Below are 114,081 nucleotides of genomic sequence, written 5' to 3' on the forward strand. Positions count from 1 at the left end.
GGATAAGCGAGACCCACATTTGGGCAACCATTTGTGGGTGGCACAGACCAGGGGGTAGCGACTGTTTAGTAAAAACACAGGACTCTGCGAAGTCGAAAGACGACGTATAGGGTCTGACGCCTGCCCGGTGCCGGAAGGTTAAGAGGAGGTGTGAGAGCACTGAATTGAAGCCCCGGTAAACGGCGGCCGTAACTATAACGGTCCTAAGGTAGCGAAATTCCTTGTCGGGTAAGTTCCGACCTGCACGAATGGCGTAACGACTTCCCCGCTGTCTCCAGCATCGGCTCAGCGAAATTGAATTCCCCGTGAAGATGCGGGGTATCCGCGGTCAGACGGAAAGACCCTATGAACCTTTACTGTAGCTTTACAGTGGCATCAGAGACATTCTGTGTAGGATAGGTGGGAGGCTTTGAAGCAGGGGCGCCAGTTCCTGTGGAGCCATCCTTGAAATACCACCCTGAATTTTTCTGATGTCTAACCGCGGCCAGTAAGCCTGGTCCGGGACCCTGTATGGTGGGCAGTTTGACTGGGGCGGTCGCCTCCCAAAGTGTAACGGAGGCGCGCGATGGTGGGCTCAGGCCGGTCGGAAACCGGCTGTTGAGTGCAATGGCATAAGCCCGCCTGACTGCGAGAGTGACAGCTCGAGCAGAGACGAAAGTCGGCCATAGTGATCCGGTGGTCCCGCGTGGAAGGGCCATCGCTCAACGGATAAAAGGTACTCTAGGGATAACAGGCTGATCTCCCCCAAGAGTCCACATCGACGGGGAGGTTTGGCACCTCGATGTCGGCTCATCACATCCTGGGGCTGGAGCAGGTCCCAAGGGTTCGGCTGTTCGCCGATTAAAGTGGTACGTGAGCTGGGTTTAGAACGTCGTGAGACAGTTCGGTCCCTATCTGCCGTGGATGTTGGAGATTTGAGAGGATTTGTCCCTAGTACGAGAGGACCGGGATGAACATACCTCTGGTGCACCGGTTGTCGCGCCAGCGGCACAGCCGGGTAGCTAAGTATGGACGGGATAACCGCTGAAAGCATCTAAGCGGGAAACCCACCTCAAAACTAGATCTCCCTGAGGGTCGTGGTAGACCACCACGTTAATAGGCCAGATGTGAAAGCGTGGTAACACGTGCAGCTAACTGGTCCTAATCACCCAATAGGCTCACTCTCACACTATCCTTACGGATAGCCCGTGCACAGAAATCATCCATAACCACGTCACACGCAAAACACCAAAACGCACCAACCGCATCCACACACCCTTATAGGGTAGTCTGGATGACCTGGTGGCCATGGCGGGGAGAGTTCCACCCGATCCCATCCCGAACTCGGCCGTGAAAACCCCCAGCGCCTATGATACTGCGGCTTAAGCCGCGGGAAAGTCGGTCGCCGCCAGGTCTTCCAGTCTACCCTCACAAAACTAAGCCAAAACAAAATCAGCACTCTCTCAACCGCGGGGTGGAGCAGCCCGGTAGCTCGTCAGGCTCATAACCTGAAGGCCGCAGGTTCAAATCCTGCCCCCGCAACCACGCATAAACGTCTGAAAAGACACGACAAACCCGCCCAACCACGGCGGGTTTTTTTGTGGTCAATTCCCCGTGCAGGAAAACGGAAAATCATCCCAGTCTCCTCAGCTAGGCACCAGTAAAAATCTAGACGCAGGGGGTTTGGTAGACACCATCGTCGATTGCTTGCTGGAGTAGGGACAAAATGACTGGAATATGTATCTGCCGCAGCCAAGATTGTCTCGGCTATTGTGGTCACCGAGCAACATGACAGGTCTTGTATGGCAAACAACATTAGGTGTCTGAAAAAAGAAATGAGGCGAGTAGGCCAATGTATGCCTCTATTCTTGCTTTTTCTGATTATGACCGGGGCAGGTCACGCCGCCACGCCATCTTATGATGAATACGGATCCTGGTTGGTTGCATGCGATAATATTTTAACCTGCGAAGCCAAGGGCTTTGTGCAGGGTGATGACGATGTTACTTCGACCACGCCGGATAACAGGCCAATTAATGGATCGGTTGATTTACGCTTTTTCCGTGATGCCGGACCGGATGGTGTGATTGAAGCGCGGCTGATTGCCGGGTTTCCCTTTGATCTGGCAGATTTGCGTGTGGACGGCAGGTCGTTGCTGCTGGATCGTTCGGCATGGTCACTCAACACGCAGGACGGAATCACGACCTTGTCTGGAAAACGACCTGAAGTCGTTGCGGCATTTGTGACGCAGTTGCGGAACGGAACAATGCTGCAGGTACGTGATGGGATTGTGCCATTGAACGGGTTAAGTGCTGCACTGTTGCATATGGATGATCGACAGGGAAGATTGGGCGGTGTAACGGCACTGATTCGCACGGGGACAAAACCAGCCAGCGCCGTCCCTCCCGCGCCATTACTGCCGCCTGCTCCATCCGCTCATCGCTCCATCGTTCTTACCCGCAAAGAGCGGGCCCACTTGCTGGCATGGACAGAAAGAACGCAGGCTAAGCTCATAAAAAAGCAGAGTTGTGATAGCCTGAATAAAGGATCTGATAACCTGCTGGAAACAGGGGTTTACGGGTTGGACAAGAACAATGCACTTATCTTGTTCGGGTGTTCGATGGCGGTATATCAGGGGACGTCCTTGGTTTTTGTCGTCCCGCGCACCGGTAATGGCCAACCTGAGCCCGCCGACTTGCCAAGTCCCGTTCTGATCAAAGGGGATACAGGCGACGAAGGAAGTATTGTGACAAGCCCTGATTTTGACGTGGCGACTGGAACTTTTACGGACTTTTACAAAGGCATGGGGCTGGCTTATTGCGGTGCTTCTCATGAATGGCGGTGGGATGGCCAGCATTTCGTTCTGACAAGGATGACCTTTCAGCTTGGCTGTGGTGGCAGCATGTCGGGTGACAGGCCTGTTCTGTATCGATCGAGGGTCCAGTAAAGAGAACAGAAGGCGGAGCAGGCCGGTTCTGTCTGGACGCTGCCGTTTGCCTGGTATTGTTGCCATGTCATGCAGCAAGCCGGGGAAGACAACCAATCGCAAGCATCGTTGGTTGCCTTTCCCGGCAATCATCTGAAATTGTGCATAAGTCCTTGGTAGGATACATCACCCCGCCCACTCAAGGCGGGTTTTTTGTGGTCAGGACACAGCGGCTGAAGAATCCGGTTTTGTAAACAACTGTATTGTCTACTTCCGCGGTCAAATTTTTGGCCGCCATGACGTCCCTTGCTTTTTCGGCATAGTGCTTTCAGCCGAGCATAATACATGCGCTGATCCAGAGCTGGGGCATATTGGTGTTTGAGCATGTGATCTGGAAAAAAATAAAGTTCAGGGGAAAAAAACGGGGTTCTGATCGTCTTTGTAGGTAAGGGAGTCGTTGTGTGCCGTTTGTAAGCAAGCGGTGAGCCATGAACCTCCTTGATTTCCGACCTGTTCGAAGGCGCGCAGAGACATGGACCGGGCACAATTTTACGCACAATGGAGTTGCGACTTACTCTTACGCGCATTTGTGTGCGTGCCGTGTTCATGACTATCCGCCCATTATGCCCCTGTCTTGCGGCCCATAAATGGACGAGCCTGACCAGCATGCCGTTCCGGCTGATCGTGTGGGTAGTCGGTCTGTTTATTGCATTCGGCCTGCTATCCGCCCCGTTGGGCCATTACGGCAGTTGGCTGGCCTTTTTCTGGGTTGCCCTGTTCATTCCCTCTATCGTTACGGTTATCTGCCTGACCCCGGATTGGTGCAGACCGTCTTCCAAAGGAGGTCTGTCATGACCGATCTTGCCCCTATTGCTTTTTCCCCGTGGGAGATGTTCCTCAACGCGGGGCTGGTGGTCCGTTGTGTGATGATCCTGCTGGTTGTGGCCAGCGTGCTGACCTGGACTATTCTCATTGCCAAATCGGTAGAGCTGCAACGGGTGCGGGTGAGGTTGACCAAGGCAGAACAGGCGCTGGAGCAGGCCAGTACGCTGGAGCTTGGTGCGGCAGACACGCGCCAGAGCCGCATAGCCCATACACTGGTTATGGCTGCTGAAACCGAACGCAAGCGCTCTGCTGATATTCCCGATGACCGCGAGGGCCTGAAGGAGAGGATTGTTCTGCATCTTGAACGGCTGGAAGCAGCTGAAGGCCGCAGGCTTATGCGCGGCACAGGTGTGCTGGCCACAATTGGTGCAACGTCGCCCTTTATCGGTTTGTTTGGCACGGTCTGGGGTATTATGACCTCCTTTACCGGTATTGCTGCCAGCAAGGCCACCAGCCTTGCCGTTGTTGCTCCCGGTATTGCCGAGGCACTGCTGGCAACAGCCCTTGGGTTGGTCGCGGCTATTCCTGCTGTAGTGATTTACAACCATCTTGCCCGCCAAACGGCTACGTGCCGTGCACAGGTCGCGGATATTACAGCGCTGGTGATGCGCCTTGTCTCGCGCGATCTGGGGCGCATGCAGGCGCTGAGTGCTAGCGGGCAGGTGGTGCGGCTTGGTGCTGCGCAGAATGCCCACACGGTTGCCGGGGAGTAAGCGGCATGGTCCGTATCCGCCATACCGATGAAAACCCGCATGAAGCCAGCGAGATCAATGTTACGCCGTTTATTGATGTCATGCTGGTTCTGCTGGTGATTTTTATGGTCACGGCTCCGCTGACCACGGTGAACGTGCCAGTGGACCTGCCCTCCTCGGCCGAGAAGCCGACACCGCGACCGGATGATCCAGTGTTCCTGACCGTCAAGGCCGACCATGGTCTGGCGCTGGGGGAAGATGACATCACCACGGACGGTCTGGCGGGTGCATTGGACGGTGCGACCAAGGGCAACAAGGACGAGCGCATTTTTCTGCGGGCCGACAAAACGGTTGATTACGGCACATTGATGGGCGTGATGGATAAGCTGCGCGCTGCCGGTTACCTCAAGGTTGCCCTCGTGACCCTTCAGGGGCAGGAGGAAGGGAGCGTGACAGGCATAACGCCTGTGCTGCCGCCCGGTAATGCGTCCCCCACATCTGGGGCCGCACCGTGAGGAGCACGGTCGAGAGGGAAGGCAAGGGGACTGCTAAAGGTGCTGAGACAACAGTCTTTGCGTCTTTTGCCGACTGGCAGCGTGCGCAGATGCGTCTGGTCCGGCGAGAGGACGCATTGCGTTGGGGCTTGTCCTTTCTGGCCGTGCTCGCCGTCAGTGGTGGGGTGGTCTGGTGGATTACGCGTTTGCCGCCACCAGTTGTGGCTGTGCCAGAGCCGCCACCAGCAGCGATTGCTATTGATATGGCACCAGAGCCGGTCTCGACACCAACGCCGCCGACCGACCTGCCACCGGGGCCACAGCAGACCCAGTCCATCCCCGATCCCGCACCAGTGGAGCCGCCAAAGGTCACGGCCCCGCCATCCCCCGCGCCCAATCCACCAGTGCCGGTGCCAAAACCGGAAAAGCCGAAAAAAATTGTGAAGAAACACAAACCGGTGCCAATGCTCGAAAAGCCCATACCGGACAAGACACCGCCAGCCGAGACCACAACCGCACCCCCATCCTCGGATGTGCCGCCGGCTCCAACACAGGCCGCACCTGCCCCCGGTGCTTCGTCCGCCAAGGCAACGCACGACCCGGTTACATGGCAGGGTGCGTTGCTGGCACAGTTGGAAAAATTCAAGCGCTACCCGTCCGATGCCATGGCGGACCGTCAGGAAGGCGTGCCGACGGTCACCTTCTCCATGGACCGAAAAGGCCATGTGCTCTCGGTGACACTGGCCAGCAGTTCGGGCCATCCGCTACTGGATCAGGAGGCGGTGTCCCTTCCCAAACGCGCCCAGCCTCTGCCCATCCCGCCCGATAGTGTTGCTGGGGACCCCATAACCCTGACCGTTCCCGTCGAGTTTTACATCCATGCGGGTGAAAACTGACGTTTTCATATGTTTATCCCTGATCGTGACAGGATCAAAACCATGCTCGCCTTTTTTGAACATCGTCGTTCTCCGCCAGTTCTGAACCAGATCCGCCCCGGCATGGGGGCCAGTTGCAGTGCCGTGCGCAGGCTGGAGGAACGCTGTGAGGAACTCGGGATCAAGATGACAGACCTGCGGCGTATTCTGCTGCACGGGATTTTGGAAGCCGGGCCGCAGACGACGGCTGTGGAAATATGGAAAACGCTGGACCGGATGATGGCGTATGGCCATGCCCCGTCACAGGGGTCTATCCAACGTAACCTGAACCTGTTTGTCGATCGGGGCATCCTGCGCAGGGATGTTACGGCCGACCGGCAGTGGCATTACAGTATAGCGCCGGAACGCAGGGCCACTTTGGCCATGACTTTTGTAGATGCGGGCACAGGGCAGAAAATTGCATGTAACGCGCCAGAAATTGTAACCCTGCTGCGCCGGGTAGCTGCCGAACATGGTCTGGCGGTGCAGACTGCTGCCATTACGGTTGCGCCATCAGCCGGGCAGGAACTGGATGCCTGCTGAGAAAAACTGAATATTTTTGGTTTGCCCCGCGCTTGCCGGGAACACTCCGGCTGCTGCTGCCGCCATGCTGCTGTGGCTGATGGTGTTTTTGTGTCTTCCAAAAGCTGCCTGTGCTTTTGCTCCGGACCCGGTTGCGGTGCAGGACAGTTTATGGCATCGAGTTGAGAAGCAGTATCAACTCCGCACCTGACGTAAAGTGATTGGAGCCTCTGGAGGGGCCTCGCGTTGAACCGGAAGCGCACATCTCTGGAGCTTTATCAAACCCACCGGGCCAGCCTGTTATCGTACGCTGCCCGTCTTTCGGGGGACAAAACACTCGCGGAGGATATTGTTCAGGATGTCTGGCTGCTGTTCAGCCGGCAGCAGATCGAGACGATCGCCGCACCGTTGAACTATCTCCGCACGATGGTCCGCAACCTCGTGATTACCCGCGCGCGCAGGCAGAGGGTTGAAGGCACCGCAGGCACGGATTTTGATGTAGCAACTGCGGGAATAGCGGACGGGCAGGTCTCACCGGAAGAAAACGTGGCATCGCGCGAGGCAATGCAGCGTATTATGGATGCAATAGCCGCCATGCCCGACCCACGCCAGCGTCAGGCGATCCGCATGTACCATTTTGAGGGCATGAAACTTCGGGAAATTGCCGCGCATCTCGGCCTGTCTCTTACACGTGTCCATGGCCTTATTGAAGACGGTATGGTGATTTGTGACCGTGTCCGTAAGGAGGGGCAGTAGCGTCACGTGTCTTTTCACATTCGACGGAAAAAACGCTTCCACCGCGCATCTGTAACAATAGATGGCTTTTCAGCTTCTGCTCCACGCAGGAGGCAGGACTGGCCGCTATCGTGCGCCTTGGGGGGCTTTGCTTGCCATGACTGAACCAAAAACGCCAGCGCAGGCCGCCGCTGGCTGGTACCTTTATCTTCGGGAGGACCCGGATGATGAAGAGCTGCAAAGCCGGTTTGAGGAATGGCTCGCGCGTGATCCTGCCCATGTGCAGGCATGGGGGGAGATGCATGTTACCGCCTCCGTTATGGCGGAAATCCCCCACGCCCTGCATGTGTCGCCCGCTATAACGCCAGCGCCCGTCCTGCGGATGCGCAGACGCGTGTTTGCGCGTAAGCCCGTGTTTGCGTGTGGTCTGGCACTTGTGGTGGCCTGTGCAGCCATGATCTTCCTGACACCGGACATGCTGGTGCGGCTTCGGGCGGACCATTACGCACCCGTTGCCGAAACGCGCGATATACGGCTGGCAGATGGCAGCGAGATCATACTCGCCCCGCAGGCCGCTATTTCAATCACGATGAACGCATCGGAACGGAGTATTCATCTGCTGCAGGGCGAGGCGCTGTTTACCGTCCACCATGACCCCGCACGGCTCTTTCGTGTTACCACCGGCAATGCGGTCATAACCGATATCGGGACGGTTTTTGATGTTAGCGCGGATGGTGCCGCCACGGTTGTTGCCGTGCGGGAAGGACGTGTGCGTGTTACCGCACGCCGCTCGGCATCTGCTGGCAGGGAACTGCATGCCGGGGAGTGGGAACGTGTTGCTGGTGCGGCTTCCTCCTCCGGGGAAGTGCCGGTTGCAGCTATTGGTGCCTGGTGTGATGGCACATTGGTTGCCCGGAACGAGACAATCGGCAAGCTGATTGAGGCCCTTCGCCCATGGACCTCTACCAGAATTATCCTGACTGACAGTAAGCTGGCGGAAAAGCGGGTGACCGGCACCTATGACCTGCACCAGCCCGAAGCCTCCTTACGCCAGATTGTGGATGCCTATGGGGGGCATGTGTCGTCCTGGATGACGTGGGTTGATCTTGTCACGGCGCGCTGAAGCGCCAGCTGTGTGGCGTGCCGGAAAATATATCTTTTAATTCTAGCTGAATCAGAGGCTTACGGCATTGAAGCCGTGATGGCAGAAAAAAATTTACCAAAAAAGGGAAAAACAGCGCCGCTGCGGCATCTGTCTAGTCGAAAGATACAAATGCGAATGAATTGCAAGTTACGGAAAAGGCGACTGGGCAAGAATGGCACATACTACGGCAGCAGAACCATCTGGCGCGCGGGCCAGGTCATTTTATAACGGGAAGAACACACCATCAGGTTCGGGGAAAAAAGCCTCTCAGGGCAGGGCCGTGGCTATTCTCGCGCTTGCTACGAGTACGGCGCTTACGTCGCTGGTATCAGGCAAAGTTCTTGCACAGACCGTGGTTTCCAATGCGCCCCAGGGTGCCGGGTCGGCGGTCCAGTCCAATGCGCCTGCTATATCCTTTAATATTCCGCATGGCTCCCTGTCCGATGCGCTGGTGTCTTTTAGTGAGCAGGCCCATGCCCCGCTGACATCACAGGCCCCCATGCTTTCCGGCAAGGTGAGCACGGGGCTTCAGGGCAGTTTTACAGCGTCTGAAGCACTTTCGCGGCTTTTGCAGGGGAGCGGACTTACGTTTTTGCAAACCGGCCCGCATGTTTACAAGATTGTTCCGGTATCTTCCGCAATCATGCTTGGCCCGGTGCGTGTTGGCGGCACCGTGCGCGATGCAGTTCCCTCCACGGCTATGATAGGCAACCTGCCACCGGCCTTGCCGGGGGGAGAAATCGCGCGAGGCGGGCAGCTTGGCATGCTGGGCAACCGGGATGTCATGGACACACCGTTTAACCAGACAAGCTACACTGAAGAGTTTATCGAAAAACGCCAGATCAGAAGCATACGTGACGCCTTAAAAGATGACCCGTCCGTGCGAGCCGGATTTGCAACCGGAAGTTCGGGGGTGGAAAGGTTGCAGATCCGCGGCTTCAATATTGATAACGTGGATATATCCTACGGTGGCCTTTACGGAATGATGCCTTTTGGCGGCATTACATCCGAACTGGCGGAGCGGGTGGAAGTGCTCCGTGGCCCGGCTGCATTGCTCAATGGCATGTCGCCCGGTGGGGCGGTCGGGGGTGTTGTCAACATTGTGCCCAAGAGAGCACATGATAAACCGCTTTCAAAAATTGAAGCCGATTACTCCTCCAATGCCCAGTTTGGTGGGCGTGCGGACCTGGGCAGGCGTTTTGGCAAGGAAAAACAGCTTGGTGTGCGCCTTAACGGGATGATCCGCTCCGGCCCCACAGCCATTGCCCATAATGATATGAAGACCGCACTGGTTGGTGCTGGTGTTGATCTTCGCCTTCATCGTGTCCGGCTTTCAACCGATTTTGGGTATCAGTACCGGGATATTGAAGGTGTCGTGCCGTTTTTCCAGCTTGCTTCAGGCGTTCCGGTTCCAGACGCCGGGCGTGCAAAACGAAACTTCAATCTGCCCGGCACCTACGTACATGGTGAGGATTTTTTTGGCGTCTTTCGTGGGGAGGTTGACCTTTTCCGCAACTTTACCGCTTACGGCAGCGTGGGGGCGCATGATTACACTTTAAGGAGCGCTTACTTTCAGCAGGTCGTTGTAAACGATGCCGCAGGGAACTCACGCGGTGCCACCCCAGTCGGGGTTGCGCAGCATGGGCGCTACCTGACCGCCGAGGTTGGCGTGCGGGGCAAGGTAGAAAGTGGCCCCATTACGCAGGAGCTGGCATTTTCCGCCAATCGTATGCACCTTGATTTTGGGCGTGCGTTTGGAACCAATACGGGCCTGCCTGCCTATAATCTTAATGTTTATAGTGGTGCAGATAAGTTTTTATATGGGAATAAAATATCCATTCCCGGCAGCGCGGGTCGGACAAGTTATTCAACATTATCCAGCCTTGCATTTGTTGATACGCTTTCCGCGCTGGATAAGCGTATTCAGGTCACGGGTGGTTTGCGTGTGCAGCGGGTCCAGAGTGCCAATACCGGTTCGGATCATGTTGGCACAAAAACCGGTGTTTATGACAAAACGGCGATTAGTCCTTCTGTTCTGGCGGTTTTCAAACCCCTGAAAAATGTTGCAATTTACGGCAACTGGATTCAGGGCCTGCAGCAGGGAACCACCGTTTCCACAAATTATGCCAACTCGGGCGAGATTTTTGCGCCCTATAAATCCACCCAGTATGAAGTTGGCATAAAGGCGGATCTGAAAAAGTTTATTCTGACCTTTGATGTCTTCCAGATAACCCAACCGAGTACGGTCACCAACGTCAACACCAACACCATGTCGGTGGATGGCAAGCAGCGCAATCGTGGGCTTGAACTGAATATTGCTGGTGAAATCACGCACGGGTTGCGCGCAACAGGCGGTCTGATGCTCCTCGACCCCGTTCTGACGCATACACAAGGTGGTGCCAATAATGGCCAGCGGGCGGCCAACACATCCCCCGTCAACTTTAATATGGGGCTGGACTACGACCTGCCTTTTGTCAAAGGGCTGTCTGTGACTGCGGATGTCATGTACACCCATTCGGAATATATCGAAAACGGCAAGAACCGCCGCAGCATACCCGGTTGGGTAAGGCTGGATATGGGTGCGCGTTACGTCATGCAGAACCCGGCATCAAGGGACGGGAAGCTCTCCTTCCTTCTGAATGTCGATAATATAACCAATGAGCGTTACTGGAATTCGGGTGGGTATAATTACCTTTCGCTCAGTGCGCCACGTACGGTGCGTTTTGCGGTAATGGCGGATTTCTGATGAGCGCGTCCCCGTTTCAGGTGGCTGCCAGAACTGTGCTTGCCATTGGTGGAGGGTATCTGGCGTCATCCTCCGCCATGGTCATTTTCTGCCTTCTTCTCGGCAGTGCAGGCGTTGCACGTGCAGATGTGGTGACACTCAGCATCCTGCTTGTTTTTGTGTTGTATGTCTGTCTGGTTCTTTGGGTTTTTGCCGCGCGGGTGTTGTGGCTGCCGGTTATGGTGTTTTCTCTGCTCGCGGCTGCCAGTTACGTGCTGATGTCCTTTTCCGGGCATGGGGGGTAAGCGATGGAGCCGGATTTTCGCCGTTCCATGGGGTGGCTGCATACCTGGGCGGGTGTTGTGCTGGGCAGCGTTCTTTTTGCCATCTTCTGGATGGGCACGCTTTCGGTTTTTGACAGTGAGATTGATCTGTGGATGAAACCGGCCACGCGCATGGCCCATGCCGATAATATGCTGCCGCTGGAGAGTTTTCGGTCATCGCTTGATGAAGCAGCTGCGGCAAAAGCATCCTTTTGGAATGTGATCCTCCCCAATGATCGGGATGCAGTGTTCCATACACATTACGGCACCAGACAAAAAATGATCAGTCGAGATATTGATCCTGTAACAGGGCACGTATTGCCTGATTCCGGAACACTGGGGGCTACGGAATTTATTTTTCCATTTCATTACACGCTTAATCTTGAACTGATGAACCTTGGGGAATGGATTGTGGGGCTGGCGTCCATGGCCATGCTTATCCTGTGCATTACCGGTGTTATCATTCATCGCAAGATATTTGCGGATTTCTTTACATTCCGCTCTCGGGCAAAGTCGCGGCGGATGTTGCTGGACCTGCACAATATCTCTGGTGTGCTTGGCTTGCCTTTTCACATTATTCTAACGTTTTCCGGGCTGGTTATTCTGGGGGCAACCTATTTTCCTGCTGGTGTAACCGCAGTTTATCCCAACACACGTGCGTATTTTTTTGAGTCAAACGGTCTGTCGTTCCTTTCCGTAAAACACGGAAAACCCGGCGCATCTGGTGTGTCACTTGATGAGACAGCCATGAAGGCACGCGCTTTATGGGGGGGGGATGAGCCACATCTGGTGCTGGTAGCCAATCCGGGCATGACAACAAGCCGGATTGCCTTTTTCCGGGGGAACGAAAATCAGGTTGTCAGTGACCGGGATGTTATCGCGTTTGACGGTTCTACGGGCAAGCTCCTCTCCCGTGCACCGCACCTGACACCCATCATGCGCTCGCAGCGTTTTCTGAGCGGCCTGCATCTTATCGAGTTTCATCACTGGGTATTGCGGTGGATTTATTTTGTGCTCGGGTTAGGGAGCTGCGTGCTGATCGCGACCGGTTTTCTGTTCTGGATGGAATCTCGCCGGAAAAAGCAGGAAAAGCAGATTGGTTTCCGTCTGGTGGAGGCTATAGCAGCAGGTTCCGTAACCGGGATTATCCTTGCAACTCTGGCGTTCCTCGCCGCCAATCGCTTGTTACCGCACGGGGCGCAAATGTTCGGGCTGGAGCGGGCATCGCTGGAGGTCTGCGCGTTCTATTTGGTCTGGTTGGGGGCATTTGTGCATGGCTGGGTGCGAAGCACTCGGGTGTGGACTGAACAAAGTGCTGCAATTGCCGTTCTCGCTCTTGCGGTGGCGGTTCTGAACTGGCTCACCACAGGTGACCATCTGGTGCGCACGCTGTCTCACCGTTATCTCTGGCCGGTGGCGGGGGTGGATATGGTGTTGCTTGTGGGCGCGGTGTTGGCCTTGCTGGCGGCACGGCACCTGTCCCACCGGGTGCGTAACACAGTGGTATCCATCCGCCCGGCAGGGGAGCAGGCTGCATGATACGTTATGCCCTGTTCTACCCGGCCCTTGGGTTGTTGCTGTTCCTTGCGTTTGCGCTACTGGCGTTGACGCAGTTCCCGCATCGCCGTGCTGTGGGGCTGGCAGAGCTGCCCCTTTACAATGCCGTCTGGGTGCGGCTGGCAGCTGGAGTGCTCGTGGTGCTGGCACTTGTTCTGGCGGTCAGGCATGAAGGGGGAGGGTTCGGGGTTCTGCTCTGGGCCGGTTTGGTATCGTTTACCACCTGCCTTGTCGCATTGGTTCTGAGCTGGCGGCCCTTACTGTTGGCCTGGCTGGCGCGGTTAATGCCCACCCCGCGCCCATAGCAACATGCCTGAAAAACCAAAGGAAAAGCCACCCCTAAGGGTGGCTTTTTGCGTTCGGGCTGATGGTGCAGGTAGGGGAGGTATTGCGGAATATTTACTCCCCAATGGTCAGGGCTGAACCTTTATGGAATGCTATATGCGTGGTTTTAAGGCTCTCAATCTCGTATTGTGGTTCTGTCAGCGTTGCGTGATGTTGATAGCCGTTGACCAGAAAAGGGGTAAAATGGATCGCTCTGATCCGCCCGCTCACGTGTCCGGCCTCTGAGTTCCAGGATACGATGTCTCCGATTTTGAAAGACTGTAATGGCATGAAAAACTCCAAATCCAGCATGGACCATAAAAGAGAGTTGAGCATAGCTGTTACCAACCCCTTTTACACTATTGGACATTCAACGCTCTTGCTGAAGGACTTTATTGCGCTCCTGCGGCATTATGGCGTGACGCTGGTGGCGGATGTGAGGGCTTTTCCATATTCCCGCCGTGACCGTGATTATGACGGAACAAACCTTCTGCCAGAGCTGGCAGCTTATGGAATAGGGTATAGCCACTTTCCGGCATTGGGTGGCCGGAGGCCACGGTCCAAAACGGTGCCGGTCAACACCAATGCATTCTGGCGTGTGCAAAGCTTCCATAATTACGCGGACTACGCTCTGGGAGAAGATTTTCACCTTGGGCTCACCCAGCTGATACAGGCCGGGCAGCATGCCACTGTTGCGATCATGTGCGCGGAGGTGCTCTGGTGGCGTTGCCACAGGCGGATTATTACAGATTACCTTTTGGCCAATAGCGTAAAGGTTTTTCATATTCTGTCCATGTCAAATGTGGTGCCGGCAGGTTTGACAGAAGCCGCTGTCGTTGATGATAACCACCGTATTACCTATCCGCAGGGTGAGAGCGTGCCAAAATAAAAATAAATACTTTTTACAGAACGCAGGCCTTGCACGGTGGATACCTGTAGGGCCAGCCTTACCAAGAATAATGTATAACCTGCATATTAAGGGCCAATGATCATGAAGAAACTGGGTTTGATCGGTGGAACAGGGCCAGAGTCCACCCTTATTTATTACAAAAAACTGGTTTACGGTGCGAACCAGTTGGTGGGGAAAGACTTTTTCCCTAACCTGAGTATAGAAAGCCTGAATGTTTTTGATGTTCTCAAATACTGTGCCGCGCGGGATTATCCTGCGCTCACGCAGTATCTGATGCAGGGCATTGATAATCTTGTGGCCGCAGGGTGTGAGGTTGTGTCCCTTACCGGGAATACACCCCATATTGTTTTTGACGCATTGCGCGCGCAATCCTCTGTGCCGCTGGTGAGTATTATTGAAACGGCCCGAGATGCAGCAAAAAAACGCGGCTTTAAAAAGCTGGGTTTGCTGGGCACGCGCTTTACCATGGAAGAGGATTTTTTTAAAAAACCCTTCAGGGATGCGGGTATGGAAATTGTAACTCCTGCCGGGTGCGACTTTGATTTTGTTGTGTCAAAAATATCCGAGGAGTTGGAACACGGTCTTGTTAAACCAGAAACACAGGAAGGGTTTTTGAATATTATTCAAAAACTGGTAGCAGAATCCGGCATAGATGCCGTGGTGCTGGGGTGTACGGAACTGCCGCTGCTGTTTAATGGACTCCATCCAGCAATCCCGTGCCTGGATACGCTCGAAATCCATGCAGAAGCTCTGCTTGGGGCTATGGAACTGTCACGCTGAACATGCTGCATTGGCGCAGGCCGGTGCGGGGGAAAGTGCGCATTGGGGGGTATGGTCCGGGGGTATGGGGGTTATTCCGCCTTGCCTCCATCCCCCACGAGTTTGGGCTTTCCCAGAAACTGCTGGGGGTTATTGTCAAATCCTTGGAATATTTTTTTGAATTTCTCAATAATGAAGTGCGCGCTGGGGGATAGAACGCGTGTTTTGGGGATAATGAGCGAGAGTTTCTGCGTTGCCAGCTTGGTTTCGTTCAGCTCAATAAACCGGGCTTCATCTTCATTATAATGGCCAAAGGCATCCAGATCACGCATGATCGCAATGCCCAGATTTTTTTTCACCATATCGCAGACAAGCGCAATATTGTTGGAATTAAAGACAATATCGTAAGGCATGTCTGTTTCTTCCAGCAGTTCCTTGACCAGACGCCACAATGTGGTGGATGAATCCGGTGCCACAATGGGGTAGCCGGTGCAGTCCGTGACCCGCACATCCTCCATGCGGGTAAGCGGGTGGTCACGCGGTACCAGCACACCAAGGCGGGACAGGGCCTCGGCCTCCACACTCAGTCCGGCAAAGGATGGGGGGTCAAATGTAACCCCCAGATCGCAGTCTCCCGCCCGGAGCAGGATGGCAGCAGTTGCGGCGGTGGCAACAGTTACCTTAAAGCGCAAACCCGGGCTGTCATCATGCAAAAGCATGATCACGGAGGGAATGAAGCTGACAGCCAGACCATCGGCCACAGCAATGCGGACTTCTCCCCCGCGTGCGTTTTTAAGTTCGGCCAGATGGCGGTGCAGGGCGGCCTCCTCCTTGCCCCAGCGGGTGAGCTGGTGAAAAACCGCCTCGCCCGCAGCGGTTAGCCGCACACCGCCGGAAACCCGGTCAAACAGCCGCACACCCAGTGTTTCTTCCACATTCAGGATCTGCCGGTCCACGGCTGAGGCGGCAATATGCAGGTGCTCGGCTGCCTTGCGGATGGAGCCATGGTGGATGACTTCCTGAAAATAACGGGAAAACTTGGTCAGGAGCACCATGGCCATAGTCCTTTTGCTGGGTGTGCGTCTTTTGGAACCTGTTGGTGAGAACAGTTAACGGCAAATCAAGAATAAACATAATCATTTCTATACCGCACCAAAAAAGAGTCCGCACGTGCAGAAAAAGGCTACACAACGTGCAGAATTTAGCGCTTCCAAAAAGACGGGCAGAAACGATACGTTGCATAAGCAGAACAATAAGTTTGAACAAACTGCGGACGGGCTAGACAAAAAAGAACTTGAAAACAGTTTTTTAGGCGGAAGGCTGTAGGGGGCGGGCACAAGCAATGCAAATTTTTTCGTTAAAGCACAGGCTGTTCGTATCGGCGTCGGGCATTCTGGTTTTGGCAGCACTCCATGACACGGCACGCAGTGCTGGTGCGGCAACAGCGGGGCGTGTGCAAACACCAGACCGGGTGGTGGCAAGCGGGCATAAACCCCATGCAAAGTCTGCCCTGCAGGCGCAGAATAAGGAAAATATTGACGTTACATCCAACCGGCAGTCTGTCAGCCTGTCCGTGGATGGCGGGGGCGGGATGATGCGGCGTGAAACAGCCGCCTATTCTGTACAAACGGTTACAAAGCAGTTTATTGACCAGAAAAGCCCCACAAGTAGTGTGCTGGACCTGGTCAAGACCATGCCAAGTCTTAACGTCTCCTCGGCGGATACATCTGGTATGCATGGTGGGGGCATAGAAAGCCGCGGCCTGACAGATGCCGACATGGCTATTCTGCTTGATGGCGTGCCCGCAAGCAGTGCGGGCTACATTGACCAGAATGTGGATTCCGAAAATCTGGAGCGTATTTCCGTCAGCCCCGGTGCCTCCGCGCTGGAAGCCCCGGTAACCACAAGTGCAGGGGGTGTCATGCGTGAGGAAACCCTGACTCCCTCCCACAGAATGGGCGGGACGATGGATTTCTCCTACGGCACAAACAACCTCTCTCGCGAGTTCCTGCGCTTGCAGTCGGGGGATATTGGCAACACGGGTGTGCGTTTTTACGTATCGGGTTCGCACACGCATGCCCGGCAGTGGATGGGTGCTGGCACAAATGACCGCCAGCACATTGACTTTGGTCTGCAAAAAGATTTTCAGAACGCATCAAGTGTTAAAATGTATTTTTCGTGGAACAACAACCAGATCATGGTTGATAATTACGCAACGGAAGAACAGTTCAAGGCCTACAAGCACACTGGAGCGGGCTATAACCACAGCGGTTACAGCACAACAGGCGGGAACGATAACTACTGGAAAAACAATATCTCGCACTTCAACACGGTTTTTCTGGTCATGCCGGTGCATGTGGTGCTGAGCAGAAAGCTCACGCTGGATGTGACGCCCTATTTTTACGATGCTCTTGGGTGGGATAGCTGGGGTATCGGGCAGTCCTCTGCCGGGCAGTATAGCTTGGGCAACGGGAGCGCTCTGCCCGGCGGGCAGCAGCTTGTGCAGGCATGGAATGCCTATAGCCAGCCCGATGTGGGTGTAACCGCCAAACTGGGTTATGACATTGACAGCCATAACCATTTTTCGGTCGGGTACTGGTATGCCAACAATTTTTCCAAAATCGGATTCCCGATCAATGTGTCCTATAGCGGGGCTACAACGCCGGGTAACCCCCATACTGCGCTCTATACGGCAGATGGCAAGCGTGCGCTGGCCGGGCTGACCAACACGGGCTACGAAATCCACTCGATTTTTGTGCAGGACGAAGCACGTTACCTGCATAACAAGCTGCGGATTAACGCAGGCTTCAAGTTCATGATGACAAATTACTGGATGAAGAACCTGCTGGCATCGTCCTCCACGTCAAACGCGCATCTGGGGGCAAACTCCACGGTGCCTTTGCCGCAGCTTTCCATTTCGTATGATATTGACGACCACAGTCAGGTTTATGTGCATGGGGAAGGGGACTTCCGCCAGCCAGACCCCTCGGCCATTCAGGCCGTGACCGGCATGCCCAAAAACCAGTATTCGATCAAGGAGGAGCTGGGGTACCGCTACCACGACAAGTATGTGATGCTCGATCTGTCCCTGTTCAACTACAACATTACCAACAGGTTGATGAGCACCTATCTGGGTGGTGGCGTGTTTGGCACGGCCAATGCAGGCAACCAGACCGTGCGTGGCTTTGACCTTATGGTGGCGGCCCGGCCGATCCACCATTTTAGCCCCTATGCGTCGTTTGAATACCTGCACGCAACGCTGGATTCCAACGTGCCATATGGGGGGAGCTACCTGCGGACCAAAGGGCATGAAGCCCCAATGGCTCCCAAGGTCATGGCCAATTTTGGCCTGTCGTATGATGACACGCACTTTTTTGGAAACTTTGCCCTGCATTATGCCAGTTCCCAGTCTGTAACCCTGACGGGGGACCAGCGTATGCCCGGCTACGTAACGGACAGCCTGAGTGTTGGGTATCGCTTCAAGCCGTTCTCTTTCCTCAAATCACCTACGTTTAAAATGAACTTTCAGAACCTGACCGGGGCCGTGGTGCGCACGGGGCCGGTGGGTATTGCAACAAACGCCACACAGGGGCAGCTGCTGGATGGCACAACCCTGGCTGCGGGGAGTGGGGCACAGTTTTACGTTCTGCCACGCTTTAGCATGACGGGAACAATTTCCACGGATTTCTGAAGCAATAATAAAAAGGCCGCTCCGCACAGACCTTTCCCACACACCGGTAGGTGGAACAGGGCAGGGGCGGCCTTTGTGGCATGGCGTGCAGAATGCCGCCGGGATTGAGTGCCGGTTTACGTTGGTGGTTGAGATGAACAAGCTGGAGCGGATTGTCGAGCACGATGCAGGGGCGCGTGCGGTCAGACGGTGTGAAGAACTCGGGTGCGAACCTTATAGCGATATGCGTGGCGGCCTGTTTCGCCCTTACCTTGGGGCTGCACACAAAGCCGCCATGGCCACATTGCGGGGGTGGATGCACGATGCAGGCATGAGCGTGCGCACGGACCCCGCAGGCACGGTTATTGGCCGGTACGAGGGGGCAGAGGCCAACGCTCCCGCACTGCTGATCGGCTCGCACATAGACAGCGTGTGGAACGGCGGTTTTTACGATGGCGCGCTGGGGGTCATGCTGGGGGTGGAATGTGTGGCCGCCTTTGCAAGCCGTGGCATACGCCTGCCTTTTGCCCTGGAGGTTGTGGCTTTTGGGGATGAGGAGGGGTCACGCTTCCCGCTGTCCATGCTGGGTTCCCGGGCCATGGCGGGCAAGGCCGTGGGGGATGTCAGCCAGATGCGTGACCGCACCGGTGCAACATTGCACGAGGCCATGCGCGGTGCAGGGCTGGATGTTGGCAGAATGGGCGAGGCCCGGCGCAATCGGCAGGACATACTGGCCTATCTGGAAGCACATATTGAGCAGGGCCCCGTGCTGGAACATGCGGATGCCCCATTGGCGGCCGTGTCTGCCATTGCCGGTATCCAGCGGTTTTATGTTCGCGTGCAGGGGCAGGCAGGGCATGCAGGCACCGTGCCGCTCTCCATGCGCCGCGATGCGCTGGCTGCTGCGTGCGAGATGGTTCTGGGCATAGAGGCACTGGCCCGCGCGCATGTGGATGATTTTGTGGCTACCGTGGGCAAGATCGAGGCGCATCCGGGGGCGGTGAATGTTATTCCCGGCAGTGCCAGCCTTTCGGTGGAAATCCGCTCGGCGGATGCGCAATGCCTTGAGCGTGCGTTTTTGCAGGTAAAGGAACTGGTGGGCGGCATTGCCGAGCGCCGCCATGTGGGGTGGGAGGTGCAGGACCACCAGACCTTTGCCCCCGCCCCCTGCGATGGCCGGCTGGTTGACCTGCTGCGTTCGGGCATAAAGGCGGAGGGTATGCCCGAGCATGTTCTGGTCAGCGGTGCTGGCCATGATGCCATGATGATGACGGACTGGGTGCCCACGGCCATGCTGTTCCTGCGCAGCCCCGGCGGCATAAGCCACCACCCCGATGAGAGCGTGATCGTGGCGGATGTGCAGGCAGCCTTTGCCGTTATGGTTAATTTTATTACGCGCCTGCCGGAAGTGCTTGATATTTCGGCTAGACAGGGCACGGTAGTATGATCCGGCCTTGCAACAAACCCCATAACGGGAGGACGCAGCATGCATCTGGTTGACAGTCATTGCCACCTTGAGTTTTCCGAGCTTGCGGGGGATCTGGACGCGGTCATGCAGCGGGCGCGCGCGGTGGGTATCCGCCGGTTTGTCAGCATTGGTACCAGTGTGCATGATTTTGCAAAGGTGCTGAAAAAAGCGGAGGAGATGGACGATGTCTTCTGCTCCGTAGGCACCCACCCCCACTGGGCGGATGGGGAAACCGACGTGCAGGTGCAGGACCTTGTTGCCCACGCCGCCCACCCCAAGGTGGTGGGCATAGGCGAGGTGGGGCTGGACACGTTTTTTACCACGGCCTCGTGGGATGCGCAGATGCGCAATTTTCTGGTCCATATAGAGGCCGCCCGGCAGACGCAGCTGCCCCTGATCATCCATTCCGTCAAGCAGGATGCGGCCATGGAGCAGGTCTTGCGTGAGGAGGATGCCAAAGGGCGTTTTCCGGTGGTCATGCACTGTTTTTCAGGCGGCCCGGCTCTGGCGCGGGCCAATGTGGAGATGGGGCATTACCTCTCGTTCTCCGGCCTGCTCACCCATGAGGGGAATGATGGCATGCGCGCTATTGCCGCCAGCCTGCCCGCAGACCGTATTCTGATCGAGACAGACGCGCCATCTCTGGCCCCCGAACCCTACGCGGACCAGCGGAACGAGCCCGCCTACCTTGTGCATACGCTCAGGGTTCTGGCCGGGTTGCGCAAGGTCACCCCCGAGGAGCTAGCCCGGCAGACAACGGAAAACTTCTTCCGTATCTTTCGCAAAGTTCCAGATTTTTCTTTGGTATAATGGATCATGGTGATGAAGTCTGCATCGGAGATGATGTCCGGGAATGACCTGTTTATCAGTGCTGCCCAGGAAGTGCGCATCCGCCAGGAACTGACCCGTGTGGCCATGGGGCTGATCCCGGCCGATCTGGTGCTGCGCGTGGGCCGCCTGCTGGACGTGCATACGCGCCGCTGGGTAGAGCAGCAGGATATTGTTATGTATCGCCGCCGCATTGCCTGGACCGGCCCTGCGGGCACCTACACCGGCACAGCCCGAGCGCATGTCGAGCGGCTGGAACTTTCCGCCGTGCCCGGTTTTGGCGAGGTGCACAAGCATATCGAAAGCTCGCACCTGACCCCCGAATACGAGGCCGCTCTGGTGCTGCCACGCGGCAATACATGGACGTGCGAGGCCAGCCACGAGTTTTCCAACGTGGATGGCGCACATAACCTGTCGTTCTGGATGACGGCGCGCAGCCATGGTGTACCGCTTAAAATATTCCCGCTCCCCGGTTCGGCCGTGCCCCCCACTGCGTATGAGGGCGGGGGCGGGTATTATGGGTATGATGAACAGAGCGCCTTTATGGGCGGGAACCTGATGGTGCCCGGGCTGGACGAGGTTATGGACTGGCCCAGTGTGTGGAACCCTGAATCCCCTTCCTACGCGCGGTTGTGGGGTATGATTCAGGCAACATATGAACACCGTGGCGTGGTGGAAGGGCACGGGGCGGGCCTGCATGACACACGTTCCATTAACGCCTTTGCCGCGGCTGGTCTGGCCTCTGACCACGAAGTGCTGAACATGGCCGAACTACAGGCCAAGTTGCAGGCCGGTATTTTTGTGGCGTTGCGGCATGGGGCCATTCCCGAACTGGTGCGGGGCATGCTGGATGCAGGCTTTGAGGATTTTTCCCAGATTGCGCTGACCACCGATGATCGTTCCGCAAGCGACACATTGCGCATGGGAGCCACAGACTATAATGTGCGCAGAGCCATGGAGGCTGGCCTGCCGCCAGAAATTGCCATTCAGTGTGTGACCATCAACCCCGCGCGGCATATGCGCCTGACCCCGTGGGTGGGCAGTCTGGCCCCCGGCCGCTTTGCTGATGTTGTGCTGCTGTCCGATGTGGCAGCACTGGACATTGCGGAGGTCTGGGCAGATGGCCAGTGCGTGGCGCAGAACGGGCGTTATATTGCGCCCGTGCCCGCTATTGCATGGCCCGCATGGGCCAGCCAGACCATCAACATCACGCGGGAGCTTGTTGCGGAGGATTTTGCCATTCCGGCTGATCCGGGGCGGCAGACCATGCAGGCCGCCGTGCTGCGCCCGTTCCACTGGGCGGATGATTTTCTGGTGGAAACCCTGCCTGTGCAGGATGGGCAGGTGCAGCGTGATACCAGCCAGTGCATTACCAAGTTTGCGGTTGTGGACCGCTATTCCGGGCAGGGCAGGGTCGGGCGTATGTTCTGGCGCGGCTGTGGCCCCAGCACGCCCGATACGGCTGTGGGCTGCTCGGTTGCGCATGACCAGCATAATATATGGGTCGTCGGGTCGTCCGATGCCGCCATGGCGCAGGTGGTCAACCAGATCCGCAGGCAGCAGGGTGGTTGGGCACTGGTGCGGGACAATACCGTGCTGGCCACGGTCCGCTACGAGGTTGGCGGGTTAATGACCGCCCGCCCGGCCGAAGCACTGGACGCGGACATGCAGGAACTTTACGCACAGGCCCGGACAATAGAGTGGATGCATGAGCCCACCTATTCCAAAAACTGGCCGGAGGGTTTTCCCGAGCGGCTGTGCTTTGCAACGCTTACCTGCTCGCCGTGGCGGTGGGTGCTGGTGGCCCCCAACCCCAGTGTGCCCGAAGGGTTTGTTAATGTTCAGACCGGGCAGACACACCCCATTGTCTGGTAAGGGCAACGGGCAGCGCGCCGGTGTGGCGGAGCAGCCCACTGGTCGCATAAAACTGGAGTGCTGTTGATTATGAGAGCCGTTTTATCCCTGCAAAAGCTCTTCCGGTTTAATGTGGCGGGCCACCAGTCCAGCGTGGGCACGGAGGTGCTGGCCGGGCTCACAACCTTTGGCGCCATGGGGTATATTATTGCGGTCAATCCGGCCATTCTGGCAGCAACGGGTGCCAACCGGGCGGATATGATTACCGTAACCGTGCTGGCCGCCATGTGTGGCTCCCTGCTTATGGCGTTTTTGTCACGCCTGCCCATTGCGCTGGCGCCGGGCATGGGGTCCAACGCGGTTTTTGCTCAGGTTGTCGTGGTTAAAATGGGCCTGTCCTATGGCACAGCGCTTACCATGGTGCTGGTGGGGGGTATTCTGTTTACCTGCCTGTCGCTCAGTAATGTGCGCCAGCATATTGTGCGGGGCTTTCCCGCCTCTATCCGTATTGGGTTACAGGCCGGTATTGGCCTGTTTATTGCCTATCTGGGCCTGCGCAGCGGGGGGCTGATTGTAACGGACCCAGGCGGGGGCGTTGCCTTTGCGGATTTGCGCTCCCCCTCGGTCATGGTGGTTTTTCTCTCGCTTTTGCTTATCGCGGCACTGGTGGCGGCCCGTGTGCGGGGGGCCATGCTGCTGTCCATTCTGGCGGTTACGGTGGCGGGGCTGTTTATCCAGACCTCTCCGGGCCATGTCATGACCGTTCTGCCTGCGCAGGCGGTGGCTCTGCCCCATGCGCCCAGCGCGTACCTGTTTGCGTTTGATACGACCGAGTTCTTCCACAACTTTTTTCTGGTCCTGCCTCTGACTCTTTATTTTTTCCTGTCCGACTTTTTCTCCGCCACAGCGACCATGATCGCGGTTACGCGGCGGGCGGGCATGATGGATGCGCAAGGCAATTTTATGAACTCCCGGCGTGCGTTTCTGGCCGATGGGCTGGCCTCCATTGTGGGGGCGTGTCTGGGGAGCCCGACCGTGGGGGCGTATGTTGAATCCGCAACCGGGGTGGAGGCAGGCGGGCGCACGGGCCTGACAACCCTGACCGTAGCCATACTGTTTGGCCTGAGTGCGTTTTTCTGGCCCCTTATTGCCTGTATTCCCCCACAGGCCACCACCGCAGCACTGGTGATGGTGGGGATTCTGATGATGGAAGGCCTGACGGAGCTGGATATATCCGACCCGCTCCAGAGTGTTTCTGCTGGCATGATCGTGCTGCTGACGGTCACAACCGCCAACCTTATGATCGGGATTTGTGCGGGGTGCTTTGCCTACACGGTCATGGCGGTTGCTACCCGGAGCTGGGCGCGGCTGACACCGGTTTTCCTGCTGACCAATGTCCTGCTGGTGATCTACCTTGTGCTGGTGACCTACACGGTCAACTAACGCGCCCCTGTGCCAGACGTATTGATGTAAAAGGCCATGTGCGCAGCCTGCGCGTGGCCCCCTGTTGTCCACAGTGGTTAAGGCTGCGTGCCTGCCACAATGCGGTAAAGATGATGAGCGATGAACACGCGCCAGCAATTTACAAGCGATAACTACGCCGGGATGTGCCCCGAGGCATGGCAGGCCATGATGCAGGCCAATGTTGGCTCGTTGATCCCCTATGGGGAGGATGAATGGACCAGCCGGGCGGCAGACGCTTTTCGCGCCCTGTTTGAAAAGGAGTGCGAGGTCTTTTTTGTCTTTAACGGCACGGCGGCCAATTCACTGGCGCTGGCGGCTCTCTGCCAGTCTTATAACAGCGTGATCTGTTCCTCCTACGCGCATGTGGAAACGGATGAGTGCGGAGCGCCCGAGTTTTTTTCCAACGGTTCCAAGCTGCTTGTCGCCCGGACGGAAAGTGCAAAGCTGACCGAGCAGGATGTCAGGCTGTTATCCACCTGCCGGAGCGATATTCATTACCCCAAGCCACGGGCCGTAACCATTACGCAACCGACCGAGACGGGGGAGCTGTATTCCCTGTCCGAAATTCGCACACTGGCGCAAACATGCCGTGAACTCGGGCTGTATCTGCATATGGATGGCTCACGCTTTGCCAATGCGTGCGCTGCCCTTGGCTGCACACCGGCCGACATGACATGGCGGGCCGGGGTGGATGTGCTGTGTTTTGGTGGCACCAAAAATGGTATGGCCGTCAGTGAGGCCGTTCTGTTCTTTGACCGCGCCTTGGCTGATGGTTTTGATTACCGCTGCAAGCAGGCCGGGCAACTGGCCTCCAAAATGCGGTTTTTATCCGCCCCATGGGTGGGTATGCTCGAGAGCGGGGCATGGCTGCGTAACGCCCGGCATGCCAATACCTGCGCACGCAGGCTGGCCGAGCAGGTGGTGGGCCTGCCCGGTGTTTCGCTCATGTTTCCGGTGCAGGCCAATGGTGTTTTCATTCATGCACAGCCTGCTGTGCTGGAGCGGCTCCGGGCCTGCGGCTGGCGCTTTTATACTTTTATCGGCGGAGGGGCGCGCTTTATGTTCGCATGGGATGCGGACATGGCAGAGGTGGACCGGCTGGCAGCAGACATAAAAGCCTGCGCCAGTGCGGCCTAACCCCCAAAGGGCAGGAGGGCAGGCAGCTTTTACGCTGCCGCCAGAGCCAGCCCTTCAGCGACCGAGACAAACTCCCCGCCCAGTTCCACCTTTTCGGCCCCAAAGCGGGAGGTAAACAGGGCGCGCACCGCAGGCACAAACGATGTGCCACCGGTCAGGAACACGCGGTCGATCTGCTCGGGGGGGAGGGCTGCTTCCTGCAAGGCGGCATCTATGCCTGCGCCCAGCCTTGCAATGTCGGGCGCGATCCAGCGGTCAAAATCCTCACGCTGGATGGTGGTGTGAATATCCAGCCCCGGCTGCGTAAAGTGCAGGTCTGCCGATGTGTGGGTGGAGAGCGCGCGCTTGGTGGCCGATACGGCGTTGTAGAGTTCCTGCCCGCGCTGTTCACGCACGAGTTCGATCAGGTTCTTCAGCTTCTTTGGCTCGGTGGCAGTGCGCGCCACATCCTCGATTTCGTTCAGGATACGCGGTGTACGCATGAGCGAGAGCCGGTGCCAGCGCGCCAGTGCATGGTACCATTCAACCGGTACGGGTAATGGTTCCCCCCCCATGATGCGGAAGGTGCAGTCCCGCCCAAGGTAGGGAGCCACCACGTTGTCTATGATCCGAAAATCAAACTGGTCCCCTGCAAGCCCAACCCCTGCATGGCCCAGTGGCTGCGTTGCGGTCTGGCCCTTGGGGTCAAAACGCACGACGGAAAAATCGCTTGTGCCACCACCAAAATCCCCGACCAGAACCGTTGCGGGCCGGTCCAGCCGCTGCATGAAGCGCCAGCCCGCGGCCTCTGGCTCCATCATAACCGTAACATCGGCAAAGCCTGCCTGGGCAAAGGCGGCGCGGAGCCGGGTTTCCCCCAGAGCATCATCGGCATTATCCCCCACAAAATGCACGGGGCGGCCCACCGTAACATGGCACTGGGCGGGGGAAAGCCCACCAAGGGCCATGAGTTCCTGCAAAAAGGTGGCAATCAGGCTTTCAAGCGACAGGCGCTGGCCAAAAACCTGTGTCTCGCGAAAGCTGGCCTGTGCGAGATAGGATTTCATGGACATGATCAGCCGCGTTTCGGCCGGGTCATCCAGATGTGCTTCAATGGCATGCGCGCCAACTGCGCGGTGCTGCACGCGCCGCCCGCCCTCCATGTCCTGCCATAAGGCCAGCAGTGTGCGGCAGGTTTCCGAAGGCTCACCATCAGGCGTGGCAAAGCGGATGGTCTGGATCGTGCGGTCGGGGCGCGCAATGACAATAACACTGTTGGTTGTGCCAAAATCAATGCCGATGCGGGTGGGGGCGGGTAAGGAGGTCATAACCGGCGGAAAATAGAACCCGCTCCCCCTGCTTGTCCATGCCTTATATGCGCAGGCGGGCAGGCTATGCTGCCTTTTGTGCCGCCTGCATGCGGCATGCCTTACGCGGTGTGCTGTCTGGGGCTGGTTGTGGCTTTAGTCCGGGCCTGTGCCCGTGTTTGGCCCACAGGCGGAATAGGCGGGCTGGGAGGCCTGCTGCATGTTGGGCCCGGGCCTGCCCGCATGGGGGCGGGTTACGCGCAGGGTGGCCAGAGCCGCGCAAAGGCACAGCGCAAGGCTGAACAGGCCGGTCCACAGGTAAAGCCCATGTGTTTGGGTGGCACTGGCAAAGAGCGTTGTTGCCGCCTGAGAGAACATCCACGCCCCCCCAGCGCGGGAGGCCAGCTTGCCCGTGGGGTCCACAAGGCAGGTCAGGCCGACAAGGCTGGGGTAAACAAAGAACCACGCAGCATAATTCAGGACAAAGGCGGTGCAGAACAGCCATGGCGTGGGCGGGCAGGCCTGCACCACGCAAACGCCGCCTGCCAGTACAAGGGCGGGCACAAGCAGGGGGCTGGTTATGTGCCTGCGGCTTTGCAGCACCGTAGCAAGGCAGACCACAAGCCCCGCAATATTGGCAACAGCCGACAAAACCCCAAAAGAGGAGGGTGCCAGCCCAACAGAAAGGCCAATCCGCTGGGTAAAAGGCCATACCGCCAGACTGCCCCCGGTGTAAAACAGCACGGCCAGCAAAGCCCACATAGGGGCCGCATGAGCCGGGGCGGCATAACCGGCCTGCGGGTTGGCGCCGGGGGTGGGCAGAACCGTATCGGGCAGAAAAAACAGGAGTGGCAGCAGCACAACAACAAGCCCTGCCAGTGCCAGAAAAATACCTTTCTGCCCCGCCAGTGCACTGGCATGGGGGAGCAGCAGGCTTGCCAGACTAAAAACAACAGTCTGCACCACCATAACAAAGGCCAGCACAAACACAGGTTTGCCCAACCGGCTGGCCCCGATATTGACTACCGCATTCAACCCGCCAAGGCAGCCGCCGGAGAGCACGCGCAGGGCCAGCAGGGGCCACACCCCCACGGCAAAGGCAGAGCCTGCCTGTGCGACAACCAGCCCAATGCCAGCCAGCAGGGCCACCAGACGCAGCCTTAACCGGGCAGACAGGGGGGCTATGGCGGTCATGGCCACGGCATAGGCCAGCATTTCCACACAGCTCCATAACCCGGCCTGCATGATGCTGAACCGCCCGCCACGGACCAGCTCGCCCACAGCAAACGGGCCAAGCGAGTTCATGCTATGGGCTGCGCAGTCTGCCGCACTGATTGCGGCCAGCACCAGCAGCCCGGCCCGGTTGCGTAGCCCCCCGACCATTACAGCGCCCGCATGACTTCAAACCCGAAGGCGCGCAGGTCGCCCGGATAGCGGCTGATATTGCGATTGAAAAATTCGCCAAACGCGTTGGTGTAGGTCATCTGGTTGGTGACGTTATGGAGCCAGAAGGCCACTTCCGTTTTTTCATCCACCGAGTGCCATGCCACGCGCACATTGCCCGTAATAACCGGGTTTTGCGAAAAAGCATGCCGCACCAGAGCCTGCATCTGGGGGGATGCCAAAAAGGCGGCAGGGGTTGTGGCGTGGCTGTCCGACCATGCCTGAAAACGGTAGCGGCTTGTGTAGCGCCAGTCTGTCTGCACCGTAAAATCCCCAAAGGAGACAGGGATTTTATAGCTAAGCAAAAAGTTGGCAGTTACGTGTGGTGCGCGTTCAAGCGGCTGGCCGGACAGGTCCACCGGGTTACCACCATTAAACGGGGTTGGTGCACTGGCGTTTTTGAAGTTGGTGTAATGTGCGTCCTGGTAGGTTACGCCAAAGGAGCCAAACAGGTTTTGCAAGGGGCGTACCTGCCCTTCAAATTCAAAACCGTTCGATACCGCCTGTGCGGCATTGGTCGTGTGGGTTCCCGTATTTTGCAGGATGGTGACCTGCATGTTGTTGTAGTCGTAATGAAAGCCCGAAAGGTTGAGCTGCGCCTTGCCGCCCCAGATCCGTGCCTTTACCCCGCCTTCGTAATCCGTCAGCTCTTCAGGGTTGTACAGGCTGAAGTCGGATGTGGTGGCCACATAGGTGTTGTAGTTGCCGGTCCTGAAGCCACGGGCATAGCGCAGGTAGGCAATAATGCCCGGTGCTATACGGTATTTAAGGCTGGCGTCCTCGCTGTCCTTGTTAAACGTCTTGCTCAGGGGTGGGCCAACCATGGCCTGCCCCGTATTGGGGTTGAGGTAGGTGTTGGTGCTTGTGTTGATGTAGGTGAGCGCACGGTTGCTGGTGTTGTAGGGGTTGGAAGGGTCTGTGTTATAAGCCCATGCCTCCCCATTGGCGCTGCGTGTTTCCGAGGTAAAGCGCCCGCCAATATCCAGTGTCAGGCGGGAGGTCAGGTCAAAGGACAGGGCCGAGAACACGGCAGCATCCTGCGTGCTGATGTTAAAGCTGGAGGCATTGCCCCCTGTGCCAAAGCTGCTGTCTATGGGGCTGTACAGGGGCTGCTGGCTATAGGACTGGGTGAGGTTGCGCATGTAATAGACGCCGCCCACATAACGTATTTTTTTGTTCTGGGGAGAAACAACCCGGACCTCGTTGCTCAGCACCCGCGCAACGCCGCCGATGTTTTCCTGATAATCCACGGGGGCGGGGCTTGCATCATCATCCGAAAAAACGTTGAAGTGGTTCCACTCCAGCGCAAAAATGTTGGCAAGGCTCCAGCCGTTTTCAAAATCATATTTGGCATTGACCGACAGGCCCGCCCGCCGGGTGGTGGCATCCGTGCGCCCGTTGTTCTGGATATTACGGGTGGAGGTCTGGGTATAACCCTGTGCATCCTCCCCACCGGGCAGCAGGCCCACATGGTCTATGGGCACCTTGGTCTTGTTGCGGCCAAGGTGCATTTTAACCAGAATGGACAAATTATCGACAGGCTTGGCCAGAATCTGCCCGCGCATATCGTAATACTGGTAGCCTCCCGTGGGGTTCTTGTGGCTGCCATTATAGTACTGTCCGTCGTAATCCCGGTTGACTATGGCAAAGCGGGCCATCAGCTTGTCTTTTATAATAGGCCCGCCCAAGGCACCTTCTTCCCCCCACAGGCCGTAATTGCCTGCTGTGCCACGTACGTAACCATCCAGTGTATTGGTAGGTTTTTTGGTATAGTAGGAAACCATGCCCGCCGTGGTGTTCTTGCCCTGCAAGGTGCCCTGTGGGCCCCTGAAAACCTCTACGTGGTCCAGGTCATAAATCGGCACACCCTGCGATGCCCCGCTATCGAGGAACACATCATCCTCGGAAACACCTACGGCGGTTGTCATGTTGGCCGAAAAATCGTTGGTGCCAATACCGCGCAGGCGGTAGCGCGGGTTGGCTGAACCGGATGTGGTTTCCGCCATAAGGCCGGGCACATCCCGGGCAAGGCTGAGTGCGTCACGCACCCCGGTTGTTTGCAGGGTTTTGCCACTGAGTGCCACAATGGATGCGGGCGTTGTATTGGCCTGCTGCGCGCGCTTGTTGGAGCGGACCGTTATTTCCTCCAGCTTGCCAGTATTCTGCGGCGCGGTAGCCTGTGCCACAGCGGGTTTGGCAGCTGTAGGGCGTGGGGCGGTTTTGGGTGCGTTGGCCTTGGCCTGCTGCTGTGCGCTGGGCAGGCTCTGCTGGGCCGCACTGGCCGCGTAAACCGTACCGGTGGAGAGCACCAGAGCAAAGGTGATCCGGTGCGTAAAAGGGGTGTGAACCATGGCTGTTCTATCCGTTCCTCTGGTAAGGCAGCCGTGATTCGGCTTCGAGCTGTTCCAGAGGTTTGTGATTTCTGATGTATTGGCGGTGTGCGTTTGCGGGGGGCTGGTAGTCCCATGGCGTACAGTGCCCCGTGGCCAGTGCCTGTTTGATCAGGGCGCGCCGCTGCTGGCTGGCCAGCACGTTGCGGTGCAGGGCGGCAAAGTCCCAGCGTTGGTAGGCTTCGTGCAAAAATGCGGCGGCGGTCTGGGCGTGCTCGGGGTGGGCGGCCAGATTACGGGTTTCGTCCGCATCATGGTGGATGTTGTACAGCTGGTCCGGGTCTTCGGGGGTGTGGACAAACTTCCACGGGCCACGGCGGATCATGACGGTTGGCGCAAAGGTGCCTTCGCCCAGATATTCCCCAAAAATCTCGTCTTTTTCCAGAGGTTTGCCTTCAAGGCAGGGGCTCAGGTCGCGACCATGCGTGGAGGGGGCCGCCGGGGCATTGGCCAGCGCGCACAGGGTTTCCCCCACATCGGCCAGGCTGACAGCCTGCGTAATGCGGTGGGCCTGTGCCTGCTCTGGCAGGGCAATAATAAGCGGCACGCGGCCTGCCCCCTCGCGGAAGGACATTTTGTACCACTGGCCATGTTCGCCCAGCATTTCACCATGATCACTGGTGAAAACAATGGCGGTTGTCTTGTCCAGCCCGGTTTCGGCCAATGTGTCCAGCAACTGTTTGAGCTGGTGATCTATGTAGGAAATCGCCCCAAAATAGGCGCGGCGGGCGCGCAGGATGTCTGCCTCCGTTGGCGGGGCTGCGTTAATGCCGCAGGCTTCGCGGATGCGCAGCTCGGCCGGGTGCGTAGGATCGGGCGCAGCCACACGTGGGAGGGGGATGGGGGTGTTCTCGTAAAGATCCCACCATCTGGGGGTAATGTTGAACGGGTCGTGCGGGTGGGTAAAGGAGGCCACAAGGCAAAAGGGGCGCTGCTGGTTTTTTGTGCGGGCCAGATCGTACAGTTTGCGCCGGGTGGCAAAGGCAACTTCTTCATCAAAATCGAGCTGGTTGCTGCGCAGGACAGGCCCGGCATTGAGCACGGAATCCATGGAATGGTACCAGTCCGGGCGGGTATTGCGGTCGCTCCAGTCGGGCACCCATGTAAAGTCGGCGGGATAAATGTCCGTTGTCAGGCGCTCTTCAAACCCGTGGAGCTGGTCCGCCCCGACAAAGTGCATCTTGCCCGCCAGAATGGTCTGGTAACCGCCAAGGCGCAGGCGGTGGCCAAAGGTTGGAATGTCGGAATGCCATTCGCAGCCATTGTCATACACACCATTGGCGGAGGGCAGCAGCCCGGTCATGAACGCGCTGCGGGAAGGCCCGCACAGGGGGCTGGCCGTATAGGCATTGGCAAAAACCGTGCCGTTTTTTGCCAGCCTGCTGAGCGTGGGCACCTTAACAACGCTGGGGTCCTGCCCGCCCAGCAGCGCAGGCAAAACGCAGGCCGTAAGCTGGTCGGCCACAACCACAAGAAAGTTCAGAGGCGTTGCGGACTGCTTGCTCATAACGTGAATTATCCCGAACCACAAAACAACACTATGATGATCGTTAGTTTTTATATAAGCACATAAAATATGTTATTTGTGATGTATGTTCATACTTATCCGTGGTATAAGCTGGCGTTATGACCCCCAACCAGACCGAGTATCTGCTCCGCTCCCTGCGGATTCTGGAAACCATAGGCAGGCGCGGCAGCTTTAGTGCCGCGGCAACGGAGCTGGGCATGACCCAGCCCGCCATAAGCCAGCAGATTGCCCAGTTGGAGGGGGTTCTGGGCCTGACCCTGTTCCGCCGGATTCATAGGGGGGTTACCCCCAGTGATGCGGGGCAGGTTCTGCACGCTGTGGCGGCAGATGTGCTCAGCCGGTTGCAGGCGGCCATGCAGACCATAGATGCCCGCAACACGCCCAAAAGCCTGACCGTGCTGACCGATTACGGGTTTGCCGCCAACTGGCTGCTCCCCCGTCTGGCGGATTTTGAGAGCCGACACCCCGAACTGGACCTGTGCCTGCTAACCACACAGGCCCGCCAGATGGGGGGCGTGGCTGATCAGGCGGATATTTCCATCCTGTTTGGTAAAAAACCCGAGGCCGCAGGGGGGGAGAGCCTCCGCTTGTTCGCCGAGGAAGCCTACCCCATATGCAGCCCCCGCTATCTGGCGCAAATGGGTGCGCTGTCCACCACCGCCGATCTGGCGCGTGGCCGCCTGCTGGACCTGGATAGCCCGGCCCAGCACTGGTTTACGTGGGAGGACTGGTTCAGGCTTGTGGGGCAGTCTGCCCGGCCTGCGGCCCGCACCAAAAATTCCATGCTGTTTGGGAATTACCCCTTGCTGTTACAGGCTATTTTGCAAGGTCAGGGTATTGGGCTTGGCTGGCGGCCGTTAATAGATGACTATCTGCAAAGCGGGCAGATTGTGCTGGCATGGCCTGTGCCGATCTGTAGCGAGAGAGGGTATTTTTTAACCATTAATCCCGATAAGCAGAACCGTGCCGCCGCCTTTAAGCTCTGGCTGCTGGAGCAGGCGCAAACCAGCCCGTTTGCCCCGGCATAAGTGCGGCCAAATGGGCTGTGGGGTTAAGGGGGTGTGCTTTGCCCGTGTGGGCCTGCGGGCGCTGCTGGGCTGTAAAGGCGTTCCCACCCCAGCTTTCCCACCAGCCAGCCGAGTGCAATGCAGGTTATCAGCAGTACGGCCTTTGCGCCGTCCAGCCCGAGCAGGACCAGAGCCGGGCCGGGGCAAACCCCACTCAGCCCCCAACCCACACCAAACAGCACGGACCCTGCGACCAGTCCCTTATCGGGTGGCCAGCGCCGCGGCCAGTTGAGTGTCTGCCCGCTGGCATCCCGCCCTTTACGGCGTAACAGCCAGAAGCCGGGCAGGGTTACGCCAACCGCGCCCCCCAGAACGCCTGCCAGAATGGGGTTCCAGTGCCCCGCCACATCCAGAAAACCCAGAACATTGGCTGGGTCCGCCATGCCGGAAAGCCACAGGCCGCCCCCAAACAGCAGGCCACAAAAAAACGCGATAGCCACATTCATAACGCCCACCCTTCCAGCCGGGATATAAACACCGTGGCTACGGCTACCGCCATAAAAATGGCAACCGCTACCAGCGATCGGCCAGACCTGTTACCCAGCCCGCAAACACCGTGCCCGCTGGTGCAGCCATTGGCCAGCGCGGTGCCAAGGCCAATCAGCACGCCCGAAACAGCAAGGCGGAGCCAGCCAGTCTGGGCAAATTGTGTTGGCACGGCCGCACCTGCCATACGGGCCAGCACGCCGGTTGCAACCAGCCCGGCCAGCACGGCCCAGCGCCAGTTGCGGGTGGGGTGGCGCAAGGCATTGCCCAGTATGCCACTCACCCCCAGAATGTGGCCTTCAAAGGCCATAAGCAATACGGCGGCTGTGCCAATAAGCACGCCGCCGCCCAGTGCTGCCAGCCACGCTGCGCTCATGCCTACCGCACCAGTTGTCTAAGGGATGTTATCAAGGCGTCCACATCTTCAAAGCTGTTATACAGGCCAAAGGAAGCCCGCACTGTGGCCTCTACACCAAACCTGCGCAAGGCTGGTTGCGCGCAATGATGGCCAGAGCGCGCGGCAATGCCGTGCCGGTCAAGATGTTTGGCAACATCCTCCACACTGTGCCCATCTACAATAAAGGAAAGCACACTGGCCTTGGCCTGCGCTGTTCCAATAATGTGCACACCCGGCAGGTGTTCAAACTGTTGCGTGGCGTATTCGAGCAGAGCGTGCTCGTGCGCAGCAATGGCGGGCAGGCCAATGCCCTGCAGGTAGTCCACCGCCGCTCCAAGCCCGACCGCACCGGCTATATCGGGGGTTCCGGCCTCAAACTTTTCTGGCAGACCCTGGAACTCGGTATGGGCAAAGGTTACATCGCGGATCATATGCCCACCTCCCTGCCAGGGGGGCATGGCTTCCAGCAGGTGGCGTTTGCCATACAGAATGCCAATGCCTGTTGGCCCGTATATTTTATGGCCCGAAAGAACCAGAAAATCCGCATCCAGCGCCGCCACATTGAGCGGCAGATGCGGGGAGGACTGCGCCGCATCAACCAGCACAGGCACCCCGGCTGCGTGCGAAAGGGCTATGATCTGCTCAACCGGGTTAATGGTGCCCAACGCATTGGCAACATGCGTGACCGAAACCAGCTTTGTGCGGCCAGAAAGGAGTGCTGCAAAATGTTCCAGCAGCAGTTCCCCCCGGTCATTGACCGGAGCAACCTTGAGCACGGCCCCCGTCTGGCGGGCAAGGAGCTGCCAGGGCACAATATTGGCATGGTGCTCTATGGTGGTGATCAGTATTTCATCACCCGGGCCAATGTTGGCCCGGCCATAGCTCTGGGCCACAAGATTGATGGCCTCGGTTGTGCCGCGCACAAATACAATTTCCGCCGCCTCACGCGCGCCAATAAAATGCTGGAGCTTTGTGCGTGCCCCCTCAAACGCATCGGTCGCACGGGCGGCCAGCGTATGGGCTGCGCGGTGGATATTGGAGTTGTCCTGCTCATAAAATGCGGAGGTGGCGTCAATGACCGCGCGGGGTTTCTGGGTTGTGGCGGCGTTGTCCAGCCAGATCAGTTTATGGCCATTAACCCTTTGGTGCAGGATGGGAAAATCCGCCTGAATACGCGCCACATCGTACCCACCCAGTGCGGGGTGGGGTGCATGCTGGGGGGCGGCGTTGGCGGCACCTTTTGCGTGGCGTAAAAAATACGGCACGGAATGGTGTGGTGCCTCCGCTATGGCCGGCGCGGGGGCTGGGGGTGTTGTGGTGCGGGGGAGTGCGAATGTGCTGCTAAAAAAGGGCGATGTTGCGGGTTCCTCCCACAAAGGGGGGCGTTCTTCCGCCTTGTTTTGTGAAACCGGGTGCCTGGACCAGACAGGTTCGTAAATAGAGGCATCCGCCCCCGAGGCAAACGGGTGGGGGGTGTTGTCCCCCTGTGTGGGGGGCAGGGGCGTGCGTGGAGCGGCAGGTGCCGCCCCATGCCCCAGCACATCACGGAATGCCTGCTCCACCGCATGCTGCTGTGCCAGCGCCTGCGGGTCTGCAAATGTGTCAGGTGTAGTCATAATAGCTCCCGATCTGCACGTTATCGAGCCGGGCAATGGCGTCTTCCACCAGAACAGCGGCGGAGAAGTAGCGTGTGATCAGGTGCGATGCCACGGAATGCTGGTCCGTGCCGCTATACCGCACGGAAAGGCCGGGCTCGACTTCCCCCGTAACGCCTGTATTGTGTAGGCCCACAACGCCCTGTTCCTCCTCACCCACACGCAGGAGCAGGATGCTGGTCCGGCCATCGGGCGTGACGGGAATTTTGTCTGAGGGCACAAGGGGAATACCGCGCCAGGTAATAAAGGGCGAACCAAACAGGTTAATGGTCGGCGGTGGCACGCCACGGCGCGTGGCCTCGCGCCCAAAGGCCGCTATGGCTTTGGGGTGGGCAAGGAAAAAGCCCGGTTTTTTCCAGACCTTTGTCAGCAGTTCATCCAGATCATCCGGCGTGGGTGGGCCGCCGCGTGTGGGCACGCGCTGGGCAATAGCTGTTTCGTTCAGCAGCCCGAATTCGGGGTTGTTGAGCAGCTCCCATTCCTCGCGCTCGCGGATAACGTCAATCACCACACGCACCTGTTCACGCAACTGGTCAAATTCGTTGCTGTACAGGTCGGTAATACGGGTATGCGTGCGCAGAACTGTTTGAATGGAATGGATATAGTATTCGCGCGGGTGGTCCTGATAATCGACAAAAGTGGTGGGGAGTTTTGGCTCTCCGTCCACGCTGGAAAGGACCTGAATGGCGGCCTCCCCATACTGGTTTACGTCGGCGCGGCTGGCCACGTCCTGCGCGGTCAGGGCGGTTTTCAGCCACGGAGTGCTGGCGATCTGCTCGGGGGGGAGGGTGAGCAGGGTTGTTTTGCCAACGGCATGCAGGTCTTTGCTACCCAGGCCGGAGGGCGCAACAAAATGCTGCCCCGGTGCCGCAAACAGGTGCCGCACGGTGCGTGCTGCTCCGTTGTTGGTATGGTGCTGCACAGCACCGCTGGCAACAAGGGCCAGAGTGCCTTCGGGCAAGGTAAAATCGGCCCCATCGGGGTGGGTGTGGTGCTGGAACTTGCTTACAAGTTCATGGATCTGTGCATCCGTTGCCTGCGAAAACTCGGGAAGTGCCCGCAGGCTTTCAGGCACGGGGCGTGTGGCATCCCCTTCATCCGTAAAGAGCACACCCCCAAAACGGGAGGAAACAAGGCGCCGGCGGTTAACGCGGAATACGCCCCCGCCAACATTCACCCAGGGGAGCAGAAGGTGCAGCCAGCGCGGGCTGCGCTCCAGATTTTGCACACGGGTGACATGGGCGGTGGAAAGCTGGCGGGCAGACAGGTTGCGGTCCAGTGCAGAGGCACTGACAGCACGGGTGGACTGTGCTTCAGTCACGGCAAATAGTCTTTCATAAAGAGGTATTATTTAAAGATGTGCTGTGCTGGAAATGGGTTTCCGAGCGTTATGGCCCGGTCAACATCGATTTATAAAAAGTAAAGTAGGATACATGGTCATGCTCCTTTTTAATAACCGACCAGATGGCCTGATTCGGTTTGTCTGTTCAGCCTAGCACCCACAAAAAGAAGGTCAACATTAAACGGAAGAAAAATGTTAATTATTCTTATTCACTAAAATATGGGTTATAATAGATAGTCAATGGCCGGGAAGGATAGGTCCATTGTCAAAACAGGCCAATGGGTATGGCTGTTTACATACCGTGCCGGGTTACCTGCGACAGCGGTAAACGGGCTGACCGGTTTGACAACAACAGCCCCCGCTCCAATTTTTGCCCCTTCCCCAATTTCTATTGCCCCCAGAATTTGCGTGCCCGGCCCAACCAGCACGCCACGGCGGAGCGTAGGGTGCCGCCTGCCAGCCTGTTTGCCCGTCCCGCCCAGTGTTATGTCCGACATAAGAACAACATCGTTTTCCACCAATGCAGTTTCACCAATGACAAGGCCGTATCCGGGGGCCAGCACAAGCCGGTGCCCCAGAACAGCGGCGGGGTGAATATCTATGCCCATGACCTCAGAAACACGGCTTTGCAGGTGTAACGCGGAAAGGCGTTGCCCGTTCCGCCACAAAACATGGGCTATCCGGTACGCCTGCACGGCCTGAAAACCCTTGAGGTGCAAAAACGGCGCAACATATCCCTCACGCGCTGGGTCCATGGTGGCGTAGGCGTGCAGGTCCTGTGCTGCGGCTACCATAATGGCGGGTGATTGCTGCAAAATCTGGCAGAACAGGGGGTGCAGGCTTGCAAAAGGTATAATGGGTTCGGCAAGTTTTTCGGCCAAAAGCCGCGCCAGAAGGGACTGGGGCGTGCTGTGCTCCGCCCATAAAGGAGCCGGAGCGGCTTGCAGTTCATGGCACAGTTTGCGCCATACCGTGTGGGCAAACGTGTCGGTTTGTCCGTCGGTTCTGGCGTGCTGTGCAAAGAGCATCGTATCAACCATGATGCCTGCCTTTTTCCGACAACAGGGTCGGAAACTGTATTGGGCCAGACATCCCGGTTCCTACGGATCCGTGGCGGGAGCCAGCCTGGGCATGGGGCGGGGCAAGCCCCTGTTAGTCAGGGCTGCGTTGGGTGGCCCGACATCGGGCGGTCAGGGGAATGTGCTGATGAACAAGCATGAAAAAACCCGCTTACGCCTTGCCTGTGGTTGTTGTGCTCCAAAACTGTATAGGCAATTTAGCGCTATGGAATAGGGAGTCAATATAAATACGCAATCTTGTGAGTTATTTTGAAGGAAATAATGTACGCAATAAATTAGTTTATTGGGCGGGGTGCGCATAGGTCATGTGTGGCGGGGGGTTGAAAGCGCTTGCGCTCTGGTTTAATTCCATCTGGACGGAATTAAACTAGCTAAGGGTATTGCAAAGGTATGGCCCGCCCCAGAACCATAGACCGCGAAAAAGTGCTGGCCTGTGCCGAGCACCTTGTGCAGCGCAATGGCGCAACCGCCCTTACGCTGGATGCCGTGGCGCGCGAGGCAGGGATTACCAAAGGCGGCCTGCAATACTGCTTTGGCAGCAAGGATGACCTGATAGCAGCCCTGATCGAACGCTGGATTCTGGTGTTTGATACCCATGTAGCGCGTTGCCGTAGTGCTGCCGCAGGCCCGGCCAGCCTTGCCCGCGCCTATGTGCAGGCCTGTGCCCGCATAGATGATGCCGCACGTGCGCGCATGGTGGGTATGTTGGTAACGCTGCTCCAGTCCCCCCGGCATCTGGCCCCGATCAAGGCGTGGTATGCGCGCTGGCTGGGGCTGGGGCAGGGGGAAGGCCATACCGTGGAAGCACGGCAGATACGCACAATGATTTTTGCCGCTGAAGGGGCTTTTTTTCTAAGAAGTCTCGGGTTTGTCGATATGCAGGATGCAGAATGGACCAGCGTTTTTGCGGATATTCAAAAACTGGCTTTACCCATGGAAGCCAGTCTCGCATAAGCGCAGGGCCTTGCATGACTGAACTTTGTATAGTGTGTTCGGGTCACCACCAATGAATACGATTTCTCACCCCTCGAAAGTGAAGGCGGCCGTGTCTGCTACAGTTCCTCCCACTCCCTCCTGTGTAACTCCCACACCGTTTACGGGCATGGGCAACAGTCTGGCCCACACCGTGGCAGCCGCCTGCGACTGGCTGATAGGGGAGCAGAAAGCCGATGGGCACTGGGTGGGGCCTGTGGCGTCCAATGCCTCCATGGAGGCGGAGTGGTGCCTGGCCCTGTGGTACCTTGGGCTGGAAGACCACCCCCTGCGCCCCCGCCTTGGCAAAGCCCTGCTGCACATGCAGCGCGAGGATGGGTCTTGGGGCACATACTGGGGTGCTGGTAATGGCGACATTAACGCAACGGTGGAAGCCTACGCCGCCCTGCGCTCGCTCGGTTACGCAGCCGATACCCCAGAGCTGAGCAAGGCATGTGCATGGATCATGCGCATGGGGGGCTTGCGCAACGTACGTGTGTTTACCCGCTACTGGCTGGCGCTGATTGGTGAATGGCCGTGGGAGCAGACACCCAACCTCCCGCCCGAGGTTATCTGGTTCCCGAACAAATTTGTTTTTTCCATCTATAACTTTGCACAATGGGCACGGGCAACGTTGGTGCCGCTGGCCATTCTTTCCGCCCGCAGGCCAAGCCGCCCCCTGCGCCCGCAGGACCGGCTGGATGCGCTCTTCCCCCAGGGGCGTGAGAACTTTGATTACGTTCTGCCCAAAAAGGAAGGGGTGGATCTGTGGTCAAGCTTTTTCCGCACCACAGACAAAGGGCTGCACTGGCTCCAGAGCCGGTTCCTCAAACGGAATACGGTGCGTGAGGCGGCTATCCGCCATATGCTGGAATGGATTATCCGCCATCAGGATGCCGATGGTGGATGGGGTGGGATTCAACCCCCGTGGGTTTACGGCCTGATGGCCCTGCATGGGGAGGACTACCAGTTCCATCACCCGGTCATGGCCAAGGCTCTGGCCGCACTGGATGACCCGGGCTGGCGGCGTGATCAGGGCGATGCCTCATGGGTGCAGGCCACCAACAGCCCGGTATGGGACACAATGCTGGCCCTTATGGCCTTGCATGATGCCAATGCCGAGGAACGCTACACCCCACAGATGGACAAGGCACTGGACTGGCTGCTCGCGCGGCAGGTGCGTGTTAAAGGGGACTGGTCGATCAAGCTGCCGGATGTGGAACCGGGCGGCTGGGCGTTTGAATACGCCAATGACCGTTACCCCGATACGGACGATACAGCTGTAGCCCTGATTGCCCTTTCCTCCTGCCGTAATCGGGAGGAATGGAAGGAAAAAGGTGTTGAAGACGCCATAACCCGCGGTGTGAACTGGCTGATTGCCATGCAGAGCAGTTGCGGCGGCTGGGGTGCGTTTGACAAGGACAATAACCGCAGCCTGCTTTCCAAAATCCCGTTCTGTGACTTTGGAGAAGCCCTTGATCCACCTTCGGTCGATGTGACCGCCCATGTGCTGGAAGCCTTTGGCCTGCTGGGTGTGCCCCGCCAGACCCCCGCCCTCCAGCGCGGGCTTGCGTATATTCGTGCCGAGCAGGAAGCATCGGGCGCATGGTTCGGGCGTTGGGGTGTGAACTACCTGTACGGCACCGGCGCCGTACTGCCCGCCCTTGCCGCCATTGGTGAGGACATGACACAGCCCTACATTACCCGTGCGTGTGACTGGCTGATTGCCCACCAGCAGGAAGATGGCGGCTGGGGTGAAAGTTGTGCATCCTATATGGATGTTTCCTCCATCGGATGGGGCACAACCACGCCGTCGCAAACCGCGTGGGCGCTTATGGGGCTGATTGCCGCCAACCGTGAGCAGGACCACCCTGCCATTGCGCGCGGCTGCCGCTACCTGATCGACCGGCAGGAAACCGATGGTAGCTGGACGGAAGAAGAGTTTACCGGCACTGGCTTCCCCGGTTACGGGGTGGGGCAGACCATCAAGCTTGATGACCCGGCAGTGGCCAAACGCCTGCAGCAGGGGGCTGAACTCTCCCGCGCGTTCATGCTGCGGTATGACCTGTATCGCCAGTTCTTCCCGCTTATGGCGCTTAGCCGTGCGGCACGGATTATGCCCGTGGGCCAGTAATGGCGGCTATGGCCTGCCCCGCCTGCCAGTAAAGGGCGGGGTAGGCGACCATACCGTATGGTTCAGGATGACCGCCCTTTTTGGGGCGGTTTTTTCTTGCGAATCAAAACGCGGACCAATATGGTCCGCGTATGGCACTTTATGGCGCAAGCACTGAATACGTTCTGCACAGCCTGCTCTGGCTGGTGGAGCACACCGAGCCAGTGAGCAGTCTGGACCTGGCGGACATGCAGGGGATTCCCGCAGCTTTTATGGCCAAGCTCATGCCCCGGCTGGAAAAAGCCGGGCTGCTCATTGCCGCGGAAGGGCTGCGTGGGGGCTACCAGCTTGCACGCCCCGCCGCACAGATTAGCGTGCTGGATGTGGTGGATGCGGCAGAAGGGCGCAAAGCGCTTTTTACCTGTCAGGAAATCCGTGGGCGTTGTGCCCTGTTTGGTAACTGCCCGCCAGAATGGGCCGAGCGGGGCGTATGCAGTATTCATGCCGCCATGTTGCAGGCCGAGCAGGCCATGCGTGCCCAACTGGCCCAGACCACACTGGCCGATCTGGCGCAGACCGTGCGCAATAAAGCCCCCACGGCTTTTATGGGGGAGGCAGAACACTGGTTTGGGGAGCGGGCCCGCACCCGCAGAACCAGCAGGGTGCGGCAGAAAAAACGTGCGGCATCCGCCTGATAGCCCAGACAGATTTTGTAAAAAAGGTTCGATTATGCGTCAATTCATGGCCCTTTGCGGCATGGTGCTTTGTGTCGTGGCCGGAGGAGCACACGCCGCTCCTGCTACCGGTGTGACCCCTTTGCTGACCCACGACCTACCCGGCCTTGCAGGCAAGGAGGGGGCCATGGTGCTGGTGGATTACCCACCCGGTGGGGCAGACCCTGTGCACCGGCATAATGCCTCTGTTTTTGTGTATGTGCTTCAGGGCAGTGTGATTATGCAGGTCAAAGGGCAGGCTGCTGTAACACTGCATAAGGGACAAAGCTTTTTTGAAGGCCCGGCAGATGTGCATCTTGTGGGGCGTAATGCCAGTACTACCGAACCTGCGCGGTTTATTGCCTTTTTCGTCAAGAACAAGGCTGCTCCCTTTGTTGCTCCCGCCCCTTGAACAGACGGATAAACAGGCATGAAGATTCTTGTAGCCGGAGCCAGTGGTGCGCTTGGCCGTCCCCTGATCACGCAGTTGCGCCATGCAGGACATACAGTATGGGGCATGGCACAAAGCCCGCGTGGGGTGGAGGTGGTTGGCGCGCTTGGTGCGGGGGTAGTGCAGGGGAATGCGCTGGACCGCTCAGCAGTTTTTGCCATTATGGAGCAGGTGCGCCCCGACTGTGTGGTGGACCAGCTAACATCGCTCCCGGCCAGTCCGTTTGACCTGCCCCAAAGGCTGCCTGCTGACCGGGTTTTACGCCTGCAAGGGGGCGGCAACCTGTTTGATGCGGCACAGGCCTGTGGCGTAAAGCGATATATCCAGCAGTCCTGCGGCTTTTATCTTGATGGAGCCGGTGCGCTGGCGGACGATACGGCTGCACTCAAAACCACAGCCCCCGGCCATGTGGGGGAGAGTGCACGCATGTATGCTGCGTTGGAAAACCGTGTTATCAACACAACAGATATGCAGGGAATAGCCCTGAGATACGGCTTTTTTTATGGCCCCCATACATGGTACGACCCCGAAGGGGCCTTTACCACCCATATGCGCCGGGGCGAGGTGGCCATAATTGGGGCGGGGCGGAGCGTGTTCTCCTTTATTCATGTAGAGGATGCCGCAGCAGCAACCGTATCTGCCCTGACTGCGTCAAAGGGTATTTACAATGTGGTGGATGACCAGCCAGTACGGGTGCAGGCATGGCTACCAGCCTATGCCCGGTGGGTTGGTGCTCCCCCGCCGGGGCATATGGATGAGCAAACCGCCATGCAGCAACTGGGGCCGGAAAGTGTATATTATCAGAACCAGCTTGATGGCGCGAGCAACCACAAGGCGCGGCGTGTTCTGGGCCTTAACCCGCGCCCGCAGCCATGGGGCGTAGTGTAGGTACTGGTAAAAATATGGCCTTGTACATCAGTTTTCGGTGCCGCTTGCGGTATTTATGGCCTGCGCGGCAACGTAGCCTGCGCTCACACTGAGCATGCACAGCCCGACAGACAGACCGATATTGAGAAGTGCCCGCCCGGGTGCTCCGTTTTTAAGCAGGTCAAGCGTTTGCAGGCTGAAGGAGGAAAACGTGGTGTACCCCCCGCATAGCCCGACCATAAACACCAGCCTTCCGGTTTCGGACACGGGCAGGCGGCCGCCTGCTGCGGTCAGGGTGCCAAAAAAGGCAATGGCAAACGAGCCGGATACATTAATGGCAATTGTCCCCCATGGCAGAAGCTGGCTCCACCGTAAGGTTGCCAGCCCCACCCAGTAGCGCAGCAATGTGCCAGCAGCCCCGGCCAGACCGATAAGAAGAGAGGGTAAAATGTTGGTCAACATGGAAAACTCTGTGCCTGTGGTTCTGTGTTTATCAATGGTGGGTCAGTATTGGCCATGTGGCATGGGCCAGCAGGTCCACGGTGGGGCCGCCAAATAGCCATTCAATAAAATGCGGTCGGCCGTATGCTCCCATAACCAGCAGGTCTGCCCCCGCCTGCGTGGCGCGTGCGCGGAGCTGCTCGCCCACGCTTTGTTCTGTCAGAACAAAGCGCTCCAGCGTGACCGCCACGCCAAGCGTGCGCAGTGTGGCCAGCAATGTGGGGTCTGCAACCGCGTTGGGGTGGTGTTCCCCTAACAGAATGCTCACGCGCTCAGCCGTGCGGAGCAGGGGCATGGCGGCGGCGGTGGCGCGGTGCAGGTTGGGGGTGTCCTGCCAGGCTATAACGGGGTGTTGGCCAAAACCCGGCTGTGGTGTGGGTGGGGCAATAAGCACCGTTGCCTGTGCATCGTACAGGGCAGCGGCAAAGCTCTGCCGGGTTGTTGGTGTAGTGGCCGCGCTGGCCGGGCCAAGAACAACAAAATCGGCTTTGCTGGCGGCAAGGCTCAGGGTTGTGCGCGGCGGGCCTGCCTGTTCCACCCATTGGGCATGGGGGCTGCCCTGCGCTGTACTGCGCCAGTGTTCAAAAATCTGGCGGATGGCATGGGCACGGGTGGCAACCGTTTGCGCAAAGCGGGCCTGTTGTGCGGGGTCTGGCAGCCCTTCATCCGGGCTTTGAAAATCAGGGTCCGTGGCGGGCATGGGGTGGAAGGCGCAAATATCTGCCCCTCCCAGCCGGGCAGCCAGTTGGCCTGCGGTGTGCAGGGTCAGGGCTGCGGTCTGGGCATCGTCCAGAACAGCGATCAGGCGCATTGCAAGGGGTTCCTGCCTGTGCGGTTGGTGGGGGTGGGGCAAAGCCCGGTCTGGTTGTGTATGCGGGGCATGGTTTTGGACGCACTCCTCCCTCACGCATGGTTTTGCGGGGTAGGAATCATCAGCCAGTAAGGCGGTTCGATTTTAGCGGGCCAAAATCCGGCAGAGTCCATTGCCGTGCCTGAGTATGAATAAAACACGCCTACCAAGTCAATCCTGCCTGTGTTGGCGTGGCGTGCGCGGGGGAGTCTCTGGCGGATTTGCGGGGGTTGGGGCAGGATTTTAAAAACATATCCCGATATATCTTTACTTACGATATATCGGAATGTATATCGGAGTCATGAAACACAAAAACAGACACGCAGGCGGTCGCCACCGCCACCAGTTTTTTGCCCCCGAAGGTCGGTCCGATCTGGCAGGGCATGGCCGCCACCATCACGGGCGGGGCGGCGGTGGACGGCGGGGTGGCCGCCACAGGCTGTTCGATTACGGGGAGATGCGTCTGCTCGTGCTGAGCCTGATCGGGGAAAACCCGACCTATGGGTACGAACTGATCAAAACCATAGAAGACAAGTTTGCAGGCAGCTACACGCCCAGCCCCGGTGTGATTTACCCCACACTCACATGGCTGGAAGAAGCCGGGCACATCCGCCCCGCAGAGCAGAGTGGGCGCAAGACGTACCACATCACGCCCGAAGGGGAGGCGTATCTGGCGGCCAATAGTGCGGACCTGCACGCCATTCTTACCCGTGCTGCCAGCACCGATGCGCCAGAACATGGCGGGCGGCGGAATGCACCGGTACCCGTGCTGCGCGCCATGGAAAACCTGAAAACCGCTCTTCGCCTGAAGCTGCGCAACGGCGGGCTAAGTGCGCAGGAAGCGGAACAGATTGCCGCCCTGCTGGACGAGGCCGCCCGCGCAATCAGCCAGACATAAGCGCCATTGGAGCATCCTCCACGCTCATTCAGGGACCAGACAGAGATGCATAACACAGCTAAAGAACAGGCATGGCCACCTGCACCAGCAAGTGAGTCCGTGCGCCACCCGCTGCGCAGGCGTAGCCTGAGCGTGGTGGCTGTGGAGCGCCTGACCCCCCATATGATCCGTATAACCCTGAGTGGGCCGGATATGGCGGATTTTGTCAGTAATTCCCCCGATGACCATATTAAAATCTTCCTGCCCGGAGCCGATGGTGTGGAAGTGCGCAGGGATTACACACCACGCCGCTATAACCAGCGGAGTGCAACGCTGGTGCTGGACTTTGTGGACCATCACGCAGGCCCGGCCGCGGCATGGGCGCGCACGGCCAGCGTGGGTGCACAGCTGGATATTGGTGGGCCAAAAGGTTCGCGCGTTATTGCAGGCCCGGTCGCGCAATGGCTCCTTGTGGGGGATGAAACAGCTTTGCCAGCCATTGGCCGCAGGGTGGAGGAACTGCCCGCCCATGCAGCCGTAACAACCGTTGTTGCCGTGCCCGGGCCGCAAGATGAGCAGAGTTTTGCAACCTCTGCCAGCCATGGCGCGTACTGGGTACACCGGCCCATGGCGCAGGCGGATCAGGCACAGGCCCTTGTAGCGGCACTGGACAAGGTCTGTATTGAACCGGGCACCTTTGTCTGGGTTGGGGCAGAAGCGCATGTTGCCCGGGCCGTGCGGCAGTACCTGCTGGAAGAGCGTTGCGTACCCGCCCAGTGGATAAAGGCAGCGGGATACTGGATTATGGGGCAGGGAGATGCCTCGGTCCGGGATGTCGCGGAGTTTTAAGGATCAGGCCACCCCGCCACCTGTATGGAAAGGAACAGACAGACCATGCCCCACTACATTGCCATGAACCGTTTTGTGGTCCCGCCTGAAAACGAGGAGGCCTTCCGCCAGCGCTGGCTGGAGCGCGAGGTGCTGTTGCAGAGTGTGCCCGGTTTTATCAGCTTCCAGTTTCTGCAAGGCCCGGAAAAGGAAGGCGGCAGGCTTTATGCCTCCCATACCGTATGGGCGTCATACGATGCGTTTGTGGGCTGGACCCAGTCCGAGCAGTTCCGTCAGGCCCATGCGGGGGCAGGGCAGGGGCGTGCCCTGACCGCAGGCCCGCCAGTGTTTGAAGGCTTTACGGTGTTACAGAACGTACCGGCCTGAGCGGGAACCAACCCCTGTTCCTGCGTGTGCGGGGGTTAGTTTGAATGCAGGTTGTCGGGGAGCTTGTTCCCCATTTTTTCCCACGCGTAATCGGCATTCCAGACTTCCAGCAGGTCATCCAGATGGGTGGCGCACAAAAGGGCCAGCTTGGGTTCAAACGCGCGCCCGGCTTCTTGTTGCAGAATTTTTCTGACCGCTTCGGGTGTCCAGGAATGCTTGTAATTGCGCTTGGACAGGCAGGCATCAATGGTATCCGCCACGGATATAACCTGCACCCATAGCGGAATATGTGCCCCTTTAAGCCCAAGCGGGTAGCCTGTGCCATCCCACCGTTCATGGTGGAGCAGGGCGGCATCCATGACTTCACGCGGGAATTCGTGCTCGTACCATTGCAGCACGCCAAGCCCCAGCAGAGGGTGCTTGCGAATAACGCCTTTTTCTTCCGGGGTCAGTGGGCGCGGTGCGTGCAGGATGTCCCGCCCGGTCAGTACCTTGCCTGTGTCGTGCAGTTCCCCGGCAAGCTGGATAATATCCTGGTCCAGCCCCAGTCCCGCCAGTTCGTTGATCCGCGTAGCCAGCAACCCAACGCGACGACCATGCCCGTTCTGGATATTGCTCACACCCTTAATAAACTCCTTGTGGGGGAGTGATGGAGGGGGAAGCGTTCCGGCATCCCACATAGGGGCAATGGTACAGTCAGGCATACATAGTTTACTCGTGGAGATTGAATGCGATTTATTCAGTTTTCGTTGGGTGATTTTATAAGCAATAAAATACGCAGTAAACTCAGAAAAAAAATTATTACCAAGAAAACATGGCGCTTCTGCACTGCAATTGTTGCAATGCCAGAAGGGAAACACAGCCCAGCGTACAGGAAAAACGCGGGAAAAGGCATATAAAATTGTTTTTATTCAATGCACTGTGCATAAATTCGCCATGCGCGGGATGCAGCCTCCCGCCTCCGTTCCTTTTGTGTGTAACAAGGAACGCGAGCAGCAATGCTGATATATTCGTAATATAATCAGGCGTTTTTAAGAGGCGTGGTGCGTTGTTACAATGCGGTTGCGGCCATTGTTCTTGGCTTTGTAAAGCGCCTCATCCGCCTGATGGATCAGCAGGCGGGCATTGGTTTCGCCCTCGAACGTGGTGACCCCGCCAGAGAGAGTGACATGCACCTGATCATTGGAGGAGAGCGTAAGCGCCTGTTCAGCCAACGCATGACGGATACGCTCCGCACAGGCCAGACCATCCGCCAGCGGGGCCTCGGTCAGGACAATCAGGAACTCCTCGCCCCCGTAGCGGAAGATAAAGTCGTTGGCGCGGACGTTGGCAGCAATAATCTCGGCCACAAAGCACAGCACTTCATCGCCCACCAGATGGCCAAAGCGGTCATTGATTTTTTTGAAGTGGTCGATGTCCAGAATAACCAGACTGAATGGTTTTTCGTGCGTCAGGGCAAAGGTAATTTCGTTCTGGATCACCACATCAAGGAACCGGCGGTTGAACACCTTGGTCAGCGGGTCCCGCCCGTTTTCCACTTCCTCCAGATGCCGGAACACGCGCCCGATCAGGAACGTGAGTTTGGTAATGGCCTTGTGGAGTTCGGTGGGGAAGTCCGACGGAATAACACCGGATTGGCGGATGGCCGTAATCTTGGCATCCAGCTCACGCACCTTGCGCTGGATTTCATTGGCCTCGTGCGTACCCTTGAACAGGCTCATGCCTTTATGGGTCAGCCACAGGCCGAATTCGGATTCCGCAATGGTGGGCAGGTCTTCGGGGTGGCCTTTGCACAGGCAGTAGAATGCCTGCGTGCTCCAGCCCGAAAAGGTGCTGATCTGTGTTTCTTTTTCGTAGGAAATATTGTGCCCGAGCGAGACAAGGCGGAAGGCCTCGTCACTTTCCACCTTCTTGCGGAAGCTGACGTCATAGGCCTTGATCATGAACTTGAAGGCAAAGTCCATCATGTTGTTCAGGTAGATAATGGCGGCAATAACGTCGTCTTTATCTGATGTGGCGGCTTTTATGCCCTCAATCAGTGCCTGTTTGATAATGTAGATCCCGTACACCACAATATCGGTCGGAATTTCAAGCTGGGCATGAACTGCCCCCACACGGCACTGGAGTTCGCTCAGGTCCTCAACATGGTCGGCATCGGTAAAGAACAGGCTCTGGATCCAGGCCAGAAGCTGGGGCCGCATTTTGACCTCAACCGTTTCCTTTTCCAGAAAAATGGCGGCGCGTTTGTGCTGGAACAGTGCGGAGTAAAAAAGGTTTACGCAGGTCGGCCCGGATTGTGTGACCACAGCGCGCAACAGCTCGCGAACATGCGCCGGTGTCTCGTTCATTGTCTCCTTCATTTGATCGAGGGGGGACAAGGTAATGAATGCGGGAGACATATGTGAACGGAACCCTTTGAAAGCACTATATAAAATATGATTCGGCACGGAGTGTTAATAACGCAGGACAAGAACCAAATCAGTTGACGAACGGCACAGTATAATACCAACCGCGTTTATAATACAAAGCACAGCCTGTGGTATTTATGCATATCACAACCAATGTGCCTGTGTGGCTGTTGTGGTTTGGTGTTTATAACATGGCTCTATGCTTTTTGTGCTGTGTGGTCGGGGGCATGCGGCATGCCGTGCAAGGGGGCGGACTTTATACCCTAACGGCATGGATGCAAGGGGTGCGTGCGTGGCGGGAGCAGGTGAGTGACTGCTTATTTTTATTGATAATCATTCGCATAATCACCTATAAGCGGCCCATATAGCCAACCCAAGGAGCACAGGCGCATGCTGGTCCATATTCCCAAAGTTCTGACGGAGGAGGAGGTCGCGCGTTTCCGCCAGATTCTGGAGCAGCAGAACTGGGTGGATGGCAAGGTAACCGCGGGGGACCAGTCCGCCAAAGCCAAATACAACCTCCAGATTGCGCAGGACAGTGAGGCCAGTAAATATCTGGGGGACCTGATTTTGCAGGCACTGGGCCGCAACCCGCTGTTCCACAGTGCGGCCCTGCCACTGCGTGTTTATCCTCCCCTGTTCAATCGTTACGATCAGGGCATGCAGTTTGACATGCATGTGGATAACGCCGTCCGGCCCGTGCCCGGCACGGGGTTCCGCCTGCGCACGGATGTTTCCTCTACCCTGTTTTTAAGTGGACCGGATGAGTATGACGGAGGGGAACTGGTTATTCAGGACACGTACGGCCAGCAGAGTGTCAAGCTGCCAGCGGGGGATATGGTGGTGTACCCGTCCACCAGCCTGCATGCGGTCAGCCCCATTACGCGGGGGAGCCGCTGGGCATCATTCTTCTGGACCCAGTCCATGGTGCGGGACGACACACAACGTGCGTTACTGTACCAGTTTGACTGCTCGATTATGGAAACACGCAAGGCCCTGCCCGATAACCACCCCGCCGTACTGGGGCTGACCGCAACCTACCACAACCTCATGCGCCAGTGGGCGGAGCTGTAACGCATCAGGCACCGCCACAGATGGCGCACCATGAGCCGGGCAGCCTTTTGGCCCATGGGGCGTTAACAGGGGGTATGGAGCGGCCCAATGGCTGGATGCCGCCATGAGGGAGGTTTTATGGCAAGACGTACAGCTCAGGCAGTATTGCTTATGGGGGTCGCTTGTGCAGGCATGGCCCTGCCATATGCGCGCGCGCTGGCTCAGCCCCAGCATGTGGTGCTGGGGCCGGCCAATACACAGGCCCACCTGTACGCCAAAACAGCCGTGACCAGTATTGAAGGGAGCTTTGAACAGCTCAAAGGCAACCTGACCTACAACCCCGAGGACCAGAGCTGCCATGTGGAACTGAGCATGGCTGTGCAGTCTCTCAAGGTCGGGTCGTCCGTGCTGCGGGGGATCATGCTTTCTGGCATCATGCTGGATGGGGACGACCACCCGAGCATGACGTTTGTCGGGGATTGCAAACCCACAATCCGCCAGGGCAAACCGCACACCCAGCTTGTGGGCCAGCTGAGCATGCGGGGGCAGACCCACCCGCTCACCTTTGATGTGGCCATGCATTTTACAGGCAATACCCTCACCCAGATCCAGAGTGATGCCACGTTTGACCAACGCCAGTGGGGGGTTAGTACGCTCCTGCATACAGTGGACCCCATGGTGCGCACGCAAACGCTTATAAACCTTGGCCCAAGCCCGGCCTGCCCGCCTGCCACACCCCGCTGAGTGCGGGCCTGAGCAGCCTACAGGTCTGCCTGTTCGTCCATGCCTGTGCGGTGGTGGGGAGGGATTTGCGGGCGGATGCGGAGGTAGGCATCCTCCTCCGTTTCGTCCGGTTCTATGCCCAGCCAGTGGGGTTTGCGCTTAATAACCCAGTCCAGCATATGGGCGCAAACCTTGCGGCACAGGGCAAAGTCCTCTGCCAGCAGGGTAATGCCCAAGGGGAGCATCCACAACCCCAGCACGGGCAGGAAGGAAAACAGCCCCCCTACAACCAGCAATGAGCCAGCAGGCAGGCGCAGCCACTTCTGCCTCGGTTCGCGTAGCCAGAACAGCCAGCCCCGTGTTTTGTCCGGTAGCCGGACAAGCAGCAGCGCCATGCGGCGCTGGCGCAGGAGTTCGGTGGGGTGGGCCGCCCCGGTTGGGGTCCGTGCATCGGTCATGGTACATGATATGGGGTGTGAGCAGGGTGTTTGCAAAGGCATCCCGCCCCCCATATGCGCGGTGGTGTGGTGCCTACCGGGCAGGCTGCAAGGTCTGGAGGGACGAGCCTGCAGCAATGACCTGCATGGCCAGTGCCGGAGTGGGTGGGGCCAGAGTGCGTAGGGCTTCCAGCCCCTGATGGAACAGCCGGACAACAATGTAGGGGCCATGTGCCGTGCGCCACAGCTCAAAGGCCAGTGTTGTGTTGGGGGCTGTGGGGTCTGGCTGGTCGGCAAAGGACCAGTCCAGTCCGTACAGTGTGGCCAGTGCATCCAGATTGGTGTCGTGCCCGGCCAGCACGAACAGTTTTGTCTGCCCGGTTACTGCGGGCACACCCTCCACTGGTTTGCCGTCCAGCGCACTTTGCACGGCCGCGGCCATGGGGGCACCTTTGTGGGCGGCCAGTGTGGGCAGGCGGCGGACAAGCCAGCTTTCCTCCGTATGGAGGGGGAACACCTGCCCGATCAGGGTTGCGGGGTCATGCCCCCCAAACGGTTCGGCCTGTGCGGGCATGCCCTGTGTGTATTCCAGCAGCAGGTTTTCGGCCGCTGTGCCACCGGTGGCAATGCCGCCTTCCAGGTGGGGTTTGCCCTTTTTCCAAGCTAGCGTGGCTTTGTTGGCGCTCAGGCAGTGGGGGGTATCGGTTGTGCAGGCGGTGGGGGCCAGAACGGCCTGCAACGTGCTCATGCTGGCTTCCACCGTGGGGGGCAGGGTGCGCGCGCGCTGGTCAAACTCCCGCGTGATGGCGCTTTGTTCCTGCGTGCTGAGTGGTGCTGGTGAGCCTGCAAAAATGGGGTCTTCCTGCCCATCGGGCAGGTTGCTGGCGCGCAAGCCGCAGGCCGGTGCAAGCTGGTCGGCCCAGATGCTCCCGCTCTCGCGCGTGCGGTGGTCCTTGGCATCGGCCCATATGGCAATGCTGGCAGGTGCGGGGCAGTTGCCCTGCTGGAGCAGGCCCGCCAGCGTGTAGTGCTGGCGCACCAGTTCCACCATCTGGGCCAGTGCCTGCTTGCCGTGCGCGGTTAACTCACCGGGGGCTACGGGCCATTGTGCCCATGCGTGGCCGGTCTGGGCCTGCAGGGTCTGGGGTGGTTTGGTGGGGCTGCGTATGCCGTGGCGGGCAAGCAGCACCACCCGTTCCAGCACGGCTCCGTGCTGTGTGGAGGGAAGGGGGGCTGAGGGCGCTGCAAAGGCGGGCGTTGCCACAAACAGTGCGCAGAACAGGGCAAGGTGTCTCATGGTACGGTCATCGCAAGGTTAAAGAATACACTGCGCCCGGGGTTGCGCCAGTAAAGAGGGGCATCACCATAGCTCTGGTTCCCCGCAAAGTTGGTGATGGCGCGGTTGTTGAACAGAGTGCCAATTTTAAGGTTGGGCGTAATTTCGCGGAACACGCTGCCAGCATTGCGGATGCGCCAGCCCGGCGCAAGGTCGGCTGTTATGTTGCTGCCAATTTTGTGCTGGTTGGCAAACTGTGTATTGCCTGCGGCGTTGGTCATGCTGTCCAAGCCCCAGTATTTGCCAATAATGGAAAAATAGGTCCCTTTTTCGCTCTCATAGAGCAGGCCAAAAGAAGTCAGTATATTGGGGCTGGAACGTGATGATGTCGTCCATGCTAACTAGCGGAATAATGTTATTGTTGATGACGTTGCTTTGAATGCGCGATGTGGGTTCCGTAATATTCGCCGGCACAACCGCGGGGGGCAGGCGTATGGCATGGCCCAGAAGGGTCATGTGTTCGTCTGTATTCTTTTCTTTTGTTGCGCTGGCATGCCATATGGCTCTGGCACGCAGGAAGGTACTTTTGTGGCGTATATCCTGCTCAAGCCATTACTGGAATGCCTGCTGCTCGCTTGCGCAAAGGGGGGCTTTGTCCAGTCTGGCTGTACCATTGCGCCGCAGTCTCGTCAGGGCTGGTGCTTGCGAGAGTGGACAAGACGCGGGCGCTGCTCCACCTCAACGGTCATTTCCCTCTCTGATTGCGCATATTCTCTGGAAAGAAAAACAAGTGCGCGGGCAAGCTGTTTTTCTACAATATTTTCAGAAACATTCAATTGCGCGGCACATTCCTTTTGTGTCAGGCCACGTGCGCGGCGCAGAACAAAAATATCCCGGCACCGGGCGGGAAGTTTTGCAATGGCTTTTTCAAGGAAGCGCATTTCCTGCCGGGCAGATGCCACCTGCTCGGCGGAGGGGGCCGTATCTGCCAGCGTGTCTGCCTGTATAAGAGCAAGGCTGGTAACTGGCACAACCCGTGCGCGCCTGTAATGCTGCATAACAAGGTTACGGCAGACCGAAACAAAATAGGCGCGCGGGTTGGTAATGGATGACCACTGTGCCTGCGCCATAACAACGTAGGCTTCATGAATAATGTCGTCAGCTTCAATATTGGCGTAGCGGCGTAACCCGGCGCGGATATGGCCTTCATGCGGGAGAATATGGGTGGCCAGCCAGATGCTGCACTCGTCTGTCGTGTGTAACAATCGAACCCTCTGCCCCGCCGGTGTGGTTGATTGGCAGGCATGTAGCAAGCGCATACCCTGTGCAGTGTGACACTTGCATGACAAGGGGCGCCCGATGGGGGGGGTGTGCCTGCACGGTGGATGCGCGGCATTCACACCAACTGTACACATTATCCACAGGCTTATGCACCGGAGCATCCGCAGAATCTGTGGGCGAATCTAACGCAAAGGGCTTTTTTTGCGCGTCAATAGGGCGCAGGGGGGCTGGGGAGAGCAGGGCCGCAGCCATGCCTGTCTGGGGTGCTGTGCCTGTTTTTACAACATGGCAGTATTGCGTAATGGTTGGTCAGTTCAGGACTTGCACGGCCAGTAAAGCAAAGTTTTCAAAAATAATAAATTTTTTAATGCTCTTTCTTTTGCATTCAACACCTTGAGAAACGTATTTTGCTAACCAGATATTGAGTTTGAATCCTTAATACTTTGGTGTTCAACATTTTCGGTCAGGATTGTTTTTATGCGTTTTAAGGCATCTCTTGCGGCAGTGGCCGCTCTTATGGTCAGTGCTTCGGCAGCGCATGCCGGGGCCATTCACACAGATTGGGAAAAGTTCAAGGCCGGGCGTGCCCTGCACCACCTGTCTGTGGATGGGCAGAAAGCCTTGCAGGATGTGCTGGTCGCGCGTGACCTGCTGGCGCAGGGCAAAACGGATGCCGCCATCCCCCCGATTTACGATGCGCAAAAGCGCTTTGTTGCGGCACAAAAGGATAACCGGCGGTTTTATGCGGCGGAAGACCAGTTGCAGCCTGCCCCCCAGCACCCTGTTTCTGCCACCCATAAGCCCACAACCGGCGCTGTGACGTGGATTCCCGTTGGTGGTGAGTTCATTCTGACCGAAACTCTGGCCCCCGATAAAAAAGCCGCCGCCCAGCAAGCCAACAAAGCCCTCAAGGCCGGGCAGAACGCACAGGCCCAGCAGAACCTGCAGGTAGTGGGCGAAGATGCCGACTTTATTATCGCGCTTGCCCCGCTGGAACAGACCAAAAGCACCCTGTACCGCGCCCGGGTGCTGACCGAGGGCCGACAGGCCGCACAGGCAAAGGAGGCACTGGACCAGTTGCTGGATAGCATTGTGTTTGTCTCGGACGATTTTGTGGACCAGTCCGCAAATTCCCAGTCCCCGGCACAAGCCCCAGCGCAGGCTCCGGCCAAGGCGGCAACTCAGGGGAGTGCTGCTGTAACGCCAGCCCCGGCTACGGCCCCCGCGCCGGCGGCTGCTCCCAGTGTTGCGGCCCCGGCTGCCGCAACCCCGGATGCCTCCAAGGCCGATTCCGCTACGGGAAGTGCCCACTAAAAGCACTGATAAACCAAAGGCTTGTAAGAATAACGCAAGGGGTGGCGAAAAAAATTTCGGCACCCCTTGTTTTTTCGCTTGCTCTTTAATGAGAATCGTTCTTATTATCATCTTGTCGCGGTGATGAAGGCGTTTCTGCTGGTGGGGCAAGGGGCATCACCGCGACAATCTGTGGTTGTCGTGACTACCGTAAAAAACTATCCCCCCTAAACTTCCGGGCTGTTTTGCATCCCCGGTCAGTCCGGAAGGTTCTTTCTTCTCCTCCTACCCCTTGCCCTACCAGCACCAAACCCGCTCCCTGAGCGGGTTTTTTAGTGTTCGGGCACAGCCCTGTAGGGCACAACCCCGCGCGCATTGCTGCCTGTATCCAGCACCCTGCCAGAAACAGGGAGCGAGCGGTGGCTGCATAGTTCCCGCCCACAGGCCCGGCATCCGGGGCCAATAGGTACAACCAATGTGTGGTCCGCCAGATCAAGCCCGGCGGCGTAAACGGTTTTTGCCGCATCTGCTATGGCGCAGCCCAGCACAATGGCAATCTGGCGGGGGCGGTCGGCGTAGCTCAGTCCTTCCCGCCCAACAGTGCGTGCAACATTCAGATAAATGGAATCATCAGTTGTCTGCGAAAGCTGGACCTGAATCTGCCCCGGTGTTGCAAAGGCACGGAACACGTTCCACAACGGGCAGGGCCCGCCAAAACGGGCCTGAGAAAAACGGTTGGCCGAAAAACTTTTAAGAATATTGCCAGCAATATCCAGTTTGAGAAAATAGAACGGAATCCCTTCCGCACCAAAGCGCTGCATGGTGCTCAGGCGGTGGCAGACCTGCTCAAAACTGACGCCAAAGTGGCGGCGCAGGTCGTCCACATCATACCGCATGCTCTGGGCCTTATGCAGGAAGCGCGTATAGGGCAGGATGAGTGCTCCGGCAAAATAATTGCCCAGATACACCCGTGCGAGTTCCTGCGCATTGCGCTCCTTTGGGCCTTCGCGGCGCAAAATGTCTGTCATCAGGCGGGTGTGTTCCAGCTGGCCTATAATCTGGGCCAGAAAAAACAGTGTGCTTTCTGGCGGCTGGTTGTGGGGGAGCTGCACCTGGCGTTTATGCCGGTCAATCCGCCAGACCAGCCCGCGTTCCTGCATATCCGTATTATGGGTTATACCCAGCCCGTGCTGGTTACGCAGGTGTTGGGCAAGGGCTACGTCCAGCGATGCATCCGTGCTGATAAGACGTTCGTAAAATGCCTCGGCTGCACAATCAAGTTCATGAAAATAGTTGTTGTGGTCCTGCACCCAGTTACCAACGGCCTCGTAAGGTTCAAGCGGGGGTGTGCTGGCCAAGGGGGCGTGTGCGTGCCGCTCCTGCTCAAACGTGTATGCACGGTAGAGAGTTAAAAATGCCTCGCACAGTTCGGGGGTCTGGCGGGCGGCTTCCGCCATTTTGGTAAGTGGTAGTGGTGAGTTTTTAAAAATCGGGTCGGCCATGGTCTCGCGCAGTGCCTGCACGGCATGGGCTTCGCGCGTGTCGGCAAACCATGCGGGGCTCAGGGCAAAGCGTTCGCACAGGTTTTGCAAAAGGTGGTCGGGCAGGGGGCGGTGGTTGCGCTCAAGCTGGTTAAGGTAGCTGAGCGATACGCCAACACACTCCGCCAGCACGGCCTGTGTCATGCCCTCGCGCTGGCGGAGCTGGCGCAGCCGGTTGCCAGCAAACAGCTTGGTTTTGGTTCTGGGCATGCTCACCAACCTTCACAGACTTTGCAACGAGCGCGAATTCCTTCGCTTCTTTTTACTCTTATTCCTCTGCTGCTTTACGCAACAGTCTGCAACTGTTTCCCCAGATCACAAGATGGCAAGGGCCGGAACAATGCAAAATCATGAAGTGCGCGTACACCCAGAGAGTGAACGCCTGAACCGCGCAGACCAGCTGGCCTGGAAAATTGCACAGGTCGCGGCCGACCCGGTTGCGGTGGAACCTGCTGTGGCAGATATGATCATCAACCGCATGATTGACAATGCCGCCGTAGCCATGGCCTCGGTCAACCGCCATTCGGTCATGAGTGCCCGGACAGAAGCACTCGCCCACCGCAGGCCCGGCGGGGCCACGGTGTTTGGCATGGGGCCGGATATACGGGTCCATGCGGAGTGGGCGACATGGGCCAATGGCACCGCTGTGCGCGAACTGGACTACCACGACACCTTTCTGGCGGCTGAATACTCCCATCCGGGGGATAATATTCCCGGTATTCTGGCCGTGGCGCAGCAGTGTAACCGCAGTGGTGCGGACTTGATCCGCGGCATTGCCACTGGGTATGAAATTCAGATTGATCTGGCCCGCGCCATATGCCTGCACAAGCACAAGATTGACCATGTGGCTCATCTTGGCCCATCAGTCGCGGCGGGTATTGGCACGTTGCTGCGCCTGCCGCCTTCAGTCATTTATCAGGCTATCGGGCAGGCGCTGCATGTCACCACCGCCACGCGCCAGAGCCGCAAGGGCGAGATTTCGTCCTGGAAGGCATACGCCCCGGCCCATGCAGGCAAAATGGCTGTGGAATCAGTCGATCGCGCCATGCTGGGCGAAACATCCCCCACCCCGATCTATGAAGGGGAGGATGGGGTTATTGCATGGATGCTTGATGGTAAAGATGCGCATTACACCGTGCCCCTGCCGGGTATGGGCGAACCCAAGCGGGCCATCCTGTCTTCTTTTACCAAGGAACATTCAGCCGAATACCAAAGTCAGGCGCTGATCGACCTTGCCTTCCGCATGGGCAAAAAAATCAGCAACTGGGAGGATGTGGAAGATGTGCTGATCGAAACCAGCCACCACACCCACTACGTGATCGGCACCGGCTCCAACGACCCGCAGAAGTTTGACCCACAGGCCACGCGGGAAACACTGGACCATTCCATCATGTATATTGTGGCTGTGGCATTGCAGGATGGATGCTGGCACCACGTGCGCTCCTACGAACCCGAACGGGCGCGCAGGCCCGATACGGTGCGGCTGTGGAAAAAAATCCACACGATTGAAAAACCCGAATGGACACAACGCTACCATGAGAGCGACCCCGACAAAAAAGCCTTTGGCGGGCGTATTGTCATCCGCCTGAAAAACGGCACCGTGCTGGCAGACGAGCTGGCCGTGGCCAATGCCCATACGCTGGGGGCAACGCCGTGGCAGCGTGCGGATTACATTCAAAAGTTCCGCACCCTGTCAGAAGGTATTGTGGCTCCGGCGGAAGTTGAGCGTTTTCTGGCCGCCGTGCAGCGCCTGCCAGAACTCGGGGCGGGGGAACTCCACCAGCTTGAACTGCATATTCCGCTACAGGACATGCAGATCAACAAGGTGGAAGGCATTTTCAACTTCGGCCAGTCTGCTCTGGGTGCCAAAAATACCAGGCAGACCGCGGCCCTCACGTCCTGACAGACACATAAAGACCAAGGCAGGGGAGCAACAGCAATGCACACCGAACTGCACCGCACAAAACCCAAAAAATCCGTGGCCCTGTCCGGCACCGTGGCGGGCAACACGGCCCTGAGCACCGTCGGCCATAGCGGGAATGACCTGCATTACCGTGGGTATGACATAAAAGACCTTGCCCGTGCCTGCACATTTGAGGAGGTCGCCTACCTGTTGATTTACGGCTTTTTGCCCAACACGGCAGAGCTGGAAGGGTATAAACGCCACCTGAGGAGCCTGCGCGATATTCCCGATATTGTAAGGGCGGCTCTGGAACGCCTGCCGGCTTCCACCCATCCTATGGATGTCCTGCGTACGGCGGTGTCCGTTCTGGGGTGCGCCCTGCCCGAGCGGAGCGACTGCCCCGCCGCAGGTGCGCGGGAAATTGCGGACAGGCTGGTAGCCTCCACCGCATCCATGCTGCTGTATTGGTACCATTATTCCAACCACGGGCGGCGGATAGACACCCATACGGATGATACCAGTGCAGGCGGGCATTTTTTGCACCTTCTGCATGGGACCACTCCCCCCGATAGCTGGGTGCAGGCCATGCACACATCGCTCATCCTGTATGCCGAGCATGAGTTTAACGCCTCTACCTTTGCCGCGCGTGTTGTGTCGGGCACCGGGTCGGACATGTATTCCGCCGTAACGGCCGCCATTGGTGCGCTGCGTGGCCCCAAACATGGGGGCGCGAACGAGGTGGCGCTGGACATCCAGCAACGCTACCACACGGCGGACGAAGCCGAAGCGGACATCCGCCGCAGGCTGGAGGCCAGGGAGGTGATTATCGGCTTTGGCCACCCGGTGTACACTCTGGCCGACCCGCGGAACGAAATTATCAAGGAAACGGCAAGGGACCTCTCCCGCCGCAACGGCACCATGCGGCTCTATACCGTAGCCGAGCGCATAGAGCGGGTTATGGCTGAACAGAAAAAGATGTTCCCTAACCTCGACTGGTTCAGTGCTGTTTCCTACAACGCCATGAACATTCCCACGGCCATGTTCACGCCTGTTTTTGTCATGGCCCGTGTGACCGGCTGGTGCGCGCATATTATGGAGCAGCGCATGGATGGAAAAATCATCCGTCCCTCCGCCAATTATACCGGGCCAGATGCCCGCCCGCTCATCCCTTTGCGTGAACGCGATGGACTGGAGTTCGCCGCATGACCTATCTGGTAGGCAAGGACCTGCCCGCAACGCCTGCGGGACAGCGTTTTAAGGACATGATGCACCGCAAGGGCATTATGCAAATTCCCGGTGCACATAATGGGCAGGCGGCCCTGCAGGCAAAGGACTGTGGGTTTGGCGCGCTCTATCTTTCGGGCGCGGCCATGACCGCCAGCATGGGGCTGCCGGACCTTGGTATTATTACCATAGACGAGGTGTGTTTTTTCATCCGTCAGGTTGTGCGTGCCACGGGCCTACCCGTGCTGGTGGATGGGGATACCGGGTATGGTGAAACCCTGAACGTGATGAACATGGTCCGCGCGTTTGAGGAAGCCGGGGCCGCCGCCGTGCATATTGAAGATCAGGTTCTGCCCAAAAAATGCGGACACCTGAATGACAAAAAACTCGTCTCCCCTCAGGAGATGGCGCAAAAAGTGGCCGCCGCCGCCCGTGCCCGGCGTGACATGGTGGTGATTGCGCGCACGGATGCCGCTGGCTCGGAAGGGCTGGATGGCGCGGTAGCCCGTGCACGGCTGTATTATGAGGCCGGGGCAGACGCCATCTTCCCCGAGGCTTTGATATCGGAAGATATGTTCAGGGAGTTTGCGCGCCGCCTGCCTGATGTGCCCCTGCTGGCCAATATGACCGAATTTGGCCGGTCCCCCTATTTTACTGCCTCCGAGTTCGAGGCCATGGGGTACAGCATGGTCATATGGCCGGTCAGTTCCCTGCGGGCGGCCAACCGGGCACAGGCGGACCTGTATGCCACCATTGCCCGCACGGGGGGCACACAGGCCATGCTTGAGCGGATGCAAACCCGCGAGGAGCTGTACAAAACGCTTCGGTATTATGATTATGAAACACTCGATGCAGGCATTGTGGCCACGGTTCTCCCGCACATTGGACAGCCCGACCGCAACGCAGCCTGAAAACCGCAGACTTCTGTCCCACACAAACAACAAGAACAGGGGATACAAGACCATGACGGACCAAACACTCATCCCGGCGCGTGCCTACCCCCATTACCCGGCCATTATGTCTCCGGAGCAGTTGCAGGCCATGCGTGAACATGCCCGGCGCGACCCGGACGGGTTCTGGCTGCAACAGGCGCGGCGCATCCACTGGTGCTCGCGGCCCACACAGGGCTTTGCCGGCAGTTTTGAAAAAGACGTGTCCATAAGCTGGTTTGCAGATGGCACGCTGAATGCGTCGGTCTGCTGCATAGACCGCCACCTGACCGAGCGGGGTGATCAGGTTGCCCTGATCAGCCAGCGCGAGGCCGCAGGCCGCTCGGAAAGCCTGACCTACAAGGACCTGCACGAACGGGTCTGCCGTCTGGCCAATGCCCTGACCCATCTGGGGGTGGAAAAAGGGCACCGCGTGGCCATCTGCCTGCCTATGGTGGCAGAGGCGGTTGTGTCCATGCTGGCCTGCGCGCGCATTGGTGCGGTGCATGTGGTGCTGTTTGGCGGGTTCTCGGCCGAAGGTATTGCCGAGCGTCTGGTGGATAGCGGGGCTGTGGCTGTTATTGCCGCCAATATGGCATGGCGTGGCAACAAGCCCGTGGCGTACAAGCAGAGCATGGACGAAGCCCTGCGTAAGGCCGGGGGCAATAGTGGCGTGCACTCCATGCTGGTCGTGCGCACATCGGAAGAAGCCGTGCCCATGCTGCCAGGCCGGGACTACGATTTTCATGATTTTGTAGATAATTTCGAGGCAGATTTTGTGCCCGCCGTCATGCGGGCAGAGGACCCGCTGTTCATGCTCTATACCTCGGGTAGCACGGGCAAGCCCAAGGCGGTTGTGCATGCAACGGGTGGGTATATGGTCTGGGCGGCCTACACCATGGGCATGGTCTATACCCACCAGCCGGGCGATGTGCTGTGGTGCACGGCGGATGTGGCCTGGATTACGGGGCACACCTCGGTTGTGTATGGCCCGCTGGCCAATGGTGGCACCACCATGATCTCGGACAGTCTGCCTACTCACCCCCAGCCGGGGCGGTGGTTTGAGCTGATTGATGAATACAAGGTGAGCATGCTCTTTACCGCGCCCACAGCCGTACGTGCCATGATGGCCGAAGGCGATGCGGTGGTGAACCGGTATAACCTTGGCTCCCTGCGCCTGCTGGGTGTTGCGGGTGAACCCATAAGCCCCGATGCGTGGCTGTGGTACAACGATGTCGTGGGTAAAAAACGCTGCCCCGTGGCCGATACGTGGTGGCAGACGGAAACCGCAGGCATTGTGCTTGGCCCCATACCCGGTGTGCATTCGCTCAAGCCCGGTTCGGCCACCATGCCCCTGCCGGGGGTGGAAATGGCCATACTCGACCCGCAGGGTAAAGTGGAGCAGGGTGCTGCGGAAGGTGCTTTGTGCATTGCGCGCTCATGGCCCGGTCAGGCGCGCACCATATGGGGTGACCATGCCCGTTTCTGCCAGACGTATTTTGCCCTTGCACCGGGCCTGTATTTTACAGGCGATGGCGCAAGGCGGGATGAGGACGGGTATTACTGGATAACCGGCCGCATGGATGATGTGATCAACATTGCCGGGCACCGCCTTGGCACGGCAGAGGTGGAGGACGCTCTGGGCGCGGACCACAGGATTGTGGAATGCGCGGCCGTGGGGGTGGAGCACCCGGTCAAGGGGCAGGCGCTGGTTGTGTTTGCCATCCCCCGCAAGGATGTAACCTCCGGGCTGGATGAGGAGGGCATAAGCCGCCTTGTGGTGCAGTTGATCGGGCGGTACGCAGCACCGGAGGCGGTGTATCTGGTGCCCGATCTGCCCCGCACACGCTCTGGCAAAATCGTGCGCCGCCTGTTGCGCAAGATCGCAAGTGGGGATACCAATGAACTGGGTGATCTGTCTGCCCTGAGCGATCAGTCCATTGTGCCCATGCTGCGCGAGCGCGTGTGGGGACAAATGGCCTTTGGGCAGCCAGAAGCAGTGCAGGCCCGAGCCTGAGGCTTGGTGGCCAGCACGCAGCGGAATCTTGCTAAGCGCGGCAAGACCGGGGGGGTCGAGGCGGTAACGCCCCGGCCCTTCTGCTTATTCAGGCCATAGCCTGCGCGTGGGTCTGGCGTATTCGTGATTATTCCTGCGTGGCAAAGCCAATGGCGGGCATGCCACAAGGTGGGTAACCGGCAAGCAGGAGTACCCCCATGGCCGCCACTGCTCTCTCCCCCATTGACCGTACAACAGCCCGGCATGTTGTGGCCGCCTCCTTTTTGGGGTGGATGCTTGATGCCTGCGATTTTTTTATTGTCCTGTTCACGCTTGATAATGTGGCCCGCAGTTTTTCCACCTCGCTGGAGGTAGTGCTGCTGGCCCCCACACTAACCCTTATCACCCGGCCCATAGGGGCTTTTGTATGCGGGCGCGCCGCAGATGCGTACGGGCGCAAACCGGTGCTGATCGGCACAATTACCATTTACTCGCTGATCGAGGTCTTATCGGCCTTTGCGCCCACGCTTACGGTTTTTCTGGTTCTGCGTGCCCTGTTTGGTGTGGCCCTTGGAGGGGAATGGGGGGTTGGCACCTCCCTGATCATGGAAAGTGTTCCACCGTCATGGCGGGGCACGGCATCGGGCATTTTGCAGGCCGGGTATCCGGCTGGGTATCTGCTGGCTTCACTTATGTTCTTGCTCCTGCCCGTGCTGGGCTGGCGGGGGCTGTTTGTGCTGGGGGGCGGGGCTATTGTGTCGGCCATTTACATCTGGCTGCGTGTGCCCGAAAGCCCGGACTGGCTGGCCCGTCAGGCACAGGGGGCAGGGGCCGAGCGCCCGCCGGGCATGCTGGCGGTTGCACGCCAGAACATGGCTCTGTGCGTGTTTGCGGTGGCGCTTATGGCGGCCTTCAACTTCATGAGCCACGGCTCGCAGGATTTGTATCCCAAGGTGTTTCTGGCACTTGAGCGGCATGTGCCTCCTCCCTCCATTACCCTGCTGGCCGTGCTGTACAATCTGGCGGCCATTGCGGGCGGGGTGGTGTTTGGCGTGCTCTCCCAGCGCATCGGGCGGCAGTATGCCATTGCCGTGGCCGCAGCGCTGACCATTCCGCTGCTGCCGTTATGGACCCTGCCGCACTCCATTTTCTGGCTTGGGGTGGGGGCTGTGTGCATCCAGTTCTGTATTCAGGGTGCGTGGGGGGTGGTACCGGCTTATCTGAGCGAGCTTTCCCCTGCTTCTGTCCGTGCTACGTTTCCGGGGCTGGCGTATCAGTGTGGTAATCTTATTGCGGCCAGCAACGCACTTGTGCAAACCCGGCTTGCAGGGTGGATCGGGGCAGGGCTTGCTCCCGCCCTTATGCTCACTGTAGGGGGAGCAGCACTGGGAGTGCTGGTGCTGACCCTGCTGAACGCCCGCCTGCACCCGCAAAGCAGGCTGGGCTGAAAACCACAGACACGGAGAGGCATGCATGTACCGCCCAAACATCTGGTTCGCCCGGCTGCGTGGCCTTCTGTCGCTTGGTCTGTGTGGTGTGCTGCTGGCTACTGTTGCCAGCACTGCGGCCCCTGCCGCAACCAAGGTGGGGGTGGATGACCAGCGTGACCCGGCCCCGGTCCAGCCGTTGGCCAGCGCACTGGTGTTTGACAGGTTCGAGCACATAAAACCCCGCTCCATGGAGCTGAAGTTTACGGATGTCTCCGTGCAGGTGGATGTGGCAGAGCACCAGCCCTGTCCGACCCGCGGTATTCTGATGGATGATGAGGGAGAAGGACCCTCCCCCGGGCAGGGGCAGTTCTGCACGGTTGCCACACTGGTTGCACAGGCTCCGAACCATCCGGCGTTCCGGCAGGTTATTGCCTCCCTGCTGACCGGGGATAACGGGGCGCTGGATACGCTGCATCTTGCCCTTTACCAGATGGAGGCGGGGGGTGGGCCACCTCAGCTCCTGCTCTCTGGTTACACAGGCGGCGCGCATTGCTGCACGGTCAGTGCTCTTGTTGGCGCAGACCGCACTGGAACATGGCATGTGAGCGCACTGCCACCTCAGGACGGGGATGGCGTGTCCGGTGTCGTAGACATAAAACACGATAACGGGCGGCAGCTTATCTTTCTGGACGAGCGCTTCAATTACAGGTTTGAAAGCTATGTCTGGTCGGTCAAGCCAATTGTGATTTATGAATACACACAGGGGCAGTTACGAAATGTCACCACGCAGGCGGCTTACCGGCCTTTCCTGCGCGCGTATTTCAGGCATGACTTTGCTCCTAATAACATGAGCGGGTTTGACCATGGGGCCGTGAATGGCTTTCTGGCCGCATATGTGGCCAATAGTGCCAACCTTGGCCAGTTGCAGGCCGGGTGGCAGTTCATGTTACGCCATTATAACCGCAAGACGGACAATACCGGTGTCGTCTGGTGCGCGCTGGACAAGTCCGTATGGAGCCGAGCGGGGCAGGAGGATTGCCCGGCACCGTATGTGCGTACGGTGCCATACCCACAGCAACTGGCCCTGTTTTTGCTGCAAACAGGGTATATTACGCACGCCCAATGCGTGGCTCTTGGGTATGACCCGGAAAAAATACAGCAGGCGCAGGAGCAGGTTATTGCGCGCACAACGGCCCGGTGGAAAGCAGCGCACCCGTAAAAGAAGTGTCTTTAATTTATAACAATCTATTCAAAACCTTCTGCATGCGCCTGCAAAGCGGGCCGGGCAGAGAAGATACAAAAAGAGATATGTGTTCATGCGTTATTTAAAGCTTCCCCTTCATCTGTGCCTGTTTCTGGCGGCTGTCTGCGGCACGCAGGCTCTGGCGGCTCCCGCGCAGGATGCTTTTTCCGCTGTCGCTCGGGATGTTGGGCCGTTTGCCAGTGCAATTGTTTTTAACGCTGCGGATCGGTCATTTTCTCAACCTCTGAGTGTCACTGTCGGGGAGTTGAGCATGCGGGTGGAGTTTGCCGAGCACCAGCCCTGCCCCTCCCATGGCCTGCTGGAGTGGGAGGAGCAGGCTACGCTTTCACGCTCAGGGGGGCTTTGCAAGGTTGCCACACTGGTGGCCAGTGCTCCGGGGCACCCTGATTTCAGGCAGGTTATTGCAGCGCTCGGAGGCGGAGGAAAAGGGACACTTAGTGATCTCAACCTGTCTTTTTACTATCTGGAGCAAGGGGCAGTGCTGCCACAGGTTCTCCTGTCCGGTTTTACGGGGGGAACGTATTGCTGTCTGGTCAGTGCCATTGTGGGGGCAGGGGATGCGGGTCAGTGGTATGCGGTTCAGCTACCCAAACAGAATGGGTCGGGACCGCCCTCGGTGGTGGATGTTGCTCATGATGGCGGGCGGCAGTTCATTTTTCCGGATAAACGGTTTGATGCCGTTTTTCCCTCGCATGATCTGTCTGTAGGGCCGGACGTTATTTATGAATACGCGCAGGGGAAGCTGAATGTCATCACCCGGCAGCCCCGCTTCAGGCCGTACATAAAGCTGACCGTCAGGATCTTGCCAACTGAGGAGGATGTGCCTGCTCCCAGAAGCCGCGAGGTTAACGGGTATCTGGCAGGTTATGTGGCAACCAGTGCTAACGCCGGGCAATTGCAGGCCGGGTGGCGCTATATGCTGGCACGTTATAACCCGCAATCACCTTATCTGCTAAAATGGTGCACGCTGGATAAATCCGCGTGGGGTAAAGGGCGTACGGCCTGCCCGGCACCGTATGTGCGTACGGTGCCATACCCGCAGCAACTGGCCCTGTTTTTGCTGCAAACAGGGTATATTACGCACGCCCAGTGTGTGGCTCTTGGGTATGACCCGGAAAAAATACAGCATGAACAGGATGCAATCCGGGCGGCAGCCACGGCACACTGGCGCGCAATACACCCCGGCTAGGCCTGCGCGCACCCTTTTGCGCCGCGTTGTTGGGCCAGAGGCCGGAGGTAGGGAGAATGGCACGGTATGACGTTGGAAAACCACATGGCGGTCATGCGCACTGGCGCAATGTACAATGACCTTGCACCAGAACTGGTGCAGGCCCGTGCGGATGCCGTTGTGCTGAGCAACCGTTACAATGCAAGTTTTGGCCGCCCGGCCGTCGAGCGGGAGGCGCTTTTACGCACCCTGCTGGGTCGTGTTGGCCAGCAGGTGCATTTTGAACCGGCATTACGGTGCGAATTCGGGCGTAATATTAGCATTGGTAATAATTTTTACGCCAATTTTGACTGCATCCTGCTCGATGCGGCCCCCATTACAATTGGGGATAATGTTCTGTTTGGCCCGCGTGTGGGCCTGTACACAGCCAACCATGCGCTGGATATGCACGAGCGCGCGGCAGGGGGCTGTTACGCGCAGCCCATTAGCATTGGTAGCGGTGTCTGGCTGGGGGCAGGGGTGCATGTTACCCCCGGTGTGAGCATTGGCGAGGGCAGCGTTATTGGCGCGGGCAGCGTGGTTACGCGTGATGTGCCCGCAGGTGTGGTGGCGGCTGGTGTGCCGTGCCGGGTGCTGCGCGCACTCACCCCGGCTGACCGTACCGGGTTTGCCCCCTAGCTCCGCGCATGCGGGTTTGTGCCACACGCCAATGCACCGTAAACGAGGGGGAGAAAGCCGTGCCTAACCCTCTGCCAGCCGGAGTATCATGAACGATCTGTTTGCAGGCCACCATGTAGGCCAGTCCCGCCCGCTCAAACTGTCGGGGGATGTTGTCAGTACCGCCACCTATGGCGGGCCGGACGACTGCTACCGCTACACCCTGCGCCGGGTGTGGGATGCGGATAAGCCGCTGGTCATGTGGCTGATGATGAACCCATCGGTCGCAACCGAACACGGGGATGACCGGACCGTGGCCAAGTGCCAGCGTTACGCGCGCGCATGGGGCTATGGTGGCCTGTATGTTGGCAATACCTTTGCCTACCGCTGCACGGACCAGCTCCGCCTGCTGGAAACCCCGGACCCCATAGGCCCCGGCAACGATGCCGCCTTGCTGGACATGGCGCGCAAGGCCGATCTGGTCGTGGCGGCTTATGGCTCGCCCCACCACAAGGCGCTGCTCGCCCGTGGGCCGCAGGTTGTGCAGATGCTTCAGGACCACGGCATTGCGGTGTGTGCGCTACGGCTGAGCAATGCCGGGCGGCCGTGCCACCCGCTTTACCTGCCAGCGGAATTAAAACCGTTTGAACTGCCCGTGGCGTAAGCCGGGGCACCCGGCAGGCTTTACCCGGCTGGCCAGCAAAAAAGGCGGGTCTGGCGAGTTTGCGGCATGCGTTGGCCCATAATGGAGCCTGCCAGCAGGGCAGGGCGTAAAAACCCGGAGTTGACGGACGCGCTCCATACGTATCCCATAAGCACCAAAGGGTTACGCCACAAAAAAGGACAGGCATAAACGTGACAGAACGCAACACGCAGGCCCATGGTGGCTATCTGGCTTCGGCCGAATTTGCAGCCCAGCTTGACCGGCTGGGCGAGGTTGCGGCCCGCACGGGGCTGAATGTGGCTCCGGGCCAGCAGGTTATCATGACCGCTCCCCTGCATGCCGTGCCGCTGGTGCGCCGTATTACGGAACATGCGTACAAGGCTGGGGCATCGCTGGTCACCACATTCTATTCGGATGAGGAAACCACGCTGGCCCGCTACAAATATGGTGCGGAAAATACGTTTGATACGGCATCGGGCTGGCTGTCCGCCGGCATGGCGGAGGGCTTTCGCGCGGGGGCTGCGCGCATGGCCATTACCGGCTCCAACCCGGCCCTGCTGGCGGGGCAGAACCCGGACCACGTCTCCCGCGCCAGCAAGGCGGCGGCACGGGTTAACCGCCCGGCCATGGAGATCATTACCAATTTTGATGTGAACTGGTGCATTGTGGCGGCCGCAACCCCGGCATGGGCCATGCAGGTGTTCCCGGACCTGCCCGAGCAGCAGGCGGTGGAAAAACTCTGGCAGGCCATTTTTGCCGTCTCCCGCCTTACGGGGGATGACCCCGTAGCCCAGTGGGAGGCCCACAACGCCATTCTGCACCGCCGCGCAGCCTACCTGAACGATGTGCGCTACGACGCCCTGCATTTTTCCGGCCCCGGCACGGACCTGCTTGTCGGGCTGGCCGATGGGCATGACTGGGCTGGCGGTGCGGAAAAAGCAGGCAACGGCATTGTGTGCAACCCCAACATCCCGACCGAGGAGGTGTTCACCACTCCCCACCGCCTGCGGGTGGAAGGGAGCGTGGCCAGCACCAAGCCCCTCTCGCATCAGGGTACGCTGATTGATGGGATCAGGGTCCGGTTTGAGGCCGGGCGTATTGTGGAAATGCACGCAACCCGCGGGCAGGATGTGCTGGAGCGCGTGCTGGATACGGATGAAGGAGCCAGAAGGCTGGGCGAGGTCGCGCTTGTGCCCCATTCCTCCCCCATCTCGCGCAGCGGCTTGCTGTTCCAGAACACGTTGTTTGATGAAAACGCCGCCAGCCACATAGCCCTTGGCCAGTCCTACACCAAATGCATGCGCGACACGCAGGGGCAGGACGAGGCCGCACTGGCCGCACGTGGGGCCAATACCAGCATGATCCACATAGACTGGATGATCGGTTCGGGTGAGATTGATGTGGATGGGCTGGACGCACAGGGTGGCCGCGTGCCGCTCATGCGGAAGGGCGAATGGGTGATTGAAGCATGAAGAGGTTGAAAAACATGGTTTTTATTCGCAAGGCGTCCACTGTGCTGGGGGCTATGGGCCTGCTGCTGGCCGGGGCCGCACAGGCCCAGAGCGTTGCCCCCGTTGGCGGGAGCAGGCCGCAGGCCCCCTCCCTCACGCCTGAGCAGGTTGCCACCATGCAGCATGATATGGATACAGCCCTGCACTACAAACTGGCCCCCGATGTGCTGCCTCGGCTGAGTGCCGCACTCCGGGCTATTCAGGCTGCCAAAATACAGCCGCCGGGGCATGTGGGCATGTCGCTTGACCAGCAGATTGCCCTTGTGGGGCAGGTGCCGGGGCTGGATGCCATTCTCAAGGCGCACGGGCTGGATGCGCGCAGCTTTGTCATGAGCCTGACCTGTGTGGGGCTGACCGGCAGCCTGCTCAATATTCCACCCGGCCAGGGGGGCGCGCAAATGCCTGTGCCCGATGCGGCCAATGTGGCTATTCTCAAGAACAACCCGCAGGCTTTGCAGGAACTGGTCGGTGTTCTGCGCGAGGGTGCGCCCGCCAGCAGCAGCACGCAGGTCCACTAAGCCGCTTAATCCTGTTGGCCTGAGCCTGCGCGGTGTGGCAGGGTAACGCACCGCGCAGGGGGCATGGCGGGTTTTGTCCACCATGCCATAAAGGCTACGGAGCAGGCCATGACAGCAACCACAGGATCAGGCGGCCTGCCCGGCGTGGGTAACTGGCTGGGGCAGGCTGTACAAAGTGCCGGGCAAGGCACCAGCATGGCCGATGGCGGGGCCGGGCAGGCTACCGCGCAGTCCCGCCTTGCCGGGGCTTTGCCCTCTTCCACAGCATTGGTGCAGAGTGCGCGCACGGCACTGGTTGCCGCACAGGCCCAGCAGGCCGAGGTTATGCTCACATTATCCGAAGGGGCAAAAACCCTGCTTGGCGGGACCTCCTCTGCCAGGCAGCCCACGGCCAGTGCGGATAATACGGCCACTGCGGCAGCAACCAGCCAGAATACCGCCGCCAGTATGGCAGGGCGTGTGCCCACAGGGGCCGGGACCACAAGCCTTGTTGCGGATCTTATGCAGGCCGCAAATACGGTGCTGAATGACCCTGCCGCCACAGCAGACCAGAAAGCCATGGCCAGCAGACTTGTGCAGTTGGCCACAGCCATGGCGGGCCAGTCCGCTGGTGGGGGAGGCAATGCGCTTGCGGGTGGAATTGCCGCGGCCTTGCCCCTGCTCCAGTCCCTTGGAGCGCAGCCGGAAGCACCGGGCGCGCTGGGTGGGGCGGTTGTGACTACGGCAGGGCTGTACGGGCTGGTTGGCAACACAGTGCAGGACGGCAGGCTGGCCAGCGCCCTGCAAGGTATGGCAGGCGCTCAGGAGGAGGAAATCGTGCTGCCCGGCGGTATTGTGCAGCTCCCGCAGGATGTGGAGGCCGGGACTGTGGCTGCACTCATGCCTGCATCCTCCGCAGGAGTGGGGGGGAGTTTGACCAACGCCCTTAGCAGCGCCCTGCTCCCAGACCTGTTCAGAGCACTTTCTGCCGTGCTGACAAACACCAATGCAACGGATGAGCAAAAAGCCGCCGCCACCGCCCTGCTCCAGATGCTGGAGACGGCAGACAACACGCTCGATATTCCTCAGGCCCTGCTTAACCCGCTGGTTGCAGCCGCCCTTATGCCCGCACTCAGCCCCTCCCAGCGCGGGCGGCTGGTCCGTGCCGCTCTGGCGGAGGAGGTGGAGGATATGGGGCAACTGGCAGATACCGAACAGACCGCCCAGCCGGGTGTGGCGGGGTTGCGGGCGGCTTTGCGCAAAAATGCTGCGTATCTGGCAGCGGTGCAGACCCCTTTGCTGGACCACGCGCTCCAGTTAACCCGCAAGCGGGAGGCCGAAGCCGTGGCCGCCGCACTGGCAGGGTGGGGTTTTGCAGGCCGCAGCCGTGAGCAGTTGATGGATGAGGCACTGGATGTGTCCTCCCTCATGGCTTTGTCCCAGAACCTTATGGCAGATTCCCCCTATATGGGGGCTTTGGCCAGCACCAGCCTGACCCCGATCCTGATCATGAGCTGGGCGGCACTTCTGTCCGGCTGCCTGCCTCGGGCCTACCCGTTTGTACCGCGTGTGTGGCGGCGGGCAGATAAAAAGAAGTGGCGCAGAAAAAGCCCCAACCAGAAAATGGATTTCCAGAACCTGCTGTTCATGGGCGACGCGGTGGAGGCATAGGCCCACCCCGCCGCGTGCGCCCCTGCTGTGCGGGCGCTTAAGGTGCGGTATCCTGCGTGCAGGTGGGTGTGGCGGGCAGGTCGAGCGTGCTGAGCGTGCCCTGCATTTTAAAATCGCCAAAATCCAGATGCAGCTGGTCAGACACGCCATTGGCAAAATAGCGCATGCCCATTTCGTATTCAGGCATCATGGTGTGGGCGTTGCGGTCGTAAAAGGCGATATGCACGTGCCCGGAGGCCAGTTTCTGCAAAGGTTGGTACGGCGTGTTGCCAGCCGGAGGGGGCGACCATGTGAGCAGGGTCACATAGGTGTCTTCCGGCCCATCAGGCAGGGTGCCGTCGAACAGGGGGGTGGTCAGGTCTTTTTCACCTTGCCGGGCGGCACTTAAAATGCGGGCCGTATGGGTTACGGGGAACAGGGTGCCCACGGGCAGGCGCAGCGTTTTGGCCAGCGGCTGGCGATACTGCACAACCCCGGACCCATCGGGGGCAAGGCTTGCCTCCCCGCTGACAACGCGCAGCAGTTTGCCGTTGCGTGTTTCCTGGCTTTTAAAGGTCAGGTGGCGGCCATCCAGACTTTCCTGCGCCGCATAGTCGGAGAGCAGGTGCTCCTCGCCCTGCTTGCGGGTGACACTCTGTATGTCCAGCCTCTGGTGGGAGGACCAGCCAAGGCAGGTCTTGAGCACGGAGTAGCTCATGCGCCCGGTAGCAGAGAGCGTTTGCCCGCCCGCAGATTCCACCAGCCCCAGATCATACACCGCCTGTTGTGACACAAGGGGGGATGTGGGGGCCGCCGCGCGTGCAGCCGGGCACAGCAGGGCAAGGGTAAGGCAGGCTGGGGCAAGAGCTGCCAGCAGGGTGGTCTGGTGGCGCGGGGGGCGTATGGTCATACCCCCTACAAAAAAACATCCGGCGTGGTCATGCAACCAGCCGGATGAATGTTTGTGGTCTCAAAAAACGGTTATCAGTCTTTTTTAACCGTTGGTTTGGGCTTGGGCAGGTTGAGCGCGAGGGAGAGTTCCTTCATGCGCTCAGGGGCTACGGGGGCGGGGGCCCCCATCATCAGGTCTTCGCCCTGCTGGTTGAGCGGGAACAGAATAACCTCGCGGATGTTCGGTTCATCGGCCAGCAGCATCACAATGCGGTCCACGCCGGGGGCGGAACCACCATGCGGGGGCGCTCCGTAGCGGAAGGCGTTGAGCATGCCGCCAAAGCGGGCTTCCACCTCGCTTTCGGGGTAGCCTGCAATTTCAAACGCCCGCACCATCACGTCGGGCAGGTGGTTACGCACGGCACCGGAGGAGAGTTCGATCCCGTTGCATACAATGTCGTACTGGTAGGCCAGAATATCCAGCGGGTCTTTGGTGTTCAGGGCTTCCAGCCCGCCCTGCGGCATGGAGAACGGGTTGTGGGAGAAGTCTACCAGCCCCGTTTCCTCATTCAGCTCGTACATGGGGAAGTCCGTGATCCAGCAGAAGCGGAAGGCGTTCTTCTCGATCAGGTCCAGTTCTTCGGCAATGCGGGTGCGCACAAGGCCGGAGAACTTGGCTACCTCATGCCCCTTGCCTGCGGCAAAGAACACGGCATCGCCCGCCTTAAGCCCCAGTTTGGCGCGAATGGCTTCTGCCCGGTCGGCCTCAAGGTTCTTGGCAATCGGGCCCTGCCCACCTTCGGCGTTGAAGGTGATGTAGCCCAGGCCACCAGCCCCGTTCTCACGCGCCCAGGCATTGAGCTTGTCAAAGAACGAGCGGGGTTTGTCCCCCGCGCCGGGGGCGGGAATGGCGCGGATTTCACCACCATCGGCGGCAATGCGGGCAAACAGGCCAAAGCCGGAGCCTGCAAAGTCTTCTGTTACGTCTGTAATCAGCAGCGGGTTGCGCAGGTCGGGTTTGTCGGAACCATAAACCTTCATGGCGCGGGCGTAGGGAATACGCTCGAACGGCGCGGTGCTGACCGTGCGGCCATTACCGAATTCGGTAAACAGCCCGCTCATGACCTCTTCCATCACCGCAAAAATTTCGTCCTGCGTGGCAAAGGCCATTTCAAAGTCAAGCTGGTAGAACTCACCGGGGGAGCGGTCCGCGCGGGAGGCTTCATCACGGAAGCACGGAGCAATCTGGAAGTAGCGGTCAAACCCCGCCACCATGGCCAGCTGCTTGAACTGCTGCGGTGCCTGCGGCAGCGCGTAGAACTTGCCGGGGTGGTTGCGTGAGGGCACCAGAAAGTCGCGTGCCCCTTCGGGGGAGGAGGCGGTCAGGATAGGGGTTTGCAGTTCTACAAAGTTCAGGTCCGTCATGCGCTTGCGCATGCTGGCAATAACGGCGCAGCGCAGGCGGATGTTGGCGTGCACTTTTTCACGCCGCAGGTCGATGTAGCGGTAGCGTAGGCGCAGTTCGTCCGAATAATGTTCCTGCCCGGCTACCTGCAGGGGAAGCACGGCGGCATGGGACTGCACGACAAAGTCTTTTGCGCGCACTTCAATATCACCCGTGGCAAGGTCGGGGTTGCGCGTGCCTTCCTCGCGCAGGACCACTTCACCGGTTACGGTAATCACGCTTTCCACCCGGATGTGTTCGGCTGTTGCCATGACATCCGACCCGGCGGGGATGACAATCTGGGTCATGCCCGTTTCGTCCCGCAGGTCAATAAACAGCAGGCCGCCATGGTCGCGCTTGCTATGCACCCAGCCGGACAGGCGCGCGGTGGTGCCAGCATCGCTTGCGCGAAGGGCCGAGCAGCTATGGGTACGGTAAGGGTGCATGGTCTTGTCCCACAAATTGTGGCCCGGCCTGCGGGCGGGCACGTGTTTTGCCATAGAGAATTGGGGTGGAGGAAGCAGGGGCAGGGGCGTTATGTCAAGGCTGGTGCAGGCTTAGCCTGCCTGTTTTAGCGCTTGTGGGGCATTTTACGCGTTATTCAGCCCTGTGTGCTGCGGCGCAGGTCCGCGGCAAGGGCGGTAATGGAGTCTGCTCGCGTGTCCCATGCACAGACAAAGCGGTAAACACCCCCGAACAGGGTATGGAATCGCCACCCCTGCGCGCGCAGGGTGTTGGCCACATGCTCGGGCATGAGCGCAAACACGGCATTGCTCTGCACGGGCCATGCCAGTTCCACCCCATCCAGCGCCGTTATGGCCTGTGCCAGAGCCTGCGCGCTGGCATTGGCATGGCGGGCATTGGCCAGCCATGCGCCGGACTGGAGCATGCCCCGCCACGGGGCGGACAGGAGCCGCATTCTGGCAGCCATCTGCCCGGCCTGCATGGCGCGCTCGGCAAAGCCCTGAGCCAGTTGGGGGGTAAAAAACACCACCGCATCCCCCATGGCCATGCCGTTGCGGGCACCACCAAAGCTGAGCGCATCCACGCCGGATTGCCATGTCATGGCGGCGGGGGTGCATTCCAGCGCGGCCACCGCGTTGGCAAAGCGTGCGCCATCCATGTGCAGGCGTAACCCGTTGTCGTGGCAGGCATTGGCAATGGCGCGTATTTCGTCCAGCGAGTAGAGCAGGCCGTTCTCGGTCGGCTGGCTTATGCTCACGACCGCCGGGGTGGAGGCTCCGGGGCCACGTGCGCGGCGCATGGCCTGCGTAATGGCGGCGGGGGTCAGCTTGCCATCCTGCGTGGGAGGGGTGACCAGCTTTGCCCCACCGGAGAAAAACTCCGTCGCCCCCCGCTCGGATGTGTCCGCGTGGGCAATTTCGGAGGCAATAATGCTGCAATAGGGCGGGCAGAGCGTTGCCAGCACCAGCGCATTGGCCGCCGCACCGCTGAACACAAAAAACACGCGGGCCTGCGGGGCGGCAAACAGGTCCGCCACGGCCTTGGCCCCAAGGCGGGTCCATGCGTCATCCCCATAAGGTGGGGCACTGGCGGAGGCTGCGCGGTTTATGGCTTCCAGCGCCTGGGGGCACAGGCCCGTATCATGGTCACTGCCAAATTGCTGCGTGGGTGTGGGGGCAGCAGGCTGGTGGGGGACGGGCTGAAAAGGCAGGTTCATGGCGGAGGCTCCGGCCGGGGTTGGGGTGTGCCAGATGGGGCACAGGGCGGGATAAAGGTGCCACAAGCCAAGCCGGACCTTGCCTGTGGCGGGGTTTTGCTGTAAGGCCGCAGCCACCGCGCAGGCACCCCTGGAGGCCTGCGTGCTCAAGTTTTTCAGGAGAAGTCAAGGTGTCCAAAATTACAACAATCCAAGCTTCTGCGCGCGCGAAGGCTGGTAAGGGGGCAGCGCGTGCGACGAGGCGTGAAGGCCTGGTGCCCGGCGTTGTGTACGGTGGCAAGCAGGAATCCACGCTGATCGCGCTCGACCCGCGTCTGGTTGTCAAGGCAATCCAGACCTCTGGCTGGCGCTCACGCGTGTATGACATCCAGATCGAAGGTGGCAAGACCGAACGCGCTCTGGTGCGTGACGTGCAGCTCCACCCGGTTAAGGATTCGCCCGTTCACATCGACTTCCTGCGTCTGGCCGCTGGCTCGCGCGTGCATGTTGAAGTGGCCGTGCACTTTGTGGGTGAAGACAAGTGCCCCGGTATCAAGCGTGGTGGCATGCTCAACATCGTGCGTCACACGGTTGACGTGGAAGTGGCAGCAGAGAACATCCCCGAGTTCTTTACTGTTGACCTGACCAAGCTCGACATCAACGACAACGTGCGTTGGGACGATGTGCAGGGCACGGCAGGTGCAACGCCTGTTTCCCACGAAGCCAACTTTGTGGTTGCCTCCATTGCCGCACCGCTGGTTGACACCACTCCGGCAGAAGGTGCTGACGCTTCCTAATCGGGAGTTCAGGCAATCTGAAGCTTATGGAACGCGGGGGCACGTGCAGGCGCATGTGCCCCCCTTTCTGTTCATAAACACAAGGCAGAATCCGCAATGCTGCTCTGGGTCGGACTGGGTAACCCCGAGTCCTCCATGCGCCGGCACCGGCACAATGTTGGCTTTATGGCGGTCGAGGCCATTGCCGCCAGATACGGCTTTACGCCATGGCGCAACCGCTTCAAGGGTGAGGTAGCCGAAGGGCGCATAGGCGGCCACAAGGTGCTTGCACTGCTGCCCATGACCTACATGAACCGCTCGGGCGAGAGTGTGCAGGAAGCTGCGGCCTTTTACAAAATAGCCCCCGAGCAGATAACGCTTTTCCATGATGAGCTGGATCTGGAACCGGGCAGGCTGCGCATCAAGCGTGGCGGCGGTGCAGCGGGCCATAATGGCCTGCGCTCGACAGACAAGATGCTGGGCACGCCCGATTACTGGCGTGTTCGTATTGGCATAGGCCACCCCGGCGCCAAGGAACGGGTGCATGGCTGGGTGCTGGGTAATTTTACACAAACAGACCAGCAGGACTGGCTCGACCCCATGCTCGCCAGCATGGCCGATGCCGCCCCCCTGCTGGCGGATGGGCATGCCGACCGGTTTATGACCAAGGTTGCACTGCCACAAGGGAGCAAGGGCTGATGGGTTTTAACTGCGGTATTGTTGGTCTGCCCAATGTGGGCAAGTCCACCCTGTTCAACGCGCTTACGGCCACGGCCACGGCGCAGGCCGCCAACTACCCGTTCTGCACGATCGAGCCCAATGTGGGCCGCGTTGCGGTGCCGGACCCACGGCTGGACAAGCTGGTGGCTATTGGCAAATCCCAGCGTGAAGTGCCCACAAGCCTTGAGTTTGTGGATATTGCGGGCCTTGTGCGCGGTGCCTCCAAGGGGGAAGGGCTGGGCAACCAGTTCCTGGCCAATATCCGTGAGGTGGACGCCATTATCCACGTCCTGCGCTGCTTTGAGGATGATGATATTACCCATGTGGAAGGGGGCGTGGACCCCGTCCGGGATGCGGAGATCATTGAAACCGAGCTGATGCTGGCTGATCTGGATTCGCTGGAAAAACGCCTGCCCGCGCTGGAAAAACGCGCCCGCAACCGCGACAGCGAAGCCGTGGCCCAGATCGAGATCATGCAGCCCATTCTTGCCGCCCTGCGTGATGGCCGCCCTGCGCGCACCGCCATTCCCGCCGGGGAGGAGGAGACTGTCCGCCGCCTGCAGCTCATGACCAGCAAGCCCGTGCTGTATGTGTGCAACGTGGATGAAGACTCGGCCTCCACCGGCAATGCGTTCTCCGAAAAGGTGAAGGCCAAGGCCGAAGCCGAAGGGGCAGCGGTGGTTATTGTTTCCGCCGCGATCGAAGCTGAGGTGAGCCAGCTCGAAAACGAGGAACGCCGTGAATTCCTGGAAGGGCTGGGCCTGAGCGATAGCGGTCTGGACCGTGTGATTGCCGCAGGGTACAAACTGCTGGGCCTGAGCACCTACTTTACCGTAGGCCCCAAGGAGGCACGTGCATGGACCATTACGGTCGGCACCAAGGCCCCGCAGGCTGCTGCCGTTATTCACAATGATTTTGAACGTGGCTTTATTGCCTGCGAAACCATCGCATTTGACGATTATGTTCGATATAATGGGGAAGCAGGTGCCAAGGAAGCAGGACGCCTGCGGATTGAAGGCCGTGACTACGTTGTGAAGGACGGCGACATTCTGCTCTTCCGCTTTAATGTCTGATACGGCACTCTAAAGCGCATGATCAGGTCCGCCCCGGTGGGCGGACCACACACGATAAAAAGAAAACCGGACAATGGAGATAAGGGACGCCAGCATGAATACGGAGGAAGACAGTCGGCAGCATGTGGCCACGGCAGATATGCGCGCACCAGCACAGGGTGTGCCATCGCCATGCTCCATGCACGATCTGGCACACAGGGCCAGACTGGCCGCGCGCACGCTGGCGCAGAGTTCCTCCTCCGAGCGGGACAAGGCCCTATGGGCTGCGGCCAGCGCATTGCGGGCGTCTGCTCCGGCCATTCTGGCGGCCAATGCGCTTGACCTTGCCGCATCTACCGCCAAGGACGCATTCCGTGACCGGCTGACCCTGACCCCCGAGCGGGTCGAAGCCATGGCCCGTGGGCTGGAAGACATTGCCGACCTGCCCGACCCCGTAGGGCAGGTGCTGGAGGAATGGTCCCGCCCCAACGGCCTGCGTATTCGCAAGGTGGCAACGGCTGTTGGCGTTATTGGCGTTATTTACGAAAGCCGCCCCAATGTAGGGGCCGATGCGGCCGGGCTGTGCATCAAGTCCGGCAATGCCGTGCTGCTGCGTGGCGGGTCGGAAAGCCTGCATAGCGCGCGCGCCATTCATGCCGCCATGCAGACCGGCCTGCGCAATGCGGGCCTGCCGGAAGATGCCGTGCTGATCGCCCCGGATGCTGATCGCAAACACGTGGCGGACATGCTGACCGCTGCTGGCCTCGTGGACCTGATTATTCCACGGGGTGGCCGTTCGCTGGTTGAGCGTGTGCAGCGTGAGGCCCGCGTGCCTGTGCTGGCGCATGCGGAAGGGCTGTGCCACACCTATGTCCATTCCGCAGCCGACCATGCCATGGCCCGCCGGATTGTGCTGAACGCCAAAATGCGCCGTGTGGGCATTTGCGGCGCAACCGAAACCCTGCTGATAGACGCAGCCATTGCTTCGGTCCTGCTGCCCCAGATTGTGTCTGACCTGGCTGAACAGGGCTGCACGTTCAAGGCGGATGCCGCCGCAAGGCAGATCATGCCCGACCTGCCCGCGGGCACCGAAAAAGACTTTGCCACCGAATGGCTGGATGCCGTGCTGAACGTAGCCGTAGTGGATGGTGTGGACGAGGCACTCGACCATATTGCCCGCTTTGGCTCCTCCCACACCGAAGCCATTGTTACGGCGGACGAAGCCGTTGCTGCGCGGTTCATGAACGGTGTGAGCAGTGCGGTTGTCATGTGGAATGCCTCCACCCAGTTCTGTGATGGTGGGGAGTTTGGGTTCGGAGCGGAAATTGGCATTGCCACAGGGCGCTTCCATGCCCGTGGGCCAGTTGGCGTGGAACAGCTGACAACCTTCCGCTACGAGGTGCTTGGTAGCGGTCAGGTCCGTACCTGAGCGCGCAGGCCCATAACAGGCCAGTGGCGCACACCGGCCCCCGCATACTTGGGGCGGGCAGTGCGCGCGGCCTGCATGGGCCACAACGGTATATGCCAGTTACAAAAGCAGATACGGCGGCCATAACGGGCAGGGGAGTGCAGCCCGCAGGGTGCCGGATTCCCACATGGGGGGATAACCGCCACAGCCGCGTGGGGCTTCTGGGTGGGTCATTCAACCCTGCGCACAGATGGCATCAGGCCATAGCCCGGCGGGCTATGCTGGAGCTACGGCTGGATCAGGTCTGGCTTATGGTGTCTCCGGGTAATCCGCTCAAGGCCGGGCGGGAAATGGCCTCTTTTGCCACCCGTCTGGCCACTGCGCGCCAACTGGCGGATGGGCGCAGGATTGTGGCCACCGATCTGGAGGCCCGACTCGGCACCCGTTATACGGTGGACACGCTTGCCCGGCTCAAGGCCCGCTTCCCCCATGTTCGGTTTGTATGGCTGATGGGGGCGGATGGTCTGGTAACATTGCCGCGCTGGAAGCACTGGCACCAACTGGTGCGGCAGGTACCTGTGGCGGTTTTCCCCCGTCCGGGGCAGAATGTGCGGGCTTTGGGCGGGTTGGCGGCGCAGTATCTGGCGCGCTGGCGTGTGCCTGCACGGCAGGCAGCACGGCTTGCCACACTTTCTCCCCCAGCTTGGGCTTTCCTTCCGGGGGCACAAAACAGTATATCTGCAACAGCCATTCGTCAGCGGGGCGGGTTTGACGCCACTACGGATCAGCCCATCACCCCAAAGAGTAGTCAGTTTTCAGGAGAACGGTCATAACCACCAAGCCACCCGCCGAGACGCCCGCACGCACCCGCACGTCCACGGCCACCGCTCGCGGGGGCCGTGCGGCCTCCACCCGTGCAGCCGCAGTCCCCAAAGCGGCGGCAGCCCCCGGCTCTGTGCGCAAAAAAGCAGCCGCAGCAGGGCCAAAAACCCGCACCAAGCGTGAGGCCATTGCCCCCGATCTGCTCGAACAGTCCCTTGCGCTGATTACCGCCAGTCTGGAGGATGACAAGGCGGAAGATCTGGTTGTGATCAACCTTGCCGGCCGTGCTTCCTTTGCCGATAAAATGGTGATCGCAACCGGTCTGGCCGACCGCCAGATTGCCGCCATGGCCCAGCATATCGAACGCAAACTGCGCGATATTGGTATCAAGCGCGTGCTGGTTGAAGGGGCTAATGGTTCCGACTGGGTTCTGCTGGATACGGGCGATATTGTGGTCCACCTGTTCAAGCCCGAAGCGCGTGCGCTCTATGGGCTGGAAAAAATGTGGGGTGCGGAACTGGATGAAAGCAACGAAGACGGCGTGACCCGTCTGTAAGTGCTGATGTCTGGTTTACAGGACATACGATTCTGCCGCCACAGGTGCCGGGTATGAGGCTTGTGGCGGTAGGGCGCATGAAGGACAAGTCCGAGCGTGCGCTGGTGGAGCGGTATCTCAAGCGCCTGCGTCCGGCGCTGGATATTGTGGAACTGCCGGACGGGCGCGGCAGCCCCGATGAGATCAAACGGCGTGAGGCACAGGCCATTCTGGCCGCCTGCCCCGCACACAGCCATGTTGTGGCGCTGGATGAAGGTGGGCGCACGTATAGCAGTGTTGCCTTTGCCACCAGCCTTGCCGCATTGCAGGACGCGGGGCGCACGCCCTGCTTTGTTATTGGCGGGGCAGAAGGGCTGGATAGCTCCGTTCTGCAACGCGCAGATGCCACCCTGTCTTTTGGCACGCTCACATGGCCGCATATGCTGGTACGGATTATGTTGGTCGAGCAGGTTTACCGCGCGCAGGCCATTGCTGCGGGCCACCCGTACCACCGGGCGGGCAGACCGGATTAAACCCAACGCCAAACGGCTATGATCTCGACAAACTTCCGCCACATCATGGTAGGCTCAATGGGGTGGAAGGAAGGAGATTCAGCATGATCTTCAAAGCAAAACGTTCAATGGCGCTTCTTATGGGGCTGCTTGTTGCCGCAGCACCGCTTGCGGCTTATGCCCAGCGCGGCCCAGGTGGGCCGGGTGGCGGTGGCCACGGCGGACTTGGCGGACCTGGTGGACCGGGTGGCCCGGGCAGAGGGCCGGGCGGTGGCCATGGTGGTGGTTTTAGGGGTGGGCCGGGTGGCGGTCCAGGCTGGGGTGCAGGCCCACGCGGTGGCCCGCATGGCGGCTCATGGCGGCGGGGAGACCGGTATGATGGCGGCGGTATTTTTGTAGATAACTGGCGCGGTTACCGTGGCCTGTATGCCCCCCCACCGGGTTATCGCTGGATCAGCTACGGCGGCAGCTTTTTGCTGGCGGCAGTGGCAACGGGCATTATTTCCAATGTCATTGCGGGCAGTGTTTACCCGGCAACGCCCTACCCTGTGGCAACACCTTACCCGGCATACCCGGTGGTGCCGGCCCCCGTACCTTACCCACCCCCGCCGGGTTACTAGGTGGGCTGCGTGGTCCAGTAAAAAAGGGGAGCCAGACCGGCTCCCCTTTTTTGTATTCCGTGCTCCCTGCGGGCCATATGCCGCAGGGAAGAGTGTGCCGGTGTTTACTCCGTACGGGGTGGGGTAAAATCGGCATCATCGGTTAATTCAGCCGAAGGTATGGTCTGGGGCACAACGTTAAGGGGCGTGTGACTTGCGGCCTTCCAGCCCACAAACAGCAGGGCGGCAAGGGCCGGAATGGCCATAATGGAATAGGTGCCTGTTGGGTAGTCAAACAGCATCAGCCCCAGAATGCTGATAAAAAAGGCAATGGTCAGCCACGCGGTAACGGGTGCGCCGGGCATGGCAAAACCCGTGGGGGCAATACGGCCTGCCCGAATGGCCTGCCGCAGTTTGATCTGGCAGAGCACAATAAAGCACCATGTGCTGACAATGCCGATAGAAGCCATATTGAGAACAATCTCAAAAATCTGGGAAGGCAAGAGGTAGTTCAGCCCCACCCCCACCAGATAAATGGCTACAGTTGTTAAAATGGCGGCTGCTGGTACGGCCTGTTTGTTCATATGGGCAAGGTAGCGTGGAGCCGTGCCATTGAGGGCCAGCGCGCGCAGGACCCGCCCGGTGGAATACAGGCCCGAGTTCAGGCTGGACAGGGCGGCGGTCAGCACCACTATGTTCATGAGCGAATCCACCCCCGGCACTCCAAGGCGGGAAAAGAAGGTCACAAACGGGCTAACTCCGGCCTGATAGGCCGACCAGGGCAGCAGCAGAACCAGCAAGGTAACCGTGCCGACATAAAAGATCATGATCCGCCAGATCACGTTGTTAATGGCCGAGGGCAGCACTTCGCGCGCGTTTTTGCATTCCCCTGCGGCGGTGCCAATCATCTCTATGCCGTAATAGGCGAACACAACGCCCTGAATAAGCACAAGGGCGGGGAGCATGCCGTGCGGGAACAGCCCGCCATGTTCGGTAATAAGCTGTATGCCGGTGCTATGCCCGTCCACGGGTACACGCAGGCCCAGAATGGCCGTGCCCACAACCAGAAATGCCAGCAGGGCGGCAATCTTGATGATGGAGAACCAGAACTCCATCTCCCCAAACCATTTGACGCCAATCAGGTTCATGCAGGTAATGACCACAAGGGCCATAAGCGCCATGACCCATTGGGGCACAACGGCAAAAACACCCCAGAAATGCATGTAAAGTGCAACGGCCGTAATATCGACAATGCCGGTCATGGCCCAGCTGAAGAACGAGAGCGCGCCCGCAACATAAGACGCCCGGCTCCCCAGAAACTCCTGCGCGTAGGAGACAAAGCTACCACTGGTGGGGCGGTACATGACCAACTCCCCCAGAGCGCGGAGCATGAGGAAGGAGAACACGCCGCAAACCAGATAGACAATGGCAAGGGATGGCCCCACAGCCTGCAACCGGCTGCCTGCACCCAGAAAAAGACCAGTGCCGATGGCCCCCCCAACGGAAATCATCTGGATCTGTCGTTTGCCCAGACCTTGCCGGTAACCTTCCGTTGTCTGGCCTGGCGTGGCATCGGATGGCGGCGGTGCATGCATGCTCAAAGTGGTCTGTCTCCGTACTGGTGGCGGGAACGGGGCCGGCAGGGTGTTCCGGTGCAGAACCGGTTTGGGCTGGCGGGTCTGTGTACGTTGCTTTTGTGCAACAAATTGGGATGGTGCGTAAGTCCTTTTGCAACTTATATAAAATTAAACAAAATCCGTCCTGCGCGGCAAATAATTTTATTGTTTTCTCCAAGGCTGCGCAGGGCGCGGCAGCTCATTTTTGCCCTTGTGCACTCAGAAGTGATTATGAAAAGGTGAGAGGCAGGGGGCAGACAGTTTTTGTTCAAAAAGAAGAACTCTGATGATGGAATATTTCTCTTTTAATGAAAAACAAATAACAAAATTTCATATATTTGGGTAATTGGAGAGCAGGGTTCCATGGAAAACTGTCTGGACAAGACGGACCGGCAGATTTTGCGCCTGTTGCAAAATAACGGGCGCATCCACAACAACGATCTGGCGGACAAGGTGCAGTTCAGCCCCGCCACCTGCCACCGCCGGGTGCAGCGGCTGTTTGATGAAGGGTATATTTCCGCCGTACAGGCCAAGGTCAATGCCAGCCGGGTCGGGCTGGGCATGGTGGTGCTGGTCGGGGTTGTGCTGGAGCGTGCGGCAGACAGTTTTCCCATGTTCGAGGCCGCCATGGCTGCCCAGCCAGCAGTGCTGGACTGCTACCTAGTGGCAGGGGATTTTGACTATTTTTTAAAAATCCGTGTTGGGGATATGGAAGGTTTTGACCGCTTCCATGCCGAGGTGCTGAGCGTTCTGCCCCATGTGCGCCAGACCCGCACGTTTTTTGTGCTCAGGGCCGTGGTCGATGCAAGGGGATACGCCTTTTAGCCCCGGTGGCGCAGCCATTTTGGCCCCGCCTGCTATTCCAGATCAAAAAAGTCCTGTTCTGGCTGCCGGTTTGTCCATTTGCGGCAGGCCGTGCGCAGCACGCTGGCAAAGCGGGTGACCAGCGGCATGTTCTGGCCCGCACGTATGGCCACGGCCAATGTGGCCCGTGGGGCGGGCTCGCTAATGGTATGGAAGGTGACCCCCCCGGCATGAATCTGGCTGAGTGAGCGCGGCACAACCGAAACCCCAAGCCCTGCGGCCACCAGCGGAATGGTGCCCGCAATCTGCGGGGCCTGTTGCCCCATAACGGGTGTTACCCCGGCCACCTGATAGGCTGAGAGAATGGCATCATGAAAGCCCGGCCCCAGTTCCCGCGGGAAGATAATCAGCGGGTCCTGTGCCACCATGTCCAGACTGATCACGGGGGTATCGGCCAGCTTGTGCCCACGCGGCAGGGCAATAACCGTGGGTTCATCCAGCAGATGAAAAACCGAAAGTCGCACGGGGTCGGGCACAGGGGGGCGCACAATGGCTATGTCCACGCTGGGTTCGTGCAACGCGGTGCATAGGGAGGGCGTATTGCTCTCCTCCAGAAAAATGGTGACATCGGGCGCCATTTCCCGGAACCGGCGGATAGTGAACGGGATAACCGGCAAAAGCGAGACAGCCCCCGCAAGGCCCAGACGGATATGCCCCATTTCCCCCCGAGCCAGACCTTGCGCGGTGGAAAGAAACTGGGCCTGCAGGTCCAGAATGGTTCTGGCGCGCGGGAGGAGCACGGCCCCGATGTCGGTCAGTTTGACGCCGCGCGTCAGGCGCTCGAACAGGACCACGCCAAGGTTTTTTTCAAGCTGGCGGATCTGCTGGCTCAGGGGGGGCTGTTCCATGCCCAGCGCTTCGGCCGCGCGGGTAATGGAGCCATGTTCGGCCACGGTTACAAAATAGCGCAGGTGTCGGATGTCCATAACCCATATATATCCGATATGGATAACACCGCCAAGATATATTGGAAGACTGCTTCAAGCCGTTATAACATCTGCGTCAGATGAGTATGGGCCGTTAAGCGTTTGAAGGAGTGTTGAGCATGGTAAAGCAGCCGGTAGCGGATATAGATCTGCGGTCCGCGGCGTTGGGGAACGGGGTTGTGGGCAAGCCACCAGTGAACCGCCTTTACCAGACCTCCACCATGGCTGCCCTGCTGGACGCGGTGTACGACGGGGAAACCACGCTGGATGAACTGCTCCAGCACGGCAATTTCGGCCTTGGCACCTTTAACTCCCTTGATGGGGAAATGATTGTAACGGACGGCGTTGTGCGCCAGTTCCGTGCGGAAGGGCTGGCAGCAGAAGTGCCCGGCTCGCTCAAAACTCCCTTTGCCTGCGTGACGTATTTCGAACCCGAAAAAAACGTGATGATCGACACGCCCAAGGACAAGGAAAGTTTTGAAGAGCTGGTGGACCACCTGCTTGGCAACCCCAACCTGTTTGGTGCGGTGCGCTTTACCGGCCTGTTCGAGCGGGTGGATACGCGCACGGTGTTCTGCCAGTGCAAGCCGTACCCGCATATGCTCGAAGTGGTTAAAAAGCAGCCAACCTTTACCTTGGAATCGGTTACCGGAACCATGATCGGCTTCCGCAGCCCGGTTTACATGCAGGGCGTGAATGTTGCTGGCTATCACCTGCACTTTCTGTCCGAGGACCATAAGCGCGGTGGGCATGTGACCGAATACAGAATTGTTAAGGGTATGCTTGAGGTTGCCACAATTTCCGACCTTCAGGTGCAGTTGCCGCGCACAAAGCAGTTTGCGCAGGCCAACCTGAACCCCGAAAGCCTGAGTGAAGCCATTCGCATTGCCGAAGGTGGCTGACACCTTACCGGCCTGACCTGTTTGTTTTTTTTGAACTGCACGGGGTTGTTGCGCGACTTTTCCTCCCGCAACCCCGCCTGACCTGAGGGTTTTTACAACAATGACCAAAATGGCAGATACCACTGCACAATGCGGTGCGGAGCTTATTGTCAAAAATCTGGAAGCGCATGGCATTACCCATGTGTTTGGTATTCCCGGTGCCAAGGTGGACCGGCTGTTTGACGCGCTGGTTGATTCCTCGATCGAAACCGTTGTGACCCGGCATGAGCAGAATGCCGCCTTTATTGCCGGGGGCCTTGGGCGCATTACCGGCAAGGCCGGGGTGTGCATTGCAACATCTGGCCCCGGTGCTTCCAACTTTATTACCGGGCTGGCCACCGCCAATTCGGAAGGGGACCCCGTTCTGGCCATTGGTGGTGCGGTCAAGCTGGCAGACCGGCTTAAGCTGACACACCAGACCATGGATACGGTCAGCCTGTTCCGCCCCGTAACCAAATACAGCGTGGAACTGACCACCCCCACCGCCATTTCGGAAGTTATGGCCAATGCCTTCCGCTTTGCAGAAAGCGGGCGGCCGGGTGCAGCATTTGTCAGCACGCCCATGGATGTGCTGTCCATGCCTGCCAATGCCCCGGTTCTGGCGGACCGTCTGGCCCCGCGCATGGGTGGGGCACCGGCGGATGTGGTGGCAGAGGCCGCAACGCTGCTTAAAAAAGCCAAGCGTCCCGTCATGCTTTTGGGCATGCTGGCCAGCCGCCCGGATGTGGCAGATGCCGTGCGCGCTTTTGTCAAACAGACAGGCGTGCCGGTTGTGGGGACGTATCAGGCAGCTGGTGCCGTATCGGAAGAGCTGGTGGACCGCTTTGGCGGGCGTATCGGCCTGTTCCGCAACCAGCATGGGGACCAGCTTCTGCACGAGGCCGATGTGGTGGTGGCCGTGGGCTACAACCCGGTGGAATATGACCCGTGGCTGTGGAACGTGAATGACGCCCGCCAGATTATCAATATTGATATTGTGGCGGCTGAACTCGACAATGCCTTTGTGCCCGCCATTGAACTGATCGGTGACATTGCCCTGACCCTTGAAGGGCTGGGCGGCAAAGCTGGTGGCCTTGCCCGCGCGCCGGAGCTGGAAGCGGTGCTGGAAGGGTATAAAAAAGCCCGCAGCACTGCGCTGCTTACGGCACGCAGCAGCAGCAACTCCGCCGTGCACCCGCTCCAGATCGTGCGTGAGCTGGAACAGTTTGTAACCCCGGACATGACCCTGTGCCTGGATATGGGAACATTCCATATCTGGCTGGCGCGTTATCTGCTCTCCTTCCGGGCGCGTCAGGTGCTTATCAGCAACGGCCAGCAGACCATGGGTGTGGGCCTGCCGTGGGGGATTGCGGCCAGCCTTGTTAACCCATCGCAAAAAGTTGTTTCAATTTCTGGCGATGGCGGATTCATGATGTCGAGCATGGAGCTGGAAACAGCCGTGCGCCTGAAGTGCAATCTGATCCATATGGTCTGGATTGATCAGGCCTACAACATGGTCGAAATTCAGGAGCAGAAGAAGTACGGCCGTGGCTCCGGCGTGCATTTTGGCCCGATCGATTTTGCAAAATATGCAGAAGCCTGCGGGGCAAAAGGCATTACGGCCACAACGGAAGATGGCGTGCGGCAGGCCCTGCGCGAGGCCATGGATGTGGAAGGTCCGGTGGTTATTGCCGTGCCGGTTGACTACTCGCACAACCACCTGCTCATGCAGCCTCTGGCACAGTTGGGGGAAACCACGGCAGCAGCCTGAACATAGCGCTGCGCTTGACGCAGAACAGGTTCTATTGCTGTCATCCGCTCCATCCGTTTCATTAGCGCGATAATGTTGTTATAACACCACAGCACGGCGCCACTGACGGACGGAGCAAAGGAGGCAGGCAGACTGCCTTTTTTCTTCCATGACGCGGCAACGCAGTATGAAAGAGAACAAGAATGCAGATGCCCGAACCCAACCAGACCATTATAAGCCAGCGTGATGCACTGGCGCAGGGTCTGCGCCAGATTGTGGGAAAAGACTGGGTTATTTCCGACGATGCACAGCGCAGGCCTTACCAGTGCGATGGCATTACCGCCTATATGGCCATGCCGCTGCTGGTCGTGCTGCCGGGGTCTGCGCAGGAAGTGCAGGCTGTTCTGCGTTTCTGCAACGAAAAAGGCGTCAAGATTGTTCCCCGTGGTTCTGGCACATCGCTCTCGGGTGGTGCCCTGCCGCTGGAAGATGGCGTGCTGCTGGTTACGTCCCGCCTGTGCAACGTGCTGGCGGTGGATGAACACAACCGCGTAGCCCGCGTGCAGCCGGGTGTGCCCAATATTAAAATTACCGAGGCCGTCAGCCATCTTGGCCTGTGCTACATGCCTGACCCGTCCAGCCAGTTGATCTCCACCATTGGTGGCAATGTGGCGGAAAATGCCGGGGGCGTGCACTGCCTTAAATACGGTGTGACCGCCAACCATATTCTGGGCATTCAGGCCGTGCTGATGACCGGCGAAATGGTGGAACTGGGCGGGGCCTACCTTGGCGCGGCCGAAGGTGAGCTGGACCTTATGGGGGTGCTGACCGGCTCTGAAGGGCTGTTGGCGGTCGTGACCGAAATTGCCGTGCGGCTGGAACCCGTGCCCGAAGTTGCGCGCGTTATTTCCATGAGCTTCGCGTCCGTGGAGGAAGCGTGCGAATGTGTGGGTGCCATTATTGGCGTGGGTATTATTCCTGCGGGTCTGGAGTTCATGGACCGCAAGGTGCTTGATGCGGTTTCCGTCCTGATCAAGGAAAAGTTTGATGACCGCACGGCCGCACTCCTGCTGTGCGAGCTTGATGGCACGGCGGTTGAGGTGGACGCACTGGTTGGTGTGGTCAGCGATGTGGCGCGTGGGCAGGGGGCTATTGAGCTCAAGGTCAGCACCACGGAGGAAGAGCGCCAGCGCATATGGAGCAGCCGCAAGCTGGCATTTTCCGCCATTGGCAAGCTCTGCCCGGATTATTACTGCACGGACGGCACCATCCCGCGCAACAAGCTGCCCGAGGTGCTGAACAAGATGGCGGACATGTCCAAAAAATATGGGCTGGATTACGCCAACTGCTTCCATGCGGGGGATGGCAACCTGCACCCCATCATCATGTATGATGCCGCCAAACCGGGCGATCTGGAAAAAGCCGAGGAGTTCGGGGCCGATGTGCTGATCGCCTGCGTGGATGCGGGCGGGGTGCTCAGCGGCGAACACGGTATTGGCGTTGAAAAACGTGACCTGATGACCCACCAGTTTACCGAAGTGGATTTACAGCAGCAGCAGATGGTCAAATGTGCGTTTGACCCCAAGGACCTGCTGAACCCGGGCAAGATGTTCCCCACCCTGTGCCGCTGTGCGGAGTTCGGGCGGATGCATGTGCATAACGGCAACCTGCGTTTTGCGGATATTCCGCGTTTCTGATTCTGGTAGGGCATTGCAAGCATGACAGACACACAAACCACTGCATCCATGCGTCCTGCCACAACACAGGACGTTGCAGATATTCTTATGGACGCGGCCAGCCGGGGCGAGCCTCTGGTGGTGCGGGGCAATGGCACCCGTGCCGGGCTGGGTAACCCGGTTGCCGCTACCCGCGTGCTGGAACTGGGCGGGCTGGATCAGATAGATTTTTATGACCCCGATGATCTGGTGATTCGCGCAGGTGTTGGCGCCACGCTGGATGAGGTCGAGCAGGTTCTGGCGCAAAAAGGGCAATACCTGCCGTTTGAACCCCCACGCTATGCCGGGTTGTATGGCACCAATGGCGCGCGCAGCACACTGGGTGGGGCGGTTTCCACCGCCCTGTCTGGCTCGCGCCGGATTCTGACCGGGGCAGCAAGGGACTTTGTTCTGGGCGTGGAAGGCGTGAACGGTCAGGGCGATGTGTTCAAGGCTGGCGGCCGGACCATGAAGAACGTGACCGGCTACGACATCAGCAAACTGGTAACAGGGGCCAACGGTACGCTGGCAGCACTCACAACCGTTACACTCAAGGTGCTGCCCGCTCCACGGGCGGAGGTAACTCTGGTGCTGCCCGCCGCCCCACTGGAGGAGGACGTAGCCCTGTTTGCCAGAATGCGCGCCCTTCCGCTGGGGCTTGGCGGGCTGGCCCGCAGGGTCAATGCCGCAGGGGTGTGCGAGCTGCTGGTGCGCGTGGAAGGCACGGTGCCCGGCGTTGCGGGCAACCAGCAGGTGCTCAATGGCATGCTGGCCACCCGTGGTGGCATGGTGGTGCTGGAGCAGGAGCAGAGCCGCGCCCTGTGGGCCGGTGTGCGTGAACTGGACTGCCTGAATGCCAAACCGGACGAGCTGGTGTGGCGTGTTAACCTGCCCGCCACAACCATGCCCGCCTTTGTGGAGCAGGCGCGCAGTGCAGGCTGCATCAACCGCTTTTTTGTGGACTGGGCCGGCGGTGTGGTGTTCTCCACCATGCGCGGCGTGCAGCCCGAGGTGGATACCCTGCGTTACCGTAAAATGGCGGAAAAAGCAGGCGCGCGTGCAACCCTGCTGCGTGCGCCCGATGCGGTGCGTGCCCAGTTTGGTGCGTTCCCGCCCGTCAGTGCAGGTGTTGCAGCACTGGCCGCGCGCACCCGCACAGCCTTTGACCCGGCAGGTATTCTCAACCCCGGCCGCATGACCGTTCAGGCATAGGAGACGCCCCAATGCTCAGCCATATTCCCCAGGCCGCGCTGGATGCGGACCCGAACGTGCAGTTGGCCAAGGACATTATTGGCAACTGCGTCCATTGTGGCGTGTGCCTCTCGCGTTGCCCCACATACGCCGTCAAGCATGAGGAAAACGACAGCCCGCGCGGCCGTATTTTCCTTATGAAGGACATGTACGAAAAAGGTGGCGTGCCTGATGCCAAAACGGTCGAACATCTGGACCGCTGCCTGACCTGCCTTGCGTGTGAGGCCATTTGCCCGTCAGGCGTGGAATACTCCAAACTGATCGCTCATGGCCGTGAATATGTGGAGGAGCATTACAAACGCCCGCTCTTCCAGCGCGCCGTGCGCGAACTGCTGGTCCGGCTTATTCCCAATGCCCGCCTGTTCCGCCTTGCCATTTTTGGCGGGCGTCTGGGCAGGCCCTTCCGGGGGCTGTTCTCGGGCACCCTGCGTGCCATGCTGGATATGGTGCCAACCAACCCGTTGCCCGCTCCCAGCCCGGTGGACCGGCCGCAAACATTTTTGCCCGCGCCGCAGGCAGGCAAGGCGGTCAAACCGCGCAAGCGTGTGGCGCTGCTTAACGGCTGCGTGCAGACCGTGCTGGACACAGCCATTAACGAAGCCACAATCCGCCTGCTCCAGCGCCATGGGGTAGAGGTGGTGGTCGCAGCAGGTTCAGGCTGCTGTGGTGCCCCTGCCGAACATATGGGGGACGAGGCGCAGGCCCTGCCACTGGTCAAGGCCAATATTGACGCCTGGCTGCGTGAGGCCGATGGCCCGGACGGGCTGGATGCCATTGTCATCAACACATCCGGCTGTGGCACATCTATCAAGGCCTATGGCCACGCACTCAGGCTGGACCCGGAATGGGCGGACAAGGCCGCGCGCGTGTCCGCCATGGCGCGGGACATTACCGAGTTTATGGTCGAGATCGGGCTGGAAAAACCTGCCACCCCCACGGGGCTGCGGGTGGTGTACCATTCCGCGTGTTCCATGCAGCACGGCCAGCGGATTGTGAACCAGCCCAAGGACCTGCTGCGTGAGGCAGGGTTTACCGTGCTGGACGTGCCCGAGGGCTACCTGTGCTGTGGGTCTGCTGGCACCTACAACCTGCTCCAGCCAGACATTGCCAATGAGCTGAAGGAGCGCAAGCTGCGCAACATCCGCTCCGTACATGCCCAGATTGCCGCCAGCGGCAACATCGGGTGCATGACCCAGCTTGCAGGGGAGGCCGGGCTGCCGTTTGTGCACACGGTGGAACTGCTGGACTGGGCTACTGGCGGGCCGGAACCCGCAGCCCTTAAAGGGCAGAAGCTGGCGGCGGAGTAGCCAGCACAGGGCCGCGCTGCACACGGTGTGGCCCGTAGCGGGTTAGATAACGGCGGACACAGGTGCAAGGCGCGCAACAGCGCAGGGGAGCATAAGGCATGTCAGGCATAACAGGGGTGGATACAGCCGGAGGGCAACTGCGCCGTGGGGCTGCCGTATTGCTGGAGGTGTTGCGGAGCGAGGGGGTTGATTACATTTTTGGCAACCCCGGCACCACCGAACTCCCGCTGATAGACGCGCTGCTGGAAATACCCGACGTGCATTACGTACTGGGGTTGCAGGAGGCCAGCGTTGTGGCCATGGCCGATGGCTATGCGCAGGCCGCCCGCAAGCCGGGTTTTTTAAACCTGCATACGGCGGGCGGGCTGGGGCATGGGCTGGGGAACCTGCTAAACGCCAGTGTCTCGCAAACGCCGCTGGTGGTGACCGCGGGGCAGCAGGATTCGCGCCATACCATTTCCGACCCGCTACTGTTCGGGGATCTGGTGCAGATTGCCCGCCCCGCCGTTAAATGGGCGCAGGAAGTCGCCCATGCGGACCAGTTGCCCGTGCTGCTGCGCCGCGCCTTCCATGATTCCACGGCAGCCCCCGCCGGGCCTGTGTTCCTCTCGCTCCCCATGGACGTCATGGAGGAGCTGAGTGCGGTGGATATTGGTGCGCCGTCGCAGATCAACCGGCAGGCTGTGGCCGGTGGCCTGCCCGAGCTGGCCCGTGCGCTTGCGGGCATAGCACCGGGGCGGCTGGCCATTATTGCGGGGGACGAGGTGTACGGCTCCGATGCGGCAGCCGAGGTCGCCGCCGTGGCCCAGTGCCTGGGTGCGCCGGTTTATGGGTCTTCCTGGCCGTCGCGCATTCCCTTTGCCACAGCACACCCGTTGTGGTGCGGCAACCTGCCCACACAGGCAACCGCCATTGCGCAGACACTGGGCGCGTATGACGCCATTTTTGCCCTTGGTGGTAAATCGCTCATTACCATTCTCTACACCGAAGGCCCGGCCCTGCCGCCAAGCTGTGCGGTGTATCAGATGTCGTCCGATGTAAGGGACCTTGGGCGCACGTTCTGGACCCCGCTCTCGGTCGTGGGGGATGTGCGGGCGTCGCTTCAGGCCCTGCTGCCCGAGTTGCAGGTGCTCACACAGGGCAGAGCCGCGGCCTACCACGCGGCGGGCGAGCGTGTGGCCGCCCAGCGCATGCAGCATAAGGCGCAGGCCAGGCAGGCCATGCAGGCCCACCGTAGCGATGCGGTCATCCACCCCAGCGTTGCCGCGTGGGAAGTGGTGCGCGCCGTGGGGCCGGATATTGCCATTGTGGATGAGGCCATAGCCACATCCTCTGATGTGCGTCTGTTTTTGGAAAGTGCGTGGTCTGCGCAGTATTCGTTCCTGCGTGGCGGTGCGCTGGGCTGGGGCATGCCCGCAGCGGTTGGGGCCTCACTCGGCCTTGGGCGCGAGCGTGTGGTCTCCCTTGTGGGGGATGGGGCGGCCCTGTATTCGCCACAGGCATTGTGGACTGCGGCACATGAAAAGCTGCCCGTTACTTTTGTGGTCATGAATAATCAGGAGTACAACGTGCTCAAGAACTTCATGCGGCAGCAGAAAGATTATATTTCCGCGCGGGAGGGCACATATCCGGCCATGGATATTGTTAACCCGAGCATAGACTATCAGGCGCTCGCCCGTTCCATGGGGGTGCCCTCCACCAAAGTGACACGGGCGGCAGATATTGCCCCCGCACTGGAGGCCGCCTTGGCGACTGATGGCCCATCGTTAGTGGAAATTGTGATTGCAGCGAGCTGAGGAGGCTCGCTTCTTTACCGGGGGTGCGTATGAAAATCGGGTTGTTTATTCCCTGTTATATAGACGCGTTTTATCCAAACGCGGGGATTGCCACACTGGAACTGCTGGAAAAGCTGGGGCAGGATGTGGAATATCCAATGAACCAGACCTGCTGCGGCCAGCCCATGGCCAATTCGGGCTGCAACAAGGATGCGGCTGCGGCAGAGGCACTGTTTGTTAAAAACTTTGCCAGGTATGATGCTATTGTCATGCCGTCCGGCAGTTGCACGCACCATGTGCGCGATAATTTTGACGCCATCGAGCAGACCGATGACGTGCGCCATGTGCGTGAAAACACGTTTGAGCTGGTCGAGTTTTTGCACGATGTGCTCAAGGTGCAGGACTTCCCCTGGGCGGAGTTCCCGCACAAGGTGGGGCTGCACAACAGCTGCGGCACCCTGCGCGCCCTGCGCACGGCCAGCATGTCCGAACTGGGTGAGCCGTTCTTTTCCAAACCCATGGACCTGCTGGGCAAGGTCAAGGGTATTTCCTTTGCCACACCCAAACGGCCGGATGAATGCTGCGGTTTTGGTGGCACCTTCTCGGTTACGGAGGAGGCTGTTTCGGCCAAAATGGGCACGGACAAGGTGCGGGACCACCATCAGGCAGGGGCTGAGTATATTGTCTCGGCCGATACGTCCTGCATGATGCACCAGCAAGGGTGTGCGGAGCGGGCCGGTGTTCCTATCCGCTTCATTCATATTGCTGAAATTCTGAATGGAGCGCGGGAATGAAAGTCAAACCTGTCAACCACGCCAAGGCGGCTGAAGCGTTTATCGAAGATACCGCCCACATGGATTTCCATGACGAACGGCTGTGGGACCTGCGGCAAAAGCGTGATGGGCAGATGCACATTCTGCCCGAATGGCAGGAACTGCGCGCACGTGCATCCGCCATCAAGGAGCACACGCTGGCCAACCTGCCAGAATACCTTGAACAGTTTGAGGCCAACGCCAAAAAGAACGGTATTCATGTGCACTGGGCAGCCGATGGCGCGGAACATAACCGCATCGTTGGCGAAATTCTGGAAAAGCACGGCGCCAAATCGCTCATCAAGAGCAAATCCATGGTGACCGAAGAATGCTGCATGCGCGAGTATCTGGAACCACGCGGCGTTGTGGTGACGGAAACCGACCTTGGGGAGCGCATCCAGCAGCTGGATAACCAGATGCCCAGCCACATTGTGGTGCCAGCCGTGCATAAGCTGATCCCCGATGTCGCCAAGATTTTTGCCGAGCACTATCACACGGACCCCAACGACAACAGCGCGCAGTCCCTTGCATGGCAGCAGCGGCTGGCTGCCCGCCCGGTTATTCTGTCCGCCGATGCGGGTATGACCGGCGGCAACTTTGTGGTGGCCGAAACAGGCTCCTTTGTTGTCTGCACCAATGAAGGTAATGCCGACCTGAGCGCGACTGTACCCGGCCTGCACATTGCCACGATCGGGATCGAACGGCTGGTGCCGCGTATGGCGGATATGGGTGTGTTTATCCGCCTGCTTTCACGCTCGGCCCTTGGTTCGCCCATTACGCAGTACACAACGCATTTCCGTGGCCCGCAAAAAGGGAGCGAGATGCATGTGGTGCTGGTGGATAACGGGCGTTCGCACCGTTTGGGCATGGAGGACTTCTGGACCTCGCTCAAATGTATCCGTTGTGGCGCATGTATGAATACCTGCCCGGTTTATCGCCGTTCGGGTGGTCTGTCCTATGGTGCGGTGTATTCCGGCCCCATTGGCGCGATTATTGACCCTACCTTTAACGAGCGCAAATACAGCACGCTGCCTTTTGCCTCGACCATGAACGGGAGCTGCACCAATGTGTGCCCGGTCAAGATCAACATTCACGAACAGCTCTACAAATGGCGGCGTGTTCTGGCCGAACACCACGAATTGCCGTTTGTAAAGCGTGAGGTCATGCACATGGCGGGCAAGCTTATGGGCCAGCCTACCCTGTACCGTGCCGCCATTAACGGGACCGAGGTCGCGCTCAGCACCATGCCGCGCTTTGTGCTGTATAACTGGCTTAACCCGTGGGGTAAGCACCGCGAACTGCCGCATCCGGTCAAGCAGACCTTCCATAGCTGGTACAAGCAGAACCGCCTGAAAACCAAAAAGAAGGAAGGGGAAAGCGCATGAGCACCTCGCGCGATGCCATTCTGACCCGCCTGCGCGATAACAGGCCAGACCCCAAGGCCCACCCGCTCCCCCCCGTTGCACGTCTGGGGGATATGGATAACGGGCAGGCCCGGTTTGAAAACAGCCTCCAGATTCTGGGCGGGCAGGTGCTGGAACGGCAGGAGGGGGACACACTGGCCATCGCCATTGCCCGCCGCTTCCCCGATTCCAAGGTTATCTGCTCTGCCGTGCCGGATTTTGAAGGTACGATCCGCATAGAAGAGCTGGGCACACCCCAGCAGGCCGCCTCGGTGGATGTGCTGGTTGTGCGCTCCCCCTTCGGCATTGCGGAAATGGGTTCGATCTACCTGAGCGAAGCCCAGTTGCAGGACCTGAACTCTGCCGCCCATCTGACCCAGCATATTGTGGTGATCCTGTCGGCCAAAAACCTGACCGCCAACATGCATACGGCCTATATGGACCGCCCCGAGTTCCACACCGCCAATTATGGTGTGCTCATGAGCGGGCCATCCGCCACGGCGGATATTCAGGGTGTGCTGATCCGCGGTGCGCAGGGCGTGCGTACTCTGAGCGTGTGGTGGGAAGACTGAGCCTTGTCCCCCCATTTCGCCTGAAGGCGGGATACGCATAAAAAAAGCCGGAGCAGTTTATGCTGCTCCGGCTTTTTTGCGCTCGGGTCGAGGGTTAACGGGCGTTCAGTCCCGCACGCGCTCGATCAGTGCGCCACATTTGGCCAGTTTGCGCTCCACCGCCTCATACCCCCGGTCAAGGTGGTACACGCGGCTCAGAATGGTCTCTCCATGGGCGGCAAGCCCTGCGAGAATGAGCGAGAACGAGGCCCGCAGGTCGGTCGCCATAACCGGTGCGCCAGACAGGCTGTGTACCCCACGGATAATGGCGGAAGAGCCGTGGACGTTAATGCGCGCGCCCATGCGGTTGAGCTCGGGCACATGCATGAACCGGTTTTCAAAAATGGTCTCGGTAATCATGGAGGCACCCTCGGCAACCGAGAGCAGGGCCATGAACTGGGCCTGCATATCGGTCGGGAATCCGGGGTAAGGCTCGGTCATGATGTCGATCCCGCGCAGCGCTCCGGTGCGGCGCACGCGCATGGTGTCCCCATCCTGCGTGACTTCGGTTCCGCATTCTTCCAGTGCACGCACAACAGCGCCCAGATGGTCCATCTGCCCGCCTACCAGCCGCAGGTCCCCGCCTGTAATGGCGGCGGCACAGGCATAGGTGCCGCATTCAATACGGTCGGGCATAATGCGGTGTTCGGCACCGTGCAGGGCTTCCACGCCATCAATTAAAATGGCGGAACTGCCCGCACCCGTAATGCGGGCGCCCATGGCGTTCAGGCAGTTGGCCAGATCCACCATTTCCGGCTCACGCGCGGCGTTAATGATTTCGGTTTTGCCCTGTGCAAGCGTTGCCGCCATCATCAGGTTTTCAGTCGCCCCGACCGAGGCAAAAGGCAGAATAATGCGGTCGCCAACAAGCCCCTTGGGAGCGCGGGCGTTAATATAGCCGTTTTCCAGCGTAATTTCCGCGCCCAGTGTTTCCAGCCCTTTAAGGTGGAGGTCCACCGGGCGGGTGCCAATGGCGCACCCACCGGGGAGGGACACGCGCGCCTCCCGGCAGCGGGCCAGTAGCGGGCCAAGCACCAGAATGGAGGCCCGCATTTTGGAAACAATGTCATACGGGGCTTCGGTATTGGTAATATCCCCCCCGACCGACAGGGTGGAGCCATCGCCCGTAACATCATGCACTTCCAGCCCGTGCTGCTCCAGCAGGGCGCGCATGGTGGCAATGTCGGCAATATGGGGGACGTTGGACAGCACCAGCCGTTCGGAGGTCAGCAGCCCCGCCACCAGCAGCTTGAGGCCCGCATTCTTGGCCCCGCCAATGGTAATTTCGCCGTGCAGGGGGCGGCCGCCGCGGATAACAAAATGATCCATGGTTTTTACATCCGGGGCGTGGCAACGCCACGCTGGCCCATATATTTGCCTGCACGGTCCGCGTAGCTGGTCTCGCACGGGGAATCGCCCTTGAAGAACAGGAACTGGCAGATCCCCTCATTGGCGTAAATGCGCGCGGGCAGGGGGGTGGTGTTGCTGATCTCGATCGTGACCTGCCCTTCCCATTCCGGTTCAAGCGGGGTCACGTTTACAATAATGCCGCACCGCGCGTAGGTGGACTTGCCAAGGCAGACCACCAGCACATCCCGCGGAATACGGAAGTATTCAATGGTATGGGCCAGCACAAAGCTGTTGGGCGGAATAATGCATTCATCCGCCTTGCGGGACACAAAACCTTCGGGGCTGAAGTTCTTGGGGTCCACAATGGCGTTGTTCACATCCGTAAAAATACGGAAATCATCGGCCACGCGGGCATCATACCCGTAGGAGGACAGACCGTAGGAAATAACGCCTTCGCGCTTCTGGCTTTCCACAAACGGTTCGATCATGCCGTGATCGTGCGCCATCTGGCGGATCCATGTATCGGGCATCACGGGCATGTCTTGCTCTCTCCATTACCGGGGGGCTGTGTAGTGGCGGGGGATGGCTCCTCCACCGTGTTATGGTCCTGTCTGGTCCGGGCCTGATCCTTGCGGCGGCGCAGGTTGGCGCGCAGTGCCGCAGCCTGGCGGGCAAGCCGCTCGGCGCGGGCCGCCTCCGCTCTGGCGGAAAGGGTCTGTCCGGAAGATTGGGTTTTGTCGGGCGTGTCAGTCATGCCAGATGCAGCAAGGCCAGTCGCGTACGGGTTAAACGTTCGCCTTGCTGACTAGCAGACGTACCGCGCCATGCCTAGAGCCTGCCACAGGGGCGGGCGGCCTTTGTGCTGTTTTATGCGTGCCTGCCGGTGCAGTGGGCGCACCGGCAGGGGGTGGTTTTTACAGGTTGGCAATAACCTTGAGCCCAATCAGGGCCGCATTGGGGATGTGGTGTGTTTCGCCCGGGTGGATCAGATACTGGAACTCAGGCTGGACCAGCACGCCATGTGTGGCGTCAATCCCGTAATACGCTTCGACCAGTTCGGAATCATTCTGGATTCCGCGAATGGTCGATCCCAGTGAGTACCCGCCATCCACGGCCAGAATTTCGCTCTCCCGGCGGCGGCGGCTGACCTTGTACCACGAATACAGCACACCAAAACGGTCGGTCAGGCGGGTGGGGATCAGCCCCACAAACGACAGGCCGCCATAAGCCTGGTCCGATATGTTGACCACGTGCGGGGTGGCATGCACGTAACCTGCCATCAGGTAGCCACCGGCCATCTGGTTACGCCCGCCAAGGCGGTAGATCATCTGGTCTGCCTCCAGCCACATGGCATCGGAGGGGGCGGAGCGTGTGCCGGGCAGGGTGTCGGCAATGCGCTTGGGCAGGACCGAGCCTATCTTGTCCGCATACCGGGTGGTGTCGTGCTCATACCCCAGCACGTAGTGGCCGGGCAGGCGGTTGCGGGTCAGGAACGGTGCCCAGGTGAACTCGATCGGCAGGGACAGGCCCGTTGCGTTCTCGGACCCCCATGCCCAGCCCGAGGGGTTCTCGCTCAGGGTGCTTACGGAGTAAGCGCCAACCTGTATGGCCGTATCCCGCGTGGGGCGGAAGCGCGCGCGCGCACCCCATGTGGCTTTTGGGTACACGCTCATGCCCGGTAGCTGCTTGATGGCCACAGGGGCCGAGCAGGTGACCATGAAGGAGCACAGCAGCGGAGATGTCGCGAACACATGGGTGAGCGACATACGGCCGAAAATGATGTCCAGCTTGTTGTTGAGCATCTTTTTCTCGGCGTACATGTCCACTAGATGCGCCGCGACGTTGCCCGAGAGCGTGTACACTTCCTGCAAGGCCACATAGTATTCGCCTGCGCGTACGTTCTGCGCGGCACGGCCTGCACGTTCCATAACCAGCCCGTGCACGGACCAGCCGTTAAGTGCCGAGTTCATGCGGCCCAGATCAAACGTGGTCTGCAAGGTCAGCTCATGCACGTAGCTGATGCCTTTCTGGCCCGGTAACCCGCCAGATGCCAGCCCCATGGCTTCTCCCTTGTAGGAGAAGGAGAACGAAAACCCCTTGTCCCTCAGCCGGTCGCGGAAGGGCATCAGCTGCGGAATAAGGTGCCCCGTACCGGCTGTGGGCACGTAGTACGGGTCTGGCAGGTCGTAATCACGCTGGGCGTCCCAGCTTGCGGGCAGCAGGGCGGAGGGGCCTTCCCCATTGATCAGGGAGTCCAGTTCGATCTGGTGCAGCGAGTGGGGTGTTTCCGATGGCATGATCGGCATCACGCTCAAAGGTGCCAGACCGGGGGACGGCAGAATGGGCACCCCGCTTGGCGGAATGGGCGTGTTGGGTGGACGGCGGATGGCGCTCAGGTCCGGGCCAATGGTTTCCGCATCCAGCGGGCGTAGGGACTGCGCAGGCAGGGCATGGACCTTGCTGCCGGGGTTGATGATGGTGTCGGAAATAGGCGCCACACTTGGCTGGGCCGTAAGGGCGGAGGCATGGGTGGTCTGGGCCTGTGCCACGCCAGAACCAAAAGGCGCATGCCACACGGAGGCCAGCGCAATGGCGCAGGCGGCGGTTGTGCGGGTGTGTTTTGGCCCGTGTTCGGGGGTGCCGGGGCGCTGGGTGCGGTGTATTTTTGGCATTGTTATTCCGCTTCCTCTCGCTCTTGCTGGAGGGAGTTGTCTTATGCGTGCAGGGGTTTGTTTAAGGGAGCGTGCTGCTGGGCCTGCTGTTCAGGCCGTGCGTACAACCCCATGAACCGGCAAGGCATGGGCGTAATGCCACAGCGCGCGAGGCTGGGCGGCATAAGAGCGGAGGCGGATATTCCGCCGGGCAGAATGTGCGACCATGTGACAGACCGTTATTGTTTTTGTTGTTGTCGGTCTGCCATCAGGAGCATGAACGGAAATGTCCGGTCAAGGGCGGTTTTGAAACATTATTACCCAAAACCAAACAAAATAGGTTTTTTAGTAAAAACGGAGTGCAAATTTTTGTTATAACGATAAATTTGCAACATACGCGCAGCAGCTATGCTCCACGGGCGATGTCCTGCCAGCCGCAAAGCTGCGCTCCCGCCTGCTCCAGCCCCTTGCGAAAGCCCGGAGAGCAGAGTGCCTTGAACTCGGCCTCATGCTCGTATGTGGGCATCAGTTCTGCGAGCATGGTGTTCTTGTGGGTGGCAGGGTGGAAATAGATCTCGGACACACCATCAGGCAGGTGGGCTGCCAGAGCGGCCATGCGCTCGGTGGTCATGTGCCCGCTCCAGGCCAGGCCAAAGCACCAGTCATTCGTGGCCATGCCCGCAGCATGGGCCTGATGGCGCAGCAGGGCGGTCCAGCGGCGCAGGGCGGCATCGCCCAGCGTGTCGGTATAGGTGCCTGCGGCATACAGGGGGCGGGGTGGCTCCAGAGGTACCCGCACGGCATTCAGCCCGTAGCCTTTGCCTATGCCAATCATCATTTTGCCTACGGTGGGGTGCAGGTGCATGTGCTTGTGAGCGTTGGCGTGGTCCAGCGGCAGGCCCGTGCGGCTGAAGGCTTCAAACTGGGCGGTAATTTCCGCCTCCAGTTCCCGCCGTCCTTCGGGGCGGAAGAAGTAGTCCACTCCAAGCCCGAGCTGGGAGGAGGAGAACCAGCCATTATCGCGCGTAATCAGCGGCAGGCGGCTGTGGGGCAGAACCGATGGTCCTTCAATAACCACCAGATGCAGGCCAACATTAAGGGAGGGCAGGCGTTTGGCCCGTTCCACGGCATCCTGTGCAGCAGGGCCGGACACCATAAGACTGGCAGTTGAGAGAACGCCGTTGATGTGGGCCTGTTCAATGGCCTCGTTCACTTCAACCGACATGCCGAAATCATCGGCGGAAATAATGGCGCGTTTCATGGTTCTGGCAGCCCTTTGTAACCTTTGCCTGTGTCTAACACTGGCAGGTAGGGGCTGTCATGGCTGTTCTGGGTGGGGGACTTATGCGCCATTCCCCACCCAGTGCCATGAGTTATGCCAGATCAGGCAGCCTTGCGGCCTTTAAGGAACTGGAAGAACTCCACACCTTCGCGCAGGCGACGCTTCATCATCTGGGGCGAACGCACCATTTCACCCACGATGGAGGCAATCTTGGGAGCGCGGAAGTAGAACTTCTTGTAGAACTCTTCCACGCTGTTGAAGATTTCGGTGTGCGACAGGTGGGGGTAGTGCAGCGGTGCAATCTGCACGCCGTTGTCGTCGAGCAGTTCGGCGTTGCTTTCGTCCAGCCAGCCGTTTTCCGTGGCTTCCTTGAACAGGGCCGTGCCGGGGTACGGTGCGGCAAGGGAAACCTGCAGCGTGTGCGGGTTGATTTCCTGCGCGAAGCGAATGGTTTCCTGAATGGTTTCCTTCGTTTCGCCCGGCAGACCCAGAATGAAGGTGCCGTGGATCTTGATCCCCAGTTCGTGGCAGTTCTTGGTGAACTCACGCGCCACTTCAACGCGCATGCCTTTTTTGATGTTGTGCAGGATCTGCTGGTTGCCGCTTTCGTAACCGACCAGAAGCAGGCGCAGGCCGTTGTCACGCAGGACCTTGAGCGTGTCGTAGGGCACGTTGGCCTTGGCGTTGCACGACCAGGTTACACCCAGCTTGCCCAGTTCGCGCGCAATGGCTTCGGCACGGGGCAGGTCGTCGGTGAAGGTGTCATCATCAAAGAAGAACTCCTTAACCTGCGGGAAGTACTGCATGGCCAGACGGATTTCGGCTGCCACATGCTGCGGGCTGCGGGTGCGGTAGCGGTGGCCCCCCACGGTCTGCGGCCACAGGCAGAAGGTGCAGCGCGATTTGCAGCCACGGCCCGTGTAGATGGAAAGGTACGGGTGCATGAGGTAGCCGATGAAGTAATCTTCAATCCGCAGGTCACGCTTGTACACTTCGGTCACGAAGGGCAGGGCGTCCATGTCTTCGATCATGGCGCGGTCGCGGTTGGCAATAATTTCGCCATCCTTGTTGCGCCACGTAATGCCGTCCACGTCCTTGAAGTCCATGCCATCGGCAATGTCCTTGATCGTGTAATCAAATTCATTGCGGGCAACAAAGTCGATGGGCGCACCCTTGAGCAGGCTTTCTTCCGGCTGAACGGCCACCTTGGCGCCAACCATGCCAATCTTCAGGTTCGGGTTAACGTCCTTGAGCATCTGGGCCACCTGCACGTCCTTGGCAAAGGACGGGGTGGAGGTGTGCAGCACCACCAGATCACGGTTTTTCACGTCTTCCAGAATGGGCTCCATGCCCATGTTGGCGGGGGGGGCGTCAATCAGGCGGCTGCCGGGAACCAGAGCAGCAGGCTGGGCCAGCCATGTCGGATACCAGAAAGATTTAATTTCACGGCGGGCCTGATAGCGCGAGCCTGCGCCGCCATCAAAACCATCAAAAGTTGGCGGCTGGAGAAAAAGGGTTCTCATCGTCATCGGTTTCTATCCTGACAAGGGCGTAGAACGGTGGGGTCCAACAGTAAGCTCCGGCATAAATGCTGGCTCAAGGACTTCCGTATCTGCATTTGGTTTAGGCAAATACTCTGGCGTATAGGAAGAAGGCAAGTCTTTGCATGCGTTCACTAGGGTCCGGGGGAGAGAGTCCTCACGGGTGTTGGTGCGGTATTGGGGTGGGGGGCAATGTGCATGGTCTGGCCCCGCCAGTGGACTTCTGTCCCACTGGCACTCCCCACCATAATGGCGGCAGACAGCCAGTCCCGCAGGGGAAGCAGCAAAAGAGGCCACAGCGCGCGGGCACCCACGGCGCGGTCAATCAGCAGCGAAGTAACTCCGCGCATGGCCCATATGCCCCAGAAGAATGGCAAACTCCATGCCGCGTGTGGCTGAAAAAGCACAACCAGCGTCGCCCAGAACAGGGGGAGCTGGATGGAGGAGGCCGCATACCCTGCTGGCGCCAGCGTGCACACTGTGCGGCCCCAGCGCAGTTCGTGCCGCAGCAGTTCACCAAAGCTGGATTCGGCAATGGTGGTCCACGTCATGCATTCGGCAATGGCAATGTTCATGCCAGCCTGCCGTACCAGCCTGCCAAGCAGGGCATCATCGGCCACATGGGGTAAAAGGGCTTCCAGCCCGCCAATGTCATCCAGTGTCTGGCGGCGCAGTGCCATGGTGGCGCCCAGGCAGTCCTGCCGCCCCAGATAGCGCGAGAGCATGACACCGGGCAGAAAATTATGGTTGATCTGGCAGGCTGCCAGCATCTGCACAAGGGAACCACTTGCCGGCAGACCCGCGTACAGGGTGGTGACCAGTCCTGTATTGGGCTGGTGCAGGGCCGATACAATGTGTTGCAGGTAATCGGGCCGTACATGGATGTCGGAATCGGAAATAACCAGAATATCGTGCCGCGCCTTGGGCAGAATATTCATCAGGTTACTGATCTTGCGGTTCAGCCCATGCAGGGTGGGGTCCACCACAAGTTCCATGTCCAGCGAAGGGTGGCGTTCCTGCAGGCGGCGTACAACGGCAATGGCGGGGTCATCCGCATCGCGCACGCCAAACAGGATCTGCATATGGGGGTAATCCTGTGTACAAAAGCTCTCCAGAGCTTCTTCCAGCAGGGGTTCGGAGCCGTACAGGGGTTTGAGCACGGTTACCGGCGGGGGGCTGCCCAGCACAACAGGTTGCCGCTCATTGCGGCGGAAACGTGCCAGCAATCCAGCCCCCAGAGAGGACTGGATACAGCCAGTAACAGAAAGAAGCGCGCTGGCAGCAGCCAGAAGAGGAAAAACCGCTACCATGCCCCGACCATCATGCGCCCCGTAATGGGGGAGTGTGTCTGTTTGCGTTGCCGCACGCGCCTGTTCCTGTTCCCTTAGTCTTTGGCGTAGGCCTGAGCCTTGCGCTCAAGAACGCTGATAAGGCCAGAAACGCCACCCGAGGTCAGCGTGGAGCTGAAGTCCGAACGCTGGGCCGCAGCCTGGCTGATGCGGGCATCGCTGAGCAGCACGTCCACAATTTTCCATGACCCGCTGGCATTGTTCATGATGTAGCTGATCTCGGTCGGGGTGGAGCCATCGCTCGCGCCAAGGTCGGTAACCACCAGCTTGTTGCCGCCAACGGCCGTGTCGGTCACGGTGGGCTGGATGGTGAACTTGATGTCCGCACCCGGCTTGAAGTTGCTCACGTAGCGCGAGACGGTATAGGCCTTGAATGCGGCCAGAAGCTTCTGCTTTTCGTCTGCATTCAGCCCGTTATAGCGCAGGCCGATGGAGGCTTTGAGCACGGCTTCCAGATCATAGGATTTGTCCACTGCTGTGGCCACGATCTGGCTGCGCTCGGCAAAGCTGCCGTGGGACTGCACGATCTGGTCCAGCGCTGTGTACAGCGTTTGCACGGGGGCAATCACTGCACTGGACGGGGCGGACTGGGCAAACGCAGCCGGGGCGGATACGCCAGCCCCAGCTACGGGAAGAAGCGCCATGCTCATGCCAAGCACGAGCCCTGCGCGGAAGGAAATACGTTTCATGCTTACGATTTTGTCCCGGTTGCACGGTTTGACAAGGTTGCTTCGAGCATGTCTCCGATGCCCGTAGCGCTCACACCCAGTGCGTTAAGGGCGGTAGCGACGATGTGGGGTGCGGAGAGCCCGGCCTCGTCATACTGCGCGTCCTGCGTGTTGTGGTCGATAAAGCGGTCGGGCAGGGTCATGGGGCGGAAGCGCACCCGGTCAAGCAGCCCGGTGCGGGCCAGATGGTGGCAGACCTGTGTGCCAAACCCACCTTCGGACCCTTCCTCAATGGTGATCAGCACCGCATGGTTGCGGGCAAGGTTTTCCACTAAAGCCGTATCAATCGGCTTGGCAAAGCGGGCATCGGCCACGGTCGGGGGCAGACCCTGCGCTGCCAGCATGTCGGCTGCCTGCAGGCAGGCCCCAAGCCTTGGCCCGAGCGAGAGAATGGCAATGCCACCCGTCTGCGCACCGGACTGGCGCCCCATCTCGCGGATAATGCGGCCCTTGCCAATTTCCAGCACCTGCCCTTCGGCAGGCAGGTCCAGCCCAAGCCCGTTGCCACGTGGGTAACGCAGGGCAATCGGGCCTTCATCAAACTCAGCGGCTGTGGCTGTCATGTGCAGCAGTTCCAGCTCGTCCGAAGGGGCCATGATGGTCATGCCCGGCAGGCAGCCCAGATAGGCGATGTCAAACGACCCGGCATGTGTTGCCCCATCGGCCCCGACCAGACCCGCGCGGTCAATGGCAAAGCGGACCGGCAGATTCTGGAGCACCACATCGTGCATGACCTGGTCATACGCACGCTGGAGGAAGGTGGAGTAGATGGCACAGAATGGGCGCAGCCCCTCGGTGGCCATGCCTGCGGCAAAGGTAACCGCGTGCTGCTCGGCAATGCCTACGTCAAAAAAGCGGTCGGGGTAGTTCTTGGCAAACGCATCCAGCCCGGTGCCGGACGGCATGGCCGCGGTAACCGCGGTCAGGCGCTTGTCGGTCTGGGCACGGCGGACAAGTTCACGTGCGAAAACCGAGGTGTAGCTGGGCGGGCCTGCGGGGCCTTTCTTCTGCTCACCGGTAATGACGTTGAACTTGGCTACGGCGTGGTATTTGTCGCCTGCGTTTTCTGCCGGGCGGTAGCCGTGGCCTTTTTCCGTAATCACATGCAGCAGGATGGGGCCTTTATCCGTATCGCGCAGGTTGCGCAGGATATTGACCAGCTGCGGCAGGTCGTGCCCGTCTACCGGGCCAACGTAGTAAAAGCCCAGCTCCTCGAACAGTGTGCCGCCGGTAATCATGCCGCGTGCGTATTCGTCCGCCTTGCGGGCGGTACGTTCCACCGGAGCAGGCAGCTTTTTAACGAATTTCCCCGCCAGTTCGCGCAGTTCCATGAACTTGCGCGACGACATGAGACGCGAGAGGTAGTTGGACATGGCCCCGACCGGCGGAGCAATGGACATCTCGTTATCGTTGAGGATCACGATCAGGCGTTCAGCGCCCGGTCCGGCCACTGCGGCGTTGTTCATGGCCTCATACGCCATGCCGGCAGAGATGGAGCCATCGCCGATTACCGCAATCACATTGCGTTCACGGTAGGAGGGGTCATCCTCGGCACGCAGGTGGTGCGCCACCGCCATGCCAAGCCCTGCGGAAATGGACGTGGAGGAATGGGCCGCGCCAAACGGGTCGTATTCGCTCTCGGAGCGGCGGGTAAAGCCCGACAGCCCACCCGGCTGGCGCAGGGTGCGGATGCGCTCGCGCCGTCCGGTCAGAATCTTGTGCGGGTAGGCCTGATGGCCCACATCCCAGATCACCCGGTCATCGGGCGTGTCGAACACCGCGTGCAGGGCTACGGTCAGCTCCACAACACCAAGCGAGGCCCCAAGGTGCCCCCCGGTGGTGGAGACCGCGTCCACAGTTTCGGCCCGCAGTTCGTCCGCAAGCTGCTTGAGCTGCTCAACAGACAGGTTGCGCAGGTCCGCAGGAACCCGAACACGATCCAGCGCAGGAAAACGGCCAAAAGTGGGAATCGGTGACGCGGCGTTCTGGTTTTTAGAACTGTCCATGCGATTGTTTCCATCTTCTTTTTAGCGGAAAACGGCACATAACTGCCTTTTTCAGGCAGGGTATGCTGCTCCCCGGCGTGCCTTACATCGCGTTAACATGCCGACAGACATCGCGAACCAATGGGGTTTGGTTTAATGTTTTGTGAAAGAACGCAAGCACGGAAACAAAACTCGCTGCTGGTTGTGTCTTTTTTGCAACAGGTAGCGAAAAAGACTTGAGCTTGACAAACGAGGCCACCTATATGCAGGCGAATACCTCATACACGCGTGGCTATACATGTTCCGCGCCTGTTGCTCCTTCTAACAGTCCACGGGTGGAGTAGCAGGCCAGGCAGGCAGCAGGTCCGGTCGCGCGCTTTATGGACATACTCAATACTGACTTGTCTTACTACCAGTCACGATACAGGCGTTAAGTGGATGCGCCAAAGCGGGGGTTTATGGCCGTACCGATAATGCAGGCCGTCAGGGTCGGCAGTTACGTTGTCAAACAGCATATTACGGGGCGCAAGCGCTATCCGCTGGTGCTCATGCTTGAGCCGCTTTTTCGCTGCAACCTGGCCTGTGCAGGCTGCGGAAAAATCGATTACCCAGCGGCTATTCTCAACCAGCGCATGACCGTGCAGGAATGTCTGGATGCGGATGCGGAAGCAGGCGCACCAGTTATTGCCGTAGCCGGCGGGGAACCGCTGCTGCACAAGGAAATGCCCGAAATCATCCGTGGGCTGATCGCGCGCAAGAAGTACGTCTACCTGTGCACGAACGCCCTGCTTCTTGAAAAGAAGATGGACGATTACGAACCATCCCCCTTCTTCTCGTGGGATGTGCATCTGGATGGCGACAAGACCATGCACGATGCCTCCGTCTGTCAGGACGGGGTGTACGAACGCGCGGTTGCCGCCATTAAAAAGGCCAAGGCGCGCGGTTTCCGCGTGTCCATCAACTGCACCGTGTTCGATGGGGCAGACCCCCAGCGTATGGCCAACTTCTTTGATGAAGTGATGGCCATGGGCGTGGACGGGATCATGACCGCACCGGGCTATGCCTACGAGCGTGCACCCGATCAGGCGCACTTCCTCAACCGGCAGAAAACCAAGCAGCTCTTCCGCGATGTGTTCCGTCTGGGCAAGGGCAAGAAGTGGCGGTTTACGCAGTCTCCGCTCTTCCTCAACTTCCTTGCCGGTAACGAGCAGTACCACTGCACGCCGTGGGGTAAGCCCCTGCGTAACGTGTTTGGCTGGCAGCGCCCGTGCTACCTGCTGGGTGAAGGCTACGCCAAGTCCTTCCGTGAGCTGATGGACGACACCAAGTGGGACGATTACGGCACCGGTAACTACGAAAAATGCGCCGACTGCATGGTGCATTCCGGTTATGAATCCACCGCTGTTATGGATGCCGTCCGCCGCCCCTGGCACATTGCCAAAGTCGCGCTGTTTGGCCCCGAAACCGAAAAGCCGATGGTGCCGGAAATCTCTCTGGCTAACCAGCGTCCGGCCCAGTACGTGTTTTCCAAGCAGGTGGAAGAGCAGATGGAAGCCATTGCGGCGCGCAAGCCCGCCAAGGCTCCCCGGGTTAAGGTCGTGCGTACCGAAGGTGCGAATGACGAGGCCCCCAAGGCTGCTGAACCTGCCGAAAGCAGTGCCGCAGACTGATTCGGCCCTGTGCGAATCGGTTAGGCGAGACAGAAAACGGCTCCTTCGGGAGCCGTTTTTTTGTGCCTGCCGTAAAAAGAATACCGATTTGGTCCGCTTTATCCGATGGGCAGGCATACACACGCTGCATGGACCTAGCCGGTAGGGAGGGTCGCATGTTCGGCGCTGGTCTCCCGCGGGATCATCCCTTATCGTGCGCGTGGGGCTTTTGTTGCGCAAAGCCCGCTACAGCATAAAGGCGTGTTGGTTTTACCCATGGCACTTTCCATTCTTGTTATTTTCTTTCTGGTTTTCCTCAACGCCGTGTTCGCCATGGGTGAACTCGCCCTTATTTCCGTGCGTAAGCCGCGTCTGGCACAGTTGCAGGAGAGCGGTATGCGCGGTGCAGACCGGGCCATGCGGCTGGCCGAGGACCCGCAGATCTTCTTGCCTACGGTGCAGGTGGGTATGACGCTTGTCTCCATTCTGGAAGGCACGTTTGGCGGTGTGCAGATCGAGGCGCACCTGACCCCCATTCTGGAACGCTTTGCCCTTCTCAAACCCTTTGCCCCGCAGCTTTCCATGGTTGTTGTGGTGGTTTTCATTACCGCCATCATGCTGGTGCTGGGGGAACTGGTGCCCAAGCAGCTTGCCCTGCGTGAGCCGGAAAAAATGGCTGCCCGTCTGGCCATGCCGCTGGAACTGCTGGCCAGGGTCACGGGCCCGGTAGTCATGCTGCTGCGGGCCTCCTCCAACATGGTTCTGCGGCTGATGGGGGCGAGTGATGCGGTCAACCAGAGCCTGACGGAAGAGGAACTCAAGGCCTACATAGCCGAAGGAGCGCGTCTGGGCGTGCTGGAGCACGAGGAGCGCAGCATGATCGAGCGGCTCCTGCGGCTGGCAGACCGGCCTGTACGGGCAATTATGACGCCCAGAAACGAACTGTGCTGGATAGACCGCCACGCCGGGCGTGAGGCACTGGTGCAGGTGCTCAAGCAGACCAGCTACGCCCGCATTGTGGTGTGCGAAGGGGGGGTGGATAACCCCGTGGGCGTTATTCTGGCCAAGGACATGCTGGACCGGGTGCTTGAGGGCATGCCTGTTTCCATTGAAGCGGGCATGCGGCCGATGGTGGTGGTGCCGGACAGCATTTCCGCGCTGGATATGCTGGAGCGTATGCGTAGCATCAGTCTGGGTATGGCCTTCGTGCTGGACGAATACGGGGCGTTTGAAGGGGTCGTGACCCCGGCAGACCTGTTTGACGCCATTGTGGGGGAAACCTCGCACGAGCAGCCCCAGTCCAGCCACCACGCGGCCAACGTGCCTGCGCCCGATGCTGTGATCAGCCTTGAAGGAACCGCCTCGGTGGACGAGATCAAGGATATGCTGGGCCTGCGCTCTTTGCCGGAGGAAGGCAGCTACCACACTCTGGGTGGCCTACTGCTGGCCCTGCTGCGGCGTGTGCCTGCGGCGGGGGATAAGGTGGCCTATGATGGCTGGCTGTTTGAGGTGCTGGAAGTGGAAGGCCGCCGTGTGGCCCGTGTGCGGGCCAGCCGTCAGGCACTGGCGGAGAACTGAGGAGAGGCCCGACCGGGCACACCTCCTCCCGTTCCCGGCCTGTGTGCCGGGCCGGTGTGGGGTGTGCCTGTATGGTGCCCGGCCTGTTCTGGCAGGGGAGATACAACAAAGGGGCGCTTGGCTTATGCCAGCGCCCCTTTGTTGTGCAAGCGAATGCTCAGGCCGGATTGTAAGGTGCCTACCCCACACTTCCCGAAGGGAAGGCCCCCTGAGCCTGCATTGATTTAATGCAAGGTGCTGGCCAGAGCGGTTTCATCCGCAAAGTCAGGCCATGTGCCGTGTGCCAGAGCACTCAGGGAAGGGGTGGGCAGCTTCATTTTTGCAGCATAGCGCCACAGATAGGTCAGGGTCCGGTGGACGTAGTTCCGGGTTTCCTGGTTGGGGAGCAGTTCCATAAACATGAGCGGATCATCCGAGGATGCCGCTAGATTCTCCCAGTGGGCCAGTGCATTGGGGCCTGCATTGTAACTGGCCAGCAGGCGGATGATGTCCCCGCCCCGTGCTTCGGTATGGTTGGCCTGCTGGGTCAGCTTGGCCAGATACTGCACGTAGCGCTGCCCGATTTCCAGATTAAGGCTGGGGTCATGCAGGGCAGAGGCCGAGCGCTCAAACCTGTGGTTGGGGTTGGAGGCAGAGGCACTGGTAACAAAATCGGCCGTTATGGGGCGGATCTGCATCAGCCCGTGGGCTCCTGCGCCGGATACGGCGCGGGCATCAAAGTTGGATTCCACACGGGCCAGCGCGTAAACAAGTGCCGGGTCCATGGTAAAGCCGTTGCGTGGGCGCAGTTGTGGCAGGGGCGCATCGTCCGTGCTTTGCGCGGAGGTTGCCTGGCTTTGCAGGGAATCCTCCATTTCGCGCGCAAGGTCATGCAGCCCCGCCGCCCCGGCTACCAGCTGGAAGGACCGGGCGAGGGTGACGTCATGCAGGTTGGGCCATGCGCGGCGCATGGCGTTTTCCGCTATTTCCGGCTCCCCGACCTGAAGCAGGGCAAATACGCGCCGGCCAACCTCGGTATTCCCCACGGCTTCTATGTCAATTTCGGTCAGAACCGGGGCGGAGGCCGTGCTCTGGCTGTTGGCGCCCGAGCTTTCCAGCGGAGCAAAGCTGGCAAGGCCGTGGCGTTCGCTCAGCTTGTGTGGGGTGCTTGCCGCACGCAGCATGGTGTTCGCCAGAAGCCCGTAGAATGTGCGGGGGAAGGTGGCGGCATGCTGGAGCCACAGGTGCTGGCTGTGCGGATTATTGGTTTTTTCGTGCGTCCGCGCGGCCCAGAAGGCGTTTGCGGCCCGCATTTCCGGCGTGGCGCGCGGTGCGTGGGAGGCACGTTCAAAAAACTGTCTGGCCTGCGCGTAGTCCTGCTTCTGCCACAGGGCCAGCCCGGCCACATAACCCGCCAGCGCATTGCGCCCGTGGGATACGGTGTTGGCTGTGCGGCTGATGTCCAGCGCCAGATCGGTTTCACCCGCGGCCAGCATGGCCTGTGCGGTTTCGGCCTGCAACTGGGCGGCATACGCAGGGGTCATGCCCGGCGTGATGCTGATCAGGTGCAGAGCGCTATGCACACCTTTAAGGCCCCATGTCGTGCGTTCACGCAAGGTGCGGTCCAGCATGGGGTTGCGGGTGAACTCCTGCAGCGGCCCTGCCGCAAGGGCGGCGTGTTCGGGGGCCAGATGCTCGGTGGAAGGGGCTGCGGGCATGGGCCCACCCCGTTCGGGCAGGGCGGCAAGCCGCGCCCATACTGCCGGAGCATCCGCGTAGGAGGTGTATTGCTTGAGCCAGTTGCGCAGCTCGGTCGCACTGGGGTGGTAGCTGGGGTTGAGGTAGCGGTTTGCCTCCACCTCACCCAGCAGCAGTGAGTCGGTCAGGTGGGTGGTGCTGTTGATCGCCTCGGCAAACGCACCCATGCGCTGGAGACGGAAAACGGCACGGATGTTGGTTGCTACATCCTGTGGCAGTGGTCTGGGTAGTACAAGATCATCGCCTTCCGGAAAAGCCCGGCGCGGCAGAACCATCGCCAGCTCTTCGCTGTGCGGTTCCGCCCCGTGGTCCGGGGAACTGGCATGGGCTCTCGTCGTGGTGACGGAAGCGCTGGCCAAAAGAGCGGCTCCAGCCAAAAAGGCTTTTGCCGCGATCTGATGAGGAATTTGACCTATCGCTCGCATGGCTGGCGGGGTCTAGGCTTTTTGCGCGCAAAAAGCAAGTTTACTCTGTGTAAACATTGGTTGGCATGTTGGAGAAACCATTGCGCGCTTTGGCGTAACGCAACGGTTGTTGCTTTTGGAGTTCTTTGTTTTTCAAAGGTATTTGGCGTTATTTCATGCTGTAATTCTTTGTGACGGGTGTGGGGATATTGCCACTATCCCTTTGGTTGCTTCATGGCGTGTCACGCAGTGTTTTCATCACCAGCATAAGCGTTTGCCATATCTCCCGCCGGGCCGTGGGGGAGGCACGGAGCTGGAGCGGGTGGCGCATGGCCAGAACCGGCACATCCCCCAGACCGGGCAGGGCCAGCGTGCCCCATTCGCGCCGTGCGGCGGGGGTGTCTTTGCCGAGCAGCATGGTTGCGGGCAGGCGGCCGCACAGCACAAGGCGGCGGGGGGCAAACAGGGTGATCGCACGGTGCAGGAAGGGCAGGCAGATGCGCTGCTCCGCATCCGATGGGGGGCGGCCGCCGGGGGGGCGCCACGGCAGGGCGGTGGCAAGGGTTAGCTGGCTGCGCTCCAGTGGCAGCGGGGCCAGCAATGTATCCAGCAAGGTGCCACACAGGCCGGCAAAAACATGGCCGCTCCGGTCCTCATCCGCATCAGGGGCTTCCCCGATCAGCATGAGCGGGGCGTTGGTCGGGCCGGAGGGCAGGAGTGTGTGCATGGCCGTGCCGCGCAGGGAGCATGCATCAAACTGCTCCATGGCAGTGCGCAGGGCATCCGGTGTGCTTGCCTGTGCGGCGGCCTGCTGGGCAAGGGCTATGGACTCGCCCAGACTGGTAATGCCGCCTTCACTCCCCGCCGCAGGGGTGGGGTTCTGCCGCAGGGTATGGGGCGCTACCATGGGTGGAGCCTGCACGGCTGGCGCGCTCTGGCGGGGTTTGCCGGGGTTGGGCAGGCGTGGCAGATGGTGCGCGCCGGCCCCGCTCAGGCGGTGGTCTGTGGCGGTG

At 59.4% G+C, this 114,081-nt stretch carries 100 protein-coding genes, 1 tRNA gene, 2 rRNA genes, 1 pseudogene and 1 riboswitch (2 of these 105 cut by a window edge); of the genes and pseudogenes, 67 read left to right on the top strand and 37 right to left on the bottom strand.

The features are described 5' to 3' along the window. The 15 genes from ACSYTG_RS01895 to ACSYTG_RS01965 form a co-directional block, all read left to right on the top strand. Positions 1–1,165: ribosomal RNA gene (locus ACSYTG_RS01895) — 23S ribosomal RNA — on the top strand; it begins 1,576 nt to the left of the window's first position. 112 nt (positions 1,166–1,277) lie between these two features. Beyond that, positions 1,278–1,393: ribosomal RNA gene (gene rrf / locus ACSYTG_RS01900) — 5S ribosomal RNA — on the top strand. A gap of 54 nt (positions 1,394–1,447) precedes the next feature. Beyond that, positions 1,448–1,524: transfer RNA gene (locus tag ACSYTG_RS01905), tRNA-Met, on the top strand. A 257-nt stretch (positions 1,525–1,781) separates the two neighbouring features. Continuing rightward, complete coding sequence (locus ACSYTG_RS01910; protein ID WP_489783967.1) at positions 1,782–2,924, top strand: DUF1176 domain-containing protein; 1,143 nt, start codon at positions 1,782–1,784, stop codon at positions 2,922–2,924. A gap of 543 nt (positions 2,925–3,467) precedes the next feature. Next, entirely contained in the window at positions 3,468–3,758 is a 291-nt protein-coding gene (locus tag ACSYTG_RS01915) for a hypothetical protein (RefSeq protein WP_489783966.1), read from the top strand. Continuing rightward, a complete protein-coding gene (gene exbB, locus ACSYTG_RS01920; RefSeq protein WP_489783965.1) occupies positions 3,755–4,501 on the top strand; it encodes a tonB-system energizer ExbB in 747 nt (248 codons plus the stop codon). Before ACSYTG_RS01915 ends, exbB begins: the two co-directional genes overlap by 4 nt. A gap of 5 nt (positions 4,502–4,506) precedes the next feature. Beyond that, positions 4,507–4,995, top strand: coding sequence for a TonB system transport protein ExbD (gene exbD, locus ACSYTG_RS01925; protein ID WP_354860111.1), 489 nt, complete (start codon positions 4,507–4,509; stop codon positions 4,993–4,995). 89 nt (positions 4,996–5,084) lie between these two features. Further along, the gene (locus ACSYTG_RS01930) at positions 5,085–5,870 is read left to right on the top strand and encodes an energy transducer TonB family protein (RefSeq protein ID WP_489783969.1); all 786 of its coding nucleotides are present in this window, start codon (positions 5,085–5,087) and stop codon (positions 5,868–5,870) included. Between the two features lie 42 nt (positions 5,871–5,912). Further along, positions 5,913–6,431: a transcriptional repressor gene (locus ACSYTG_RS01935; protein WP_086645819.1), complete on the top strand. Its 519-nt coding sequence runs from the start codon at positions 5,913–5,915 to the stop codon at positions 6,429–6,431. A 225-nt stretch (positions 6,432–6,656) separates the two neighbouring features. Continuing rightward, positions 6,657–7,166, top strand: a complete 510-nt coding sequence (locus tag ACSYTG_RS01940; RefSeq protein WP_415443029.1) for an RNA polymerase sigma factor — start codon at positions 6,657–6,659, stop codon at positions 7,164–7,166. A gap of 136 nt (positions 7,167–7,302) precedes the next feature. Beyond that, positions 7,303–8,268, top strand: a complete 966-nt coding sequence (locus ACSYTG_RS01945; RefSeq protein WP_489783964.1) for a FecR family protein — start codon at positions 7,303–7,305, stop codon at positions 8,266–8,268. A 301-nt stretch (positions 8,269–8,569) separates the two neighbouring features. Continuing rightward, the gene (locus ACSYTG_RS01950) at positions 8,570–11,035 is read left to right on the top strand and encodes a TonB-dependent siderophore receptor (protein ID WP_491706438.1); all 2,466 of its coding nucleotides are present in this window, start codon (positions 8,570–8,572) and stop codon (positions 11,033–11,035) included. Beyond that, positions 11,035–11,319, top strand: a complete 285-nt coding sequence (locus tag ACSYTG_RS01955; RefSeq protein ID WP_489783962.1) for a hypothetical protein — start codon at positions 11,035–11,037, stop codon at positions 11,317–11,319. Before ACSYTG_RS01950 ends, ACSYTG_RS01955 begins: the two co-directional genes overlap by 1 nt. Positions 11,320–11,322: 3 nt before the next feature. Beyond that, a complete protein-coding gene (locus tag ACSYTG_RS01960) occupies positions 11,323–12,876 on the top strand; it encodes a PepSY-associated TM helix domain-containing protein (protein WP_489783961.1) in 1,554 nt (517 codons plus the stop codon). After that, positions 12,873–13,199 (top strand): DUF3325 family protein, encoded by a 327-nt coding sequence (locus ACSYTG_RS01965; protein ID WP_489783960.1) that lies wholly within the window; start codon positions 12,873–12,875, stop codon positions 13,197–13,199. Before ACSYTG_RS01960 ends, ACSYTG_RS01965 begins: the two co-directional genes overlap by 4 nt. Before the next feature lie 94 nt (positions 13,200–13,293). Here the strand turns inward: ACSYTG_RS01965 and ACSYTG_RS01970 are convergent, their stop codons facing one another. Next, positions 13,294–13,509, bottom strand: a complete 216-nt coding sequence (locus ACSYTG_RS01970; protein ID WP_415443024.1) for a hypervirulence associated TUDOR domain-containing protein — start codon at positions 13,507–13,509, stop codon at positions 13,294–13,296. Between ACSYTG_RS01970 and ACSYTG_RS01975 the strand changes: the two genes are divergently transcribed. Continuing rightward, positions 13,508–14,107, top strand: coding sequence for a DUF488 domain-containing protein (locus tag ACSYTG_RS01975; RefSeq protein ID WP_489783959.1), 600 nt, complete (start codon positions 13,508–13,510; stop codon positions 14,105–14,107). The two genes, ACSYTG_RS01970 and ACSYTG_RS01975, sit on opposite strands and share 2 nt — an antisense overlap. A 102-nt stretch (positions 14,108–14,209) precedes the next feature. Further along, positions 14,210–14,908 (top strand): aspartate/glutamate racemase family protein, encoded by a 699-nt coding sequence (locus ACSYTG_RS01980; RefSeq protein WP_489783958.1) that lies wholly within the window; start codon positions 14,210–14,212, stop codon positions 14,906–14,908. 71 nt (positions 14,909–14,979) lie between these two features. Here ACSYTG_RS01980 and ACSYTG_RS01985 read toward each other — a convergent pair whose 3' ends face one another. Further along, positions 14,980–15,942: a LysR family transcriptional regulator gene (locus ACSYTG_RS01985; protein WP_158093026.1), complete on the bottom strand. Its 963-nt coding sequence runs from the start codon at positions 15,940–15,942 to the stop codon at positions 14,980–14,982. Between the two features lie 287 nt (positions 15,943–16,229). Between ACSYTG_RS01985 and ACSYTG_RS01990 the strand changes: the two genes are divergently transcribed. The 6 genes from ACSYTG_RS01990 to ACSYTG_RS02015 all read left to right on the top strand — a co-directional run bounded on the left by ACSYTG_RS01990 (position 16,230) and on the right by ACSYTG_RS02015 (position 25,308). Beyond that, the gene (locus ACSYTG_RS01990) at positions 16,230–18,578 is read left to right on the top strand and encodes a TonB-dependent receptor (RefSeq protein ID WP_489783957.1); all 2,349 of its coding nucleotides are present in this window, start codon (positions 16,230–16,232) and stop codon (positions 18,576–18,578) included. An 85-nt stretch (positions 18,579–18,663) separates the two neighbouring features. After that, positions 18,664–20,004 (top strand): allantoate amidohydrolase, encoded by a 1,341-nt coding sequence (locus tag ACSYTG_RS01995; protein WP_489783956.1) that lies wholly within the window; start codon positions 18,664–18,666, stop codon positions 20,002–20,004. 39 nt (positions 20,005–20,043) lie between these two features. Further along, a complete protein-coding gene (locus tag ACSYTG_RS02000) occupies positions 20,044–20,835 on the top strand; it encodes a TatD family hydrolase (RefSeq protein ID WP_489783955.1) in 792 nt (263 codons plus the stop codon). Positions 20,836–20,847: 12 nt separating this feature from the next. Beyond that, a complete protein-coding gene (locus tag ACSYTG_RS02005; protein WP_095349776.1) occupies positions 20,848–22,728 on the top strand; it encodes an adenine deaminase in 1,881 nt (626 codons plus the stop codon). A 69-nt stretch (positions 22,729–22,797) separates the two neighbouring features. Then, positions 22,798–24,150, top strand: coding sequence for an NCS2 family permease (locus ACSYTG_RS02010; protein ID WP_095349729.1), 1,353 nt, complete (start codon positions 22,798–22,800; stop codon positions 24,148–24,150). Between the two features lie 120 nt (positions 24,151–24,270). Beyond that, positions 24,271–25,308, top strand: coding sequence for a threonine aldolase family protein (locus tag ACSYTG_RS02015; RefSeq protein ID WP_354858620.1), 1,038 nt, complete (start codon positions 24,271–24,273; stop codon positions 25,306–25,308). A 29-nt stretch (positions 25,309–25,337) separates the two neighbouring features. Here ACSYTG_RS02015 and ACSYTG_RS02020 read toward each other — a convergent pair whose 3' ends face one another. From ACSYTG_RS02020 to betC, 4 genes are all read right to left on the bottom strand, one after another. After that, positions 25,338–26,615 (bottom strand): Hsp70 family protein, encoded by a 1,278-nt coding sequence (locus ACSYTG_RS02020; RefSeq protein ID WP_086645749.1) that lies wholly within the window; start codon positions 26,613–26,615, stop codon positions 25,338–25,340. A gap of 135 nt (positions 26,616–26,750) precedes the next feature. Further along, complete coding sequence (locus tag ACSYTG_RS02025; RefSeq protein WP_489783954.1) at positions 26,751–27,977, bottom strand: MFS transporter; 1,227 nt, start codon at positions 27,975–27,977, stop codon at positions 26,751–26,753. Next, complete coding sequence (locus ACSYTG_RS02030; RefSeq protein ID WP_415420418.1) at positions 27,977–30,388, bottom strand: TonB-dependent receptor; 2,412 nt, start codon at positions 30,386–30,388, stop codon at positions 27,977–27,979. Before ACSYTG_RS02030 ends, ACSYTG_RS02025 begins: the two co-directional genes overlap by 1 nt. Positions 30,389–30,395: 7 nt before the next feature. Further along, positions 30,396–31,934: a choline-sulfatase gene (betC, locus tag ACSYTG_RS02035; protein WP_415437043.1), complete on the bottom strand. Its 1,539-nt coding sequence runs from the start codon at positions 31,932–31,934 to the stop codon at positions 30,396–30,398. Between the two features lie 119 nt (positions 31,935–32,053). Here betC and ACSYTG_RS02040 point away from each other — a divergent pair, with 119 nt between their 5' ends. Then, a complete protein-coding gene (locus tag ACSYTG_RS02040) occupies positions 32,054–32,983 on the top strand; it encodes a LysR substrate-binding domain-containing protein (protein WP_095349735.1) in 930 nt (309 codons plus the stop codon). 23 nt (positions 32,984–33,006) lie between these two features. On the opposite strand, the gene ACSYTG_RS02045 is transcribed toward ACSYTG_RS02040, so the two are convergent. The 5 genes from ACSYTG_RS02045 to epsC form a co-directional block, all read right to left on the bottom strand. Beyond that, complete coding sequence (locus ACSYTG_RS02045; RefSeq protein WP_489783953.1) at positions 33,007–33,468, bottom strand: DUF6691 family protein; 462 nt, start codon at positions 33,466–33,468, stop codon at positions 33,007–33,009. After that, entirely contained in the window at positions 33,465–33,884 is a 420-nt protein-coding gene (locus ACSYTG_RS02050; protein ID WP_086645755.1) for a YeeE/YedE family protein, read from the bottom strand. The genes ACSYTG_RS02045 and ACSYTG_RS02050 overlap by 4 nt, the downstream gene beginning before the upstream one ends. Positions 33,885–33,886: 2 nt before the next feature. Then, on the bottom strand, positions 33,887–35,521 hold the full coding sequence (locus ACSYTG_RS02055) for a SufS family cysteine desulfurase (protein WP_489783952.1): 1,635 nt from the start codon (positions 35,519–35,521) through the stop codon (positions 33,887–33,889). Next, positions 35,508–36,881: a family 2B encapsulin nanocompartment shell protein gene (locus ACSYTG_RS02060; protein ID WP_489783951.1), complete on the bottom strand. Its 1,374-nt coding sequence runs from the start codon at positions 36,879–36,881 to the stop codon at positions 35,508–35,510. Before ACSYTG_RS02060 ends, ACSYTG_RS02055 begins: the two co-directional genes overlap by 14 nt. A 245-nt stretch (positions 36,882–37,126) precedes the next feature. After that, complete coding sequence (epsC, locus tag ACSYTG_RS02065; RefSeq protein ID WP_489783950.1) at positions 37,127–37,942, bottom strand: serine O-acetyltransferase EpsC; 816 nt, start codon at positions 37,940–37,942, stop codon at positions 37,127–37,129. 429 nt (positions 37,943–38,371) lie between these two features. Between epsC and ACSYTG_RS02070 the strand changes: the two genes are divergently transcribed. From ACSYTG_RS02070 to ACSYTG_RS02090, 5 genes are all read left to right on the top strand, one after another. Next, entirely contained in the window at positions 38,372–38,935 is a 564-nt protein-coding gene (locus ACSYTG_RS02070) for a TetR/AcrR family transcriptional regulator (RefSeq protein ID WP_086645759.1), read from the top strand. Positions 38,936–39,083: 148 nt separating this feature from the next. After that, the gene (gene shc, locus ACSYTG_RS02075) at positions 39,084–41,087 is read left to right on the top strand and encodes a squalene--hopene cyclase (protein ID WP_198943877.1); all 2,004 of its coding nucleotides are present in this window, start codon (positions 39,084–39,086) and stop codon (positions 41,085–41,087) included. Between the two features lie 131 nt (positions 41,088–41,218). After that, positions 41,219–41,761, top strand: a complete 543-nt coding sequence (locus ACSYTG_RS02080; RefSeq protein WP_086645761.1) for an RrF2 family transcriptional regulator — start codon at positions 41,219–41,221, stop codon at positions 41,759–41,761. Between the two features lie 34 nt (positions 41,762–41,795). Next, complete coding sequence (locus ACSYTG_RS02085) at positions 41,796–42,191, top strand: cupin domain-containing protein (protein WP_491706439.1); 396 nt, start codon at positions 41,796–41,798, stop codon at positions 42,189–42,191. 18 nt (positions 42,192–42,209) lie between these two features. Then, positions 42,210–43,118: an NAD-dependent epimerase/dehydratase family protein gene (locus ACSYTG_RS02090; RefSeq protein ID WP_489783948.1), complete on the top strand. Its 909-nt coding sequence runs from the start codon at positions 42,210–42,212 to the stop codon at positions 43,116–43,118. 27 nt (positions 43,119–43,145) lie between these two features. Here ACSYTG_RS02090 and ACSYTG_RS02095 read toward each other — a convergent pair whose 3' ends face one another. Both ACSYTG_RS02095 and ACSYTG_RS02100 read right to left on the bottom strand, forming a co-directional pair. Beyond that, entirely contained in the window at positions 43,146–43,559 is a 414-nt protein-coding gene (locus ACSYTG_RS02095) for a CrcB family protein (protein WP_095349744.1), read from the bottom strand. 31 nt (positions 43,560–43,590) lie between these two features. Next, entirely contained in the window at positions 43,591–44,409 is an 819-nt protein-coding gene (locus tag ACSYTG_RS02100; RefSeq protein ID WP_086645765.1) for a universal stress protein, read from the bottom strand. Positions 44,410–44,514: 105 nt separating this feature from the next. After that, positions 44,515–44,595, bottom strand: a riboswitch (Fluoride riboswitch). 154 nt (positions 44,596–44,749) lie between these two features. On the opposite strand from ACSYTG_RS02100, the gene ACSYTG_RS02105 reads away from it, so the two are divergent. From ACSYTG_RS02105 to hmuQ, 3 genes are read left to right on the top strand one after another with little or no spacing between them, the layout of a single operon-like run. Further along, positions 44,750–45,346 (top strand): PadR family transcriptional regulator, encoded by a 597-nt coding sequence (locus ACSYTG_RS02105; protein ID WP_253530589.1) that lies wholly within the window; start codon positions 44,750–44,752, stop codon positions 45,344–45,346. A 45-nt stretch (positions 45,347–45,391) separates the two neighbouring features. Further along, positions 45,392–46,174 (top strand): siderophore-interacting protein, encoded by a 783-nt coding sequence (locus ACSYTG_RS02110; protein WP_489783947.1) that lies wholly within the window; start codon positions 45,392–45,394, stop codon positions 46,172–46,174. A gap of 45 nt (positions 46,175–46,219) precedes the next feature. Next, positions 46,220–46,540: a heme-degrading protein HmuQ gene (gene hmuQ / locus ACSYTG_RS02115; RefSeq protein WP_086645825.1), complete on the top strand. Its 321-nt coding sequence runs from the start codon at positions 46,220–46,222 to the stop codon at positions 46,538–46,540. Positions 46,541–46,575: 35 nt separating this feature from the next. Here the strand turns inward: hmuQ and ACSYTG_RS02120 are convergent, their stop codons facing one another. Continuing rightward, a complete protein-coding gene (locus tag ACSYTG_RS02120) occupies positions 46,576–47,244 on the bottom strand; it encodes an HD-GYP domain-containing protein (protein WP_095349746.1) in 669 nt (222 codons plus the stop codon). Positions 47,245–47,571: 327 nt separating this feature from the next. Further along, complete coding sequence (locus ACSYTG_RS02125; RefSeq protein ID WP_158093027.1) at positions 47,572–48,888, bottom strand: GGDEF domain-containing protein; 1,317 nt, start codon at positions 48,886–48,888, stop codon at positions 47,572–47,574. Positions 48,889–49,338: 450 nt separating this feature from the next. On the opposite strand from ACSYTG_RS02125, the gene ACSYTG_RS02130 reads away from it, so the two are divergent. Together ACSYTG_RS02130 and ACSYTG_RS02135 are read left to right on the top strand one after the other, a co-directional pair. Beyond that, positions 49,339–50,022, top strand: coding sequence for a Fe2+-dependent dioxygenase (locus ACSYTG_RS02130; RefSeq protein WP_489783946.1), 684 nt, complete (start codon positions 49,339–49,341; stop codon positions 50,020–50,022). Positions 50,023–50,139: 117 nt separating this feature from the next. Next, positions 50,140–50,745, top strand: coding sequence for a YceI family protein (locus ACSYTG_RS02135; protein ID WP_415420405.1), 606 nt, complete (start codon positions 50,140–50,142; stop codon positions 50,743–50,745). Positions 50,746–50,762: 17 nt separating this feature from the next. On the opposite strand, the gene ACSYTG_RS02140 is transcribed toward ACSYTG_RS02135, so the two are convergent. The 5 genes from ACSYTG_RS02140 to ACSYTG_RS02160 all read right to left on the bottom strand — a co-directional run bounded on the left by ACSYTG_RS02140 (position 50,763) and on the right by ACSYTG_RS02160 (position 53,702). Next, complete coding sequence (locus ACSYTG_RS02140; protein ID WP_489783945.1) at positions 50,763–51,182, bottom strand: hypothetical protein; 420 nt, start codon at positions 51,180–51,182, stop codon at positions 50,763–50,765. Positions 51,183–51,255: 73 nt separating this feature from the next. Continuing rightward, complete coding sequence (locus tag ACSYTG_RS02145) at positions 51,256–52,458, bottom strand: histidine-type phosphatase (RefSeq protein WP_489783944.1); 1,203 nt, start codon at positions 52,456–52,458, stop codon at positions 51,256–51,258. After that, positions 52,455–52,718, bottom strand: coding sequence for a hypothetical protein (locus tag ACSYTG_RS02150; RefSeq protein ID WP_489783943.1), 264 nt, complete (start codon positions 52,716–52,718; stop codon positions 52,455–52,457). The genes ACSYTG_RS02145 and ACSYTG_RS02150 overlap by 4 nt, the downstream gene beginning before the upstream one ends. A 55-nt stretch (positions 52,719–52,773) precedes the next feature. Continuing rightward, positions 52,774–52,953 (bottom strand): hypothetical protein, encoded by a 180-nt coding sequence (locus ACSYTG_RS02155; RefSeq protein ID WP_489783942.1) that lies wholly within the window; start codon positions 52,951–52,953, stop codon positions 52,774–52,776. A 173-nt stretch (positions 52,954–53,126) separates the two neighbouring features. Continuing rightward, positions 53,127–53,702, bottom strand: coding sequence for an RNA polymerase sigma factor (locus ACSYTG_RS02160; protein WP_489783941.1), 576 nt, complete (start codon positions 53,700–53,702; stop codon positions 53,127–53,129). 493 nt (positions 53,703–54,195) lie between these two features. Here ACSYTG_RS02160 and ACSYTG_RS02165 point away from each other — a divergent pair. Next, positions 54,196–54,852: pseudogene (locus ACSYTG_RS02165) on the top strand (YfdX family protein); the annotation flags it as partial. A gap of 491 nt (positions 54,853–55,343) precedes the next feature. Here ACSYTG_RS02165 and ACSYTG_RS02170 read toward each other — a convergent pair. Then, a complete protein-coding gene (locus ACSYTG_RS02170; RefSeq protein WP_489783940.1) occupies positions 55,344–56,762 on the bottom strand; it encodes a helix-turn-helix domain-containing protein in 1,419 nt (472 codons plus the stop codon). A gap of 130 nt (positions 56,763–56,892) precedes the next feature. Here ACSYTG_RS02170 and ACSYTG_RS02175 point away from each other — a divergent pair, with 130 nt between their 5' ends. From ACSYTG_RS02175 to ACSYTG_RS02230, 12 genes are all read left to right on the top strand, one after another. Then, on the top strand, positions 56,893–58,455 hold the full coding sequence (locus ACSYTG_RS02175) for an MmgE/PrpD family protein (protein ID WP_489783939.1): 1,563 nt from the start codon (positions 56,893–56,895) through the stop codon (positions 58,453–58,455). Positions 58,456–58,491: 36 nt separating this feature from the next. After that, the gene (gene prpC / locus ACSYTG_RS02180) at positions 58,492–59,661 is read left to right on the top strand and encodes a bifunctional 2-methylcitrate synthase/citrate synthase (protein ID WP_489783938.1); all 1,170 of its coding nucleotides are present in this window, start codon (positions 58,492–58,494) and stop codon (positions 59,659–59,661) included. After that, entirely contained in the window at positions 59,658–60,590 is a 933-nt protein-coding gene (gene prpB / locus ACSYTG_RS02185; RefSeq protein WP_086645781.1) for a methylisocitrate lyase, read from the top strand. Before prpC ends, prpB begins: the two co-directional genes overlap by 4 nt. A 52-nt stretch (positions 60,591–60,642) precedes the next feature. Continuing rightward, positions 60,643–62,625: an acetate--CoA ligase gene (acs, locus tag ACSYTG_RS02190; RefSeq protein WP_489783937.1), complete on the top strand. Its 1,983-nt coding sequence runs from the start codon at positions 60,643–60,645 to the stop codon at positions 62,623–62,625. Between the two features lie 197 nt (positions 62,626–62,822). After that, entirely contained in the window at positions 62,823–64,052 is a 1,230-nt protein-coding gene (locus tag ACSYTG_RS02195) for an MFS transporter (RefSeq protein ID WP_086645783.1), read from the top strand. Positions 64,053–64,077: 25 nt separating this feature from the next. Continuing rightward, positions 64,078–65,253, top strand: coding sequence for a thylakoid lumen protein (locus ACSYTG_RS02200; RefSeq protein ID WP_489783936.1), 1,176 nt, complete (start codon positions 64,078–64,080; stop codon positions 65,251–65,253). A 97-nt stretch (positions 65,254–65,350) separates the two neighbouring features. Beyond that, the gene (locus ACSYTG_RS02205; protein WP_489783935.1) at positions 65,351–66,487 is read left to right on the top strand and encodes a thylakoid lumen protein; all 1,137 of its coding nucleotides are present in this window, start codon (positions 65,351–65,353) and stop codon (positions 66,485–66,487) included. A 66-nt stretch (positions 66,488–66,553) separates the two neighbouring features. Then, the gene (locus tag ACSYTG_RS02210) at positions 66,554–67,144 is read left to right on the top strand and encodes a sugar O-acetyltransferase (RefSeq protein WP_489783934.1); all 591 of its coding nucleotides are present in this window, start codon (positions 66,554–66,556) and stop codon (positions 67,142–67,144) included. 88 nt (positions 67,145–67,232) lie between these two features. Beyond that, entirely contained in the window at positions 67,233–67,787 is a 555-nt protein-coding gene (locus ACSYTG_RS02215) for a DUF1643 domain-containing protein (protein ID WP_095349757.1), read from the top strand. A gap of 227 nt (positions 67,788–68,014) precedes the next feature. Further along, positions 68,015–69,259, top strand: coding sequence for an aminopeptidase (locus tag ACSYTG_RS02220; RefSeq protein WP_415437584.1), 1,245 nt, complete (start codon positions 68,015–68,017; stop codon positions 69,257–69,259). Further along, entirely contained in the window at positions 69,256–69,816 is a 561-nt protein-coding gene (locus ACSYTG_RS02225) for a hypothetical protein (protein WP_489783933.1), read from the top strand. Before ACSYTG_RS02220 ends, ACSYTG_RS02225 begins: the two co-directional genes overlap by 4 nt. 63 nt (positions 69,817–69,879) lie before the next feature. Then, entirely contained in the window at positions 69,880–71,466 is a 1,587-nt protein-coding gene (locus ACSYTG_RS02230) for a hypothetical protein (RefSeq protein ID WP_489783932.1), read from the top strand. 37 nt (positions 71,467–71,503) lie between these two features. Here ACSYTG_RS02230 and ACSYTG_RS02235 read toward each other — a convergent pair whose 3' ends face one another. The 3 genes from ACSYTG_RS02235 to ACSYTG_RS02245 all read right to left on the bottom strand — a co-directional run bounded on the left by ACSYTG_RS02235 (position 71,504) and on the right by ACSYTG_RS02245 (position 75,461). Next, positions 71,504–72,355 carry an EipB family protein gene (locus tag ACSYTG_RS02235; protein WP_415437578.1) on the bottom strand — a complete coding sequence of 284 codons (852 nt, stop codon included), beginning with the start codon at positions 72,353–72,355 and terminating at the stop codon, positions 71,504–71,506. 74 nt (positions 72,356–72,429) lie between these two features. Continuing rightward, on the bottom strand, positions 72,430–74,226 hold the full coding sequence (aspS, locus tag ACSYTG_RS02240) for an aspartate--tRNA ligase (protein WP_095349761.1): 1,797 nt from the start codon (positions 74,224–74,226) through the stop codon (positions 72,430–72,432). A 155-nt stretch (positions 74,227–74,381) separates the two neighbouring features. Next, positions 74,382–75,461: a threonine aldolase family protein gene (locus tag ACSYTG_RS02245; RefSeq protein ID WP_489783968.1), complete on the bottom strand. Its 1,080-nt coding sequence runs from the start codon at positions 75,459–75,461 to the stop codon at positions 74,382–74,384. Between the two features lie 170 nt (positions 75,462–75,631). Here ACSYTG_RS02245 and ACSYTG_RS02250 point away from each other — a divergent pair, with 170 nt between their 5' ends. From ACSYTG_RS02250 to ACSYTG_RS02285, 8 genes are all read left to right on the top strand, one after another. Then, complete coding sequence (locus ACSYTG_RS02250) at positions 75,632–76,237, top strand: 50S ribosomal protein L25/general stress protein Ctc (RefSeq protein WP_415420391.1); 606 nt, start codon at positions 75,632–75,634, stop codon at positions 76,235–76,237. A 96-nt stretch (positions 76,238–76,333) separates the two neighbouring features. After that, complete coding sequence (gene pth / locus ACSYTG_RS02255; protein ID WP_086645793.1) at positions 76,334–76,915, top strand: aminoacyl-tRNA hydrolase; 582 nt, start codon at positions 76,334–76,336, stop codon at positions 76,913–76,915. Next, a complete protein-coding gene (gene ychF / locus ACSYTG_RS02260; protein ID WP_086645794.1) occupies positions 76,915–78,009 on the top strand; it encodes a redox-regulated ATPase YchF in 1,095 nt (364 codons plus the stop codon). The genes pth and ychF overlap by 1 nt, the downstream gene beginning before the upstream one ends. A 94-nt stretch (positions 78,010–78,103) precedes the next feature. Then, complete coding sequence (locus ACSYTG_RS02265; protein WP_369823013.1) at positions 78,104–79,417, top strand: glutamate-5-semialdehyde dehydrogenase; 1,314 nt, start codon at positions 78,104–78,106, stop codon at positions 79,415–79,417. 92 nt (positions 79,418–79,509) lie between these two features. After that, the gene (locus ACSYTG_RS02270) at positions 79,510–80,229 is read left to right on the top strand and encodes a nicotinate-nucleotide adenylyltransferase (protein ID WP_165926050.1); all 720 of its coding nucleotides are present in this window, start codon (positions 79,510–79,512) and stop codon (positions 80,227–80,229) included. Between the two features lie 122 nt (positions 80,230–80,351). Next, positions 80,352–80,774, top strand: coding sequence for a ribosome silencing factor (rsfS, locus tag ACSYTG_RS02275; protein ID WP_086645795.1), 423 nt, complete (start codon positions 80,352–80,354; stop codon positions 80,772–80,774). A 53-nt stretch (positions 80,775–80,827) separates the two neighbouring features. Next, entirely contained in the window at positions 80,828–81,286 is a 459-nt protein-coding gene (locus ACSYTG_RS02280; RefSeq protein WP_489783931.1) for a 23S rRNA (pseudouridine(1915)-N(3))-methyltransferase RlmH, read from the top strand. An 83-nt stretch (positions 81,287–81,369) separates the two neighbouring features. Then, on the top strand, positions 81,370–81,885 hold the full coding sequence (locus tag ACSYTG_RS02285; protein ID WP_489783930.1) for an RcnB family protein: 516 nt from the start codon (positions 81,370–81,372) through the stop codon (positions 81,883–81,885). A 104-nt stretch (positions 81,886–81,989) separates the two neighbouring features. Here the strand turns inward: ACSYTG_RS02285 and ACSYTG_RS02290 are convergent, their stop codons facing one another. Next, positions 81,990–83,459 carry an amino acid permease gene (locus tag ACSYTG_RS02290; protein WP_086645798.1) on the bottom strand — a complete coding sequence of 490 codons (1,470 nt, stop codon included), beginning with the start codon at positions 83,457–83,459 and terminating at the stop codon, positions 81,990–81,992. Positions 83,460–83,843: 384 nt separating this feature from the next. On the opposite strand from ACSYTG_RS02290, the gene ACSYTG_RS02295 reads away from it, so the two are divergent. Beyond that, a complete protein-coding gene (locus ACSYTG_RS02295) occupies positions 83,844–84,305 on the top strand; it encodes an Lrp/AsnC family transcriptional regulator (protein WP_489783929.1) in 462 nt (153 codons plus the stop codon). Between the two features lie 32 nt (positions 84,306–84,337). Here ACSYTG_RS02295 and ACSYTG_RS02300 read toward each other — a convergent pair whose 3' ends face one another. Then, positions 84,338–85,270 (bottom strand): LysR family transcriptional regulator, encoded by a 933-nt coding sequence (locus ACSYTG_RS02300; protein ID WP_086645800.1) that lies wholly within the window; start codon positions 85,268–85,270, stop codon positions 84,338–84,340. A 119-nt stretch (positions 85,271–85,389) separates the two neighbouring features. Here ACSYTG_RS02300 and budA point away from each other — a divergent pair, with 119 nt between their 5' ends. From budA to ACSYTG_RS02345, 9 genes are all read left to right on the top strand, one after another. After that, on the top strand, positions 85,390–86,172 hold the full coding sequence (gene budA / locus ACSYTG_RS02305; RefSeq protein ID WP_086645801.1) for an acetolactate decarboxylase: 783 nt from the start codon (positions 85,390–85,392) through the stop codon (positions 86,170–86,172). A gap of 100 nt (positions 86,173–86,272) precedes the next feature. Further along, positions 86,273–87,961: an acetolactate synthase AlsS gene (gene alsS, locus ACSYTG_RS02310; RefSeq protein WP_489783928.1), complete on the top strand. Its 1,689-nt coding sequence runs from the start codon at positions 86,273–86,275 to the stop codon at positions 87,959–87,961. A gap of 182 nt (positions 87,962–88,143) precedes the next feature. Then, complete coding sequence (locus ACSYTG_RS02315; protein ID WP_086645803.1) at positions 88,144–89,637, top strand: FAD-linked oxidase C-terminal domain-containing protein; 1,494 nt, start codon at positions 88,144–88,146, stop codon at positions 89,635–89,637. Between the two features lie 21 nt (positions 89,638–89,658). Continuing rightward, the gene (locus ACSYTG_RS02320) at positions 89,659–90,867 is read left to right on the top strand and encodes an FAD-binding protein (RefSeq protein WP_489783927.1); all 1,209 of its coding nucleotides are present in this window, start codon (positions 89,659–89,661) and stop codon (positions 90,865–90,867) included. Between the two features lie 11 nt (positions 90,868–90,878). After that, positions 90,879–92,213, top strand: a complete 1,335-nt coding sequence (glcF, locus tag ACSYTG_RS02325) for a glycolate oxidase subunit GlcF (protein WP_095349767.1) — start codon at positions 90,879–90,881, stop codon at positions 92,211–92,213. 98 nt (positions 92,214–92,311) lie between these two features. Then, the gene (locus tag ACSYTG_RS02330; RefSeq protein ID WP_253530268.1) at positions 92,312–94,009 is read left to right on the top strand and encodes a thiamine pyrophosphate-binding protein; all 1,698 of its coding nucleotides are present in this window, start codon (positions 92,312–92,314) and stop codon (positions 94,007–94,009) included. Positions 94,010–94,038: 29 nt separating this feature from the next. Continuing rightward, positions 94,039–94,782 (top strand): (Fe-S)-binding protein, encoded by a 744-nt coding sequence (locus tag ACSYTG_RS02335; protein WP_166116054.1) that lies wholly within the window; start codon positions 94,039–94,041, stop codon positions 94,780–94,782. Further along, positions 94,779–96,185: a lactate utilization protein B gene (locus ACSYTG_RS02340; RefSeq protein WP_086645808.1), complete on the top strand. Its 1,407-nt coding sequence runs from the start codon at positions 94,779–94,781 to the stop codon at positions 96,183–96,185. Before ACSYTG_RS02335 ends, ACSYTG_RS02340 begins: the two co-directional genes overlap by 4 nt. Then, positions 96,182–96,775 (top strand): LutC/YkgG family protein, encoded by a 594-nt coding sequence (locus ACSYTG_RS02345; RefSeq protein WP_489783926.1) that lies wholly within the window; start codon positions 96,182–96,184, stop codon positions 96,773–96,775. Before ACSYTG_RS02340 ends, ACSYTG_RS02345 begins: the two co-directional genes overlap by 4 nt. A 105-nt stretch (positions 96,776–96,880) precedes the next feature. Here ACSYTG_RS02345 and murA read toward each other — a convergent pair whose 3' ends face one another. The 9 genes from murA to dxs form a co-directional block, all read right to left on the bottom strand. Next, positions 96,881–98,143 (bottom strand): UDP-N-acetylglucosamine 1-carboxyvinyltransferase, encoded by a 1,263-nt coding sequence (gene murA, locus ACSYTG_RS02350; RefSeq protein ID WP_086645810.1) that lies wholly within the window; start codon positions 98,141–98,143, stop codon positions 96,881–96,883. 5 nt (positions 98,144–98,148) lie between these two features. Then, positions 98,149–98,703: a dCTP deaminase gene (gene dcd / locus ACSYTG_RS02355; protein WP_086645811.1), complete on the bottom strand. Its 555-nt coding sequence runs from the start codon at positions 98,701–98,703 to the stop codon at positions 98,149–98,151. Next, a complete protein-coding gene (locus ACSYTG_RS02360; protein ID WP_415442983.1) occupies positions 98,694–98,918 on the bottom strand; it encodes a hypothetical protein in 225 nt (74 codons plus the stop codon). Before ACSYTG_RS02360 ends, dcd begins: the two co-directional genes overlap by 10 nt. Positions 98,919–99,078: 160 nt before the next feature. Continuing rightward, positions 99,079–100,836, bottom strand: a complete 1,758-nt coding sequence (locus ACSYTG_RS02365; protein WP_253530270.1) for a carbohydrate porin — start codon at positions 100,834–100,836, stop codon at positions 99,079–99,081. A 385-nt stretch (positions 100,837–101,221) separates the two neighbouring features. Beyond that, the gene (hpnK, locus tag ACSYTG_RS02370; RefSeq protein WP_086645814.1) at positions 101,222–102,076 is read right to left on the bottom strand and encodes a hopanoid biosynthesis-associated protein HpnK; all 855 of its coding nucleotides are present in this window, start codon (positions 102,074–102,076) and stop codon (positions 101,222–101,224) included. A 122-nt stretch (positions 102,077–102,198) separates the two neighbouring features. Then, positions 102,199–103,626, bottom strand: a complete 1,428-nt coding sequence (gene hpnJ, locus ACSYTG_RS02375) for a hopanoid biosynthesis associated radical SAM protein HpnJ (protein ID WP_179290143.1) — start codon at positions 103,624–103,626, stop codon at positions 102,199–102,201. A 146-nt stretch (positions 103,627–103,772) separates the two neighbouring features. Continuing rightward, positions 103,773–104,948, bottom strand: a complete 1,176-nt coding sequence (gene hpnI / locus ACSYTG_RS02380) for a bacteriohopanetetrol glucosamine biosynthesis glycosyltransferase HpnI (protein WP_489783925.1) — start codon at positions 104,946–104,948, stop codon at positions 103,773–103,775. Between the two features lie 74 nt (positions 104,949–105,022). After that, the gene (locus tag ACSYTG_RS02385; RefSeq protein WP_086645817.1) at positions 105,023–105,676 is read right to left on the bottom strand and encodes an ABC transporter substrate-binding protein; all 654 of its coding nucleotides are present in this window, start codon (positions 105,674–105,676) and stop codon (positions 105,023–105,025) included. Positions 105,677–105,678: 2 nt separating this feature from the next. Continuing rightward, positions 105,679–107,721 carry a 1-deoxy-D-xylulose-5-phosphate synthase gene (dxs, locus tag ACSYTG_RS02390; protein ID WP_278740741.1) on the bottom strand — a complete coding sequence of 681 codons (2,043 nt, stop codon included), beginning with the start codon at positions 107,719–107,721 and terminating at the stop codon, positions 105,679–105,681. A gap of 437 nt (positions 107,722–108,158) precedes the next feature. Between dxs and hpnH the strand changes: the two genes are divergently transcribed. Both hpnH and ACSYTG_RS02400 read left to right on the top strand, forming a co-directional pair. Continuing rightward, positions 108,159–109,370 (top strand): adenosyl-hopene transferase HpnH, encoded by a 1,212-nt coding sequence (gene hpnH, locus ACSYTG_RS02395; RefSeq protein ID WP_086647240.1) that lies wholly within the window; start codon positions 108,159–108,161, stop codon positions 109,368–109,370. A gap of 255 nt (positions 109,371–109,625) precedes the next feature. After that, entirely contained in the window at positions 109,626–110,927 is a 1,302-nt protein-coding gene (locus ACSYTG_RS02400; RefSeq protein ID WP_086647241.1) for a hemolysin family protein, read from the top strand. Positions 110,928–111,151: 224 nt separating this feature from the next. Here the strand turns inward: ACSYTG_RS02400 and ACSYTG_RS02405 are convergent, their stop codons facing one another. After that, positions 111,152–113,089 (bottom strand): transglycosylase SLT domain-containing protein, encoded by a 1,938-nt coding sequence (locus ACSYTG_RS02405; RefSeq protein WP_095350206.1) that lies wholly within the window; start codon positions 113,087–113,089, stop codon positions 111,152–111,154. Between the two features lie 211 nt (positions 113,090–113,300). Next, on the bottom strand, positions 113,301–114,081 hold the 3' portion of the coding sequence (locus tag ACSYTG_RS02410) for a uracil-DNA glycosylase (protein WP_194301277.1). It continues 65 nt past the right edge of the window; 781 of the gene's 846 nt are visible here — the last part of the coding sequence; its start codon lies beyond the right edge, outside the window; the stop codon is at positions 113,301–113,303.

The sequence above is a fragment of the Acetobacter sp. ESL1128 genome (assembly GCF_058505085.1).

What these genes read in the sequence shown, in the direction of transcription:
- ACSYTG_RS02085 (WP_491706439.1), top strand. Translation starts at nt 41,796, where the DNA reads ATGCGTCAATTCATGGCCCTTTGCGGCATGGTGCTTTGTGTCGTGGCC.
- ACSYTG_RS02175 (WP_489783939.1), top strand. Translation starts at nt 56,893, where the DNA reads ATGCAAAATCATGAAGTGCGCGTACACCCAGAGAGTGAACGCCTGAAC.
- ACSYTG_RS02320 (WP_489783927.1), top strand. Translation starts at nt 89,659, where the DNA reads ATGACAGACACACAAACCACTGCATCCATGCGTCCTGCCACAACACAG.
- ACSYTG_RS02315 (WP_086645803.1), top strand. Translation starts at nt 88,144, where the DNA reads ATGCAGATGCCCGAACCCAACCAGACCATTATAAGCCAGCGTGATGCA.
- ACSYTG_RS02040 (WP_095349735.1), top strand. Translation starts at nt 32,054, where the DNA reads ATGACCCCCAACCAGACCGAGTATCTGCTCCGCTCCCTGCGGATTCTG.
- ACSYTG_RS02385 (WP_086645817.1), bottom strand. Translation starts at nt 105,676, where the DNA reads ATGAAACGTATTTCCTTCCGCGCAGGGCTCGTGCTTGGCATGAGCATG.
- betC (WP_415437043.1), bottom strand. Translation starts at nt 31,934, where the DNA reads ATGAGCAAGCAGTCCGCAACGCCTCTGAACTTTCTTGTGGTTGTGGCC.
- ACSYTG_RS02280 (WP_489783931.1), top strand. Translation starts at nt 80,828, where the DNA reads ATGAGGCTTGTGGCGGTAGGGCGCATGAAGGACAAGTCCGAGCGTGCG.
- ACSYTG_RS01985 (WP_158093026.1), bottom strand. Translation starts at nt 15,942, where the DNA reads ATGGTGCTCCTGACCAAGTTTTCCCGTTATTTTCAGGAAGTCATCCAC.
- ACSYTG_RS02000 (WP_489783955.1), top strand. Translation starts at nt 20,044, where the DNA reads ATGCATCTGGTTGACAGTCATTGCCACCTTGAGTTTTCCGAGCTTGCG.
- ACSYTG_RS02295 (WP_489783929.1), top strand. Translation starts at nt 83,844, where the DNA reads ATGGAAAACTGTCTGGACAAGACGGACCGGCAGATTTTGCGCCTGTTG.
- ychF (WP_086645794.1), top strand. Translation starts at nt 76,915, where the DNA reads ATGGGTTTTAACTGCGGTATTGTTGGTCTGCCCAATGTGGGCAAGTCC.
- ACSYTG_RS02205 (WP_489783935.1), top strand. Translation starts at nt 65,351, where the DNA reads ATGCGTTATTTAAAGCTTCCCCTTCATCTGTGCCTGTTTCTGGCGGCT.
- pth (WP_086645793.1), top strand. Translation starts at nt 76,334, where the DNA reads ATGCTGCTCTGGGTCGGACTGGGTAACCCCGAGTCCTCCATGCGCCGG.
- prpB (WP_086645781.1), top strand. Translation starts at nt 59,658, where the DNA reads ATGACCTATCTGGTAGGCAAGGACCTGCCCGCAACGCCTGCGGGACAG.
- ACSYTG_RS02150 (WP_489783943.1), bottom strand. Translation starts at nt 52,718, where the DNA reads ATGACCAACGCCGCAGGCAATACACAGTTTGCCAACCAGCACAAAATT.
- ACSYTG_RS02055 (WP_489783952.1), bottom strand. Translation starts at nt 35,521, where the DNA reads ATGACTACACCTGACACATTTGCAGACCCGCAGGCGCTGGCACAGCAG.
- ACSYTG_RS02155 (WP_489783942.1), bottom strand. Translation starts at nt 52,953, where the DNA reads ATGACCCTTCTGGGCCATGCCATACGCCTGCCCCCCGCGGTTGTGCCG.
- dxs (WP_278740741.1), bottom strand. Translation starts at nt 107,721, where the DNA reads ATGGACAGTTCTAAAAACCAGAACGCCGCGTCACCGATTCCCACTTTT.
- ACSYTG_RS02300 (WP_086645800.1), bottom strand. Translation starts at nt 85,270, where the DNA reads ATGGACATCCGACACCTGCGCTATTTTGTAACCGTGGCCGAACATGGC.
- ACSYTG_RS01930 (WP_489783969.1), top strand. Translation starts at nt 5,085, where the DNA reads ATGCGTCTGGTCCGGCGAGAGGACGCATTGCGTTGGGGCTTGTCCTTT.
- ACSYTG_RS01965 (WP_489783960.1), top strand. Translation starts at nt 12,873, where the DNA reads ATGATACGTTATGCCCTGTTCTACCCGGCCCTTGGGTTGTTGCTGTTC.
- ACSYTG_RS02140 (WP_489783945.1), bottom strand. Translation starts at nt 51,182, where the DNA reads ATGACCGATGCACGGACCCCAACCGGGGCGGCCCACCCCACCGAACTC.
- ACSYTG_RS02230 (WP_489783932.1), top strand. Translation starts at nt 69,880, where the DNA reads ATGGCGGGTTTTGTCCACCATGCCATAAAGGCTACGGAGCAGGCCATG.
- epsC (WP_489783950.1), bottom strand. Translation starts at nt 37,942, where the DNA reads ATGGTTGATACGATGCTCTTTGCACAGCACGCCAGAACCGACGGACAA.
- glcF (WP_095349767.1), top strand. Translation starts at nt 90,879, where the DNA reads ATGCTCAGCCATATTCCCCAGGCCGCGCTGGATGCGGACCCGAACGTG.
- ACSYTG_RS01935 (WP_086645819.1), top strand. Translation starts at nt 5,913, where the DNA reads ATGCTCGCCTTTTTTGAACATCGTCGTTCTCCGCCAGTTCTGAACCAG.
- ACSYTG_RS02270 (WP_165926050.1), top strand. Translation starts at nt 79,510, where the DNA reads ATGCCAGTTACAAAAGCAGATACGGCGGCCATAACGGGCAGGGGAGTG.
- ACSYTG_RS02050 (WP_086645755.1), bottom strand. Translation starts at nt 33,884, where the DNA reads ATGAGCGCAGCGTGGCTGGCAGCACTGGGCGGCGGCGTGCTTATTGGC.
- dcd (WP_086645811.1), bottom strand. Translation starts at nt 98,703, where the DNA reads ATGCCCGTGATGCCCGATACATGGATCCGCCAGATGGCGCACGATCAC.
- ACSYTG_RS02225 (WP_489783933.1), top strand. Translation starts at nt 69,256, where the DNA reads ATGAAGAGGTTGAAAAACATGGTTTTTATTCGCAAGGCGTCCACTGTG.
- ACSYTG_RS02400 (WP_086647241.1), top strand. Translation starts at nt 109,626, where the DNA reads ATGGCACTTTCCATTCTTGTTATTTTCTTTCTGGTTTTCCTCAACGCC.
- ACSYTG_RS02215 (WP_095349757.1), top strand. Translation starts at nt 67,233, where the DNA reads ATGAACGATCTGTTTGCAGGCCACCATGTAGGCCAGTCCCGCCCGCTC.
- ACSYTG_RS02345 (WP_489783926.1), top strand. Translation starts at nt 96,182, where the DNA reads ATGAGCACCTCGCGCGATGCCATTCTGACCCGCCTGCGCGATAACAGG.
- ACSYTG_RS02010 (WP_095349729.1), top strand. Translation starts at nt 22,798, where the DNA reads ATGAGAGCCGTTTTATCCCTGCAAAAGCTCTTCCGGTTTAATGTGGCG.
- ACSYTG_RS02245 (WP_489783968.1), bottom strand. Translation starts at nt 75,461, where the DNA reads ATGAACCTGCCTTTTCAGCCCGTCCCCCACCAGCCTGCTGCCCCCACA.
- ACSYTG_RS02340 (WP_086645808.1), top strand. Translation starts at nt 94,779, where the DNA reads ATGAAAGTCAAACCTGTCAACCACGCCAAGGCGGCTGAAGCGTTTATC.
- ACSYTG_RS02145 (WP_489783944.1), bottom strand. Translation starts at nt 52,458, where the DNA reads ATGAGACACCTTGCCCTGTTCTGCGCACTGTTTGTGGCAACGCCCGCC.
- ACSYTG_RS01960 (WP_489783961.1), top strand. Translation starts at nt 11,323, where the DNA reads ATGGAGCCGGATTTTCGCCGTTCCATGGGGTGGCTGCATACCTGGGCG.
- shc (WP_198943877.1), top strand. Translation starts at nt 39,084, where the DNA reads ATGGGCAACAGTCTGGCCCACACCGTGGCAGCCGCCTGCGACTGGCTG.
- ACSYTG_RS02365 (WP_253530270.1), bottom strand. Translation starts at nt 100,836, where the DNA reads ATGCCAAAAATACACCGCACCCAGCGCCCCGGCACCCCCGAACACGGG.
- ACSYTG_RS01910 (WP_489783967.1), top strand. Translation starts at nt 1,782, where the DNA reads ATGGCAAACAACATTAGGTGTCTGAAAAAAGAAATGAGGCGAGTAGGC.
- ACSYTG_RS02135 (WP_415420405.1), top strand. Translation starts at nt 50,140, where the DNA reads ATGGCAAGACGTACAGCTCAGGCAGTATTGCTTATGGGGGTCGCTTGT.
- ACSYTG_RS02100 (WP_086645765.1), bottom strand. Translation starts at nt 44,409, where the DNA reads ATGCGCCTGATCGCTGTTCTGGACGATGCCCAGACCGCAGCCCTGACC.
- hpnK (WP_086645814.1), bottom strand. Translation starts at nt 102,076, where the DNA reads ATGAAACGCGCCATTATTTCCGCCGATGATTTCGGCATGTCGGTTGAA.
- ACSYTG_RS02070 (WP_086645759.1), top strand. Translation starts at nt 38,372, where the DNA reads ATGGCCCGCCCCAGAACCATAGACCGCGAAAAAGTGCTGGCCTGTGCC.
- budA (WP_086645801.1), top strand. Translation starts at nt 85,390, where the DNA reads ATGGTAAAGCAGCCGGTAGCGGATATAGATCTGCGGTCCGCGGCGTTG.
- ACSYTG_RS02095 (WP_095349744.1), bottom strand. Translation starts at nt 43,559, where the DNA reads ATGTTGACCAACATTTTACCCTCTCTTCTTATCGGTCTGGCCGGGGCT.
- ACSYTG_RS02335 (WP_166116054.1), top strand. Translation starts at nt 94,039, where the DNA reads ATGAAAATCGGGTTGTTTATTCCCTGTTATATAGACGCGTTTTATCCA.
- ACSYTG_RS02360 (WP_415442983.1), bottom strand. Translation starts at nt 98,918, where the DNA reads ATGACTGACACGCCCGACAAAACCCAATCTTCCGGACAGACCCTTTCC.
- ACSYTG_RS01945 (WP_489783964.1), top strand. Translation starts at nt 7,303, where the DNA reads ATGACTGAACCAAAAACGCCAGCGCAGGCCGCCGCTGGCTGGTACCTT.
- ACSYTG_RS02170 (WP_489783940.1), bottom strand. Translation starts at nt 56,762, where the DNA reads ATGCCCAGAACCAAAACCAAGCTGTTTGCTGGCAACCGGCTGCGCCAG.
- ACSYTG_RS02030 (WP_415420418.1), bottom strand. Translation starts at nt 30,388, where the DNA reads ATGGTTCACACCCCTTTTACGCACCGGATCACCTTTGCTCTGGTGCTC.
- ACSYTG_RS02265 (WP_369823013.1), top strand. Translation starts at nt 78,104, where the DNA reads ATGAATACGGAGGAAGACAGTCGGCAGCATGTGGCCACGGCAGATATG.
- ACSYTG_RS02210 (WP_489783934.1), top strand. Translation starts at nt 66,554, where the DNA reads ATGACGTTGGAAAACCACATGGCGGTCATGCGCACTGGCGCAATGTAC.
- prpC (WP_489783938.1), top strand. Translation starts at nt 58,492, where the DNA reads ATGCACACCGAACTGCACCGCACAAAACCCAAAAAATCCGTGGCCCTG.
- ACSYTG_RS02330 (WP_253530268.1), top strand. Translation starts at nt 92,312, where the DNA reads ATGTCAGGCATAACAGGGGTGGATACAGCCGGAGGGCAACTGCGCCGT.
- ACSYTG_RS02130 (WP_489783946.1), top strand. Translation starts at nt 49,339, where the DNA reads ATGCTGGTCCATATTCCCAAAGTTCTGACGGAGGAGGAGGTCGCGCGT.
- ACSYTG_RS02195 (WP_086645783.1), top strand. Translation starts at nt 62,823, where the DNA reads ATGGCCGCCACTGCTCTCTCCCCCATTGACCGTACAACAGCCCGGCAT.
- hpnJ (WP_179290143.1), bottom strand. Translation starts at nt 103,626, where the DNA reads ATGACGATGAGAACCCTTTTTCTCCAGCCGCCAACTTTTGATGGTTTT.
- hpnI (WP_489783925.1), bottom strand. Translation starts at nt 104,948, where the DNA reads ATGGTAGCGGTTTTTCCTCTTCTGGCTGCTGCCAGCGCGCTTCTTTCT.
- ACSYTG_RS01990 (WP_489783957.1), top strand. Translation starts at nt 16,230, where the DNA reads ATGCAAATTTTTTCGTTAAAGCACAGGCTGTTCGTATCGGCGTCGGGC.
- ACSYTG_RS02080 (WP_086645761.1), top strand. Translation starts at nt 41,219, where the DNA reads ATGGCACTTTATGGCGCAAGCACTGAATACGTTCTGCACAGCCTGCTC.
- ACSYTG_RS02110 (WP_489783947.1), top strand. Translation starts at nt 45,392, where the DNA reads ATGCATAACACAGCTAAAGAACAGGCATGGCCACCTGCACCAGCAAGT.
- ACSYTG_RS02405 (WP_095350206.1), bottom strand. Translation starts at nt 113,089, where the DNA reads ATGCGAGCGATAGGTCAAATTCCTCATCAGATCGCGGCAAAAGCCTTT.
- ACSYTG_RS01980 (WP_489783958.1), top strand. Translation starts at nt 14,210, where the DNA reads ATGAAGAAACTGGGTTTGATCGGTGGAACAGGGCCAGAGTCCACCCTT.
- acs (WP_489783937.1), top strand. Translation starts at nt 60,643, where the DNA reads ATGACGGACCAAACACTCATCCCGGCGCGTGCCTACCCCCATTACCCG.
- alsS (WP_489783928.1), top strand. Translation starts at nt 86,273, where the DNA reads ATGACCAAAATGGCAGATACCACTGCACAATGCGGTGCGGAGCTTATT.
- ACSYTG_RS01955 (WP_489783962.1), top strand. Translation starts at nt 11,035, where the DNA reads ATGAGCGCGTCCCCGTTTCAGGTGGCTGCCAGAACTGTGCTTGCCATT.
- ACSYTG_RS02025 (WP_489783954.1), bottom strand. Translation starts at nt 27,977, where the DNA reads ATGGTCGGGGGGCTACGCAACCGGGCCGGGCTGCTGGTGCTGGCCGCA.
- ACSYTG_RS02105 (WP_253530589.1), top strand. Translation starts at nt 44,750, where the DNA reads ATGAAACACAAAAACAGACACGCAGGCGGTCGCCACCGCCACCAGTTT.
- aspS (WP_095349761.1), bottom strand. Translation starts at nt 74,226, where the DNA reads ATGCACCCTTACCGTACCCATAGCTGCTCGGCCCTTCGCGCAAGCGAT.
- ACSYTG_RS02290 (WP_086645798.1), bottom strand. Translation starts at nt 83,459, where the DNA reads ATGCATGCACCGCCGCCATCCGATGCCACGCCAGGCCAGACAACGGAA.
- ACSYTG_RS02090 (WP_489783948.1), top strand. Translation starts at nt 42,210, where the DNA reads ATGAAGATTCTTGTAGCCGGAGCCAGTGGTGCGCTTGGCCGTCCCCTG.
- exbD (WP_354860111.1), top strand. Translation starts at nt 4,507, where the DNA reads ATGGTCCGTATCCGCCATACCGATGAAAACCCGCATGAAGCCAGCGAG.
- murA (WP_086645810.1), bottom strand. Translation starts at nt 98,143, where the DNA reads ATGGATCATTTTGTTATCCGCGGCGGCCGCCCCCTGCACGGCGAAATT.
- ACSYTG_RS01970 (WP_415443024.1), bottom strand. Translation starts at nt 13,509, where the DNA reads ATGCCATTACAGTCTTTCAAAATCGGAGACATCGTATCCTGGAACTCA.
- ACSYTG_RS02235 (WP_415437578.1), bottom strand. Translation starts at nt 72,355, where the DNA reads ATGACCATACGCCCCCCGCGCCACCAGACCACCCTGCTGGCAGCTCTT.
- ACSYTG_RS02285 (WP_489783930.1), top strand. Translation starts at nt 81,370, where the DNA reads ATGATCTTCAAAGCAAAACGTTCAATGGCGCTTCTTATGGGGCTGCTT.
- hpnH (WP_086647240.1), top strand. Translation starts at nt 108,159, where the DNA reads ATGGCCGTACCGATAATGCAGGCCGTCAGGGTCGGCAGTTACGTTGTC.
- ACSYTG_RS01975 (WP_489783959.1), top strand. Translation starts at nt 13,508, where the DNA reads ATGAAAAACTCCAAATCCAGCATGGACCATAAAAGAGAGTTGAGCATA.
- ACSYTG_RS02120 (WP_095349746.1), bottom strand. Translation starts at nt 47,244, where the DNA reads ATGCCTGACTGTACCATTGCCCCTATGTGGGATGCCGGAACGCTTCCC.
- ACSYTG_RS02045 (WP_489783953.1), bottom strand. Translation starts at nt 33,468, where the DNA reads ATGAATGTGGCTATCGCGTTTTTTTGTGGCCTGCTGTTTGGGGGCGGC.
- hmuQ (WP_086645825.1), top strand. Translation starts at nt 46,220, where the DNA reads ATGCCCCACTACATTGCCATGAACCGTTTTGTGGTCCCGCCTGAAAAC.
- ACSYTG_RS02005 (WP_095349776.1), top strand. Translation starts at nt 20,848, where the DNA reads ATGAAGTCTGCATCGGAGATGATGTCCGGGAATGACCTGTTTATCAGT.
- exbB (WP_489783965.1), top strand. Translation starts at nt 3,755, where the DNA reads ATGACCGATCTTGCCCCTATTGCTTTTTCCCCGTGGGAGATGTTCCTC.
- ACSYTG_RS02020 (WP_086645749.1), bottom strand. Translation starts at nt 26,615, where the DNA reads ATGACCTCCTTACCCGCCCCCACCCGCATCGGCATTGATTTTGGCACA.
- ACSYTG_RS02200 (WP_489783936.1), top strand. Translation starts at nt 64,078, where the DNA reads ATGTACCGCCCAAACATCTGGTTCGCCCGGCTGCGTGGCCTTCTGTCG.
- ACSYTG_RS02125 (WP_158093027.1), bottom strand. Translation starts at nt 48,888, where the DNA reads ATGAACGAGACACCGGCGCATGTTCGCGAGCTGTTGCGCGCTGTGGTC.
- ACSYTG_RS02015 (WP_354858620.1), top strand. Translation starts at nt 24,271, where the DNA reads ATGAACACGCGCCAGCAATTTACAAGCGATAACTACGCCGGGATGTGC.